The 115,343-nt window shown below is 44.9% G+C and carries 80 protein-coding genes and 1 pseudogene (2 of these 81 only partly in view); 71 read left to right on the forward strand and 10 right to left on the reverse strand.

The features are described from left to right. Window positions 1–145: the beginning of a hypothetical protein gene (locus A8709_RS34040; protein WP_141692474.1), read on the reverse strand. 809 nt of this gene lie to the left of the window's left edge; 145 of the gene's 954 nt are visible here — the first part of the coding sequence; its start codon is at window positions 143–145; its stop codon lies off the left edge, out of view. A gap of 138 nt (window positions 146–283) precedes the next feature. Here A8709_RS34040 and A8709_RS09570 point away from each other — a divergent pair, with 138 nt between their 5' ends. From A8709_RS09570 to A8709_RS09645, 16 genes are all read left to right on the forward strand, one after another. Beyond that, window positions 284–1,402: a fatty acid desaturase family protein gene (locus A8709_RS09570; RefSeq protein WP_065852132.1), complete on the forward strand. Its 1,119-nt coding sequence runs from the start codon at window positions 284–286 to the stop codon at window positions 1,400–1,402. 22 nt (window positions 1,403–1,424) lie between these two features. Continuing rightward, on the forward strand, window positions 1,425–2,639 hold the full coding sequence (fdhA, locus tag A8709_RS09575) for a formaldehyde dehydrogenase, glutathione-independent (RefSeq protein ID WP_065852133.1): 1,215 nt from the start codon (window positions 1,425–1,427) through the stop codon (window positions 2,637–2,639). A gap of 27 nt (window positions 2,640–2,666) precedes the next feature. Next, window positions 2,667–2,990, forward strand: a complete 324-nt coding sequence (locus A8709_RS09580) for a MocE family 2Fe-2S type ferredoxin (RefSeq protein ID WP_065852134.1) — start codon at window positions 2,667–2,669, stop codon at window positions 2,988–2,990. A gap of 18 nt (window positions 2,991–3,008) precedes the next feature. Further along, window positions 3,009–3,923 carry a sugar phosphate isomerase/epimerase family protein gene (locus tag A8709_RS09585; protein WP_065852135.1) on the forward strand — a complete coding sequence of 305 codons (915 nt, stop codon included), beginning with the start codon at window positions 3,009–3,011 and terminating at the stop codon, window positions 3,921–3,923. Between the two features lie 422 nt (window positions 3,924–4,345). Then, a complete protein-coding gene (locus A8709_RS09590; RefSeq protein ID WP_065852136.1) occupies window positions 4,346–6,652 on the forward strand; it encodes a helix-turn-helix domain-containing protein in 2,307 nt (768 codons plus the stop codon). Window positions 6,653–6,848: 196 nt separating this feature from the next. Next, window positions 6,849–7,763 carry an ABC transporter permease gene (locus A8709_RS09595; protein ID WP_065852137.1) on the forward strand — a complete coding sequence of 305 codons (915 nt, stop codon included), beginning with the start codon at window positions 6,849–6,851 and terminating at the stop codon, window positions 7,761–7,763. Between the two features lie 15 nt (window positions 7,764–7,778). Next, entirely contained in the window at window positions 7,779–8,669 is an 891-nt protein-coding gene (locus A8709_RS09600; RefSeq protein ID WP_065852138.1) for a carbohydrate ABC transporter permease, read from the forward strand. Between the two features lie 94 nt (window positions 8,670–8,763). Beyond that, on the forward strand, window positions 8,764–10,278 hold the full coding sequence (locus A8709_RS09605) for an ABC transporter substrate-binding protein (RefSeq protein ID WP_065852139.1): 1,515 nt from the start codon (window positions 8,764–8,766) through the stop codon (window positions 10,276–10,278). Window positions 10,279–10,383: 105 nt separating this feature from the next. Next, window positions 10,384–12,240 carry a heparinase II/III domain-containing protein gene (locus A8709_RS09610; RefSeq protein WP_065852140.1) on the forward strand — a complete coding sequence of 619 codons (1,857 nt, stop codon included), beginning with the start codon at window positions 10,384–10,386 and terminating at the stop codon, window positions 12,238–12,240. Window positions 12,241–12,594: 354 nt separating this feature from the next. After that, a complete protein-coding gene (locus A8709_RS09615) occupies window positions 12,595–13,497 on the forward strand; it encodes an aldo/keto reductase (RefSeq protein ID WP_065852141.1) in 903 nt (300 codons plus the stop codon). 24 nt (window positions 13,498–13,521) lie between these two features. After that, a complete protein-coding gene (locus A8709_RS09620; RefSeq protein ID WP_141692475.1) occupies window positions 13,522–14,643 on the forward strand; it encodes a glycoside hydrolase family 88 protein in 1,122 nt (373 codons plus the stop codon). 14 nt (window positions 14,644–14,657) lie between these two features. Beyond that, window positions 14,658–16,085 carry a hypothetical protein gene (locus A8709_RS09625; protein ID WP_084224790.1) on the forward strand — a complete coding sequence of 476 codons (1,428 nt, stop codon included), beginning with the start codon at window positions 14,658–14,660 and terminating at the stop codon, window positions 16,083–16,085. Between the two features lie 18 nt (window positions 16,086–16,103). Continuing rightward, on the forward strand, window positions 16,104–16,292 hold the full coding sequence (locus A8709_RS09630; protein ID WP_065852144.1) for a hypothetical protein: 189 nt from the start codon (window positions 16,104–16,106) through the stop codon (window positions 16,290–16,292). A 408-nt stretch (window positions 16,293–16,700) separates the two neighbouring features. Next, window positions 16,701–17,366: a GntR family transcriptional regulator gene (locus A8709_RS09635; protein ID WP_065852145.1), complete on the forward strand. Its 666-nt coding sequence runs from the start codon at window positions 16,701–16,703 to the stop codon at window positions 17,364–17,366. An 18-nt stretch (window positions 17,367–17,384) separates the two neighbouring features. Continuing rightward, window positions 17,385–18,146 carry an SDR family NAD(P)-dependent oxidoreductase gene (locus tag A8709_RS09640; protein WP_065852146.1) on the forward strand — a complete coding sequence of 254 codons (762 nt, stop codon included), beginning with the start codon at window positions 17,385–17,387 and terminating at the stop codon, window positions 18,144–18,146. 36 nt (window positions 18,147–18,182) lie between these two features. Beyond that, window positions 18,183–19,280 (forward strand): mandelate racemase/muconate lactonizing enzyme family protein, encoded by a 1,098-nt coding sequence (locus tag A8709_RS09645; protein ID WP_065852147.1) that lies wholly within the window; start codon window positions 18,183–18,185, stop codon window positions 19,278–19,280. 149 nt (window positions 19,281–19,429) lie between these two features. Here A8709_RS09645 and A8709_RS09650 read toward each other — a convergent pair whose 3' ends face one another. Together A8709_RS09650 and A8709_RS34045 are read right to left on the reverse strand one after the other, a co-directional pair. Next, window positions 19,430–19,786 (reverse strand): hypothetical protein, encoded by a 357-nt coding sequence (locus A8709_RS09650; RefSeq protein ID WP_065852148.1) that lies wholly within the window; start codon window positions 19,784–19,786, stop codon window positions 19,430–19,432. 11 nt (window positions 19,787–19,797) lie between these two features. Continuing rightward, a complete protein-coding gene (locus tag A8709_RS34045) occupies window positions 19,798–20,121 on the reverse strand; it encodes a hypothetical protein (RefSeq protein WP_141692476.1) in 324 nt (107 codons plus the stop codon). A gap of 22 nt (window positions 20,122–20,143) precedes the next feature. Between A8709_RS34045 and A8709_RS09655 the strand changes: the two genes are divergently transcribed. From A8709_RS09655 to A8709_RS09685, 7 genes are all read left to right on the forward strand, one after another. Next, window positions 20,144–22,120, forward strand: a complete 1,977-nt coding sequence (locus A8709_RS09655) for a hypothetical protein (RefSeq protein ID WP_065852149.1) — start codon at window positions 20,144–20,146, stop codon at window positions 22,118–22,120. A gap of 910 nt (window positions 22,121–23,030) precedes the next feature. Continuing rightward, window positions 23,031–23,981, forward strand: a complete 951-nt coding sequence (locus tag A8709_RS09660) for an ABC transporter permease (RefSeq protein ID WP_065852150.1) — start codon at window positions 23,031–23,033, stop codon at window positions 23,979–23,981. A gap of 12 nt (window positions 23,982–23,993) precedes the next feature. Beyond that, entirely contained in the window at window positions 23,994–24,866 is an 873-nt protein-coding gene (locus tag A8709_RS09665; RefSeq protein WP_065852151.1) for a carbohydrate ABC transporter permease, read from the forward strand. 126 nt (window positions 24,867–24,992) lie between these two features. After that, window positions 24,993–26,579 carry an extracellular solute-binding protein gene (locus tag A8709_RS09670; RefSeq protein WP_065852152.1) on the forward strand — a complete coding sequence of 529 codons (1,587 nt, stop codon included), beginning with the start codon at window positions 24,993–24,995 and terminating at the stop codon, window positions 26,577–26,579. Between the two features lie 131 nt (window positions 26,580–26,710). Continuing rightward, window positions 26,711–28,630 (forward strand): family 43 glycosylhydrolase, encoded by a 1,920-nt coding sequence (locus A8709_RS09675; RefSeq protein ID WP_065852153.1) that lies wholly within the window; start codon window positions 26,711–26,713, stop codon window positions 28,628–28,630. A 249-nt stretch (window positions 28,631–28,879) separates the two neighbouring features. Then, window positions 28,880–30,319: a response regulator transcription factor gene (locus A8709_RS09680; RefSeq protein ID WP_065852154.1), complete on the forward strand. Its 1,440-nt coding sequence runs from the start codon at window positions 28,880–28,882 to the stop codon at window positions 30,317–30,319. 5 nt (window positions 30,320–30,324) lie between these two features. Then, window positions 30,325–32,142, forward strand: a complete 1,818-nt coding sequence (locus A8709_RS09685; protein ID WP_244163142.1) for a sensor histidine kinase — start codon at window positions 30,325–30,327, stop codon at window positions 32,140–32,142. 51 nt (window positions 32,143–32,193) lie between these two features. On the opposite strand, the gene A8709_RS09690 is transcribed toward A8709_RS09685, so the two are convergent. Beyond that, window positions 32,194–34,896 (reverse strand): MGH1-like glycoside hydrolase domain-containing protein, encoded by a 2,703-nt coding sequence (locus tag A8709_RS09690; protein ID WP_065852155.1) that lies wholly within the window; start codon window positions 34,894–34,896, stop codon window positions 32,194–32,196. A gap of 145 nt (window positions 34,897–35,041) precedes the next feature. On the opposite strand from A8709_RS09690, the gene A8709_RS09695 reads away from it, so the two are divergent. The 14 genes and pseudogenes from A8709_RS09695 (at window position 35,042) to A8709_RS09755 (ending at window position 51,631) form a co-directional block, all read left to right on the forward strand. Next, window positions 35,042–35,935 (forward strand): AraC family transcriptional regulator, encoded by an 894-nt coding sequence (locus tag A8709_RS09695; RefSeq protein WP_065852156.1) that lies wholly within the window; start codon window positions 35,042–35,044, stop codon window positions 35,933–35,935. Between the two features lie 241 nt (window positions 35,936–36,176). Next, window positions 36,177–37,223 (forward strand): LacI family DNA-binding transcriptional regulator, encoded by a 1,047-nt coding sequence (locus tag A8709_RS09700; protein ID WP_167357044.1) that lies wholly within the window; start codon window positions 36,177–36,179, stop codon window positions 37,221–37,223. 174 nt (window positions 37,224–37,397) lie between these two features. Next, entirely contained in the window at window positions 37,398–38,690 is a 1,293-nt protein-coding gene (locus tag A8709_RS09705) for an ABC transporter substrate-binding protein (protein ID WP_244163143.1), read from the forward strand. A gap of 78 nt (window positions 38,691–38,768) precedes the next feature. Beyond that, window positions 38,769–39,653: a carbohydrate ABC transporter permease gene (locus tag A8709_RS09710; protein ID WP_065852157.1), complete on the forward strand. Its 885-nt coding sequence runs from the start codon at window positions 38,769–38,771 to the stop codon at window positions 39,651–39,653. 13 nt (window positions 39,654–39,666) lie between these two features. Further along, window positions 39,667–40,506: a carbohydrate ABC transporter permease gene (locus tag A8709_RS09715; protein ID WP_065852158.1), complete on the forward strand. Its 840-nt coding sequence runs from the start codon at window positions 39,667–39,669 to the stop codon at window positions 40,504–40,506. A 60-nt stretch (window positions 40,507–40,566) separates the two neighbouring features. Further along, complete coding sequence (locus A8709_RS09720) at window positions 40,567–41,850, forward strand: Gfo/Idh/MocA family protein (protein WP_065852159.1); 1,284 nt, start codon at window positions 40,567–40,569, stop codon at window positions 41,848–41,850. 584 nt (window positions 41,851–42,434) lie between these two features. Further along, a pseudogene (locus A8709_RS35640) lies at window positions 42,435–42,545 on the forward strand (NAD(P)-dependent oxidoreductase); the annotation flags it as partial. A 203-nt stretch (window positions 42,546–42,748) separates the two neighbouring features. Continuing rightward, window positions 42,749–44,119, forward strand: a complete 1,371-nt coding sequence (locus A8709_RS09725) for an ABC transporter substrate-binding protein (RefSeq protein WP_065852160.1) — start codon at window positions 42,749–42,751, stop codon at window positions 44,117–44,119. A gap of 91 nt (window positions 44,120–44,210) precedes the next feature. Continuing rightward, window positions 44,211–45,089: a carbohydrate ABC transporter permease gene (locus A8709_RS09730; protein ID WP_065852161.1), complete on the forward strand. Its 879-nt coding sequence runs from the start codon at window positions 44,211–44,213 to the stop codon at window positions 45,087–45,089. Continuing rightward, complete coding sequence (locus tag A8709_RS09735) at window positions 45,089–45,937, forward strand: carbohydrate ABC transporter permease (RefSeq protein WP_065852162.1); 849 nt, start codon at window positions 45,089–45,091, stop codon at window positions 45,935–45,937. The genes A8709_RS09730 and A8709_RS09735 overlap by 1 nt, the downstream gene beginning before the upstream one ends. Window positions 45,938–46,101: 164 nt before the next feature. After that, complete coding sequence (locus tag A8709_RS09740; RefSeq protein WP_065852163.1) at window positions 46,102–47,028, forward strand: AraC family transcriptional regulator; 927 nt, start codon at window positions 46,102–46,104, stop codon at window positions 47,026–47,028. Window positions 47,029–47,128: 100 nt separating this feature from the next. Continuing rightward, window positions 47,129–48,265: a glycosyltransferase WbsX family protein gene (locus A8709_RS09745; protein ID WP_065852164.1), complete on the forward strand. Its 1,137-nt coding sequence runs from the start codon at window positions 47,129–47,131 to the stop codon at window positions 48,263–48,265. A gap of 175 nt (window positions 48,266–48,440) precedes the next feature. Continuing rightward, the gene (locus A8709_RS09750; RefSeq protein ID WP_065852165.1) at window positions 48,441–50,420 is read left to right on the forward strand and encodes a galactose-binding domain-containing protein; all 1,980 of its coding nucleotides are present in this window, start codon (window positions 48,441–48,443) and stop codon (window positions 50,418–50,420) included. Between the two features lie 116 nt (window positions 50,421–50,536). Then, a complete protein-coding gene (locus tag A8709_RS09755) occupies window positions 50,537–51,631 on the forward strand; it encodes a DUF4185 domain-containing protein (protein ID WP_065852166.1) in 1,095 nt (364 codons plus the stop codon). A gap of 16 nt (window positions 51,632–51,647) precedes the next feature. On the opposite strand, the gene A8709_RS35430 is transcribed toward A8709_RS09755, so the two are convergent. Continuing rightward, window positions 51,648–51,773, reverse strand: coding sequence for a hypothetical protein (locus tag A8709_RS35430; RefSeq protein WP_279615853.1), 126 nt, complete (start codon window positions 51,771–51,773; stop codon window positions 51,648–51,650). 412 nt (window positions 51,774–52,185) lie between these two features. On the opposite strand from A8709_RS35430, the gene A8709_RS09760 reads away from it, so the two are divergent. The 7 genes from A8709_RS09760 (at window position 52,186) to lacZ (ending at window position 70,758) form a co-directional block, all read left to right on the forward strand. Then, complete coding sequence (locus A8709_RS09760) at window positions 52,186–60,816, forward strand: cadherin-like beta sandwich domain-containing protein (RefSeq protein ID WP_065852167.1); 8,631 nt, start codon at window positions 52,186–52,188, stop codon at window positions 60,814–60,816. A gap of 191 nt (window positions 60,817–61,007) precedes the next feature. Then, entirely contained in the window at window positions 61,008–62,555 is a 1,548-nt protein-coding gene (locus A8709_RS09765) for a response regulator transcription factor (protein ID WP_065852168.1), read from the forward strand. Between the two features lie 23 nt (window positions 62,556–62,578). After that, entirely contained in the window at window positions 62,579–64,357 is a 1,779-nt protein-coding gene (locus A8709_RS09770) for a sensor histidine kinase (protein ID WP_065852169.1), read from the forward strand. Between the two features lie 180 nt (window positions 64,358–64,537). Then, window positions 64,538–65,845: an ABC transporter substrate-binding protein gene (locus A8709_RS09775; protein WP_065852170.1), complete on the forward strand. Its 1,308-nt coding sequence runs from the start codon at window positions 64,538–64,540 to the stop codon at window positions 65,843–65,845. 123 nt (window positions 65,846–65,968) lie between these two features. After that, window positions 65,969–66,835 (forward strand): carbohydrate ABC transporter permease, encoded by an 867-nt coding sequence (locus A8709_RS09780; protein WP_425262315.1) that lies wholly within the window; start codon window positions 65,969–65,971, stop codon window positions 66,833–66,835. Next, complete coding sequence (locus tag A8709_RS09785; RefSeq protein ID WP_065852172.1) at window positions 66,832–67,656, forward strand: carbohydrate ABC transporter permease; 825 nt, start codon at window positions 66,832–66,834, stop codon at window positions 67,654–67,656. The genes A8709_RS09780 and A8709_RS09785 overlap by 4 nt, the downstream gene beginning before the upstream one ends. A 51-nt stretch (window positions 67,657–67,707) precedes the next feature. Next, complete coding sequence (lacZ, locus tag A8709_RS09790) at window positions 67,708–70,758, forward strand: beta-galactosidase, LacZ type (RefSeq protein WP_065852173.1); 3,051 nt, start codon at window positions 67,708–67,710, stop codon at window positions 70,756–70,758. A 75-nt stretch (window positions 70,759–70,833) separates the two neighbouring features. On the opposite strand, the gene A8709_RS09795 is transcribed toward lacZ, so the two are convergent. Then, entirely contained in the window at window positions 70,834–71,733 is a 900-nt protein-coding gene (locus A8709_RS09795) for an AraC family transcriptional regulator (protein ID WP_065852174.1), read from the reverse strand. A 120-nt stretch (window positions 71,734–71,853) separates the two neighbouring features. Between A8709_RS09795 and A8709_RS09800 the strand changes: the two genes are divergently transcribed. The 12 genes from A8709_RS09800 (at window position 71,854) to A8709_RS35645 (ending at window position 91,434) form a co-directional block, all read left to right on the forward strand. Beyond that, window positions 71,854–74,322 carry a beta-mannosidase gene (locus A8709_RS09800; protein WP_065852175.1) on the forward strand — a complete coding sequence of 823 codons (2,469 nt, stop codon included), beginning with the start codon at window positions 71,854–71,856 and terminating at the stop codon, window positions 74,320–74,322. A gap of 97 nt (window positions 74,323–74,419) precedes the next feature. Continuing rightward, window positions 74,420–77,197, forward strand: coding sequence for an alpha-mannosidase (locus A8709_RS09805; protein ID WP_065852176.1), 2,778 nt, complete (start codon window positions 74,420–74,422; stop codon window positions 77,195–77,197). A 171-nt stretch (window positions 77,198–77,368) separates the two neighbouring features. Next, the gene (locus tag A8709_RS09810) at window positions 77,369–79,003 is read left to right on the forward strand and encodes a response regulator (protein WP_065852177.1); all 1,635 of its coding nucleotides are present in this window, start codon (window positions 77,369–77,371) and stop codon (window positions 79,001–79,003) included. After that, on the forward strand, window positions 78,996–80,843 hold the full coding sequence (locus A8709_RS09815) for a cache domain-containing sensor histidine kinase (RefSeq protein WP_065852178.1): 1,848 nt from the start codon (window positions 78,996–78,998) through the stop codon (window positions 80,841–80,843). The genes A8709_RS09810 and A8709_RS09815 overlap by 8 nt, the downstream gene beginning before the upstream one ends. 194 nt (window positions 80,844–81,037) lie before the next feature. Further along, window positions 81,038–82,774 carry a type 2 periplasmic-binding domain-containing protein gene (locus A8709_RS09820; protein ID WP_141692480.1) on the forward strand — a complete coding sequence of 579 codons (1,737 nt, stop codon included), beginning with the start codon at window positions 81,038–81,040 and terminating at the stop codon, window positions 82,772–82,774. 110 nt (window positions 82,775–82,884) lie between these two features. Next, complete coding sequence (locus A8709_RS09825) at window positions 82,885–84,672, forward strand: sensor histidine kinase (RefSeq protein WP_065852180.1); 1,788 nt, start codon at window positions 82,885–82,887, stop codon at window positions 84,670–84,672. A gap of 4 nt (window positions 84,673–84,676) precedes the next feature. Next, window positions 84,677–85,399 (forward strand): response regulator, encoded by a 723-nt coding sequence (locus A8709_RS09830; protein ID WP_065852181.1) that lies wholly within the window; start codon window positions 84,677–84,679, stop codon window positions 85,397–85,399. Window positions 85,400–85,523: 124 nt separating this feature from the next. Continuing rightward, on the forward strand, window positions 85,524–86,846 hold the full coding sequence (locus A8709_RS09835) for an ABC transporter substrate-binding protein (protein WP_065852182.1): 1,323 nt from the start codon (window positions 85,524–85,526) through the stop codon (window positions 86,844–86,846). Window positions 86,847–86,941: 95 nt separating this feature from the next. Beyond that, complete coding sequence (locus A8709_RS09840; protein ID WP_244163144.1) at window positions 86,942–87,823, forward strand: carbohydrate ABC transporter permease; 882 nt, start codon at window positions 86,942–86,944, stop codon at window positions 87,821–87,823. Beyond that, a complete protein-coding gene (locus A8709_RS09845) occupies window positions 87,820–88,650 on the forward strand; it encodes a carbohydrate ABC transporter permease (protein ID WP_065852184.1) in 831 nt (276 codons plus the stop codon). Before A8709_RS09840 ends, A8709_RS09845 begins: the two co-directional genes overlap by 4 nt. A 131-nt stretch (window positions 88,651–88,781) precedes the next feature. Beyond that, the gene (locus A8709_RS09850; protein WP_065852185.1) at window positions 88,782–90,800 is read left to right on the forward strand and encodes a carbohydrate binding domain-containing protein; all 2,019 of its coding nucleotides are present in this window, start codon (window positions 88,782–88,784) and stop codon (window positions 90,798–90,800) included. 475 nt (window positions 90,801–91,275) lie between these two features. Continuing rightward, on the forward strand, window positions 91,276–91,434 hold the full coding sequence (locus A8709_RS35645; protein WP_084224795.1) for a helix-turn-helix domain-containing protein: 159 nt from the start codon (window positions 91,276–91,278) through the stop codon (window positions 91,432–91,434). 193 nt (window positions 91,435–91,627) lie between these two features. Here A8709_RS35645 and A8709_RS09855 read toward each other — a convergent pair whose 3' ends face one another. Beyond that, complete coding sequence (locus A8709_RS09855) at window positions 91,628–92,500, reverse strand: AraC family transcriptional regulator (protein WP_065852186.1); 873 nt, start codon at window positions 92,498–92,500, stop codon at window positions 91,628–91,630. Between the two features lie 123 nt (window positions 92,501–92,623). Between A8709_RS09855 and A8709_RS09860 the strand changes: the two genes are divergently transcribed. Both A8709_RS09860 and A8709_RS09865 read left to right on the forward strand, forming a co-directional pair. Continuing rightward, window positions 92,624–93,817, forward strand: a complete 1,194-nt coding sequence (locus A8709_RS09860; protein WP_065852187.1) for a Gfo/Idh/MocA family protein — start codon at window positions 92,624–92,626, stop codon at window positions 93,815–93,817. A gap of 14 nt (window positions 93,818–93,831) precedes the next feature. After that, window positions 93,832–94,659, forward strand: coding sequence for a sugar phosphate isomerase/epimerase family protein (locus tag A8709_RS09865; RefSeq protein WP_065852188.1), 828 nt, complete (start codon window positions 93,832–93,834; stop codon window positions 94,657–94,659). A 322-nt stretch (window positions 94,660–94,981) separates the two neighbouring features. Here the strand turns inward: A8709_RS09865 and A8709_RS09875 are convergent, their stop codons facing one another. Then, window positions 94,982–95,917 (reverse strand): helix-turn-helix transcriptional regulator, encoded by a 936-nt coding sequence (locus tag A8709_RS09875; RefSeq protein ID WP_065852190.1) that lies wholly within the window; start codon window positions 95,915–95,917, stop codon window positions 94,982–94,984. A gap of 169 nt (window positions 95,918–96,086) precedes the next feature. Between A8709_RS09875 and A8709_RS09880 the strand changes: the two genes are divergently transcribed. The 5 genes from A8709_RS09880 (at window position 96,087) to A8709_RS09900 (ending at window position 103,136) form a co-directional block, all read left to right on the forward strand. Continuing rightward, window positions 96,087–98,567: a glycoside hydrolase family 38 N-terminal domain-containing protein gene (locus A8709_RS09880; RefSeq protein WP_065852631.1), complete on the forward strand. Its 2,481-nt coding sequence runs from the start codon at window positions 96,087–96,089 to the stop codon at window positions 98,565–98,567. Window positions 98,568–98,665: 98 nt separating this feature from the next. Then, window positions 98,666–100,984 carry a xanthine dehydrogenase family protein molybdopterin-binding subunit gene (locus tag A8709_RS09885; RefSeq protein ID WP_065852191.1) on the forward strand — a complete coding sequence of 773 codons (2,319 nt, stop codon included), beginning with the start codon at window positions 98,666–98,668 and terminating at the stop codon, window positions 100,982–100,984. Next, complete coding sequence (locus tag A8709_RS09890) at window positions 100,984–101,847, forward strand: FAD binding domain-containing protein (RefSeq protein WP_065852192.1); 864 nt, start codon at window positions 100,984–100,986, stop codon at window positions 101,845–101,847. The genes A8709_RS09885 and A8709_RS09890 overlap by 1 nt, the downstream gene beginning before the upstream one ends. Continuing rightward, complete coding sequence (locus tag A8709_RS09895) at window positions 101,825–102,295, forward strand: (2Fe-2S)-binding protein (protein WP_065852193.1); 471 nt, start codon at window positions 101,825–101,827, stop codon at window positions 102,293–102,295. Before A8709_RS09890 ends, A8709_RS09895 begins: the two co-directional genes overlap by 23 nt. Before the next feature lie 115 nt (window positions 102,296–102,410). Next, on the forward strand, window positions 102,411–103,136 hold the full coding sequence (locus A8709_RS09900) for a FecCD family ABC transporter permease (RefSeq protein WP_244163145.1): 726 nt from the start codon (window positions 102,411–102,413) through the stop codon (window positions 103,134–103,136). 128 nt (window positions 103,137–103,264) lie between these two features. Here A8709_RS09900 and A8709_RS09905 read toward each other — a convergent pair whose 3' ends face one another. Further along, complete coding sequence (locus tag A8709_RS09905) at window positions 103,265–104,089, reverse strand: AraC family transcriptional regulator (RefSeq protein ID WP_065852194.1); 825 nt, start codon at window positions 104,087–104,089, stop codon at window positions 103,265–103,267. 107 nt (window positions 104,090–104,196) lie between these two features. On the opposite strand from A8709_RS09905, the gene A8709_RS09910 reads away from it, so the two are divergent. Genes A8709_RS09910 through A8709_RS09925 form a run of 4 tightly spaced genes read left to right on the forward strand, consistent with a single transcriptional unit; the run spans window position 104,197 to window position 108,528 of the window. Beyond that, window positions 104,197–105,105: an aldo/keto reductase gene (locus A8709_RS09910; protein WP_065852195.1), complete on the forward strand. Its 909-nt coding sequence runs from the start codon at window positions 104,197–104,199 to the stop codon at window positions 105,103–105,105. 11 nt (window positions 105,106–105,116) lie between these two features. Beyond that, entirely contained in the window at window positions 105,117–107,069 is a 1,953-nt protein-coding gene (locus tag A8709_RS09915; protein ID WP_065852196.1) for a DUF8034 domain-containing protein, read from the forward strand. Further along, a complete protein-coding gene (locus tag A8709_RS09920) occupies window positions 107,060–107,893 on the forward strand; it encodes an amidohydrolase family protein (RefSeq protein ID WP_065852197.1) in 834 nt (277 codons plus the stop codon). Before A8709_RS09915 ends, A8709_RS09920 begins: the two co-directional genes overlap by 10 nt. Next, window positions 107,869–108,528, forward strand: a complete 660-nt coding sequence (locus tag A8709_RS09925; protein WP_065852198.1) for a hypothetical protein — start codon at window positions 107,869–107,871, stop codon at window positions 108,526–108,528. Before A8709_RS09920 ends, A8709_RS09925 begins: the two co-directional genes overlap by 25 nt. A gap of 91 nt (window positions 108,529–108,619) precedes the next feature. Here A8709_RS09925 and A8709_RS09930 read toward each other — a convergent pair whose 3' ends face one another. After that, complete coding sequence (locus A8709_RS09930) at window positions 108,620–110,980, reverse strand: helix-turn-helix domain-containing protein (RefSeq protein ID WP_065852199.1); 2,361 nt, start codon at window positions 110,978–110,980, stop codon at window positions 108,620–108,622. Window positions 110,981–111,281: 301 nt separating this feature from the next. Here A8709_RS09930 and A8709_RS09935 point away from each other — a divergent pair, with 301 nt between their 5' ends. From A8709_RS09935 to A8709_RS09950, 4 genes are all read left to right on the forward strand, one after another. Further along, window positions 111,282–112,835: an extracellular solute-binding protein gene (locus tag A8709_RS09935; RefSeq protein WP_065852200.1), complete on the forward strand. Its 1,554-nt coding sequence runs from the start codon at window positions 111,282–111,284 to the stop codon at window positions 112,833–112,835. A 92-nt stretch (window positions 112,836–112,927) separates the two neighbouring features. Continuing rightward, entirely contained in the window at window positions 112,928–113,827 is a 900-nt protein-coding gene (locus tag A8709_RS09940; protein WP_065852201.1) for an ABC transporter permease, read from the forward strand. A 13-nt stretch (window positions 113,828–113,840) separates the two neighbouring features. After that, a complete protein-coding gene (locus A8709_RS09945; RefSeq protein ID WP_065852202.1) occupies window positions 113,841–114,707 on the forward strand; it encodes a carbohydrate ABC transporter permease in 867 nt (288 codons plus the stop codon). A gap of 63 nt (window positions 114,708–114,770) precedes the next feature. After that, window positions 114,771–115,343 carry the 5' end (the start) of an Ig-like domain-containing protein gene (locus A8709_RS09950; RefSeq protein WP_065852203.1) on the forward strand. It continues 3,546 nt past the right edge of the window, so the window shows 573 of its 4,119 coding nt (coding positions 1–573); its start codon is at window positions 114,771–114,773; its stop codon lies off the right edge, out of view.

The following is a 115,343-nucleotide window of genomic DNA, read 5'->3' on the forward strand; positions in this document are numbered from 1 at the left end:
AGTGTGGAGCAACAAACGCACCATCTAACGCTGGATATCCCAGCTTCAGTATATGTGGTGCAACAAACCCACCATCTGATGCTGGATAAACCAGCTTCTGAATGTATGGCGCAACAAACGCACCATCAGACGCTAGAAGATCCATAGTGTGTTGAATTGTTTATTTTGGATCAAAAATGTCCGAATAGTGCAAGCATGTGTCTTGTTGCTTCAAAGACAATACGTACCTCAACGATTATCATATTAGTAAGCGCTAACACATGATAAATAAGGAGGAAATACAGTGGCTAATGCCTATACAAAAAGGGATTATTCGCTTACAGGACCCGAGAATAAGCGGGCACAGGATAAAGGATTAGTTGCTGCGGAATGGTACATGAGTCCAATTCCACGGAAGCGGCTTAAGGAACTCATGAAGCGTAAAGATGGACCTGCCATTCGCGATACGATCATTATGTTTGCTTGGCTCATAGGCACGGGGATACTTGCATATTATACATGGGGAACTTGGTGGGCAGTACCGGCCTTTATCGTATATGGCGTGAGTTATGCCTCGATGGCCGATTCCAGATGGCACGAATGCGGACATGGTACAGCATTTAAAACACCTTGGATGAATGATGCGCTCTATCAAATTGCCTCATTCATGGATTTAAGGCCGCCAACGCCTTGGCGATGGAGTCATGCTCGTCACCACACGGATACGTATATCGTTGGACGCGATCCGGAGATTGCGATGACAAGACCACCGGTTTGGCGTATCATTTTTGGAGAAATCATTCATATTTATGGCGGATCTAGAGATCTCAAAAGCATCATTCTACACAGTTTCGGAAAGCTGAAACCGTCAGAGCAGGATTATGTGCCTGAGTCCGAATATAAGAAAGCGATCTGGGTTTCACGTCTCTGGGTGTTGATCTTACTCGGCTTCATTATTTGGTCGATCCAAATTGGCAGCATCTTACCGCTGATGTTCGTGGGTCTTCCAACCTTTTATGGTCCCATTCTCCTGCTACTAGTAGGATTAGCCCAGCATTTGGGACTGCGTGAAGATGTACTCGATCATCGGTTAAATACGCGGACGATTTATTTGAATCCATTAACAAGATTCCTTTACTGGAACATGAATTATCATATCGAGCATCACATGTTTCCGATGATTCCCTATCATGCTTTACCTGCCCTGCATAAAGAATTGATGTTTGATTATCCAGCACCAAGTCCGAGTCTATGGGCAGCTCTCAAAGAAGTCATTGCAGCGTTGATTAAACAGAAGAAAGATCCACAATACGTAGTTGATCGTCCTCTGCCATCTACAGCTAATCCGTATTATTATGGCGTACAAACTGAGCAATCAGTGTCTTCTAAAGTGAGTACGGTACCACAAGCAATGATCAATTAACTTTTGAGGGGAAGATGAGAACATGGGTGGAAACCGAGCAGTTGTCTACAGTAAACCAGGAATCGTTGAGGTGCGTAATACAGATTATCCAGAATTAGTGCTTAAAGATGGTCCAGGCGTTAATCCGTTAAACGTTGGCCGGAAATGCGAGCATGGTGTCATTCTAAAAGTAATCACTACAAACATCTGCGGCAGCGATCAGCACATGGTTCGTGGCCGGACAACTGCACCATCAGGTCTCATTTTAGGCCATGAAATTACAGGGGAAGTTATTGAAGTAGGACGTGATGTTGAATTTATTAAAAAAGGAGATTTGGTCTCGGTTCCTTTTAACATTGCATGCGGCCGTTGCCGCAGCTGTAAAGAACGGAATACGAATGTGTGCTTAAACGTCAATCCGGATCGCCCAGGTTCTGCTTATGGATATGTAGATATGGGAGGATGGGTAGGCGGGCAATCGGAGTATGTCATGGTGCCTTATGCCGATTTCCAATTGTTGAAGTTCCCGGATAAAGAGAAAGCGATGGAGAAAATTCTTGATCTAACGATGCTCTCGGATATTTTCCCTACGGGTTATCACGGTGCGGTAAGCGCAGGCGTTCGACCAGGTTCAACTGTTTACGTTGCGGGAGCTGGCCCTGTAGGACTTGCGGCAGCGCACTCCGCACAGTTGCTCGGTGCCGCTGTTGTCATTGTCGGCGACTTGAATGCAGAACGCTTAGCACAAGCGAGAAGCTTTGGCTGCGAAACGGTCAATTTGCGTGAGCATCCTAACTTGTCTGAACAAATCGACCAAATCCTCGGCGTACCTGAAGTGGACTGTGCAATTGACTGTGTCGGTTTTGAAGCTAGCGGACACGGGAAGGATCATGGCGAAGCACCAGCTACGGTGCTTAACTCCATCATGGAAATTACGCGAGCAGGTGGCCGTCTAGGTATTCCAGGATTGTATGTAACCGGGGATCCAGGCGCTGTGGATGAGGACTCCAAAGTAGGAACGCTGAAAATCCGCATCGGCCTCGGATGGGCCAAATCTCATACATTGGTTACAGGTCAAACGCCAGTTATGCAATACAACAGAGACTTAATGATGGCGATTCTCAGCGGCAGAGCTCAAATTGCCAAAGCGGTGAATGCTACGCTTATTTCGCTGGATGCGGCTCCACAAGCGTATCAAGATTTTGATCGCGGTGTTTCAAGAAAATTTGTGATCGATCCTCACGGTCTTGTTAAATAAACCAACATGAAATACTTGGAGGTACATATGCAGCATTTAGAAGGTTGGATAGAAGCTTGTGAAGTTGATGAGATTGATGAAGAAGATGTCATCCGATTCGATCATGGCAATCGTACGTTTGCTATATATCGCACGGCCAAAAGTGATTTCTACGCGACGGATGGTTATTGCACTCATGAGAAATTTCATTTATCCGATGGGCTCGTGATGGGTAACATGATTGAATGTCCGAAACATAATGGTCGGTTTGACTACACAACGGGGGCGGCAAAACGTAGGCCAGTATGTGTTGATCTGATGACTTATCCTGTCAAGATTGAAGATGACAAGATCTTCATCAAGATTGACTGAGGAGCAAAGGAGATAAGCATGAGTCATTGGAATCGGATTAATGATGGATCCCTCCATCCACCCAGATTGGATGTTCAACAAGCCATTTGGGCCATGATCGGATTGGGAGAGAACGGTAAGGAATGGTCATTAGAACAGAAGTTTGAGAAAATCGCAGAAGCGGGCTTCACAGGTGTAAGTTATTTATTGCCTTCCAAGGAAGAGATGGACTTGTGGCACCGTTTACTTGACCGCTATAAGCTAAGTTTTAGCGCGATTGCCTTCCCTACCAAGCCACAAGATTTAATTGATATTATGACGGCTGCTAATGATTTTGGCCGAGTGCAGTATATCAACTCGCAGGTACTCGACTCCTTCGTCATTGATAAAGAAGCTGTTCAGTTACTAGATGGCTTGTTAAAGGTTTCAGATGAATTCCAAATTCCGCATTTTATCGAGACACACCGAGGAACGGTTACACAAGATTTAATCCGTACAGCCGGATATGTAGATACGCTTCCGAATCTCAAACTGATGATCGACTTATCGCATTATGTCGTAGCGGGTGAGATCCAAGGAACAAATGAGAAGGTTGAAGCTTTTTTTGATAAAATTCTGTCGCGGTCAGCGGGTATGCATGCACGTGTCTCGAGTGGTGAACAAGTTCAGGTAGATATCGGTCTGGATGGCGATCATCCTATGCTGGAGCATTTTACACGTTGGTGGCGTAAAGGCATGGGACATTGGCTTAAACAAGCGAAGCCAGGAGATTTATTCCCATTTTGCACAGAGCTTGGACCGCCGAACTTTTATGCAATGACCTACCTAGACGAACGAGGGCAGGAACATGAAGTTTCCGACCGATGGCAGCAAGCGTTACTGTTCAAAAGAATCATTGAGGAGCAGTGGAGGCAAGCACAAGCTGGAGAAGCGGTTTGTGAGGTTTCGGGATAGCTGGTTGGCGGAGTGACTTGACATAAATAAATGAAACAAAGGAGAGAGCCTTACGAGAATTCGTAGGGCTCTTTGCTTTCTCAAAAAAATTGACAAGGCTTTGTCATGATGGAATGGACGCGTTTTAAAATCATGGGGCGAGTTTGTGGTTAATGGTGTACCTATATTATGGAAGCACACAACACAATGGTAAGTAGGCCATTTTGTAGGTACAAGTCTTAGAACTTGTATCTGTTGTGTTGTCATTTTGCACTAAATCAGAAAAAGTATAGTTTTTTTTAATAGTTACAGTAGATATTCATGCATATATGTCTTATTAATAGAATGGGAACCTATCTAAAATACTATTATTATTTCATAAGTTATTTTATAATGAATGACTCCTAGTAGAAATTGATCCTCTTAGTAAAGGGTGAACCAAGATGAATATATTTCGATTGTATAAATCAAGAAAATATCTGTTGCGAATGCTGCTTTCTATTACCGTACTTATGGTTGTTTTTTTATCAGGAAGCACGTTGCTTCTATATTACAACTCCGATAAATCCATGCTGCAAATGCAGCAGCAAGCGGACTTAAAGGTGCTATCCCAAATCAAATACAATATCGACTATATGCATGATACGGTAAAAAACATTACGGTTTCTACCTATTTTGATCCTGATGTCGTCTATCTATCCAATATCGATGTGATGGATAAAGGCGAGCTCGCCCAAAAGTTGAACAGATTGGAAAAAACGGTGTTTAACTCCTCTTTTTTGCAAAATATTACGATCTACAACGCAAAAACGGGCTGTTATTACTCCACTTTGAGTAGTCTGAATTGCCAGGATGATGGGATGAATGGTCTTATTGATCAATATATCCATTCACAGACCAATATACCCATACTCACTTTTGTTCCCCTATTTAATGAAAAAATGTCACTTCCAGCCTTATCGATGTTTATTTATGACAGTAAGTCCGGGAGTAAACTGATCGTTACGATTAAACCAACCTGGCTCTTTGATAACTTAACGAATATGAATAAGATAACAGATGAATTGCGCGGCTCTATTTTTATTACTGACAAATCCGGAATTCCTATCCAAGATCAGCACACTGCCAATGTTACGTCAATGGACAGTATCGAATCGATTATCCGTGACAAAGTGAAGTCCGGTGTAACACAGGATTATCTCGTTTATGGCTCAGGTGAAAGCAAGTCGATTCTGAGCTTTATGGCATCCAATAAAAACGACTGGGTCATTGCAAGTGTTCAGCCTTATGAGGTGGTATCGAGTAAACTAAGCAATATGCGAGTAATCTCCTTAGTCATTATCATTGGATTTTTAATTCTGTCTATCGCGGGCTCTCTGTTCATTGCCTACCGCTTGTACCGTCCAATTGAACATTTGTTAAACCAAGTGACCTCCAACCGCCGTAAAGGAGCGGATGATCATTCAGATGTGGATGAATTAAAGTTTATTTCCACAGCATTTCAAGATGCTATGCATCAATTAGTCAAGCATGAGTCCGAAGAGCATATGAACCGGGACGCATTGAAAACATTTGCTTTGCGGAGACTGATTTCCGACGCGAGCTTGCCTACGCCAGAAGAGATGGAACAAGTCAATTGGGAAATTGATTTTAATGAAGAACTCCGCGTATGTGTGCTGTTAATTGATGATTTTGTTGAATTCGAATCAAATGCGAGCGAAGGTGAGAAGAGCTTATATAAGTTTGCAATCGCCAATATTACCAAGGAACTTGTGTCTAAAAGCGTGAAGTGCGAAGTGGTTCCGATGCTCAATGATCACTTCGTCTTACTCGTTGGCGGTGCGAATGAGTCTCAAGGCGATCAACTTCATTCATTGACACACACTTTAAAAGAACTTCAGCAAACACTTCTACAATATTACCGACTCTCCATTACGATATCGATCGGTGAAAGGGTTGAAAGATATCAAGAAGTTTCCCAACAATATAGTTTTACTATAGAGAATGCGTCTTATCGGATTATCTTCGGTAAAGGAAGCATCATCACGCCAGATCTTGTGGGGCATAATAATGAAAATGTAACTTTTCAATTTCCTACTGATGCGGAAAAGAAACTTACGGAAGCCATAAAGTCCGGGCAAGAGAAAGATTTCCAGGATCATTTGTTTCAATTGTTCCAACAAATGAAAGTCATGCATTTTAACAATATCATGTATGCGATTCTGCACTTACTCGCGTTAATTGAGAATAACGTTCGTGAAATGAATAGTCGAACTGTTAGACAAGTCAGCTTAGACTTTAAGCAGCAAGTGCAGTACATCATGAAACAAGAAACATTAGAACCGATGTTTGATTTGTTTTTGGCCATTTTCCAAGACATTCAGAAGCAGCGATCACAGGACGCGAAAGAACAGTCGAATCAAATCTTAACGGATACAGTGAAAGAAATGATTGAATTACAATACAGGGACTTGAATTTGAGCCTTCAAAGCATAGCGGCTGCAATGAAATTATCTTCGGCCCATGTCAGTAATAAATTTAGATTGCATGAATCGATGTCTATTAGCGAGTATATTAATGATTTTCGCTTGCGTAAGGCTCTCGAATTGCTTGAGACCAAAGATTACAGCATTACTCGCATCATGGAAATGGTCGGATATAACAATGAGAGCTACTTTTTCAAGTTATTTAAGAAGAAATTCGGCATCACACCGAAAGAATATCGCTTTAAAACAGTCGTTCAGGAGTAGAAATAGTATGGCTTTCTAGGTACGGAAGTACTGGGAAGCTTTTTTTTTTGCCTATTTTGGTCGGAAACACAGTGTTTTCGGGATTGTACGGGACAAAAGTGGAGTGTTTTTTGATTTTTACAGTAGTTAAGTGCATGGTATTTCCCTAATAATAAGGGCATACAACGACGGTTAAACACCGCAGGGAGGAAAGCAAATGCTGAAACAGGAGTGGAAGCACTTCAAACGTAATCAGGAATTGTTCGTCATGTCATTACCAGCAATCCTGTATAAACTAATTTTCAATTATTTGCCCATGCTCGGTCTCGTAATTGCCTTTAAACAATATCGATACGATTTAGGGATTTGGGGGAGTGAATGGATCGGATTTAAAAACTTTGCCTTCTTTTTTAAATCGGATAGCGCTTTTACAGTGACACGCAACACGATTCTTTATAACATGAGTTTTATTGTACTAACCTTATTGTTTGCGCTAACATTTGCGATTTTGTTGAATGAAATCCCTCGAAAATGGATTAAGCTGCATCAAACGACCTTGTTTCTACCCTATTTCTTATCGTGGGTTGTGGTCGGGTATATCGTTTTCGGGTTTCTGGATCACAAGAACGGGTTCATGAACGTCATGCTGCAGTCACTTGGTGATCAACCAATCAAATGGTATGAACAAGCAAAGTACTGGCCATTCATAATCATTTTGACGCAAATCTGGAAAGGCGTGGGCTTCTCAACGCTGATCTACTATGCAGGTATTCTCTCCATTGACTCCAGTTATTATGAGGCAGCTAAGATTGACGGCGCTTCCAAATGGCAGATGATTCGCAAGATTACAATACCATTACTGACGCCACTTATTATTATCCTGCTCATTGTTGCGATTGGTGGTATCTTCCGTGCAGATTTCGGATTATTCTATTTTATTCCGAACGATACGAGCTTCTTGTACAACGCAACCGATGTTATCGATACGTATGTATACCGATCACTGCGTGTAGTAGGGGATATTGGGATGTCTACAGCTATCGGGCTATATCAATCTGTTGTCGGATTCATTCTAGTGCTGTTGTCCAACTGGATTATCAAAAAAATTAACTCAGACAATGCGCTTTGGTAGGGAGGTGTTACATATATGCAAACAGAAAGCAGCAAAGTGAACTGGCCAGGCAATATCATTAATGTGCTATTCTGTATATTGTCGCTGGCGCTTATTGTACCTCTTATTCTCGTCATTTCCATATCGTTTACAGAAGAAAAATCGCTATTAGCACATGGCTATCATTTATTTCCTCAGGTTTTCAGTACGAAAGCTTATGAAATTATCCTTCATGCTCCCGATGCGTTATTACGTGCCTACGGGGTCACCATCTTCGTAACACTCGTAGGGACATCCATTGGATTACTCTTTACGACTCTCACAGCGTATACGATGTCGCGACGCGATTATCGTTACAGAAGAATCATGACACTGTACGTATTCTTTACAACGTTATTCAGCGGTGGACTTGTTCCATTTTACATTATGATATCGCAGTATTTGCACTTGAAGGATACCATTTGGGCGCTAATCGTGCCGTACTTGCTGAGCCCGTTTTTTGTTCTTGTTATGAAAGGGTTCCTGGATAAGCTTCCATTAGAAATCTTCGAGTCGGCCAAAATCGACGGAGCAAATGAATGGCGTATATTCTTCACCATGGTGCTTCCATTATCTATACCTGCGCTTGTCACAATCGGCCTGTTCATTTCCTTCCAATATTGGAACGACTGGTGGCTTGGCTTATTATTTATCGATAATCAGAAGTTAATTCCGTTACAATTGTTACTTTACCGCATCATGAGCTCGATTGAATTTTTATCGAATAACATTTCATCGGTGAATGTCGATTTTAATCTTGCAGACTTCCCAGCTTTATCGTCAAGGATGGCAATGGCTGTTCTTGCAGCAGGTCCGATGATGTTTATTTTCCCAATGTTCCAGAGATTTTTCATCAGCGGTCTAACCGTTGGCTCCATCAAAGGTTAAAAAACGATTCGTTATCAAACTGCAGCTCTTAGATGCAGCTGCTGTTGATATATAAGTTTCATGAAAAATCCAAATTATCGCAGGGGGTAATTGTATGAAAAAGGAATTGTTCAAAGTATTAACTGGTGCAGTAAGTATTGCTGTCCTTCTGTCCGCATGTGGCGGTAAAGGATCCGATAGTGCTTCCACAGCAAGTCCTGCTGCTAGCGCAGCAGCTACTACTAAAGTAGAGCAACTGGCACCAGTAGAATTGATTTGGAACTACCCGCTAAGTGCGATTCCACAAGATATGGCAACTGTTCAAGAAGCGATTAATAAAATTACGAAAGCGAAAATCAATGCAACCGTTAAATTGCAACCACAAACATTTGCTGACTATGTTCAAAAGATGAACACAACTACGGCATCTGGTGAGAACTATGACATCGCATGGGTGTCTAACTGGAACTGGGACTATGTAACCAACCAATCCAAAGGTGCTTTCATTGCACTTGACGATTTGATGGCCAAATATGCGCCAACACTAGGTAAATCCATGCCGCAGTTCGTATGGGATGCTACTAAAATCGGCGGCAAAGTGTATGCTATTCCGAACTATCAAACTGTAACGAACAAACAAGGCTTCCTGATCCAAAAGAAATATTCGGATAAATACAATCTGGACGTTAACTCCATCAAAAAGATTGAAGATCTTGAGCCATTCTTGGCAAAAGTAAAAGCAGGTGAATCCAAAGACATCGTTCCTTTCTTGATGGATCGTACCGGGAGATTTGGTAACATGTTACGCGGTTACGGCTTAGAAACAATTACTAGCGTTATTGGTGTTGATCTGAAAAATCCAGACAAAATTATTAATCTGTATGATACGCCTCAATTCGCTCAATATTTAGACTTGGTGAAAAGCTGGCACGATAAAGGCTATATCAACGATGGTGCGGCTACTTTAAAAAACAAAGCGGACATTGAGAAAACAGGTAACGCCGTTGTTCAAGTCCATAACGTATTAAAGCCTGGCGTTGAAACGCAGTTTAAGACGGCAAACGGTGGAAATGATGTCATCGCGATTCCGACAACTGAAGCTTGGGCAGGGACTGCTTCTATTATTACGACTATGCAAGCAATCAGCAAAACGTCCAAAAACCCTGAGCGTGCCATGATGTTCATTAACTTGTTGAATACAGATAAAGAGCTATTTAACACAATCAGCTACGGTGTTGAAGGTAAGCATTATACGAAAAATTCAGATAACACGATCAAAATTATCAAAGAAGCTGGTTATGTTCCAAACGCTAGCTGGGTATTCGGTAACACATTCAATGGTTTGTTAGTTGAAGGTACGGATCCTAACGTTGTTGCTAATACGCAAAAAGAAAACGAAACAGCTAAAGCATCTCCGATAATGGGCTTTAAGTTTGTTAATTCAGCAGTTACAGCGGAAATTGCTAACATTACGACTGTTCTTGATCAATACAACCCAGGTCTTTCCACAGGTACTGTAGCTGCAAGTGAGAAGCTGAAAGAATTCCAAGACAAGTTGAAAGCGGCTGGTGTTGACAAAGTTATCGCTGAAGCTCAAAAACAATTGGATGAGTGGAAGAAAACGAAGTAATTTAAGGATTTATTAGAGTTAAATCATGCTTACAGCGATAAAAGTGATGAGCTTGCTGCTGTAAGCATGATTTTATATATGGGAAAAACCAAAGGGGGGAGAATTATGCTTACTACATTAACACTACGGCAATTGAAACAGGCTTTGGAACAAACGAAGCGTGAATCCACTTCGCTTTTTCCTGAGGCAGCTGTGCCTGAACGATGGTTGCAAATTGGCAAAGATGAACAATACAAAAGTTATTGGGCAAAGTTAGAGGAGCAAGCCATTAGGTTAACCGCTCAACCCCCTAGTCCACCGCCGTTTTCAGACTTTTTATTATTTGGAGATACGGGTGATCGGATTACGTATCAAACGAAACGCAACGAGCTTTTTTCTGGTCTGCATGTATTCAGTCTGTTGATGATGGCAGATGAACGTCCAGAATGGAAGAAAGGACTTGAAAATGCGATCTGGTCCATTTGCAATGAATATACGTGGGTGCTGCCGGCACATGTCGGACTGTACGTAAATGAATACCCGAACGGCATTTGGGATAGACCGCAAGCACCTCGTGAAACTGTGGATTTGGATGCTGCTGGAGTTGCGTTTGCCCTGGCCGAAATTTTACACAAAGTTGGATCGCGATTACACCCTTGGGTTGTCCAGCGCGCGAAAGCGGAAATTGAGCGTCGTATTTTCCAGGTGTACTTCAATGATCCAACTCCGCAGAATTGGGAGTTGAAGACGAATAACTGGCCTGCCGTGTGCGCATCCAGCATTGGTGCAGCAGCCATTTATCTGATTGATGATAGCGAAAAGCTCGGAGGCATGCTCTGGCGTGTTATACATGTGCTTCGCCAATATGTATCGGGCTTTGACGAGCAAGGAGCGACGCCTGAAGGGCCTCATTACTGGCAATTCGGATTCTCGCATCTGGTTTATTTTGCTGAATTGCTGAAAGAACGTACTGGAGGAAAGATCACACTGCTAAACGAGCGAAAAATTGGGAGTATTGCCCAATTTCCGCAATTCTGCTTGCTAACAAATGGGAAGGTCGTTAACTTCTCGGATGCACCGGATGAATCTCGTTTCCATACAGGATTGATGCAGCGGTTAAGTGAATACTTCCCATCCTTGCCACTTCCGCCAGAAGAATATCGGATGAACGATATTCCAGTTTCTTGGCTGGAAGCCACGCGATTGCTGTTCTGGTCATCGGATCAGCAGGCTGCTGAAACGGAACATGCCTCGGAAGGGCAAGAACACGTTCAGGAGCGGATTTTCAAAGGGAATCAGTGGGTCATTTCAAAGGTGCATCAGCCTGCTGGGCACATCGCCGTTTTTGCCGCAAAGGGAGGATTCAACGAAGAGCCGCATAACCATAATGATCTAGGTCATTTTATCCTGCATGTTGACGGAGTCAATGTGCTAGCGGATGTGGGAATCGGTGTGTATACGAAGCAGTATTTTCAGCCAGAATATCGCTACGAAACGATTCATGCAGGCTCGCATGGACATTCCGTCCCTATGATTGACGGCTATCGTCAAGGGTTCGGCAGGAAATATATGTCACAAATGCTGCAACATTCGGCGACAGAAGACGAAGTACACTTTGAATTCGAGTTGACTGAAGCCTACGAATGTCCAACCCTGCAATCGTTTACGCGTGAGTTTCTGTGGCACCGACCGAGCGATGAGGCCTCACAGCTGATCGTTACGGATAGAGTGGCGTTCGGTGAAAACCCATCGACTTTCCAAGAAGTGTTCATTTGCGGTGTTGAGCCGAAGCAGGTGGAGAATGGACGAATTGCGATCGGTACGGTGGATATGCATGTTAGCCCGAGTGACTGGATATTCGAAGTGGAAGAGGTAAATACGGTTAATCATTACGGTAAGGAAGGGAAGTTCTATCGACTGATTTTAAATCGCAGAAGCGTTAGTGCGAATATGGAGAGTCAGTTTAGGTTTGTGATCAACTAGATGAAGAAATTCAATAAAGATTAATGTAGCACATTGATGAAAGCACGATCTAGCAATGGTTCTCTCTTTGAACTTGCTTGACCGTGCTTTTGTATATGCCAAGCAATCAGGAAGCAGAGAAATCACAGTGTTTTCCGCATTGTATGTATAAAAAGTAGAGATTTATTCGTTTTTTACAGTAGTAGCTAAACTGTATAAAGCTGATAATGAAAGCATCTTATGATCTAGATCATTGAGGAGGGGAGACTGTATGGAACAAAGACCGCTTAGGGTCTTCTGTATCAGCTTGAATAATCACTGGCATTCACATGGGGTTTCTAGACCAGATGTTCAGATGAAAGGATGAAGCTCCAAATGGAATATACGATTTTAGGAAAAACAGGCTTTCGCGTTTCGAAAATAGGGTTAGGCGGTGCCCCGCTCGGCGGTGACTTTGGCGGGACAACGGATGAAGTTGTAACAAGTGTCGTTCACGGTGCTCTGGACCTAGGCATTAATTTCATAGACACAGCGCCATTATATGGCCGAGGAGAAAGCGAACGCAGAATCGGGCAGGCGTTGAAAGGGAAGCGCGATCACGTTATTTTAGCTACAAAGGCTGTGATGAGGGGTACCCCCTATTCGTACGAGAACACGATTCAATCCGTAGAAGAAAGCTTACAAAGACTGCAGACGGATTATATCGATCTCATCCAACTGCATGAATTGGAGCAAACAAGTTACGAGGAAGCGGTGAATGAAGTTTTGCCTGCTTTTCGCAAGTTAAAGGAACAAGGCAAGGTGAGAGCGATCGGCGTTAACGCCGGGAAGCTAGAACTATTGATGCCTTTCCTTGAAGAAGATTTGGTCGATACGATCCAGACCTATGCCAAGTATACGTTGGTTGATTATACAGCCAAAGATGAACTGCTTCCGCTCGCCAAGGCGAAAAACATCGGCGTCATTCACGGCAGTCCGCTTGCTATGGGCATTTTGGCGGATCAACCGGCCCCTTTTTTACAAGATAATCATGCTTTGCTTGAAGAGGCGAACAGAAGGATGGAGCAGCTACAATATCTGCGTAAAAGCGAACCGAAAGGTCTTGTAGAGCCAGCGTTGCGCTTTAGCTTAACTTGTCCGGATATTGCGATTACGTTAACAGGAACGACTTCGATCCGTTCATTGCAAGTGAATGCAAATTATTGTGACGGTATAGGTTTATCGAATCAGGAACTTAACAAGCTTTTCACGTTGTTCCCAGGTCAGCGATTGTTTTAGCAGAAGGTGCGGGAGGAAATGAATATGACAACAAGCGTCGTAAATGAAGCATGGGCTGATGAAGTGTGGGGAAAGATTGTTGCAAAAGTTGAACGAACAAGCAAACGGATCGGAGCGACTTTTCCGTATGCTTCCGCGAATGGCACCTATAACAATGAAACCAATGACTGGTGGACCAATGGATTTTGGCCGGGTCTGCTTTGGCTCATATACAAAGAAAATGAGAATGTGGATTTGCGCGATATCGCTGTATCTGTTGAGAACATGATGGACGAAACGCTGTTAGGGTATGAAAAGCTTCATCATGACGTCGGCTTTATGTGGAGCTTGACGTCTGTGGCGCAATATAAGCTGTTAGGCACGGAAGCATCCAAAATCCGCGGACTGATGGCAGCCAGCCATCTTGCGGGCCGTTTCAATCTGAAGGGCCAGTTCATTCGCGCATGGAATGGTGCAGATCAACAGGGCTGGGCCATTATCGATTGCCTTCTGAATTTGCCTTTGTTGTATTGGGCGAGTGAAACAACGAATGATCCGCGTTTCCGTCATATTGCGGTGGCGCATGCAGATACGGTGCTGCGCGAATTTATCCGTCCTGACGGCTCCTCGCATCACATCGTCGTCTTCGATCCGGAGACAGGTGAGCGCATCGAAGCAAGAGGCGGACAAGGCTACTCACCGGATTCAGCTTGGGCTCGCGGTACATCTTGGGCGTTGTACGGTATGGCGCTCAGCTTCACATATACAGGGCATCAAAGATATTTGGATGCGGCTAAACGCGTTGCGGATTTCTTCATTGCCAATATGCCTGCGGACAGTGCACCTTATTGGGATTTCCGCGCGCCCGCTGAACCAGAGACGGCATTTGATACATCTGCAGCGGCTTGTGCAGCCACGGGATTGCTGGAAATTGGCCGTGCAGTTCATGAGAAGGAGGCACACATTTACAATGATGCTGCGAAGCGGATCTTAATACTTTTGACAGAGAAATATGTCTCCTGGGGTGAAGAGGAAGAGGGCATTTTGACGATGTCGACGGCCAATTTCCCGAAAAGAACGTATGTCAATGTGCCAATTATATACGCTGACTATTATTATACCGAAGCGATTGCCAAACTGCGGGGTCGTACGGAACTGTTTTGGTAGGGAGGATGCGCAACATGAAATCGAACGTACAAGCTCTCGGCAATTGGTTGATGTCCTGGGTTCAAAAGGACGGAGCCATTCATGGCTTTCATAATCATTCCGTGTGGGGATCCAATCCGTATCGGTGGGCGGATTTTACAAGCGGGCACAGCACATGGGCAAGTCCATTGATGGCCGCTTTGAGCCGAATCGTAGCAGAACAGCGAGATGCCGCGCTCTCCGATCAGGTATTGCAAATGATACAGTTCCAAACGACATGGTTCCAAGAAGATGGCCAATACAAGCACATCGGCTTCCAAATCGGCGAGATGCTGAATCGCGGGCTCATTCATAACATGATGCCTAACGTGGCTTTGGGACTTACAGCACTGCATGGCCGCTCTTGGTTGCCTGCGGAAGCGCGGGATAGTATCCAACAGGCGATGCTGCGCAATTTGCAAGCGTGTGATGAGATCTATCCGTTTAAAAAAACGAGAAATATCAGCAATCAAGAGTATTGCCGTCTCTGGGGAAAACTGCTGTATCAGCTTCTGTTCCCTGATTCTCCATGGCAAAACCAAATTCAAGACGAGTTAAACTTCATGATTGAGAACTACCACGTGAAGGGCATTCCAGATGCAGATTGTGAAGCCAGCAATCGCTATTTGGGTGATACGTCGATGGTGGAGCCTGCTGAATATTATGGCTTAATGATTGCACCGCTGGTACTAGCTTATGAAATGTTCGGCGAGCAGCACTATTTACAGCACGCAGGCGGTTTATGTCGTCACTTAGCTCGATCCTCTTGGATCGATGCCAATGGACAGACGCGATTTAATCGTAAATGGCTGCTTCGCGGAGGCGAGTGGATACGGCTGAAGGAGCCGATGCTCATAGCAGGAATGGGGATGTCGCTACACGGGATTGCGCGCTACCTAGAGCATCAAGAGGATGAGGAGCTGGCGTTTTTCTTAGATAAATGCGATAAGACGTATGCTTACTATCAAACTCCTCGAGGTTATATGGCTTCGGCGACAGGCTGGCAGAATGAGGCTGATATTGCACCATCCTCGGCATGGCATACGCATGATTTTTATTATCTGCTTCTCCGTCATGGGCTAGGAGAGAAGCTGGCTGCGAAGCTCAAAGAGCTTTATCCGCGTATGTCTGTCCTGCTGGGCGAGCAATGTATGTGGGTTGAAGAAGGCGACAATTGGGCCATCAACGATTATTACTTTCAGGACGTGTATAAGCTGATCGGCCGCAAAGACGAAGCCGTGTTTGGTCGAGATCTGGGTTGGGTCGGCGGAGAACGTGCGCTTCCGAATCATTTCTTGTTCCCGAACCAGCCTGTATTTATAAAGACCGATGAGGGGATCTATTTGAAAGCCGATGAGCAAACAGCTCAAAACATAGATATTACCAATATTGCCGAACGGCCCTACTTAGGATTGTGGGAATAAGGAGGATCATTGCAATGAATGGTGGAATCGATCAATGAAAGTATGCTGATGACAGTCATTAACGATAAGTGGCTGCAAGTCGATCTTCTAGCAGGCACGGGTGTTTCCTTGCTTTTGACCATGAGTCGTTATGCAAATGCGCCATCCTATGATATGCCTTGGGCTGATCGTGAGAAAGATGTTTTGCTGGAAGGCAGAAAGCTATAATGCGGCGAAGACTTACATGCTCGGTGCTCATGGCACCTACGTATTCACTTATAGCGAGCATCCTGCCATAGTGAGTTATAGCGTGCTGGAAAGCTGTTCAGCCATAACATGCCTGCCAACTGGCAAAAGCACGAAGTAAAACCCGAGCAAATTTGCACGGGTTTATTTTCACTTTATATATGTATCCAATGAAAAAGTCAGGTGAAAACTCTAGTGTATCTGAACTTGATTAGACTATTGTTAACAGTGTTAGCTTTTGATAGAATATCCCGGATATTTTTCTTCGAGAAATCGACCCGCAGGACTGTTTGTTTGAACTTCTTGTCCATTAGATAATTTTTTTCTCTTTATTATTTATCATGAATCGTGTATGATTCATGATATAGCAATTAAGAAAAGGTGATCATAATGAAAAAAGGCTTAAGTCGTTACGTTTTAACTGATGAAATCTACGCGATATTAAAGGAACAAATCCTTAATCATGATATACCGTCTGGTGAGAAAATCAATATTGATCAGCTAGCCCGCGATCTGGAGGTCAGTAACATTCCGATTCGGGAAGCGCTGTCTCGCTTAAGTGCGGAAGATCTCGTATACACGATTCCTTTCAAAGGCATGTATGTCGCTCAAATTTCGCTGCAAGAATTAGATGAGATGTTTGAAATTCGGAAAGAGCTGGAATCTTTAGCGATTCGTAAAGCAGTTCCGCAAATTCCGGAAGAGCGACTGGCTATTTTAGAAGCAGAAATGCAATCGTGGTCAACAAGCCATCCTGCGGATGACGAAGAGAAAATTAAATTAATTGCAGAGATGAACCAGAGCTTGCACGGTTTGATTCTCGATTATTGTAATAACCAATCGTTAAAGAGCTTGATTCATGTGTATATAGACCGCATACAACGATACTCGTCACTTTTTCATAAAGGGATGGAGCAGCAGTTGTTACAGGAAGAATGGGATGAACACATGTTAGTTGTTCGTGGGCTAGTAGCAAGGGACTCGGTGATGGCGGAGGAAGCTTTGCTCAACCACTTGAACCATTCCCATGTTCGGACACGGGGTTTTATTCTCTAAATAATGGAGGACATGTACATGATACTAGCTGGTAAAACAGCCATCGTAACAGGCGGTGGTTCGGGGATTGGTGAGGCGATTGTGCGGCTATTTGCCGCACAGGGGGCGAACGTGATGATTGCCGATTGGGATGAGCAGGGTGCCGTCCGAATTACCAATGACTTGACGTCCTCTGGACATCGCGTTGCCGCATGGAAAACGGATGTGTCCAAAAGCAGCGATGTGCAGACATTGATCCAAGAAACAGTTGAGAGATTCGGCAGCCTGGATGTGCTCGTCAATAATGCGGCTGTCATTTTGCCGAAGTTCCTCGAGGATGTGGAAGAAGAGGAGTGGGATCGCCTCCACAATATCAACTTGAAGAGTGTGTTTCTGACCATTAAGTATGCGCTTCCACTTTTAAAAGAAAGTCGAGGTGCAGTCGTGAACATGGCTTCCCTCAACGGATTGATTGGGCAGAAGATGAATCCTGTCTATGCCGCATCCAAAGGCGGTGTCATCGCATTCACGAAAGCGCTTGCGATCGACTATGCGCCAGTAGGCGTTCGGGTCAATTGCATCTGTCCAGCAGGCGTTGCAACGCCATTGCTTCAGCAGTGGATTCAGGATCAAGCCGATCCTGTCGCGACGATACAAGCGTTGAATGACATGCATCCCATTGGCCGACCAGCAACCTCAGAAGAAATCGCACAAGCTGCGCTTTACCTGGCAAGTTCACAATCCGGTTTCGTTACAGGTGTGGCCCTTCCCGTCGATGGCGGCGCTTCACTTGGTTACTAATACATACATCATACATTTAAGGGAGATGGATCACACATGAAAATTACAAAAGTCGAGAGTTTTGTATTGCACGTTCCGATTACGCCACCGATTACAGATGCTATCAATGTCGCTACACACTGGGGATTAGCGGGCGTTCGAATTTTTACCGATGAAGGTTTTGTTGGCTATGGCTACACAGGAACTTGCGCGCATGGCGATGATATGATCGTCGATACGATTGATAAATACTATGCCCCACTGTTGGTAGGCAAAGATCCGTTTATGGTTAGAGCGTTATGGGAAGAAATGCGTTTTGGTAAAATGCACTGGATCGGCCGTTCCGGCGTCACACACATGGCGCTTGCTGCTGTGGATATTGCCCTGTGGGACATCATGGCGAAGGCATCGAATAAGCCGCTTTGGCAGTACCTAGGCGGAGCGAAAACGAAGCCAATCAAAGCGTATAACACCAATGGCGGCTGGTTGAACTGGTCACAAGACCGTTTGCTGAAGGACGTTACGGAGATTGTAGAGTCAGGCTTTACAGGTGTCAAAATCAAGGTCGGTAAGCCAGACCCACGTGAGGATTATGCGCGTTGTAAGGCTGTACGCAAGGCGATCGGTGATGATGTTATTTTCATGATCGATGTGAATCAACAATGGAACATCAGCACAGCGATGACGTGGGGCAAAAAGCTCGAAGAATTCGACCTGTTCTGGTTGGAAGAACCGTTGAATCCGGATGATATCATGGGTCACAAAAAGCTCGCTGACGAGCTAAACGTTCCTATCGCATTAGGCGAGCATGTCTATAACAAATATGCGTTCCGCGATTATATCCATCAAGGTGCGATTGAGTATTGTCAAGTTGACGTAACCCGTGTTGGCGGTATTACGGAGTGGTTGCAGGTAGCAGGTTTAGCGGCATCGTATGATGTGCCAATTTGCCCGCACGTAGGGGATATGGGTCAAATTCATCAGCATCTGGTAGCAGCAACACCAAGCGCGATTATGTTGGAGTATATCCCATGGATTCGCCACATTTTTGAAGAGCCGGCTACAGTGGTCGATGGTCACTATGTGTTGCCTCAGATGCCAGGAGCTTCGACGACGATTCTGCCAAGATATTTCCAAGAGTACCGCATTCGATAATGGTTTCAACTGGCGCACAAGCTAGGTGTGCATTTAATACGAATGAGATTATGTAACGATTAAAAGGCAAGAAACTAGGAACTCCTCAATAAATCTTGCTTGTTGAGATCTATTGAGGAGGTTTTTCATTTTTTACTCTGCTCTTCAGGCTATTTCAATATCAGTTCCACAATGTTCGTGATGACTCCGTTGCTAGATGAATTCTTTTGACGAAGTGACAAACCACCTTCGGAAGATTCCCGAAGAAATTCAACAGCTATCGTATGCTTAGCCTCAGAAACGCTCACGATTAACGTGCGAATAGCTTGCTCGGGAATGATAAGGGAGTGACTGTAAGGAACACCATCGAGTGTAGCTGGCAACGTATTGCCTGTTTCCGCGTCTTTGATATCGAGTTTGATATTGCGTGGATGATTACCCAAATTATTAATGAGGATGGATAATTCGGATTGTCCTTCTTTTTTTGAAAAGGTGAACTGAGATTTGGAAAAGTTTTCGGAACTCATTTGCTATTCTCCTATCCAATTATAGAGTTATTTTGACGTAATACATCGATTAGTTCTTTCTTTCTCGCACGTTCATCGTCAATTAAGCCTGTAATTAAACCTTCAAGATTGGAAATCGCAATATTTCCTCCACAACCTGTAGCCATAGTCGTGCCGGTTCCTGTTCCCGGACTAGGGCAGATGCATTTGGATAGAAGAAGTAATGCTGCTAAAGCAACTGCATTATCACTAAAGTTAATCAGAGTACTGTTCCCAACTGTGAAATTATTCCCATTTGAAATTGTATTTGCGGCGTTATTGGCCGCTGTCGCTAGACCATTCGAAGTACTCGTCAATGAGCTATTATAGTCAAATGTATTGTCAGCGGTGCTGGTATTAGCCGAGTTATTGGAAGCACAGCTCTCTGATTCTAAAGTACTGTCTGCTGAACTCGCATTATCATTGGTAGAGGAATTATCAGCATTACTCGTATTCGATGTAGTGTTGTCACCTGTTGTGGCAGTCGCATCTGTCGTTGTGGAATTCGTTGAATCACTGGTGCTTGAACTCGTGGAAGAATTATCACCTGTTGTTGATGAACTTGGTCCTGCACTTGATGTAGCATCCGTATCGGATGTATTGGTGGAGTCACTGGAGGTTGTAGATGTATTGTCACCAGTGGTTGACTCGCTTGGACCCGAAGTGGAGGTGCTATCCGTATCGGATGTATTGGTGGAGTCACTGGAGGTAGTAGATGTATTGTCACCAGTGGTTGACTCGCTTGGACCCGAAGTGGAGGTGCTATCCGTATCGGATGTATTGGTGGAGTCACTGGAGGTTGTAGATGTATTGTCACCAGTGGTTGACTCGCTTGGACCCGAAGTGGAGGTGCTATCCGTATCGGATGTATTGGTGGAGTCACTGGAGGTAGTAGATGTATTGTCACCAGTGGTTGACTCGCTTGGACCCGAAGTGGAGGTGCTATCCGTATCGGATGTATTGGTGGAGTCACTGGAGGTTGTAGATGTATTGTCACCAGTGGTTGACTCGCTTGGACCCGAAGTGGAGGTGCTATCCGTATCGGATGTATTGGTGGAGTCACTGGAGGTAGTAGATGTATTGTCACCAGTGGTTGACTCGCTTGGACCCGAAGTGGAGGTGCTATCCGTATCGGATGTATTGGTGGAGTCACTGGAGGTTGTAGATGTATTGTCACCAGTGGTTGACTCGCTTGGACCCGAAGTGGAGGTGCTATCCGTATCGGATGTATTGGTGGAGTCACTGGAGGTAGTAGATGTATTGTCACCAGTGGTTGACTCGCTTGGACCCGAAGTGGAGGTGCTATCCGTATCGGATGTATTGGTGGAGTCACTGGAGGTTGTAGATGTATTGTCACCAGTGGTTGACTCGCTTGGACCCGAAGTGGAGGTGCTATCCGTATCGGATGTATTGGTGGAGTCACTGGAGGTAGTAGATGTATTGTCACCAGTGGTTGACTCGCTTGGACCCGAAGTGGAGGTGCTATCCGTATCGGATGTATTGGTGGAGTCACTGGAGGTTGTAGATGTATTGTCACCAGCTGAAGAGGTACTCGGACCTGAAGTGGATGTACTATCACTTTCTGAAGTGTTGTTCGATCCACTGTTACTTGTCAACGTCTCATTAACAGTTGCAGAACTGTCCGTATCAGACGTATTCGTGCTGCCGCTTGTGCTAGTAGATGTTTCTGTTGCATTTGAATTACTATCATTATCAGAATTATTCGTGCTGCCACTCGTGCTGCTAGATGTTTCCGTAGCATTTGAGTTACTATCTGTATCGGACGTATTGTTGGAGGCGCTTGTGCTCGTTTGCGTTTCGTTTACTGTAGCGTTGCTGTCTGTATCCGAATTACTAGTAGCCCCGCTTGAGCTTGAGGATGTATCCGATGCACTGGAGTTACTGTCCGTATCCGAGTTGTTGGTCGATCCACTCGTACTTGATGATGATTCCGTAGCCGTAGAATTGCTGTCCGTATCGGAAGTATTATGCGATCCGCTATTGCTTGTCAATGTCTCGTTGACGTTTGCAGAACTGTCTGTATCCGAATTATTTGTGGCACCGCTTGTACTTGTTGATGATTCCGTTGCTGTAGAATTGCTGTCAGTATCGGAGGTATTATGCGATCCGCTATTGCTTGTCAATGTCTCGTTGACGTTCGCAGAGCTGTCTGTATCCGAATTATTTGTCGCACCACTTGTACTTGTTGATGATTCCGTTGCCGAAGAATTGCTGTCCGTATCCGATGTGTTCGTAGCACCACTGGTACTTGTTGCCGAATCACTCGCAGTGGAGATGCTGTCGGAATCCGATTGATTGTGCGCGCTGCTTACATTTTTCGTTAACTCGAGTACCTTTGATTTCGTAGATGGGTGTTTCACGATTCTGCGCTTTTTATGGTGTTTATGTGGTTTCGGTTTGCAGTGCTTGATTTCACCTTTGCACACTTTGCAAATGATTACTTTTTTCTTCCGATGTGTAGGTATTCTCTTATTTACTTTACTTTGTTTATTCGTAGATTGATCCATTTTCACACTCCCTTTGTGCTAAAAATATTTCACTTTATTTATTTAGAAGCCTAATAGCACGACTACATTATCATATCTGCATTAACTCATTCGGTAACGGCAGTTTACCCTAGTAATGTGACTATTCAGGTAGATCAAATGACTCAATTGTTATGTAAAAAGCGATAGTAAGTAATAAACATGAGATATGAATTTGATATATTTTCTTAATAGTAGATTTTTATACAAATAATGGATGAACAACAATTCACCAACAAAAATATGTTTTTGAACAATTGTTTGATAGACATTACTTCTATATTACTAGATAAAAAGGTAGTAATTGACCATGTGATAGTTAGATAAGAAAAAGAGACTGATCAATTTCAACTGATCAGTCTCTTTTTCCTATTTGACAAGCGTTAGCGTTTCTATATTGCTATGCTGGTTTCCAACTACCCTTTCACGAATGATTCATCTACCCTGATTACATATACAGGATCAGACTGGTGGCCATCTAGCGGTGAGATTACTATCTTCGTCATCCCAGGAAATTTTTTACCTATAAAATTATTACAAAAACAATTTATAAAATTACATTTTAATAAAAATGCAGGAGCGTATAATTCTTTACATGAGAACGCTTTATATAAGGTTTTTACTCAAATTATTTCGTGGGAGGTTACTTCGTAAAATTTAGTAGGAGAGGAACGATACAAATGAAAGCGGTTGTAGAAAACTATAGAGAGAATATCAAACTAAAGAAAAAGAACAGCATTTTACACTACTTAAAAAGAGATTCATTCTTATATTTACTCTTACTGTTGCCAATGGCATATATCCTCATTTTTCGATATGCACCGATCTATGGCGTGTTGATGGCTTTTCAGGATTATAACATTTTTGAGGGAATTAGCGGGAGTGAGTGGGTTGGGCTGGATGTCTTCAAATTCATTTTTGAACAAAATAGTTTTTATCGTGCGCTAACCAATACGCTTGTGTTGAATGTGCTGGATTTGGTAGCGGGATTCCCGGCACCCATTATCTTGGCCATATTGTTGAATGAAATCAGGTATGTCCCATTTAAAAAAATGACCCAAACCGTTCTATATTTACCGCATTTCTTATCCTGGGTCATTATTGGAGGTATGGTCTATCTGTTGTTTTCATCAGGTGGGATGGCGAATACGGTCTTATCTAGCATCGGAATTGGTAAAATTGAATTTCTTTCTCAAAAAACAAATTGGTTGATCATGTATGTAGTTGTTGGGATCTGGCAAAGCGTTGGATGGGGGACCATTATCTATTTGGCTTCCATTATTGGGATTAATAAAGAGCTATATGAGGCGGCAGATATCGATGGATGCAGCAGGCTTCGTAAAATATGGCACATCACTTTGCCTGGGATTAAGCCTACGATTATTATTTTGTTAATTTTACAAATCGGCAGGATGCTCTCGATCGGATTTGATCGGCCATTTGTGATGGGGAATTCACTGGTAAGTGAGTACTCCGATGTTATCAGTACCTATGTGTATCGGATTGGCATTGGATCTGGTGATTTTTCGCAGGCAACAGCCGTTGGACTGTTTCAATCGGTTGTAGGGCTAATCTTTTTAGTGGCAGCCAATTACATTGCCAAAAGAATTGGTGAGCAGGGAATTTGGTAAGGAGTGAGTTTTTTGAGTAGAAAACATAGAATCAATTTCACGGATATAAGTATTATTATTTTCATAACTGTTGTATCCATTACGTGTTTAATTCCATTTTTGTATATGATCGCGCTTTCTTTGAGTTCAAATGAGGCAATTATTTCTCAGAAGGTTGCTCTTTGGCCGGTAGACTTAACACTTGAGACCTACAAAACGATTTTAAGCGATGTTGAAATGCTCTACACACTGGGTTACACGATTGTACTAACCATTGGTTACACATTATTTTGTATGTTTTTAACGGTTTGTGCGGCCTATCCACTTACAAAGAAAAGATTGAAAGGAAGAAACTTTTTATTAACTCTTCTGGTATTCACCATGTATTTCAGTGGAGGATTAATACCTAGTTATATGCTGGTGAAAAATCTGGATCTGATGAATACGATGTGGAGCTTAATTCTGCCTGGCGCTATGAGTGTTTTCAATGTAATCATCCTAAAAACCTTTTTTGCATCGCTTCCAGAAAGCCTGGAAGAATCGGCATCGATTGACGGTTGTAATGAACTGGGGATTCTCATACGGATTGTGCTTCCGCTATCCCTGCCTTCTATTGCAACGTTAAGTCTCTTTTACGCGGTTGACAGATGGAACGGTTTTCAAGATGCCCTATTTTACATAACCGATAAGAATCTGTATCCGATGCAGTTAAAATTGTACCAAATCATCACTGCGAATCAACAATTAGATGCTCAGCAAGGTGAAGGCAGTGTTGGTGCTTATATTGTTCCGGAGTCATTGAAAGCGGCAAGTGTGATGTTTGCAACAGTTCCTATCTTGGTTGTTTACCCGAAACTACAAAAATATTTTGTGGATGGCATCATGACGGGAGCAATTAAGGGATAAGAGATTTGATTGAAGGGTGGTGGTTAGGGGATCAAACAGGTAGGATGGATACTAATGATACCAAATTTAGTGGCACAGCGAAAAACTCAAGGCTTTTGTGAAAAAAGATAAAGGAGAGGTCAAAAAATGAAAATAAAAAACATGTTAACACTACTACCGGTTTCGACACTATTACTAACCGCATTAGCAGGATGTGGCAGCGATACGAATAAAGTAAGCCAATCGGCATCACCAGCAACGTCGACTGCAGCTTCAACACCTTCAGGTCCGCCGGTGACACTAACGGTTGAAGTATTCGACAGAGGTGTGCAGGGACAGCCAGATCTGAACAATAATACGTGGACCCGATATATTAATGATAATTTTGGGAAACAGAACAATGCGATTGTGAAATTTGTTCCAGTACCCAGATCACAGGAAGTAGAAAAGCTTAATGTCTTAATGGCAGCAAGTGAGGCACCGGACGTTTCCTTTACTTATGACAGTGCTACCGTATCCAGATACGCGAAAGTGAATGGAATTATTCAATTGAATGATTTATTGGATAAGTATGGCAAGGATTTAACGAATTATTTAGGTAAAACTGTTCTTTCTTATGGACTTTTCGATGGCAAACAGATGGCGATACCTGCGAAAAGAACTTCATTAGCTTGGAATGGTATGTTTATCCGAAAGGATTGGCTGGATAAATTAGGGATGCCAGTTCCGACGACAAGGGATGAATTATATAACACGTTAGTTGCATTCCGAGATAAGAATCCGGGAGGCGTAAACGGCGTTATTCCTTGGGGATTGGCAGCAACGGGATTGAATTATAACTATGGAAATTTAGGTGAGTCTTTCTGGGGTAAACAATCGGATGAAGAATTCAACACAGCGCCAAGCTGGCTTAGACCTGGAAACAAGGATGCCCTCAAGTTCCTCAATAAGCTCTATAATGAGAAATTAATCTCCCCTGATTTTGCGTTAGACAAAACAGCAAAGCAAGCGGATGCTGATCTTACCAATGGTAAAGTAGGATTCTTCAGCGCAAACTGGGATTATCCATTAAGACAAAATATTAGTCAGCCTTTAAAAGCAAATGTACCTACTGCAAACTATGTGCCTATTGACACTTTTCAGAATTCAGAAGGTAAATACAAGAAAATCGCCTATAACGAAAATGGCGTGAATGTCTTTATCCCTAAAAGCAGTAAAAATGCGGAGTTAGCGATTAAATACTTAAACTGGATGTCCGATCCCAAAAATCTATTCTTCCTGCAATATGGTCAAGAAGGGGTCAATCACAAGATGGTGAATGGTATTCCGCAGGTGATTAATCAAACTGGAGATAACATGCAAATCAGCTATCTAAACCTTGATTACACATTGGTTGTGAATGGTGTTGAGCTTGGCGACCCTCAGAAAAATATAAAGGCTTTAGCTGCATCGGCTCCGGGGCTTGAGGAGGCTGCAGAAAAATCGTACAAAATCAATACGACTGAAACGTATACGAGCTTCTTCTTTGATACGCCAAATGAGTCCAATATTAAGTTTGGCAAAACGCTTGGAGATATGAACAAACTAATGACCGATAAATTAATCGTCTGTAAACCTGCCGAATTCGATGCGTTGTATGACAAGTTGGTTGCCGAATATATGGCAGCTGGCGGTCAAGCAGTGATGGATGAAAATGTAAAAATCTACAAGGCTATGCAAGCAAATAAGAAGTAATTGGAAGCACTTTTACATTTCACATAAGCCGGTGTCCAATCATCGGCTTATATGTGGGACTACACAGGAGGCAATAAGCTGGTAAAATTCAACAACGAAAGTAAATTGGTAGTCATAAAAGGAGGTTGCTCATGGGAAAAATCAAAAAATCTAATTTGATCTTGTTTTGCGTTTCAATTGTACTTGGCTTGTGTGTATCCATGCCAGGCCTAGCTAATGCTGCTACGATTCACGCTGGTCCACAATTTGTGGATGGCTATTATGCGGATCCCGATGTACAGAATTTTAATGGGACCTATTGGGTGTATCCGACTCGGGCGACTCAAGTGGGTGAGTCTGGCACTGGTGCAAAATCTGTGGACATCTTTTCTTCAACAGATATGGTCAATTGGACAAAATACGCAAATGTCATAAGTTCTGCCAATGTATCATGGATAGAAGATTCATTGTGGGCACCAAACGGGGCTTATCGTAATGGGAAATACTATATCTATTTTGCTGCTAACGCAATTAATGGCGATGGGCAATTAGGCGGAATAGGCGTTGCAGTGGCGGATAATCCACAAGGTCCTTATACCGATGCGATTGGCGCACCACTTATTAATGTTGTAAGAAATGGCGCAGGTCCAATGGATCAAGAAGTATTTATTGACGACGACGGTCAGGCTTATATGTATTATGGCAGTTGGGGCGAGTGTAATGTTGTAAAACTTAACGCTGACATGAAATCGCTAGGAACATGGCCAGATGGAACCGTCTATAAGAAAGTTACGCCAACTAAAAATGGCGATAATGATTATTTTGAAGGGCCTGATGTGTTCAAGAGAAACGGGATTTACTATATGACTTATTCTGCCGGTGTATGGGCAGATTCAACGTATAAGGTCATGTATGCAACTTCCAACTCTATAACAGGACCCTTTGTACCAAAAGGTATTATGCTGCATACGGATTCTACAACTGCAGATGGACCTGGTCATAATGGCATTATTAAATCACCTACGACAGATGATTGGTACATTTTTTACCATAAGCGTTATCTGACGAGTACACAACGCGTACTGTCCTATGATAAATTTGAGTTTAATGCAGATAATTCAATTATACCGGTCGAAATGGCAGTGGAAGACAACTTTGAGGACGGTAATGATACAGGGTGGACGAAATATGGTGGTACATGGACAGTATCAGGCGGTCAGTATAATGTGGCATCCAATCCGGGTGCCAAGGCTCTTCTGGACACCAAATTCTCAGATTTGATTTATGAAGCTGATGTGACACCAGGTTCAACCGGCGATGCGGGTCTGGTATTTAGGGCATCAAATCCTGGAACAGGCAGTGATGCTTACCAAGGCTACTATGCTGGGCTCGATGTTCCCAATCAGAGGGTGCTGATTGGGAAGGCAAACAACAACTGGACACAGCTTGCCACTGCTTCTATGAGCTTAGCGGCTAATACCAAGTATCATGTTAAAATTGTTGCACAGGATGAATTCATTAAAGTTTATGTTGGTGATATGACGACTCCTAAGATTAGTGTGACGGATTCAACCCATATTGGGGGGAAGGTTGGAGTCAGGACATATGATTCAACTGCAAAATTTGATAATATTTCAGTTCAAAGCAGTCAATATGAAACAGAAAATTTAAGTGTAAGCGCAACCTCGGGCGACAAACACGTCAATTTCGGAAATGGATCTAGTCCAGATACTAATCTGAGCGGTGGATATGGAACTTCGCTGGAAGCCAATGCCGTTAATGACTTTGTGACATATACGGTGAATGTGCCTGAGGCACGCAGCTATAGTGTAAGGGTTGGTGTAAAAACAGGAACTAACAGAGGGCAATTTCAGTTGTCGGTAAACGATATAGATCACGGTGCGGTTCAGGATTTATATTCAAGTACATTAAACTATGTGGAACTGAATGTGGCCAATATAACCTTCAGCTCGGCATGCAATAAATCCTTCAAGTTTAAAGTTACAGGTAAAAATGCTTCTAGTTCAGCATACAACCTGTTACTTGATTATATTAAACTAGTACCAAACTGATACAAGTATGAAAAGAGAACGGTTACTTAACCTGTCTGCATTGTGGTGGTAACGCTATCAGCAGTTAAGCTTGACACCTAGGCCCTGGCCTAGGTGCTTTTGCTTTGATGAGATTTTGCCAAATAAAAATTTAAATAATTACAAAATTAATTTATAAAAATCCATTTTATTAATTACAATTTAGAGTACTATTATTGAGATGAAGTATCTTAATAATAACTGGGATTCTCAACAATCATGGAGGTACTTATGAATCGTGTAATTATTGTAGATGATGAACCTTGGGCGATAAAGGGAATACGGAATGCTTTTAACTGGCATGAATATGGGTTTGAAATCGTAGGTCAATTTACAAGTGCCCATAAGGCCATTGCGTTTATATCCGAGGAATCTCCGGATCTCGTCTTTACAGATATTAGAATGCCTGATATTTCTGGCCTTGATCTTATGAGGATGACGAAAGACATGGGACTGGATGTTGATTTCGTTGTTGTAAGCGGTTTCGCTGAGTTCGCATATGCGCAGGAAGCGATCAGATATGGTGCGCTAGATTATTGTCTGAAGCCCTTAGATATGGAGTTGGCAGATCCCTTAATTGAAAAACTGGCTTTGCATTTCTCCAAGAAGCGAAGCGTTCGGAATAACCTTATTTTAGAGGCGCTTACGGCACCTGATAAAAGTGAATTAAAACGTTTGACGCCATTTTTTGATCGGATATCGGACGATTATTATTTACGTGTCGTTATCGTGTATACCGATAGTGAGAAAAAGGAGGGCCAAGCCATTAAGTTTGGCGAAAGGGGGCAAACCTTAGAAGTTGAATTTGGCTCAAGAAAGACATTGTACATTCTCAAAAGTGATAAGATTTCAGAGTTGGATGTTCAATTGGATGCTGCCCTATTCACAGCATCGAATATAAAATCAATAGGAATCAGCTCCATTTCTACAAATTACGATCAGATGGCCAAGCTAATTAAGGAATCCGAGCTTGCCGCTTCACACACATTTTTGAACGAAGAAAAAGGGATATTTGAATATGAGCCAAAACTTAATTTGGTTAATCCTTTTATAGATGGTATTGCTTCTAGTATGAAGGAGAATACGTTTGAAGACATGGATGACATCGCCCAGAGATTGATGTATTTCTTCTCATTTCATCATCTAGGCATGGGAGAAGTCGTTTATTTATGGAATCAAGTGGTCAGCACCTTGGTGGGCACCTATTACGAAGAGTTGAAGGACATGGAGCTTGATTTCCTCAATTACGCTGAACTGAAAGAACGATTTGAAAACTTTGAGTCCTTATGCAGTTATTTAAATGACATTTTCAACTACTTAAAACAACGAAACGGCCAGTCTATGTATGAAAGTGATAAGAATGTTTATTTTACCCAGATGGTGAAATACATCGACAATCATTATCAGGATGAGTTATATCTGAAAGATTTATCTGTCAAATTTCTGATTAACCAAGTGTACTGCTGCCAACTGTTCAAAAAAGTGTTGGGCAAAACCTTTTCGGAATATGTAACCGATCTGAGAATCAAAAAAGCTTGTGACCTATTGAAAAAAACGGAGTTATCCATTGAAGAAGTTGCAACAAAAGTAGGATATTCGGATTACTATTATTTCAATAAAGTGTTTAAGAAGCAGTGCGGGATAACACCTACGAAATTCAGGAAGAGTTGATCGGAGTGGGGACTTTGCAAATAAGTAGACTAAAACTTAAACATCAGATCTTACTCATATTTTTATTTTCGGTTTTCATATTTTCGATTATGGAATTTTATTCGTATTATAGCTTTTATAATTTAACTCAAAAGAGAGCTGTAAATTATGGAAATACGATCATAGAACAAACCCGCCAAAAGATCGATTCCGTTTTTAACGATATCAAAGTCAGTACCAATATAGCTGTTGATAATAAATGGGTACAAGAATTTACCATTGCCGATGATGATTATAAGAGGAGCTTTGATATTGGTACTTATGTCATTGACCTCATTGAAAATATGAGGTTCTTTAATTCCTATGTGAATGGCATTGTAATTACTGACAATCAAGGAAGAAAAATTTCCAGTTTAGCGACTGCTAATGGGGATATTATGTATTCAAATCCGTATATCCATTTTATTAATTCATTTATGAATGAGAATGTGACCACTGGTAAAGGGAAGTTTACAAACCTATTAAAGGATGAAAAAACAGGAAATGAATATTTCTTTTATATAGCACCCATTATTGAGGCGATTGGCGGGGTTCAATTTTCTGAAAAGACAGGCTATTGTTCCGTAAGCGTAAATATGGAAAAGATACAAGAGCTTGTTGAGAATACAGAATTGACGCCTAATTCGGCTCTGTATATCCTTAACAGCCGAAATGAGGTCATTGCGTCAAATCATACCAAATTACATAGCAATTTATTTAAAGAAATTCTTGCGATCGATAGTGAAAGTTTAACTAATGGGGTAAAAACCGAAATCAATGGGGAAGATGTCATCGTTCAGGCAAAAGGTTTGAGACAAGCGGACGAGTGGCGGATCGTAAGTATGATTCCGGTACATGAACTGACAACGGACATGAAGGCGATTAAGAATATTAGCATTATCGCAGGAATTGGAATCATTATAAGTATGATGATTTTGGGGTATTTTTTCTTAAACAATCTAACTCGACCTGTCATGGGGCTTGTCGCAGATATGAAAAAAATCGGTAATCGCGACAGGAGCTTTCGGGTGAAGGTACGTTCAACCAATGAAGTTGGCGTTCTGGCCTATGATATCAATAGGATGATTGATAATATGGAAGAGATGACGAGTCATGTTATCAGTACCCAGGCCAGATTATATGAGTCGGAATTGAGCAAAAAACAGGCGGAATTTTCTGCCTTACAAAGTCAAATCAACCCGCATTTCCTTTATAATACTTTAAATTGCATAAGCAGTATTGGACTTGAATATGGCAGCAAGGAAATTGCGCAGATTACGTCAAGTATGTCTAAGATTTTTCGCTATAGTATTGAAAAAAGCGAGCTCGTCCTCATAAGTGAAGAAATTCAATGTATTAAGGCCTATCTCAATATTATTTCCATTCGATATGAAAACAAGTTCTCTTTGGAAGTTGAGGTTGATGATAAGCTATTAGGTATGCAAACACCCAAAATGATCTTACAGCCCATTGTGGAGAATTCCGTCTATCATGGTCTTGAAAGTATGGATGTCGGAGGGAGATTGAAAGTAAGCGGCAATATGGACGAGAATGGAGATATATGTTTTCAAATCGCGGATACGGGGAAAGGGATAGGTCAAGATGAGCTGGAGCGCATGAAAACGAAACTGCATATGGCCTATTCGGAGAGAGTGAAACACAGTTTAGAAGGGAAAAACATTGGCCTTTCCAATATTAATAATCGGATAAAATTACTATTTGGTGAGGGTTACGGTGTCGAGATAGAGAGTCAACTTGGTAAAGGAACGACAGTGAGTGTTAAGATTCCAAGTATAGTGGAATAGTACAAATAGAACCCGCCAAAGATTGGTGGGTTCTGTCTGCGTAAAAATCATTTAACACGCCCAGATACGTACAGCGGCCTGCGGCATGCAATCGGTCATGCACAGTTCTACGCCACCACAATGGTTAATCGTCAAGATAACCGTACAACCTGTTCCCTCAACTTCATAGTGCACGCCCTCTGCCATGTTGACCACGATGTTAAAGGCTTGCTCGGCTTCACCGGCATAGCGGAATTCTGCCTGATACGCCGTATAGCTTTCATTAAAGGACTGCTGCAGCATCCAAACATTGAAACCAGTGGAGACTTTGCCAAGCTGGTAATAAGCAGCAAACCAATTAATGACCGGAGCCGACAACCCGCCGAAATGATGCCATCCTGCTCCTCGACCTGTTTGCACGATAAAGTGCTCATAACAGTTGTAGGTGGCCTCAGTCTCACGCTTCCATAAGTTTAAAGCGGTATCCGCGATGCGGAACGCAAGATCGGAGTAACCTAAATCGAGCATGGTTTTCCAGAAAAACCATTGATGCGGCATCCAAACCGCACCGTTCCAATAGCCATCCCCCCGATAATAAGGCGCGCTTTGGTCTACGGTGGTCAGCCCGATTGGCGTCCATAACCGTTTGTCATCAAACAGCGCGGCAACTAGGCGATCCGCACGCGATTGGGTACAGATGCCGGCTACTAGCGGGTAAAGCCCATCTATCCCCATGTTGTAATTGGCACCGGAGCTGTGCCGCAATGGACTTACAGGCTCCCCTTGCTTGTTATGCTCGACGTAGCCGTAATAACCGGCTTCTTCATCCCAGGCATGCTTTTCCAAAGCATGACGCCATCGTTCTATATCCTGTTCGTATTCCCTGATGTCTTCCTGCCAATTCTCCGACATCGCGGCAGCCATTTTCAGGATTTTGGCAATACGAATGGCTTGGCTCGTTGTTACAATTGGGGCAACGGTTGCTTCTAGCGTTTGCTCATGCACATATTTTTGCGGCGGATAGTCGTCCCAGCCCCCGGAATTATAGAAGTAATCCCATGTCTTAAGTAATCCGGAGCGCAGGATGCCAGTCGTAGAACCGTTAATTTTCCCCGCTAGGAACAAGTAATATTGACGTAATCGCGGATAAAAATGATGCAAGAAGGCGAGAGACTGCCCTTGGTTCCACAGCTCAAGAAATACATAATGCTGCACGGGCACCGGGCTGCCATGATGAATGAAGGCAGCCTGGTGGTCACCAGGTTCTGTCATATATGCGTTCAAGCAATCGATTGCGCGCCCTGCATCTAGATCAGAGAATCCGAGTGCGATAAACCCTGAATCCCATGTATAAAGGGAATCCCACCAGCGCCCTGGGGTACTATGGCGAATATACCTGCGTTTGGTGTAGACAGGGAAGACGGTATTGGTTAGCAGCGTAGCTCGGATAAGCTGCTGGCTAAACGCATAGGTACCACCGGTCGCATAGGAGGGAGGTGGAAGTAACTTCGCACGTTCAGCATGATAAATGGCTTCGCATTTGTCGTAGTCTAGCGAAGCCGCTGTTAGGGAGGCAAGCACTTCTTCGTACGTCCCCGAGATGACCATGCCATGAAGGATCTTCGATGAAGCGGGTACGACATGAATGGGACGCATGAATACGTTCGTAAAGTGACCCTTCCCATTCCCCTGCAAGACGGCATCAACATGATTATGCACCGTATGACGGGCATACCGATCGAGTTCGTCGTTTTTGTATTGTCGTATCTCTACATCAGGGTAATTCCACAAAAGACCGTAATGATACGGACTATCTTGATATCGAAGGATCAGGCTGCCGGGAACAGGTCCTTCCAGTAATTCGGGCTCGATGTGCCAGGGCCGGTCGATAAAGGCAACCTCCTCGCAAACGTCGTGCTCTAGTAGGGTAAAGCCGTCCAGCACGAAGGGGCCGGAGCCGCTAGCAGATAAGGAGAGCGAGAGATCTCCAGCTGCAAGTGTCCCGATCGGTACACGCACAACCCCCAGGGAGTTGGAAGCCTCTACATCGAATCGGTATGTCTGATGACCAATTTGAAGCAGGAGCTCACCGCTTTTATCCGTTTGGTAGCGCAGCACAAACACGCCGTTACTCAAAGACTCTGCGAGGTTAATCTCATAACGCAGCATGTCCCCTTGGTCGGCACCGAAGTTGCATCCGATTGCGGACCCTCCCGTAAAATGCTGACCTCGCATTTCACCTCGAAGAAAACCGTCATAGACCAAACCATCCGACGGCCGTGGGCGTGCGAAATTCAATTCGCTGTAATCTAACGCATCAACCCACACAGCGCCCTCGGGCAGCTGGGCAGCTGCAAATATCTGTACATCGCCGTGCCCGAGAAGGCGAGGCGGTTGAAGCGAAGCCATCCAGTGCAGGACCAAATTTTGCGGATGCTCGGATTGGTTCACCAAGGATACTCGAATCAGACGGCATTGATCGTCGATACGGCTAAAGGAAATGTCGGAATAGACGCGATCTTTCCATTCAAGCTCATGACGGTGGGAGAAGAAACTGTAATCCGCCGTTGCCTCCCAAGGATGATAGCCAGATTCCCACAGCACGCTGGGAATATCCATTTTTCTCCTGTAGAAGCCAGGCATTAAACTAAGATCAAAACGCAAGCCTCGCGCTTGATCGCTGATATGGGAGATACCCATGTATTGTTTGGTATAAGGTCCCCAAGCAGGCAGGCTAAGATCATGGTCACCCAGGCGTATATCGTTCTCAAGCATGGTTTATCGCTCCTTTGAAATGTAATCTCTTCTCTTTATTTTAAAAGAGTACATGCCAAAATGCCTCTTGATATAAGCCATAAATATCTTGAAATCGGACATTCATGATATGATAAGACTAACTATGAAGTGCAGGAGGATCCCCGTGCCAGTCAATTTGAAAGCTTACGATAAAGAACATGTGGAGTATGCCGATCCCAATTTTCGGATTAAAATATGGACCCTACATCATCCTAGTCAACCATCCGATCAATATGGGCCCTGGCACTATCATGAAGAGGTAGAGTTGATCGCGGTGCTGCAAGGTACTCTGACGATGGAAACAACACATCTCAGTTATCATCTGCGGGCTGGTCAAGTAGTGATGCTGGGCTCTAATGAACTGCACAGATCCCATAAACATGGGCATGACGACCTGCTCTATATCGTGTGTCATGTGGATATGGCAGCATTCATGGATCCATCTTTGCTTCCGTATCTCGCTGCATTTACCGGCCGCTCAGCCAATTTAACACAGCTCAATGACACGCTGCGCAAATATCCAGCAAGCATACAGGTTGTTCACCAACTGATCCATGAAATGCTGCTCGATATGACCACACAACAGCGGGGCTATGAGCTCGCCATTAATGCTAGCTTGAAAAAGCTCATGTACACCTTAATTCAAATTGATGATGCCCATATCATAAAACCAATGGATCCACAGCTAGCGGAAAAATTGCGGCCTGCCCTTGTTTATATTGAACAACAATTGGAATTTCATTTCCAAATTTCGGATATCAGCAACAAGCTGAACTATAATAGCAGCTATTTTGCCAAGCTGTTCAAGAAAGGAATGGGGATGACGTTTACGTCCTACATCCAGATGCGCCGAATGAAACGAGCAGAGCAACTCTTGCTAACAGAGGCGTGGTCTGTAACTGAAATTAGCGGCAAAGTAGGGTTTACCAGTCCGGCCCAATTTTATCAATTATTCAAAAGGCATTTCGGCTGCTCGCCGAGGCAGTTTGTTGAGAAACGGACCCTCCCATCACCATAAATTAGAGGTGTAGTAACGTATCCATTCATTCGCCTTCTCGGCTGTCAGGTCAGTAAGGGGTCTATTTCTTTTATTTCATACTTTTGAACTCTAAATTCTGTTTATAGCCAAGAAAATAGTTTGAAATCTTGATTGACATAAAGTAATGGGATGGACTAATATCTAAGTAAGCGCTTTTATAGTACTGGAAAACGTTTGGGTGTGTTTGGATACCTTGGTTGGAATGAAGGAGCTGTGTGAATTGCCTACACTTAAAGATGTTGCAGATTTGGTCGGTGTCTCTATTTCAACAGCCTCGCGTGTTGTGAGAAATGATACAAGCAGACATATTAATCCGGAGACAAAAGCTAAAGTATGGGAAGCTGTGCGTCAACTGGATTACACTCCGAATGAGTCGGCACGCCACTTAGTAAATAAACAGAAGGCTGGGAAAAAGCAGACGAAACAAATCGGCTGTATTATTCAAACGGCCCGTATTAATGACGATCATCCTTATTATTCACCTATAATTACCTCGTTTACTAAAAAAATATTGGAGTCAGGGTATTCTCTGGCATTCATCCATACTTCTGATGAACTTGCCGATGACGCGCTACTGCATAAATGCGTTCACGAGCTTCAAGTGGATGGAATTATTATTGTAGGTGAAGTAGGATCAGCCATTCTAGATTTTCTACAGAAGACTGAAGATTTGAAATTGATTGGGATCTGTACGAGCGGTACAGAAATTACAATGGTAGACTACGACCGCATTCATGCGACGAAATCGGCTGTTGACCATTTAATCGATCAAGGTCATCGATCTATTGGTTTCGTCGGCGGACCGGGACATACTGGAGAATTGAGCAGCGAAGAGAGATTTCAGGGGTATAAATTCGCTATGTATGATGCAGGAATCCCCTTAAATAAAGACTGGATCATCGACACACGGTGGGAAATTGACCGTAGTTATGAACGTGTGATGGAGCAGTTAAAGCAGACAGATGTTGAACGGCCAACCGCTATTTTCGCGGCCAGTGATCAATTGGCGATTCCGGCTATGCGCGCAATAATTGAGAGCAAGTTGCGCATACCAGAGGATATTGCTTTTATTTCAATGGATAACATTGATTTCGCCCAATATACAACGCCGCCGCTTTCCTCGGTTCATGTGCCCAAAGTAGAGATCGGCATGACAGCTGCTGCAACACTGCTGGATATGTTAAAAGGCGAACAGCCGCAACTGTCCAAAGTGCTATTGCCACATAAATTAATGGTGAGACAATCGTCTATCTACAAAATAAATTAATTTTTTTTAAAATGTTGGATAACGTTGTCCGACATTTGGTGCCAAATTTAAACTCTTTGAAGGGGGTGAGTCTTTCCTTACCGGCCGTACTAATTCGACATCGTTATATTACTTTCAAGTTCTTTCACAAATAATGAAAAGGGTGATCGGAAAATGGTGAAAATGTCTAAAAAAGTGGCTATCTTATCAATGCTTGCGTCTACAATGGTTGTAGTAAGTGCATGTGGAGGTTCTGGTTCATCCACCTCGACCTCATCGACAATGCCATCAGGTGATGCGAAAGCTGCTACTGCTTCTACAAAAGAGAAAGTAACAATCACTTATGGCGGTTGGGGACTTGATACGATGACAGATGTCATTAAAGATTTCAATGCAACCCACCCGAATATTGAAGTCAAAGCTGAGAATACACCATACAAGCAATATTTCACCAAATTAGAAACGGCTGCGCAAGGCGGGACAATGCCTGATGTGCTTTGGATGAACGGTCCAAACTTTATTAAATATGCTGACAATGGCATGCTAAAAGATTTGTCTGATAATATCAAAAAGGATCAACTAGATCTGAAAAATTATCCTTCATCGCTCGTTTCTCTGTACAGCCTAAATGGTAAATATTACGGGATTCCCAAAGATTACGACACCATTGGATTATGGTATAACAAGAAACTATTTGATGCCAAAGGTGTTCCTTACCCTGATGCTACTTGGGATTGGAACAAATTGACGGAAGCGGCTAAAAAATTAACGGATCCTGCTAAAGGGATTTATGGTTTCGCTGCGCCCTTGATGAACCAAGAGGATTTTTACAATACCATTCTTCAAGCCGGCGGCAATATTATCTCTGACGACCATAAGAAGTCAGGTTACGATCAACCTGAGGCTATCGAAGGTTTGAAATTTTTAACGGATCTGATTCAAGTCCATAAAGTATCGCCAACACTGGCTCAAATGACAGAAACGGCTCCTTCGGATATGTTTACTTCCGGTAAGCTGGCGATGTACTTCGACGGTTCATGGGCAGCTTTCACTATTAATCAGAATGCTGATATGAAAAATTATGCCGATGTAGCGCCACTTCCTAAAGGGAAGAAACAAGGTGTCGTCATTCACGGACTTGGTAATGTGATCTCTTCAAAAACGAAGCATCCCCAAGAAGCATGGGAGTTTGTGAAATTTTTAGGCTCCAAACAAGCTGCAGAAATTGCTGCCAAACAAGGGGGGGCTATTCCAGCGTTTAAAGGGAGCGAATCTGCTTGGTTAGCTGCATTCCCGCAATATCATGCTCAAGCTTTTATCGACATGGCATCATATGCAACACCATATCCGGTGTCCAAGAATACATCCGTATGGAATACGTATGAAACCGATATCTTGAAAAATGCTTGGACAGGTGATAAACCGGTAGCTGATGCTGCCAAAGAGCTCGGAGCCAAAATGAATCAAGCGTTAGCTGCAGAGAAGTAAGTCTTGGGAGTAGAGATTCGCGAAACAAAAACGAGCGAATCTCTCTCTTTTAATTCACTCATTGGAGCGTGAGTACTCATGCGAATCAGCACGAAACGTCTATCCGATTGGATGTGGGCGTACATCATGATCACACCATTAATGCTCGGTTTACTAGTTTTTTATATTTGGCCCGTGTTCCAGACGTTTTATTTTTCTTTCACCGATTGGGGCGCTTTCGGAAATTACACATGGTCTGGATTAGCGAATTATAAAAGGCTTTTCACGGATAAAGATCTTCTATACGCTTTACGCAACACAAGTATTTACATTATCACGGCTGTTCCGATTGGCATTATATTATCTATTGTATTAGCTGTACTTCTGAATCAGAAGGTAAAGGGGCTATCCCTATATCGAACCCTGTATTTTCTACCGGTTGTGACGATGCCAGCAGCAGTAGCGATGGTTTGGAAATGGCTTTATAATTCCGACTTTGGTCTTATTAACTATATGCTGGGGCGTTTATCAATCACAGGACCACACTGGTTGACCGATAATCGAACAGCGTTAATGTCTATTATTATTGTTGCCATTTGGAGTACTATCGGCAGCCATATGATTATTTTCTTGTCTGGTCTTCAAGGCATCTCTGTTTCGTATTATGAAGCCGCATCGATTGATGGTGCAGGCGCATTCACCAAATTTACAAGGATTACTTTGCCTCTTTTGACTCCAACTATATTTTTCGTCATGGTTACCTCTCTAATCGGCGCTTTCCAGGTATTCGATTATATTTATATGATGGTTGGCGATATAGTCATGGAATCGACGCAGTCCGTTGTTTTCTTATATTACAAATATGGGTTTCTTCAAAATAGCAAGGGATACGCTTCTTCTATCGCCGTGATGTTATTCGTCATCATTATGATCATTACGTACATTCAAATGAAAATTCAGAAGAAATGGGTTCATTACGAATGAAAGGGGCGAGCATATGACTACCAAATCTCTACAGCATAAATCGCTTCAGATCGGATTGGTCCATCTTATTCTTATTATGGGCGCTATTGTCATGGTTACTCCATTCATATGGATGTTTCTAACATCTGTGAAAACATTAGGAGAGTCAACGGCGATACCTCCGGTTATTTTTCCGAAAACGCTTCAATGGAGTAATTATTCGAAAGTATTTGTGAACTTGCCGTTTTTCACCTTTTACTGGAATACCTTCATTACAACAGTAGTCAAAGTTATCGGTCAGTTGATTATCTGTTCGTTGGCGGCTTATGCCTTTGCGCGCATTGCTTTTCCAGGTCGCCAATTCTTTTTCATTCTCATGCTTTCCGTTCTCATGGTTCCAGGACAAGTATTTCTCATTCCGCAATATATGATTATGAAAGATATGGGCTGGCTTAATTCGCTCACGGCATTAATCGTGCCAGGCTTGTTCAGTGCATTCGGCACTTTTTTATTGCGTCAATTTTTCATGACGCTTCCGCATGAACTAGAAGAAGCAGCGAAACTGGATGGTTGTAATCAATTCCGTATTTATTGGCAAATTATGATGCCGCTAGCTAAATCAGGGATGATTGCTCTTGCTATTTTCACCATGTTATGGTCTTGGAATGACTTGATGTGGCCGTTAATCGTTAACAGTTCACCGGACAAAATGGTTCTTTCCGCGGGGATTGCCTTCTTAGAGGGCGAACACAAAACGAATTATACGATCATTATGGCAGGCTCCATGATGGCAATTTTGCCAATGATCATCATATTCTTCGTATTTCAACGCTCTTTCATTCAAGGGATAGCCTTTACTGGAAGCAAGTCTTAATAAAAACAATTAGATACTTAGAGGCTTATAGACATACGATCGACATTCGGAGGGATTCACATGCAAAGAGTAACTGCCATTCTACTGGGTGCCGGAAATCGAGGGGCACAATCTTATGCACCCTATGCACTTAACTATCCTCATGAGCTAGATATTATAGCTGTCGCTGAGCCTGATGAAGAGCGCCGTGCGGCATTCCTATCAGCACATAAGATATCTGAAGCGAATTCATTTTCGAATTGGGAGCAGTTGCTTGAGCTTCCAAAGCTAGCAGATATTGCGATTATTTGTACCCAAGATCAAATGCATTACCACCCTACATTAAGAGCTCTAGAACTTGGTTATCACGTCCTTTTGGAGAAACCGATGTCTCCGAGTCCAGAAGAATGTGTAGAAATGGAGCTTATGGCCAAGAAGAATAACCGCCTGCTGACAATTTGTCATGTACTGCGTTATACCGCGTTCTGGACTGCGATGAAACGTGTAATAGAAGATGGGCAAATTGGACAAATCGTTAATATTCAGTTGAATGAGAATGTTGGCAATATGCATATGGCGCACAGCTTTGTACGTGGCAACTGGAATAATTCAGATAAGTCGAGTCCGATGATTCTAGCCAAATCATGTCATGATATGGACATTCTCTCCTATATCATGGGCGAGCCTTGCGAACGAATCAGCTCCTTTGGGTCGTTGATGCATTTTAAAGAAGAGAACGCACCTATAGGAGCACCGGCTCGCTGTTTGGATGGCTGTCCGGCAGAAGCCACTTGCCAATACTATGCGCCCAAATATTATTTGGGAACTGGACGAGGGTGGGCAGCTAAATTTACGACAGATACCAGCCTAGAAGGTATTATAGGAGCTCTGCGCACAACCCCTTATGGTAAGTGTGTCTATCGCAGCGATAATAATGTTGTTGATCATCAAGTGGTCAATATGGAGTTCGCAAGCGGAGCTACAGCGATGTTCAGCATGTGCGGGTTTACGAGAGATAATACGCGTATTCTGCAAATCATGGGGACGAAAGGTGATATTCGCGGGAATATGGAAGAGAACGAATTTACTGTTCATGACTTTGTGACGAACGAGAACATCACGATTCAAGTTCAGGCTTCCCAAGAAGGGCATAGTGGGGGAGATACTGGCATCATGCGCAGTTTCCTGCGCGAAGTCAGAACATACGCTGGCGGAGAAAGTGAGTCTTCTGCATCGGTTTCCGTGCGCAGCCATCTCATGGCATTTGCAGCGGAGGAATCCCGCTTGAACGGCGGTAAGCCAGTTATTATTGAAGATTTGCATAAAAGTCTAAGAACGCAAGCGGCCAATTTGAAGGCCCAGTAATTTGGACAAAAGCTCCAGATGAATCACCTTTTAGCGTTTCCATTTTTAATAAAATAAGTAAATATTGCAAATAAATTAAATGACATGTAAATATAATATTAAATGTATAGTCACGGGAGATTGGTGAGACCAGGCTGAGAGGCTAGTTATAACTATCGACTGTTTAACCTGATCTGGATAATGCCAGCGGAGGAACACAAGATCACTTTGAATACCAAGAGACCGCCTCTACAATAGATGCGGTCTTTTTTCCGCAGCATGAATCCTCCGCTGGATCAAAATCAATTTTAGGAGGCGTGGTATGTCAATGGAAACAAGTAAAGAAACATCTTACCTTCAACATCCTCATTTCCAGGGAGCCAAAAAGTGTATGTCGAGGATCACGAACGGACATCCGAGTTCCCATGCGAGAGATTAAATTGATTCCTACAACAGGAGTTTAAGGAGAACAGGAAAACGCGCCTTTTCGTGTGTAGGACACGAGTGGCGCATATACAGATGAAGAAATCTAAACCGATATTCGTGCTGGACTTCACCCTAATCGGTTGAATTGGATTGTTGCACGCGGCGATGCTAGGGCCTATTCAATTGCAGCCGCTTATGCGAAAGAAGGAGCCGACCTGGCTATTGTATATTTAAATAAAGATATAGATGCGGAAGAAACCAAAAAGTATGTTGAGCAATTTGGGATTAGATCTCGGGGAGGCCATCAGTGTCTCCCTGCTTTTGTGATTCGATTAGCCCAACTCATTATGTGTATAGTTGTCTATTTTCAAATACATTCGATGCTTATAAAGTACAACTAATTTGTTGTTTAGACCAAAGACATTAGGAATTGAAGCGTTTACAATTAATCTTGTAAGGATAGTGAATTTCATCTAGTATAGGGGGAAGAAAGATGAAGAAAACGATTAGTTTGACTGTAAGCGCATTTGCATTGGTTTCGATAGGATTATCAGCTTGCAGTTCAAATTCAACTACCAATTCCAGCTCAACGACAGCTCCTACCCCGGCTACTACTGCTGCTGCAACGACAACTTCGCCTGCTACAACTCCGGCAGCTGCTGATGCGAATAAGGATGCTTTCACCTTAAAAGTCGGCGCTTGGTTTTTAGATGATCTGCCACAAAGTAAGGATTTCGAAGTGGCCGCTGAAAAGAAATTCAAAGAGAAATATCCGAATGCCAAAGTGGTCTGGGATATTCTTGTAAGTGAGAAATATTTCGACAAAATGAAAGCGGAGCTCTCCAGTGGTGCCGGCGATGATGTCATATTCAATCAAAATATCACGGAGCTTGCAAAGGCCGGTTATTTGGCCGATCTGTCGGATCAGCCTTGGGTGAAAGATACACTCGATGCGACTAAGCCTACGATCACCTATAATGGGAAAGTATACGGTGCTGCACAAACCGTTGCGACTTTCGGCGTTTTCTATAACAAAAAAATATTCGCTGATTTAGGCATTCAACCTCCAACGAACTGGAATGAATTTCTCGCTGCCAACGAAAAAATCAAAACGAAGGGAATTACTCCTTTCGTAGGTGGATTCAAAGATCAATGGACTCTGCAATATTTAATTAGCGGGTTAGCTGAAATATCTGGCCAAAATCCGAATCTCGAAGCTGATTACTACAGCGGCAAAGCGAAGTTGAATGGCCCTGAACTGCAAGGCGCCCTAAACAAACTCGGACAGCTAGCGGATAAAGGCTACTTCAATAAGAACGCACTTACAATCGATTGGCCGCAAACACAAATTGAATTCGCTTCTGGTAAAGCAGCGATGATCTATCAAGGCAATTGGATGCCGGGTGTGGCGGCACAAACGTTCAAAGACAAAGGGTTCAACCCATTTGATGTCGGATTCTTCCCGCTCGCGGATGAGAACGGCAAAGCCCTTATGGGCGTTGGGCCAGACCATAGTGTATCGGTTAATGCGAAATCACCGCATCTGCAGGCAGCCAAAGACTTCTTGGCAATGACACTATCGCAGGACGTACTCTCCGTAAACTTGAAAGATATCGGCTTTTCTGGTGTCCGTGGCGTCACGGCTACTTACGCACAACCGGCAATGGGAGACATCAGTAGTGCGTTGCAAAAACAGCCATCTACTTTGCACGAATTTGTATACGGAACGACATTCCCAGTATCAGCGTTGACTACCGTAGTTCAGGCTGCCGAGAAGATCATCTCTGGTAAGAAAGCGGATGGCGATCTTGATGAAGCACAAAAGAATTATGACAAAGATAAAGGAACACTAATCATGCCGTAATGCGCCTAACAACCTTCAAATGCTTAAAAATTCAGGCCAATTGTGGACAATGAATACAAATGCCCGATTGGCCTGTTAGTAGGGTGGGATTATGAAAACAAGACACCGTTCTTATCTGCATGCCATCACCTTTATTATTCCCTCATTGTTGATTTTCTTGACGTTCGTTTATTATCCGTTCATAAGCAGCTTGTACTATTCCTTTACTCAGTGGGATGGCATTAACAAACCGGTTTTCATTGGTCTGGACAACTATCGTAACTTGTTTCATGACAGACTTGTCATTCATGCAGCGTTAAATACGTTGTATATCGTCCTTTTTTGCAGCCTCATCAATAATCCTCTATCTTTGTTTCTAGCACTCATGCTTCATAAGCCTTTAAAATTAAAGGGTTTTCTGAGATCTGTTTTTTATATTCCGGTCGTCATTTCGATGGTTGTCGTTTCAGTGGTCTGGGGCAACCTTCTGCAGTATGAAGGGGTTATCAACGCCTTGTTGGAAAAGATCGGGCTTGCATCCGTTGTCCACGATTGGCTTGGTGATACATCGACTTCACTGATTACCATTATCTTGATTAATGTCTGGTATGCGACAGGATATGGGGCTGTTATCTATTTAGCTGGCTTGGAATCCATTCCGACTGAGATCTTTGAGGCGGCGCGAATTGATAGAGCCGAAGGATGGTCGAAGTTTCGTTACATTACTTTACCACTCATAATGCCTTCGGTTACAATCTGTACCTTCCTTGGTATGGTGGGGAGTCTGAAATTTTTCGACTTGCCCTATGTGCTCACGAATGGTGGACCTGGCGATTCAACTTCAACGCTAGCGTTAGTTATTTATAACTTTGCGTTCAAAAACTCGACTTTCGGATATGCGACAGCTGCAGGTATTTTATTTATGATCCTTGTACTCATCATTACGACACTCCAGTTACGATTTACTAGAAAAAGGGAGGTAGAATATTAATGTCTACTCGTCCCGCAACCGTATTTAAACGGAAAAAATTAAGGTTATATTTCCTGGAAGCCATCATATTTGTAATTGCCATTATTTATTTATATCCGTTCTATTATATGCTGGAATCAAGCGTGAAGCCTGCCAAAGACTTCTACATTCCATTAAAGTTCCCAACTAAACTGATTTGGGATAATTATCAGAAAGTTTTTGACAAGACGAACTTTCTAGAAGCGTTCATGAACACAGTGCTTATCTGCTCCGGAACAATTGCTTTACTCGTTATTGTGGCATCGATGGCTGGTTACATGATATCCCGCAGGCAGGAGAAATTGTTTCAATGGGTCTTCTTCATTTTTCTTACTGGCATGATCATACCTCTTCAAACTAGCATGGTGCCCATTTACAAGTTAGCCATGGCTTTACACATAATCAACACGCGCTTTCTCCTCGTTCTGCTCTATACGGCAGGAACGATCCCGTTCGCAACGATGATGTATGCGGGCTTTACAAAGAATATTCCACGCGAACTGGAAGAATCAGCTAGCATCGACGGCTATGGGCGAACGAGGATGTTCTGGTCGATTATTTTTCCGCTACTCCTTCCTGCAACGGGAACGTTAATCGTAACGACACTATTCACTTTTTGGAATGACTTCGTCGGTCCGCTCCTTTATTTGCAGGATCCTCACAAGATGACCCTAATCACACAAATTTTTCGATTCAAAACGGAGAGAGCCAGCGACTGGGGGCCGATATTTTCTTTGTGTTTCTTATGTACCCTTCCATTAATCGTCATTTTTGTTTTTACGCAAAAATATTTATTAAAAGGCATGACGGCTGGCGCGATGAAGGGGTAGTCGTTTGCAATCTATTAATGAAGTCTAAAGTAGGGTTGAGGGAGCTATCCTCGACTCTTTTTTGGCATTTTCAAAATGATTTTAATTCGCATAAGGATAGCCTTTCAATTGTAAACTTATGGTACAATTAATCGCATAATCTTCCTTTCGATGAGGTGGCCATTATGAATAGAGCTCCAGTCCAAAAAAACGATTTTCTAAATTTGGCTCCTTATATAAGGTATATTCATGAAATAGGCTTCGACTCAGATTATAAAATTCCGCCAAGAGTAATTTATGACTATGAAGTCATTTTTTTACTGAGCGGCGAATGTGCCAATACGATTGATGGCCTCAGCTATATACAAAAACCTGGAGACATGCTTTTCGTACGTCCTCATCTACTGCATTCTGCACAAAAGATTGGCAGCGAGCATCTCAGTTATTTTGCTGTACATTTCGATTTAGAATATATGGGTCAACAATTGGATTTTTCCGCGGATGATGTTTACACCAAAGTAGATTATGAACATCTGGATTTTATTCCAGTGGAAGAGGAATTATCAGAAAGACCTGTTGTCGAGCTTAGTGATTTCTTGTTTCCTACATTAATCCATACAAGGGATCCACTGCCTTATATAAAAGCTTTCAGGGAAATGGACGCCATTTTTAAAGAAAAATCATTTGGGTATCATCTATTTTTACGTTCGCTTTTTTTGAAGATCCTTGGCTTATTGGTAAAAGATGTCGTCACTCAGGACGGTGTAAGTAAAGACTCATCCCATCGGGTTGAGATTACCAAGGTTATTCAATATATGTATGAGCACTATCATGAAGAGTTGGATTTTAATGTACTTATACAAACTGGGGAGCTGACACCTAACTATTTCCGCAAATTGTTCAAGGAAGCTACTGGAAAAACACCACTTGAGTTGCTTATTTCCATCCGTTTAGAAAAAGCCAAGATGCTCATGCAAGAGGGGAAATATAATATCAGCACGATTTCTGCTATGGTGGGTTATCCAGATATTCATTATTTCAGTAAGCTGTTTAAGAAGGTGGAAGGTATTTCACCCAAATATTATATGGATTCCATAAACAAATTAAGTTGAAAAAATGGAAATTTGTTGAATAAAACAACAAATTTGTTGGCTAGGCCAAATACGAAAATCATCTGCCCCCTTACAATAAAGATAGAAAGGAGCAGATGATATGACAGCTCAAACCCAAGTAGGTGTGTACTATTTTCCGAACTATCATGAGGATAAGGTCAACGAACAAAGACACGGTCGCGGTTGGACTGAATGGGAACTTGTGAAAGCGGCTACACCTAGATTTGAAGGACATCAGCAGCCCAAAATCCCTGCATGGGGCTATGAAGATGAAGCCGATCCGCAAGTTATGGCTAAGAAAATCGAAGCGGCGGCGGAACACGGCATTGACAGTTTTATTTTCGATTGGTATTGGTACGATAACGCTCCGTTTTTGCATGGAGCATTGGAGCGAGGCTTTCTAAAGGCCAGTAATAACGAAAAACTGAAATTTTCATTGATGTGGGCTAATCATGACTGGATTGAAATCATGCCAGCCATTCGGCATAAGCCTTATCCTATACTGGCTAAAGGCACAGTGGCGGAGCAAGTGTTTATTGATGCCACGAATTATATGATTGAGCATTATTTTGCACATCCTTCCTACTGGCGGGTGAATGGAGGTTTGTATCTCTCCTTTTATGAACTGATGAAGCTGATTGAAGGTTTTGGCGACAACTACGAAGAAACGGCTCGCATTTTGAACGACTTTCGTATCCGAGTTCGTGAAGCTGGGCTAGGGGAGCTGCATCTGAACGCAGTTGTCTGGGGACTAGAAAATTTGCCAGGCGAGAAAAAACTTGAAGATGTCAATCGGGTGTTACACCAACTAGGCTTTGATAGCATTACTTCGTACGTTTGGATTCATCATGATCCTATCCCTGATTTTCCTGCGACGGACTATGCCAATTACAGGGAGATTGCGGTTCGAAATTTCGAGAAATTCACAAGTGAATATGAATTACCTTATTTCCCGAACGTTTCGATGGGGTGGGATTCCAGCCCGCGTACGGTGCAAACCGACGTATTCGATGAACTTGGCTATCCGCACACGGCCGTCCTAACGGGGAATACGCCGGATGAATTTAAGAAAGCGCTTCTGTCGGCTAAGGATTTTTTCGCGGAGAACAAGTCTAAAATTCCAGTGCTCACCATCAACTCATGGAATGAATGGACAGAAGGCAGTTATATCGAGCCGGACACTGTTTATGGGATGGCATACTTAGAAGCCATCAAGGATGTTTTCGGGAAACGTTAGATGTCTAGCGGGGGAGTTCGCTTCTCCGCTGTGTTCTAAATAATTTGTGAACCAAGAATTATGGGAGGAGGAGGGAATTAAAAGGAAAAGTGCGACAAAGTTAATCTTTAATGTAAGCGCATACAAATTTATTTGACGATCGTAATGTCAAAATAGATTACTAAGGAGGATTACAATGATACAGGACAGCCGAACGGAAACCCTGAAATCTAAAATTCTCATTATCACCTTATTTTTAACTGCATGCATCTCGATTGTTTTATTCCATTCTACTACTGCGTATGCTACTTCTGGGGGCACGATCGTCGGTGCCATCCGATGGGACGGACAAATTGGAGACAATGCAGTCGGAACTCTTAGCGGGGTAGGACCAGAAGAAGAACGGGCCATGGCCCCTAGTCAATGGCATTTCCGTCTCCCATTTTATGCAACGGAACCTACAACAAATACAGATACGATGAGCGATACCACGCAAGCTATCATGGATCAAGAAATAGCCTATGCCAAAGACGCTGGTATTAATTATTGGGCTTTTGACTGGTATGGAAGCGAAACGGGGATGGATAAAGCTAGAAATCTTTATTTGTCCAGTACGCATAAGAATGATGTGAATTGGAGTGTTATTTTATTCACACATCCCTTGTCATCCTCAGATCTAACTTGGTTGGTAGCTCAATTTCAACAGCCCAACTTCCAGAAGGTTGCAGGCGGCAGACCTTTGGTTTATGCCTATAACTATTCATCTCTTGTGGACCCGGCACAAATCGCCTCATTAAGATCGCAAACCTTTGCCGCCATGGGGGTGCAGCCTTATATTGTTGCTTTGGACTATGGCTCATCGGCGGCATCTTCCTTTGCAGCTCAGATAGGGGCAGATGCTGTAAGCAGCTACGTAACATCCGGTAGCAATGGACAATCGTATGCCTCATTAGCGTCAAGCGAAGCAGCAAACTGGGATGTCTATAAGACTACTGGTTATAAGGTGATCCCTTGGGTTACGCAAGCATGGGACCCACGACCACGTATACAATTAACATCCCCCACGTATCAATATGCATCCTATTCATCAAACAGTTATGCAACGCCGTCTACACCAATAGAATTAGCTGGTCAGCTTCAAAGCGCCATTAATTGGAATGCTAATAACGCTTCCTCCGCGGATGCAAATACGGTTCTTATGTATGCTTGGAACGAATTCTCTGAGGGCGGTTACCTATGCCCAACGCTCATACCCGGTGGTGGAGGAATCAATCGAGATTATCTCGATGCCATTAAGAACGTGACTTCTTCTACTGTAGGGAATGGTTCAGGCGTTTCATTCATTACTAGTCAAACACTAGGATCGTTACGTAACAATTTTACGGGAAAAGTCGGGTTTCGTTTTACGACTCCTGGCAGCGGTATGACAGTAACAGCTTTAGGGCGCTATCATGTTAACGGAAATTCAGGAAATCATCTGATATCTCTGTATAAAGATAGTGATAAATCGTTGGTCGCATCTTGTAGTGTGAACGCTTCCACAGGGGCGATAGACAGTCTTGGATTTCAATATTGCGCCTTGACGGGAGCACTCGTTTTATCGCCGAGTACAGCTTACGATTTAGTCAGCAACGAGACGAGCGGCGGAGACCAATGGTATGACGACGATACCTCGATTACAATCGGCATCGGGACAGCTAATCAATCCGCCTATTTATCTGGTTCAACATGGGGAACCCATAACAGTGGTGCTAAATCTTATGGTCCAGTCAACGCGAAATACGCATCCACTAATTTGGCGTTAAGCCATACTTACAGCAGTTCCTCCAATTGGGATGGGAGTCAAACGGGTGATAAAGCATTCGATGGCAATACCTCGACGAATTGGCAAGCCGGTTCCGGCACAACCTTCAATGGACAATGGTTGCAAGTCGATTTTGGAACCAATGTAACGTTCAATCAGGCGACTATGATGGAATATGTAGATAATCGAACAACCGGGTATCGTATCGAATACTGGAACGGATCGAGTTGGCAGGTTGCTTATACAGGAACAACGATCGGTACGAATAAAACAGTTAATTTCACTGCAGTTACAGGTAGCAAAGCACGACTTTATTTTACAAGCGGCATGTATACGCCAATCATCTTTGAATTCCAGCTATTTAATCAATGAGGTTTCAGGTAACTGAAAGGAACTTTAGTATGAGTAACGAGCGGTTTCACTCCGCTCGTTCTTTTAATGTTCAGATGGGATTGCTTGGAACGAGTTTAGCATAGGAGGAGTGACATATGAGATATGAACAAGAACCGAATATTGACGCTAATTCAATTCGTATTATTGGCGCCAAATTGGGTGCTGCAACAATCATTGCCAACTCACACGGAGATACTTGGGACGCCGCATGGACGGAGGATGGAACCCTATATGTTAGTTCAGATGATACTTATGGGTTCGATAACAGTTGCAACAGTAATTTGGCTTTTCATCGGTTGGATGGCGATGATCCCTATGATCTGACAGGTGTAACTATAAATGGTATGGAGGAGTACGATCCGCTTTTTGGAATTTTGGAATCGGATGGCTGCTGCTGGAAAGCCATGGGAGTTGCCAGTATTGATGGCACGCTATATATGACAATCTCTCGACATAGATATGGCATGTCGAGAGTTGATCCTATGAAAAGACAACAAGCATTCAACGCTTCTATCATAAAATCGACTGATGGTGGCAAGACATGGACCCCTTCAGCAGCTGATAATCGAGTGAACCCGATGTTCTACGCCTATCGTTTTGGTACACCTTCCTTTGTAAAGTATGGGCGTGACGGGGAAGCTAGGGTACATAATGCAGATCATTACGTTTACGCGGTCTCGAACAACGGTTACTGGGATAATGGCGATGACGTTGTATTGGGACGTGTCCTGAGGGAGAAGATGTCCAGTCTAAATGGAAATGACTGGGAATTCTATCGTGGTGGGAACGGAATGGTAGATGCTAGCTGGTCAAAGATAATCTACGACGCAGAGCCGATACATCATAACCCGGGAAAATGCAGTATGACCAGTGTTCAGTACATAGAGCCTTTGTATCGGTATGTTATGATTGCTTGGTACTACACAGCAGGTTCAGGAGAAGTCGGTCACCGCGAAACGGTGTGGGAGTTTTACGAGTCGCCGACTCCATGGGGACCATGGACGAAATTTAGTGCTTTTCTTTTTTTCCCGCAAGGATATTATAATCCGTGCATAGTTCCCAAGTTCATCAGTACCGATGGAAAGAACCTGATTCTTTTTACGAACGGCGATTTCATTACGAATCAAAGATCGCCTGAGGAAAATATCTACAAGCTGACGATGATTCCCTGCGAGCTGGAAACGGAATAAAAGTGTAGGACACATTTTAAAGCTCAGATTGCTTCGTGTTCACAACCTCGAAAAATTTGTCAATACCGGAGAAGATTTGGAAGCTTTGATGTCCATCGGGACGACAGGCTTGATCAAAGCTATCGAATACCTTCCATGGCACAGAAGGGGCCTCAAGATGGATGGCGACCCGAGAAGCTCCCGAGATTGTTGGAAGTTCATTAATGGGAACGATTTTAAGGCAACTTGAACAGTACGCTTCTACTATGTGGTTTCGAGTTTCAAAGAATACTGTTCCAACTACCCGAAGTTGTAAACTATCAATAAGAAAGCTCAAACCCTGTAATTATGTTACATAATTGCGGGGTATTTATTATTGTTTGTAGATGATACCTTAGAATCTTGTATTCGACAAAATATTCGATTTTTCTAATACATTTTAATGAAAATATGATAAAATACCTATAAAAATATCATAATCATCGACATATACCCACAATAATAGGTAATAAGAACTGCTTTTTCTATACTTTTGGAGGGGTGTTGATAGATTACTAGGAAAAGGAGAATGAACGTTGAGAAAACGTCGAAAAACCGGAATAGCCAAGTTATTGATTGCTCTGTTGTTAGTACAGTACCTCCCTCTTTTACACACTGGATTACGTGTGGCTCAAGCAGCAGGAGAGGAGCCAATATCGGCTTACAGAAACAGCACTGTGCAGTTAAATACATATGCTCCATCTACGAAAATTACTGACTACCAATGGAATCGTGTAACGACTAATATTTCTCCAGGTGCGAGACAATCAGCTTCAATGGTCTATGACGAGAAGGCTGAGAAGGTGATCATGTTTGGAGGTCAGGGCAACAGCGGGCTTTTTAATGAGACTTGGATTTGGGATGGTACAGAACAAACCTGGCAAGAGAAATTGAATCTAACAAATGCTCCATCCAAACGTAAAGGGGCTGCCATGGCCTATGATGCAGTCAGTCAGAAAGTGCTCTTATTCGGGGGCGAGGGTCAGTCCGGTGTGCTGGGGGATACTTGGCTCTGGGATGGATTGGCAGCCAAATGGGAGCAAGTAACGGGGCTTCCAGACTCTCCTACAGCCCGAGGCGGGGCGCAGCTTGCCTTTGACGGCGAACAATTGGTTCTGTTCGGCGGCTATACGGGTACTGGAAATTCGAAGACACCGCAGGGCGATACGTGGTTGTGGAATGGAACGGCTTGGACGAAAGTCACGCCTGCTCAGTCTCCGCCAGCTGCATACAGCGGGCAGATGGCTTACGACGGCCAGACGGCTGTGCTGTACGGCGGCGACAGCGGCCCGATTACAAAAGACTATACGAGTACAAGTACGAATGAAACGAAGTCAATCACGCATGATGACAGTTCTCCGTTATTGTGGAAGTGGGATCGCGAAGCGCAGTCATGGATTTCGACCAGTGGTCCTGAGGCCTATGGTCGTTGGGGGCAGGCGATGGCATACGATGGACGCCGTGTTGTTTTTTTTGGCGGAGAGCGGGACTATGTTCATGAATATAATGCCGTACTTGTTGATAATCTAAAGCTTCCATCCAGCACATACCCTCCGACAAGAGGTAGCATGGCATATAGTTGGACAGGGAGTAAATGGGAAACCGCCCCGTTGAAATTTTCTACGGGTACGATGTATCAAAGTAATTTAGATAAGGACGGAAAGGCTTATGAGGTGCAAGGGGTTCCCAATCAGGTGCCTTTTCCTTTAAGTTATGCCAACATGGCCTTTGATGGCAAAAATTTCGTCATGTTCGGCGGAAGTCGCGATCAAATCAGTATTATGGATAAAGTTTTTGGCTCTGTTGTAGGTTCTGAGCCAGCAGGTAATAGGAATGAAACATGGGTGTATGGCTATACCCCACCGTCAGTTCCTGGTGTTAAATTTACGGTGGATCCAATCTATTACTTTGATCCAGAGTTCAAGAATGATACCGTCAGTGTTATTACAAATGTTTATAATGACGGGACAAAAGACATTACTTCACGTGGAGTAGAGTACCGTACAGTTTCAGAAGAAAATATGTATGGCGATTGGGTAGCAGTTCCGTACACCACTGCGGTTTCGGAAGGAGAAACATCCTTTACTGTTTCTTTATCAGGTCTTAAGTGGCATCAACAATATGAAGTCCGTGGTTATGCTGTCAATGCAATCGGAAAAGGTTACACTGAAATAACCGGTGTCAAACTTGATGATGATAAGAAAAACGTACACGAGCCGGATGTCGACTACGACCGTGTGGGCGCTTCAGTTCTTCATGTGAAGGACAAGAAGCGATTGGTCGCAGTCGGCACAGGCATTAGCGGCTTACTCCGCAAACCTATCAGCGGTATTCATTATTATTTACAGGGCTCTGACGGTACACAGTATCCGCTGAATTATAACATTTTAAGTGACCGCCAATTGGAATTAACATGGAAGAATGAATTACTTCCGGGTAAATATGATGTGCACTTGGAGCATGACTTCTTTAACGATTATGTCTTCACAGAAGGTCTACTAATAACTGCATTAGACTTTTACAAGCCACGAAATTTTGCCAGAGTCGATGTGCCAAGTACGTCGGCCACCAATGAAGTAAGCAGTCTTGGTTTGCAAGGGCCGTTCACAGAGGATCCGTCGGCACCTAATGTTTATACATTAAATGACACTTCCGAACCGGTGGCCATCAATGAGTCAGTAATGTTTAAGGGCACCAGTCTTATTGTGGACAAAAGTACGGCGAAAACCACGATAAGCGGTAATGGACGCCTATACGTTAATGGCGGCGGGGCGCTAGGAGCAAATGTGTCTTACACGATTCATGAGGGATCTTTTACCCTCACGTCGGACAATTTCGCAATCCCGCTGAACAACACGGAAGCAACGGATTATTTGAATATGGATATGCCTGTGAAAACCAGTTCGCTTATTTTTACAAAGGATGGTTTGCGCCTGACTGGTGATCTTGAGATTGGCATGCAGGTAGGGAATCAAAAAGTGAAGGAAACGGTATCGGTAGATGATCTGAATTATCGCAATAACCGTTTTGATTTGACAGGCACTTATCAGATGCTTCATAGCTTTAAGGTGGGACCGATCAACGCAAGTGATACCAAATTCGTTGTGGATAGCCGCATTCCTTATGTCGGTGTCAGGGGAACAGGTAGTTTGCCAAATACGAATGTCAGCTTCGATCTCAATATGAAGACCAAACAAGGACGATTGGATAGCGTAAACTTCGGTATGTATCAGAAGATGAAGCTTGCGTCGACAGGTCTGCAAGTCAACTATTTGTTCGGCAGCGTAGATAAACTTGCGGAGAAAACGCAAATTCCTCAAACCTTTAGCGTCACAGGCTCTGTCAACGATGTGATTGTCCCTGAATTAAAACACCCGCAGGTCAATTACAAATTCAATTTAATTGGAACCGATTCGATCGACGTTGACTTATCGAATTACGGTTTTAGCGCGAGTGGAATTGAATACTATTATTGGTTGCCTGTGAAGAACATGAACATGCAAACCGTTGTTAACCCAACGACTGCAGGAATTAAAGGATTTTCGTCACCAGGCTTCGCTACGAAAGGTGATATCAACCTTTTTGAAGTTGTAAAAGGAGCCATCGGCACGTACTCTTTTAATCAAAAAGGTTTCAACGGTGCGATTAAAGGAACGGTATATGTGCCTAAAGGTATTCCGCGTATCGGCGGAGCGACGGTTAACAACGTTGCACTTAGTGTGAATGAAACCGGTATTTACGGAACGTTTAAACATAACGGTGTTGGCGCGAATCTGAAGTATACGTTTAATAACAATACGATTCTGTTTGAAGTGGAAGCGGAGCCGCCTAAGAAGTCTTGGTGGGAAAAGGGTCTGGATTTCATGAACAGTGTTTCTGATTTTATGGACGCTGCAGAACCGTGGCTGGACATAGCAGAAGAATTGTTCTTAAAGAAAGATTCAGGCAATGAGGTACGGGTCGCTGCTGCAAATCCTCTGAAGAGAGTATTTGATTTAACGCCAATGAGTATTTCTTTCCAACCACAGGAGCCTGTGCATACCGATGCTAAAGCGCGCATTGTGAATGGAGAATTGACAACGCTGGATCAAACGCTGCCAGTCACCATGGAAACTAAGGCAACGAGCGGCGAAATGGAAGCTACTTTTGCGGTGGAACGTCCGTTCCGCGCACTGATCGCCTTAACTGGGGATCAACGAGCTGCCGTTCTCAAAGCAACGGCTTCTGGTCAAAATTATGAACAAACCGTGCGTCCTGAAGTGACTTATGATGATGTCAGTCAAACAACATATATGCGCGTATCGCTGTTTGCAGGGAAATGGCATCTGACGACAGCTGGCAACAGTCTCATTCAAATGAGTGAATTGTTGTTCGCCAACGAATCGTTGAAATTGAGTGAGCTCGGCCAGCTTTGGTCGAAAACACCAGATCGCTCCGTAACTTCGTTAACGGTGAAAGAGCGTGGAACTTACGTGATTAAAATTGGGCAAGTTCAAGGCGATGTTATTATATACAAGCCGGATGGACGGCCTTATAACTTGCAAACGATACAGACCGAACCAGATTGGAATGCATTCCGCGATGTGGATGGAAATCTATATGCCTTATTGGATTCGGTCGAGGCTGGAACGTGGATGATCAGCGCAGGCACGAGCCCAACAGCGGTATTAAATAGTGTGCCGTCAAAGGCGAGTATTGCGGATATCCAGCAGTGGGGACAGGATCAAGCTTATCCTACGGTATTTGATATGACCCGGACAGGAAATGGTCAAGCAATCGTTGAGATTTATGGGGCAAATGCACAGACAAAGCTGTATGCGCCGAACGGTGAGCTTTATACGCTGCAGGCTAACCCGAATTTACCGGGTATGAATGTCTTGTTTGACGAATCTCAGCAGAAGAAGACGATCCTGCTGGATGGTAGTGATCTGAATGGACAGTGGAAAGTAGTGAGCAGCAGTTATACAAGTGTGGTTGCTTACAAGTCCACTAGAAAGTTCAAATCCATTAAACCTTTGACCATGGAAGGCCGTTATGGCAAGTATTTTGATATTAAGGAGCAAGGCGATTACCTGCTGACGGTGATTGGCGGAAATGCTGACTCTCTAATTACAGCACCTGATGGATCAACCTACACACTGAACTTCGATGCTCCTGACGGCAACGCATATTTACAACCGGCTTCAGACAGAGTCGCAAGTGCTAATCCGAGCGGAGATCCACTGAAATCGACTAAAATCGATACACCATATCCAGTAGTGGATGGCAAAGATACACTTTATGTGTCACTCCTGAATGTACCAGCAGGTAAATGGAAGATTCAAAATGCGAGCAAAGTAGACCTGCAAATCCAAAAATTACTTCCTCAGACAGCGGTTAAGGCATCGGTATCGTCAGTTGTGGGCGCGGAAAATCATATCCAAGTAACATGGAGTGAAGAAAATGCGGCGCCAGATGCACAAGTTACGTTGATGCTAACAGACAGTGCCTCTCAAATGATTGGCGAAGTGATCCAAACAGGTCTGCCTGCTTCCGGTAGTCAAGTTATTGAAGTTCCTGCTTCAATATTACCTGGAACTTACTATCTTTCTGTTGGAAGCGCGAGTGCAGGCAAAGCCCCTGTTTATGCGATCGCGGAGGGTCAAGTAGAAGTAACTGCACCAGTTGCACTAAGTGCACCTAAGCAACCGGAGGTCATCTCGACGGGGAATGGAGAAATATCACTCCGATTTGCATCCATCACAGGTGATGTCACAGCTTATCGTATTTGGGTAAGTGAAAGTGCGGATGGACAAGCAGCGGTTCCATTGATGGACATTGTTCCCCAATCGGGAAATATACAAGATGCGATTATTTCCGGCTTAACTCCCGGAGTAACCTACCAGATCGCCATCTCAGCGATTGGACAAGAGCAAGGCCGTATCGTTTTGAGCCCACAATCAGAGCTTGTGTCAACAGAACTGCCAGTTCCGCAGCCAGCAACGTTGTCAATGACTCTGGATGCGGGTGGGCAACCTGTTACTGAGCAAGCGTATGTGGCCTACTATGGGAATGAAGAGAAGCTGCTGCTTACTGCAGCTGAACAGGCATCTTTGCAGGTAACTGCTAATCAAAACGCAACAGTTACGCTCTTTGTGAATGGAAAGCAGCTTGACAGCCAGCAAGTATCGGCTGGAGTAACTTCAGGCTTTGCTTTGCAGGATCTTCTTCAAGCTGCTGTATTGAAAGAGCGCGAATACAGCTTGCTGATTGAAGCTGTCAATGAGCGCGGTGACCGCAGTACTGCATACCGCAAGTTAGTCATTGACCGCACTGGACCGATGCTGATCGCTTCAGGAGGTCCGGATGCGAAAGGAAAGCCAATTTCACTGAATGGAACGGTTACAGAAGACAGCAGGGTTTACATAACCGGTCAGACCGATGCGGGAGCTAAACTAGTTGTTAACGGCATTACAGTTCCACTCGATGATAAAGGCAAATTTACGTACTATGCACCATTAGAATGGGGAGCTCAGACGGATCGATTACCAGTCGTGATGACCGCAACGGATCAGGCTGGGAACGAAACCAAATATGGTTTTGAAGTTATTCGAGGCTTACCTGGAGCAATCGCGGCAACCCCTAGCGATCTTGCGGCTCTGACGGTGGGCAACGCTACGATGGCTGTTCCTTATCAATTTGGTACATCTGCTTATCAAGCTTTAGCTCTTTCGGAAAATGTTCGTGTATATGCCGTGCCGATGGTAGCCTCCTCAGTTGTAACCATCGATAACAAGACACTTCCTGCTAGCGGATATGTTGATGTCGCAGTACCTGTAACAGGTAAAACGGTATCTATTAAAGTGCATTCCAATTCCGCAGGAGACAAAGTCTACTCACTGAGCCTCGATGGGACGGGTTCGAATGAAGCAGGATTAAGCACGTTGTTGTTGAATAATAGCACAACTTCGCAACCAGGAGATGTGCTTCCGGCTCAAGCTTTCACAGGGACAGAAGAAAAGTATACCGTCTATGTTGACAACTCAGTGGAATCCGTGACTGTTACACCAGGTGCTCGGAAACAAGGCTCCAACATCCAAGTGAAAAATCAAACTGTTCACAGTGGACAGGCTTCTGACGCAATTACGCTGCAGGTTGGCGTGAATCAAGTTCCTGTGGCTGTGACCTCTCCGGATGGCTCAGAAACTAGGAATTACCAGCTCATCGTGGTGCGGGAACAAAGCGGAGATGCGCAGCTACAAAGCTTAGGACTTATCTCAGCTGAAGCGGAGCTAGTAGGTGACTTTAGCCCAACTGTAAGGCATTATCAAGTCTTTGTGCCTTATACCGCTACTGAAATTAAGCTTCTACCAGCTTCAGAGCACACGGGCGCGACAATTCGCGTCAATGACCAGACGGTAACGAGTGGAGCGATTTCGCTGCCATTTAGCAAGGATGCACAAACAATCACAATTAAAGTTACAGCTGAAGATGGTACAGTGTTAACGTATACGCTGGATGCATTGCGTAAGCAGATATTGCCGGTGCAGCCTCCTATGCTGGCAAGCTTGCAGGCAAGTACGATTTTGGATGGTGCGTTCTCACCATATAAGCTGAAGTACAGTACAATTTCAACCACAACGAACTCGTCGATTAGCATAACGGCGTTGGCAGATGATCCGAATGCTACTGTAAGGGTACAGGGTGAAGTTAAAAAGGGTGGCGGTACGTTCAATCCATCGTTTGGGATCGGAATGAATACGATTATCTTGAATGTCGAATCTGCTGATCAAAAGACTTCTCAGACGTATTCTATTGATGTAACACGGTTACAGGAATCTCAATTAAATGTTCGACAAACTACGATTGAAGGAAGTACTGGAGGCTGGACGCTCCAAACATCCATCGAACGGACCAAATCGACAGATGGCAAATCACTCGACACGGTGAAGCTGAATGCCAAAGATGCACGTACGATTTTAGAAAAGGCTTCACAGAACAAAGATAAAGTAGCACGTATTTATGTCACAGACTTGCCTGACGATCCTGCAGATGAGCGGATTGTAAGTTTAAATGCCGAATCTGTAGGCTTACTTGCAGATGGAGGCATGTCGATGCAGATTCAGCTTCCAGATGCACAAATCGTGATATCGGCAGCGTCGCTTCAGCAAATGGGGAAAGACGGCAAGGATGCCTACTTCCGAATTGTTCCGGTTCGTGCTGATGCCGAGCGCAGTGAAGTTACATCGCGCGTACTATCTGCCGAGCTTGTGCTGCAAGCTGCTGAAGGAGATACGGTTTCGATTATCGGCCAGCCTGTCAGGATTGAAACAAACTATTCAGGCTACAAGACGGAAATCGTATTCCCGTTAAATAGCTTGAGCCTGCCTAAGAATGGAGCGGCGGCTAAACAAGTCCTGGATAGTCTCGCTGTCTACATTGAGCATAGCGACGGTGAAAAGGCACTTCAGCAAGGTGAAATCCGCTACGATGCGGATGGCAAACCTGTAGGTATTGCTATTGAAATCAGTAAGTTTAGTACGTTTACTATCATTCAAAAAAATGGCGCAGGCGCGCTCAAACCGTATATCTCCGGCTATCCTGATGGCACCTTCCGTCCAACCCTTGCGATTACGCGTGCGGAATTGGCGACGATTCTAAATCGTATTGGGGCTGTCAAGGCCATTAACGAGTCGATTTCTAGTCGATCAAGCGGATATTCGGATGTTCCTAAGGGACATTGGGCGGAAGAGGCGATTCTCAACATGCAGCGCTCAGGCCTGATGCTCGGTGATGATACCGGATTCCGCCCGGATGACGCGATTACCCGCGGGGAAATTGCCAGCATCGCGGCTAGGCTGCTTTCAGTTTCTTCAACTACTAATTCTTCCAATGTCGGATATACCGATACGCAAGAGCACTGGGCATTTGAAGCGATAAAGCAAGCTTCGCAAGCTGGCATTCTTCAAGGCTATGCTGACGGGACCTTCCTGCCGGATAATAAGTTGAATCGTGCAGAAGCCGTTAAAGTGTTGAACCGATTGTTTAATCGGTCAACAGTTGATGTAAAGTCTTCCAGTTGGCCGGATGTACCTCAGACGCATTGGGCACTACGCGATATCGAGTCAGCTTCCGGCACCGTACAAGTATTGTCGGACGGTAGTGTGTACGTGGTTCCGAATCATTAATACGTGCTAGACGTAAGAGCCCATGAGCCCCAAATGCTCATGGGCTTTTTTTTGCCGTGTAAGTTAGATTTCGGGAAGGACATTGATTTAATCTTGTTAAAGTGTACAAATATATTTACAATGTGACAGAGATTGATACATCATTCAAACTAAAAGTGGGAACCTATGTATAATCCGTAAAGGAGTAAATCATGGAGACATATTGCAAGGTATTAATTGTTGACGATGAGATGTTGGTGCGTCAAGGGATCAGACATCTTCTCGATTGGGAAAGTGAAGGCTTCCAGATTGTCGGTGAGGCTTCTAACGGTATGGATGCGCTTGAGATGGTGAAGCAACTTGAACCGAACCTGATTCTGACGGATATTGTGATGCCGGTCATGAGCGGGGAGGAATTGGTCAGAGTTGTGAAAGTGCTTTATCCGGAGATTGAAATTGTCGTGCTCAGCAGCTACGGTGAATTTGAGTATGTGCGCTCTACATTTCAGAACGGTGTAGCTGATTATTTATTAAAGCCTAAATTAGAAGCAAATACGCTGTTAGCTGTATTAAAAAAGACGGTACAGGAAATGCCAGCTTTTCGGCATATGGACTTTACGAATGAAAAAGGTCAGTCTGTCGACTATGTGTTGGACAAGCTGATTTCCGGCTATGCCATGGAGATGGATGCTGCGGAGATGAGTGCCTATTTCCCGTCTCCTGCTTTTGTTCTTTTAGTTGCAGATATGCAAGAAAGCTCACCCGCTTCGTTGAAACGAAACGAGGAATGGATCGAAGCCTTTCTGAAAGGGCTGGTTCAGGAGGTGAAGCGTCCCTTTATCATTCACCGCTTGTCACATCAAGAAAGCCATATCAGGATTTTGCTGAATACAGAGGATGAAGGCAGAATGGATGCGATCCACGTGGCTGAGCAATTGGTAGATTCAGGCGTAAGAGGAGGCATATCCTTTTATGTGGCGCTTAGCAAGAATTTCTCGAAAATCGAAGACCTTCATGACGTTTATACACATGATATTCTCAAAGTGTTGGATCACCGATTCTTTTTATCGGATCAACAATTGTTCTTTGCAGACGAACTGGTGGAAGATGAAGGGAACGGAGATCCATTTGATTCGGAGGCATTTACCGCAGAGCTGAATCATCAAGAATTTCATCTGGCTTTTCAGCGACTCAGCCATTATGTGGATACGATGCCTGACAGACTGGATACGGATATGTTCGAGTTTAAATCGTTTTTAGGTCACAGCCTATTCAATATCATTGTTTCCTTACTGCATTTTCACTATGAGGCGAAAACACTGGATGAAGCGAAGTATGAGTATTTCCGTGCCATCCATGAGGCCAGACATATCGGGGAAGTGCGTTCTCTATTAGCTAAGTTTCTGAATGAGGCAACAGATTGTATAACAGGAAACAAAACGAGTTCTCCAAGTATCCAAAAGATTTTATTGTATTTGGATGAGCATTTTACGGAACCTCTTACGTTGACAGAAGTGGCCAAACAGTTTCATTTTAACCCATCGTACCTATCCAATTATTTTACCATTCATAATAAAGAAGGCTTTAATGAGTATTTAAATCGTATTCGGATCGAACGTGCGTGTGAATTATTAAGGGATAGCGCGCATATGTCGATTTCGGAAATCAGCGCACTTGTTGGATACTCAGATCACAGTTACTTTACGAAAGTGTTTCGGAAGTTGATGGGAACTTCACCTAGCCACTATCGCAAAAAATGAAAACGAAGGGAATCATAGGGCACATGGGGGCATGGTTAAGAAAAATCGCGGATCAAAGCTTATTTAGTAAATTATTCCTAGTGATGGTGCTTAGTATGATTACGGTCACGGTGGCGACTTCTTGGGTTACCGTGCAAATGTCGGAAAAGCTTTTTGTGAAGACGTTTAGTATCACGAATTCGAAAATCATTGAACAAATTAAAAGCGGTTTGGAATCCATTCATTATTCAAATGTCAATATTGTTGTTAACGCAGCGCAAAGCGGTGCGATTAAAAGTTTTCTGACCGAAGGAGATACCGATTCAGTAACCAACTTCAAGGTGACCTACGGAATGAGCGAACAGATGAAGCGAATCCAGTCGGGTATTGGGGCCAAGAACATTGAAATGATCATTTCGGGCATAAATGGCAAAAGCTATACGAGTGACCGGACCTACTGGTCCGGTTCTTCGGCAGATTTGGGGCGAAATCCGATCACACAAGCGTCGCGGGATGAGCCCGGACGTTTGTTGTACAGCTATTTGGATGAAGGAACACCAGGTTCTGGGGATCCAGGACTGGTTGCCGCCAAAGCTCTTACTGATCCTGTCAGTAAAGAAGGTTATGGGATGCTTTATATTATCATGAAAGAAAGCGATCTAAGATCCATTTATGCAAGCTTCACAAGTGAAGGAAATGATGTGATGATCTTAGATCGTCAAGGAAGGATCGTTTCCAGCGACCGAACCGAGCTGATTGGAACCACATCGAAGGAACTCTTAGACAGTGCCCAGCGAATTCGGCAGCAGGGTCTGGCTAAGGATGAAATAAAGATGTCCGATAAGGATGTCATTGTATTGGCTGGAGATTTACCGTTGTACGATTTTTACATCGTGAATGTCATAGATAAGAATGCAGCACTTGGTCAAATGCTCAACAGGAAAGCGATTTTCTTCATTGTTGCGGGAATCGTGGCAATGGCTGTGCTCCTTGTTTATATCATCACGCGGAGGCTGACACTCTCGTTAAGAATGCTCGTTAAGAAAATGTCCACGGTGACGAAAAAGAATTTTCACAATTATATGGCGGTTACGGGCACCTATGAGACAAGGGAGCTTAGTCGCTCCTTTAATTTTATGCTCGACGAGTTGAACGACTATATCTCTCAGCTAGTTGATACGCAGAAGGAGCAGCGCAAAGCAGAATTAGCCGCGCTGCAGCAGCAGATTAACCCGCATTTTTTATATAATACGCTGGCTTCCGTTAACATCCTCGTTCAGCGTGGGAGCCAAGAGACGGCTACGCAAACCATTCATGCGCTCATTTCTCTCCTGCAAAATACCATTAGCAATGTCAAAGAAACGATTCCCGTTGTGCAAGAGTTGGTGAATTTGAAGCATTATGTGTTCATTAATCAGATTCGTTATGGCCAAGGGATTAAAGTCGATTACTTTGTTTCACCGGACTGTTTGCCTGCGCAAGTGCCTAATTTGATGCTGCAACCATTCATCGAAAATGCATTTTTTCATGCTTTTAATAAGAAAGGTACCGGATATATCTACGTCATCATCACGAAAGAGAGAGATACGCTGCTCTGTGAAGTGGTTGACAATGGGGATGGCATGGAGCTTTCCGACAAAGCGGATGAGATGCCGAATCCCACAAGTGCAAGGCAATTGTTCACAGGGATTGGTATTCGTAATGTGCATGATCGCCTGGTTCTTTTGTACGGGGAAGAATATGGGGTTTCGATAACCAGCACGTTGGGACAAGGAACGAAAATATCGATTAGCCTCCCATGGCGTGCAGAACAATACACGTAGAAGAATAAAAATCTAAAAATAATACAAAATATAAAAATAATACAAGTGGTGGGTGGAGGAAGGGATATCAGACACAATAAAAACGCTAATTTCAGTAAATTTCGTTCTAACAAGACGATTTGCTCAAATGATATGATCTATAAGTAAGCACTTACAAATTCATTTCATCAGGGGGATCACATGAAGAAGACAATTTCTACGGTTTTACTTGCAAGTTTTATGCTTTTGACGGCATGTTCAAGTAATTCGTCAGACACATCATCAACGACTACTCCTAGCGGCGGTGCTGCGAGCACGAGCAAGGAAATTACAGTTTGGGCATGGGATAAGAACTTTAATATCGCAGCAATGAACCTAGCGAAAGACGCTTATGCGAAGGATCATCCTGATGTGAAAATTAATGTTGTTGAATATGCGCAAGATGACATTATTCAAAAGATGAATACGGGCTTGAACTCCGGTTCAAAATCAGGTCTGCCGAATGTTGTATTGATTGAAGATTACCGCGCACAAAGCTTTTTGAAGACATATCCAGATGCATTTGCTGATATGTCCGGATCCATTAAGGCTTCGGATTTCGCTGAATACAAGCTGGGTCCAACAAGCTTGAACGGCAAACAATACGGTGTACCTTTTGATTCCGGCGTAGCAGGACTCTATGTGCGCAAAGATTATGTGGAACAAGCAGGCTATAAGGTCGATGATCTGAAAAACATTGACTGGCAGAAATTCATTGAAGTCGGTAAAGCGGTTAAAGCAAAAACGGGTAAAGATATGCTGACGCAGGATCCCAATGATCTTGGTCTAATCCGTATGATGATTCAATCCGCAGGCGCTTGGTATCTGAAAAGTGATGGCACTACGCCGGATCTGAAGGATAACGCAGTATTGAAAGAAGCTTTCGAGACGTACAAAGAAATCATGAACGCTAATATTGTTAAAGTTAACTCGGATTGGAATTCCTTCCTAGCTGGTTTCAATAGCGGTGCTGTTGCTTCAGTTCCGACAGGTAACTGGATTACGCCTTCGATTAAATCACAAGCTGATCAATCCGGTAAATGGGCGGTTGTTCCTTTTCCTAAGTTGAAAAACACAGCTAGCTCCGTTAACGCCTCTAACCTCGGGGGAAGCTCTTGGTATGTATTGAACAGTACAGGTAAAGATACAGCTGCTGATTTCCTTGCAAAAACACTCGGTTCTGATGTGAATTTGTATCAAAAATTAGTGACAGACGTAGGGGTTGTTGGTACTTATAAACCTGCTGCGCAAGGTGAAGCTTATACGAAAGCCGATGATTTCTTCGGAGGTCAAAAGGTGATTTCTGATTTCGCAACATGGACAGCTCAAATTCCTAAAGTCAACTATGGTCTGCATACGTATGCGATTGAAGATATTCTCAAAGTTGAGATGCAAAACTACCTGAAGGGCAAAGACATCGCGAAAGTATTCAGTGATGCACAATCCCAAGCAGAATCCCAACTTAAATAAGTATCTCTTCCCATTTACCTTATGAACGCTGACCTCTGAATTGCGAAATATGCAAAGAAGAGGACAGCGTTTCAATTTTTTACCGCTAAGAATAGGAAGGATTTGGAACTAATGAACTACTCGATGCGTAGCCGTGCAAAGCTTACGGGATGGTTGTTTATCGCCATTGCCGTATTAATGATATGTTTGTTTTACTTTTATCCAATGATTCAGGCATTGCTGCTTTCCTTTAAAACAGGCGCGGGTGCTAATCTACATTTCAACGGAATCAGCAACTATAAGCGGCTCTTTAGCGACAAGACATTCATCACTGCTGTTAAGAATACGTTTATCTATTTAATTATCCAGGTACCGGTCATGATCATTCTGTCCATGATGATTTCCGTGTTGTTGAATGACAGCAAGCTCCGTTTCAAAGGTTTTTTCCGCACCGCTATTTTCTTGCCTTGCGTGACCTCACTTGTTGCTTACTCTGTTGTTTTCAAATATTTGTTTGGCAATGATGGTTTGATCAATATGGCTTTAATGAAGATTCACTTGATTGGACAGCCTATCGCATGGATTTCTGATCCGTTCTGGGCGAAAATTACGATTGTCCTTGCCATTACATGGCGCTGGACAGGATATAATATGATTTTTTTCCTTTCCTCCTTACAAAATATTGACAGCTCTATTTATGAAGCAGCTCGTATTGACGGAGCCTCTCCGATCAAACAGTTTTTCTTCATTACATTTCCAATGCTTAAGCCAATTGTTCTCTTCACGTCCATTACCTCGACGATTGGTACACTGCAATTGTTCGATGAGATTATGAATATTACGAAGGGTGGCCCAGGTAACTCTACCCTCTCCATATCGCAGTACATTTACAATCTTTCCTTTAAATACACACCTGATTTTGGCTATGCGGCAACGGTTTCCTATTCGGTTGTAGTCATGATCATTGTGTTATCTGTCCTTCAAATCAAATTGGCAGGTGATAAAAAATGATAGCTTTACGACGTACAATCATCTATGTCTTCCTTTTAGCTGTGGCTGTCATATCCATTTTCCCATTTCTATGGATGGTCATAAGTTCCACGAATCTGTCTGTGGACGTCACGCAGGGCCGAATGTTACCTGGATCGCATTTCATGGACAACTTTCATAAATTAAAAGACTCCATTAATCTCGTTCCCGCACTTTGGAATTCATTGAAGATTTCATTAACGACAACCTTTTTGGCCTTATTGGTTGCTTCGCTGGCTGGTTATGCCTTTGAAATTTATCAGAGCAAAGCCAAAGATATCGTGTTCAATTTACTGCTTGTCTCCATGATGATTCCGTTCGCGGCGTTGATGGTTCCGCTTTACCAAATGTTTTCCAGTATAACGCGTACGGCGCCATTTATCGGGATCAACACGATGAACGCGGTCGTCCTGCCGACATTTACGACAGCGTTTCTCATTTTCTTCTTCCGTCAAAGTACGAAAATGTTTGCGAAGGAGCTCCTGGAAGCTGGGCGTATTGATGGATTGACAGAATTAGGATTGTTTTTCCGTGTCTATATGCCGACGATGAAAACAACGTATTCAGCAGCCGCTATTATTACTTTTATGTCTAGCTGGAACAATTACTTGTGGCCGCTTATTGTTTTGCAAACACCAGAGAAACGAACAATTCCCTTGTTGATTTCCAATCTAGGTTCCAGTTATTCACCGGATTTCGGGGTGATCATGACCGCAATTGTCATTTCAACACTGCCGACAGCACTCGTATTTTTCTTGATGCAAAAACAATTTGTTGCGGGTATGGTAGGTTCTGTAAAATAGTAGTTAAGTAGAGACCCTTCGTGGGTCTTATTTTTCGGGAGGCAGAGATTAATGAAACATTCGGTACCAAGCCTTGATTGGCTGCAAGATGTACGTGTATTTAAAGTGAACCGGCTGGAAGCCCACTCTGATCATCGTTATTACCATGCGATGGCGTCCGCAGAGGCAGGGGCAGCGATGGACATGCGGCATAGCTTGAACGGGCGCTGGCAGTTCAGCTATGCGGTTAACCCCGCAAGTCGTGTGCAGTCTTTTTATCAGATGGATTATAACTGCACGGCTTGGGAGCATATCCAAGTGCCTGGGCATATCCAGCTTCAAGGCTGGGGACAGCCGCAATATGTCAACACGATGTATCCGTGGGATGGTGTAGAGGCGCTTCGTCCTCCGCACATTTCGCAGGAGCATAATCCAGTTGGCAGCTATGTGAAAAATTTCGAATTGCCTGATACGATGATTGGCAAGCCTATCTATATTTCTTTTCAAGGTGTAGAGTCGGCCTTTTATGTTTGGCTTAACGGCGAATTTATCGGTTACAGCGAAGATAGCTTTACGCCTGCCGAGTTTGACTTAACACCGCATATTCGTGAAGGTGAGAATAAACTGGCGGTTGAGGTTTATCAGCGCAGCACAGGAAGCTGGTTGGAAGATCAGGATTTCTGGCGGTTATCGGGTATTTTCCGCGAAGTCTATTTGTACACGGTACCTAAGGTGCATGTGTGGGATATGCGCGTGAAGGCGGATTTGGATGATGCCTATGAGCAAGGGCTGCTGGAGATTGAGCTCAAGCTTCGCAATGAACATTCGGAATCCGTTCGCGCTAAGCTTGAATTAAAGGATGCGGAAGGGCAGATTTGCCTCACCGAAGAAGGTGAATTCCGCGGGGGCAATCTAATCTTCAACCTTGCTGCAGGCCCTGTTCAGCCTTGGAGTGCGGAAAGTCCTTATTTATATGCCGCGTGCATCTCGATTTACGATGAGAACGGTAACTTAACTGAAGCGATCGTTCAGAAGACAGGGTTCCGTCGTTTTGAAATGAAGGACAAGCTGATGTGCATCAATGGGAAACGAATTGTTTTCAAAGGTGTCAATCGACATGAGTTTAACAGCCGCAGCGGACGAGCGATTACGAAGCAGGATATGCTCTGGGATATTCAAACGCTGAAGCGCAGCAACATTAACTCGGTTCGTACGTCTCACTATCCTAATCAGACGCTTTGGTACGAGCTTTGTGATGAGTACGGTGTCTATGTCATTGATGAGATGAATTTAGAGACGCACGGGTCATGGCAAAAGATGGGCGCTGTTGAACCTTCTTGGAATATTCCAGGTAACGATCTGCAGTGGCAAGATATCGTCATGGATCGCGCGATTTCGATGGTGGAGCGGGATAAGAATCATCCTTCGATTCTCATTTGGTCTTGCGGCAATGAATCGTATGCTGGCCAAGTTATTCTCAATGTGTCCAACTATTTCCGCGAAACGGACCCTACACGACTTGTTCATTATGAAGGTGTTTTCTACGATCGCAACTATGGGGCGACCAGCGATATGGAAAGCCGCATGTATGCGAAGCCAGCGGATATTGAGACGTATCTCAACAGTCAACCGGAGAAACCGTACATTAGCTGTGAGTACATGCATGCGATGGGGAATTCCGTTGGAGGCCTTCATAAATATACCGAGCTTGAAAACAAATATCCGATGTATCAAGGCGGCTTTATTTGGGACTATATCGATCAGGCGATTGTGAAAAAGGACCGAAATGGCCGCGAGTTTTTGGCGTACGGCGGGGATTTCAAAGATCGTCCAACCGATTACAGCTTCTGCGGCAATGGTCTTGTTTTTGCAGATCGTCAAATCACGCCTAAAATGCAGGAAGTAAAATTCCTTTATCAAAATATCAAGCTGGAACCAACCCGAACTCATATTACCATCGTAAACGAGAATTTATTTGCGAATACAGATGATGTGGTGCTTGTGTACCGTTTGTTCCATGAGGGGAAAGGAATTGGCGCGGGGCAAGTGAATATCGAGGTCGAAGCTCAAAGTGAATTCAGTCTGCCAATTGAGCTGCCAGATGTAGAAGGAACGCCAGGTGAGTACTGTATTCAGGCTTCTTTAGTTCTTAGAGAAGCTACTTTATGGGCTGATGCTGGATTCGAGACGACGTTTGGTGAAACAACATTTGTGGTTGAGGCTAGTGCTGAGAAAGAGAAACCTGCTGGCGATGTCGTCGTCATTGAGGGCGATGTCAATATGAGTGTGACAGGCAAAGGCTTCTCCGCCATTTTCTCGAAACAGGTAGGATCGCTGGTTTCATTGAAATACGAGGGACGCGAAATGATCGCTACGCCGCCTGCTCCATTGTTCTGGCGGGCAACCACGGATAATGACAAAGGAACCGCTATGAGCTTTACGGCCGGAGCTTGGTATGCAGCCAGTCTGGCGCGCAAATGCGTCAAATGGGAGCTGCATCAAGAAAAGGGATCAGCAACTGTCATTTTCGATTACAACTTCAGTATCAGCGCTGAAATAAGCGTTCGCATTGCGTACACGGTGTTAGCGAACGGAACGGTTCGCGTGAACACGCATTACAAGGGTGCTGCGGGTCTGCCGAACTTGCCGATACTCGCTGTATCGTTCAAGATGTCTGCGGATTATAATCAATCCGAATGGTATGCGATGGGACCTGAAGAAAACTATATTGACCGCAATTTCGGTGCTCGTTTGGGCATATTTAGTCGTCAGGTGGACCAGTTGCCTACGCCGTATCTGGTTCCACAGGAGTCCGGTAATCGTACTGGCGTACGCCGTGTGACTGTAACGGATGTAGCTGGTATTGGTCTATCGATTCAGTCTGACCCATTAGCACCTGTTGAGTGCAACCTTTCTCCGTATACGGCATTTGAACTTGAGCATGCGGATCATGCTTTTGAGCTGCCGGAGGTTCATTATACGGTTGTGACCGTTGCAGGTAAACAAATGGGTGTTGGCGGGGATGACAGTTGGGGTGCGCCTGTCCATGAAGAATATCAGATTCCATCCCATCAAGATATGCAGTTTGAGTTCATCTTGACTAGTCATAACGTGCCTTCATAAGCAGAAGCATGGGAATGACTCGGGATTGAACTTGGTTTGTTAAGCGTGAGGGCCCTACGAGAAATCGTAGGGCTATTAACGTTGGTGCTGTCCAATCTGCTTGCGATACACGCCAGGCGACTGCCCCTTCACCTCTTTGAAAGTACGGAAAAAGGTTTGCGTTGAGCCATACCCAATTTCAACTGCGATATCCGACATATGCAGATCGGTTGATGCCAGCAGCGCACAAGCATGTCGGATTCGTATTTCATGCAGTAATTCCACGAAGTTTTTCCCCGCATAGCGCTTTATTTCCTCGCTTAGTCGGTTTTCCTTCCGATGGAAGTGCTTCGCCAGTTGATGCAGCTTCAACTCTTCTTTGTAGTTGTGATGAATATACAGCAAGATCGACCACATATCGTCATCCTTGGTGGAGCCCGTTCTTAGAATCGCAGCCGGTGCTAAACGGTGAGTAAGCGCCTGATTGCGAGTGCGGTCGAATTCGATGAGCATTTCCATTAATTTCACACGAATAAACGTATCTCGCCAAGGGGAAGTTTGTTGAAATTCGTTCAATAATTGGGCGAATAGCCCTGTAAAACGAGCCCGCTCTTGCGCATCTAATTTGATGAAAGGGCTCATTTCCTGAGGTGAATCCAGCAATAATTTGTGCAGAAGCGGCATTTGTTCCATAAAGGGCAGTAATAAATCTAAAGCAAACATGCAGTTATAGAGCTCCAAAGGTGTTCCTTTGTGAGCTATTAATTCATGCATTTGATAGGGCAGCAGGAAGGTGAAAGTCCCTTTTTCCATTGGATGGGAGACACCGTTGATGATTTCTACGCCAGAGCCCCCAAGGACGAAAGAGCATTCGAGAAAGTCATGCCGATGAGCGGGGAAATGGGAATCAACCCGATTAAGGGAAATGAAGAAGGGGAAGTGAGGTGACACTTCCTCGAAATAACGGAGATCCACAACTTGTGGGAACCAAGTCACGCGCCAACCACCTTTCTGGAAAATATGAGATGAACTAGGGAGAATATAAGATACATTCTGATCGGTCCTATTTTAACATAAAAGAGGTAGAGACAATAGGGAGCGAGAGGATTGAACGGCATGCACATCGTAAAGTTAGATGGAACTTGGTTGATGAAGGAAATAACGGATGAGGCGGCTTGGCCAGCCCAGATTCCTGGATCTGTGTATAGCACGTTGTTGGCAAACGGCAAGATGGAAGATCCTTTTTATCGAGATAACGCGGATGAGGCGCTTGAGCTTGCAAGACATGATTATGTCTTTATCCGTCAATTTGAGGTGGACGCTACCTTGCTGTCGAGCCATAAAGTAGAACTTGTATGCGAAGGGCTAGATACATTGGCCGAAATTAGTATGAACGGTGTAGCTCTTGCAGTGACAGATAATATGCATCGTACTTATGTGTTTGATGTAAAATCGGGGCTGAAGGAAGGCACGAATAAGCTGGAAATTGTGTTTCGTTCAGCATTAGAATACGCCGAGCGCCGAGCGAAAGAGAATCCTGTGTGGTATTCGCCGGTCGGCACAGCACCAGGATTTAATCAAATTCGTAAAGCACATCACATGTTTGGATGGGATTGGGGCCCGATTTTGCCTGATATGGGGATTTGGCGATCCATCTATCTCCGTGGTGTCACGGAAGGACGTATTGATGAGATTTATGTGACACAGCAGCATGAACAAGGGCAGGTACATTTGGATATTCGGACGGGAGTCGATCTCCCTATAACAGGCGAAGGTCTTGTACTTCGTTGTCAAATACTTACACCTGATGGGCGAATTCTTGCCGTTAAGCAAATGCCGGCGCAGGCTGAGCAAACATTCCGGTTCAATGTTGAGAATCCGCAGCTGTGGTGGACGAATGGCTTAGGTGAGCAGCCGCTCTACGAGGTTATCGTCACTTTGTTAGCCGGTTCTAATGTCATTCATGTTAAGGAGCAATCACTCGGTTTGCGAACGATTACTTGGCGCGTCGAACCAGATCAATGGGGAAAATCGTTCGAAGTCGTGCTCAATGGCGTTGCGATCTTCGCTATGGGGGCGAACTATATTCCTGAGGATAATTTGCTGAGCCGCTGCAGTGCTGAGCGTACTGAAGTATTGATTCGTGACAGCGTGGAAGCGAGCTTCAACATGCTGCGAGTATGGGGCGGTGCTTATTTCCAAGAGGATTACTTTTATGATCTCTGTGACCGCTATGGTTTGTTAGTCTGGCAGGACTTGATGTTTGCCTGTGCGGCTTACGAAATGACAGACGCTTTTACCGAAAATATCGTGCAAGAAACGATTGATAATGTGAAGCGAATTCGCCATCATGCGAGTTTAGCGCTGTGGTGTGGCAATAACGAAATGGAATGGGCTTGGGTGGAGTGGGATTTCCCCAAGACGGATGCACTTCGTGCGGATTATGTGAAACAGTTCGAGCAGATTCTGCCTGCTGTCGTTCGTGAAGCGGATCCCAATACGTTCTATTGGCTTGCATCACCTTCCTCCGGCGGGGGCTTCGATAAGCCGAACGATCCCACGCAGGGGGATGTGCATTACTGGGATGTGTGGCACGGAACGAAGCCATTTACAGATTACCGCAAATCGGATTTCCGATTCTGCTCGGAATTTGGTTTCCAGTCGCTTCCCGCGATGCGAACGATTGAGAGCTTTACCCTACCGGAAGATAGAAACATGCTTTCCTATGTGATGGAGAAGCATCAGAATCATCCCGATGCCAATGGTAAGATACTCAATTATTTGGCTCAAATGTATCAATACCCAGCCGAATTAGATGGGCTTGTTTATCTATCTCAGCTCGTGCAGGCAGATGCGATTCGATATGGTGTGGAATTTTGGCGGCAAAATAGGGGCGTCAGTATGGGGTCGATTTACTGGCAATTAAATGACTGTTGGCCAGTTACCTCATGGTCCAGTATTGATTATTACGGTAGATGGAAAGCTCTCCATTACTATGCCAAACGATTTCATGCTCCCGTGCTCATATCGGCCAGAGAAGAAGGGGTGCAGGCTGAGCTGTATGTGACAAATGACCGCTTAACGCCGTTTGAAGGGCAAGTAATCTGGCAGCTGCGTAACAACAAAGAGGCTGTCCTACTTCAAGGGGAGCTCCCGATTAACGTTTCTTCCATGACGGCGTTGCAGGTCGCGAAGCTTGATTTTGAAGCGCAATTGCCCACAGCCCAACAACAGCGCATGCATTATTTATCATACGAGCTGATGGATTCTGCTGGGGGAGTAGTGAGCCGAGGTACTACGTTATTTGTGCGTCCGAAGCATTTTATTTTCGAGGATCCACAGTTAAGTTGGCAGGTTAGCGAATCGGAAGACGTGTTCACTATTCATTTGACCTCAAAAGCGTATGCCAAAGCGATTGAAATCTCACTCCACGAGATGGAAGGGCAATGGGACGATAACTATTTCGATCTATCAGCAGGGATGACGCGGACAGTGACCTACAGGAAGAATCAATTGAAGGAAACGATTTCTCTGGATGCATGGTGTGCATTGCTACATGTTCGCAGCTTGAAAGATATCCTATGACGTGAAATGTACTAGATATCTAGAAATTGTGCATGTCTATCCGATTCGCCATGCCATAAGATGAGGAATAATCGGACTTAAAGGAGCGGAATGAAGTTTGAAAACGAAAGCACATATTATTTCACACACACATTGGGATCGCGAATGGTATCTACCTTATGAGAAGCATCATATGCAATTGATTCGTGTGATGGATAGCTTATTGGAGACGTTTGAGAAAGACCCCAACTTTGCTAGCTTTCATCTCGATGGACAAACCATTATTTTGGATGATTACTTGGAAGTGAGACCTCAACATCGCGAGAAAATTACCCAACTAATTAAAGAAGGGAAGCTGATCGTGGGGCCATGGTACATTTTGCAAGACGAGTTTCTGACCAGCAGCGAAGCCAACGTTCGTAACTTGCAAATTGGCATGCGGGATGCAGCCCGTTATGGGCAAATATGTAGAATCGGTTATTTCCCAGATTCGTTTGGAAACATAGGGCAAGCGCCGCAGCTGTTGCTGCAAGCTGGGATTGAATGTGCAGTTTTCGGTCGTGGCGTGAAGCCTACGGGTTTTAATAATGAAGTACAGGATGCTCAGGGCTATGAGTCGCCTTTCTCCGAGATGTGGTGGCAATCTCCGGATGGATCAGCGGTGCTGGGTGTTCTGTTTGCGAATTGGTACAACAATGGCGTTGAAATTCCAGCGAATTCGCAGGACGCAGCCATCTACTGGGAGCAAAAACTCGCGGATGCCCGCAAATATGCTGCAACGGAGCATCTGCTCTTCATGAACGGTTGTGATCATCAACCCATTCAAACCGATCTCTCCTTAGCGCTTCAGACAGCTAGAGAGCTGCACCCAGAAGTGGAATTCATCCACTCAGATTTCCCTTCCTATGTACAAAGCTTGAAGGATTCTTTGCCAGAGCACTTGGTAACGGTTAGAGGTGAACTGCGCAGCCAACAAACAAACGGGTGGGGAACCTTAGTTAACACGGCTTCTGCCAGAACATATATCAAGCAAGCGAATCAAAAGGGGCAAGTGATGCTGGAGAAAGTAGCTGAACCGTTAGCTGTGATGGCGGCTTTGGCGGGTATTGCTTATCCGCATGATGAACTGACCTACGCCTGGAAGCTCCTGATGCAGAATCATCCCCATGACAGCATTTGTGGCTGTAGTGTAGATGACGTTCACGCGGAAATGATGATTAGATTTGCGAAGAGTTTAGTTGTCGCTGAAGCTATTATTGACGAGAGCGCGAAACGAATTGGATCACGCATAGATACGAAAGCTTTTACATCTAACACGGACACTTACGTTGTCCCGTTTGTCGTATTTAATACCACGGGCTGGTCCAGATCAGGTATCATCTGTACGGAACTGGAGTTGCAGCGATTGCCATTCGATTGGTCGTCTCGCGAAACCTCCATCGCTATACTAAAGGAAATGGAAACGTCATTAGGCGAAATTGTAGATGAGAAGGGGAAATCATTGCCTTTTACCATCGAGGATCTCGGTGTGAAATTTGGCTATGAATTGCCGGATGACAAGTTCCGCCAGCCTTATTTAGCTAGAACGATTCGTGTCCATGTTCAGGTGGAACAAGTTCCACAGCTGGGTTATCAAACGCTGGCTTGGCGATCGAAGTCGGCAGATTCGGCAGTCAGTAAGAACGAGCTTACGAGGATAGAAACAGCGGTACAGGCTGAGTCCACGCTCGAAAATGAGTACTTACACGTCCTTATTCAGAAGGATGGCAGGCTGACACTGACCGATAAAAGACAAGGCAACGTATTCACAGATCTATTGATCTATGAAAATGTAGGAGATGTCGGCAATGAGTATGTTTTCCGGCAACCGATCAATGACGTTACATTAACGACGCGTGGAATTGACGCCGAAATTGTTGTAAAGGAAAATAGCGAGCTACGCCAAGTGGTTGAAGTCATTCATCGTTGGGATATTCCCGAAGAAGCGGATGAACGCTTAGCCGAAGAAGCCCGCGAGTTGGTTTACTTCTTAGATCGGAAAGCTGCTCGAAATGAGCAAACGGTTACCCTAGAGATTCACACGGAAATAACACTTGCTAAGGGCAGTGCTAGATTGGACATTGTCACTTCTTTCGATAATCAGGCCAAAGATCATCGTCTTCGGGTTCTTATACCCACAGATGTGAAGACCAGCGAGGTTTACGCAGATTCTGTGTTCGAAATAGCCCAACGTCAGATTGAACCTGATCCAGAATGGAGCAATCCGAGTCATTGCCAGCATCAGCAGGCATTCGTGAATGTATATGATGAGAAAGCGGGTATGACCGTGGCGAATTTGGGTCTGCCAGAGTATGAAATTGTGCGTGATGGGCGCAATACGATTGCCGTAACGCTCCTTCGCGCCGTTAGCGAGCTTGGGGATTGGGGTCACTTCCCAACGCCCGATGCGCAGTGTCTTGGGAAACAGAGTTTCGCCTATTCGGTGATCCCGCATGGCGCAACGGTGGAAGAGCGCAACACATCTTTGCAAGAGGCGTACCAATTCCAAATTCCTTGGACCGTGCAGCAGCTTGCATCAGGTCATGCAGCCAATCATGCTGCGCCAACAAACAGTTTCTTTACATGGAGAGGTAACAATCTGGCATTCTCCTCCATGAAACTGGAGCGAGAGTCAGAAGATGTGATGCTTCGTTGGTTTGAAATGAATGGACAAGCGAGCGAGCTCCAAGTTAATGGGTCTACGAAGGCAGGTTTCTATCGTAGCGATATCCTTGAGAGAAAAGGCGACGATCTTTCACCAATTGAAGTGGAAAATAGTACGGTTGCACTGTCCATAAAGCCTTTTGAAATTGTCACTTTAGGGTATGCGTTGAAAGCGGCCAGATCACATAACTAAATGCAAAATGGGAAGTGTGTGTATAAGAAGCGAAGGCAAGAGTGGTTGCACACTCTGCCTTCGCTTTCCTATGCAGCCACCAATGTAGCTAGTATGAAAATGGTTTGCGTTTTTATGCGAGTGCGACGACAATAAGGGGTATAGGATGCTAGAAGAAAGGCGGGAGCAAGCATGTCGGGAACATCATTATACAAAGTGATCATTGCAGAAGACGAGATGCTTGTCCGAATAGGCATTAAACATACTCTGGAGTGGAAAAAATATGGCATGCACGTGGTTGCCGATGTGGCGAATGGCCAGGAAGCGCTAGAAGCCTATCAAGAGTACAAGCCAGATATACTGATCACGGATATCAAAATGCCTCTAATGGATGGCATGGCCTTAATTTCCCATATTCGGAAGACGGATTCCGATCTGAAGATCGTCATTTTGACTAATTTAGTCGAATTTGAATTAGCTCGTGAGGCGATGAATAAGGACGTAAGCGGTTATATAATTAAGGTTTCGATGACGAATGAAGAGATTGCACAACTCCTAAGCAAGTTGAAGCGAGAATTGGATGAGCGAACAACGACACAAATGACCATACAGCACATTGATTCAGATGTCGTGAAAGAACACTTGTGCAAGGATTTTCTGTTTCGTAATCGCTATTCCGAGACTGAATTTGCGGACATCGTCACGAGGCATGGGCTGAGGCTAACACCATCGCGGCTGGTCACCGTTCAGATGGAAATTGATCAGTATGATAAGCTCCAAGAGCGATATCAAGATCATAAAGGGCAGCTGATTCGTATGTCGCTCCTAAATATACTGGAAGAGGTACTCGCTCACTACGATCGTGGAGAAATCATTTTCGATTCCGAATCGAGATTTCTTACTCTCTTCAGCTTCGAGGATATAACCAGTGAGCATGAGATCACGGCTGTTATTCAAACCATTCTGGCACATATGCGTAAGGTGCTGCTCACCTATTTTAATGTGACGGTTACCTTTGCCATTTCGGCGCCCGAAAGCGGATACGGTGTATTAAAGCGTCAATATGAGCAAGGCATTAAACTGCTGCAAGCGAAGTATTGGTTGGGGACAGACCAGAATTTATTCATAGGGAACGGTCTGCGCGCAGAAGGAATAATAGCCATAGAAGTCCAATCCCAATTGAAGGCTATCTTAAACGAATGGCCGGAGCCGTTGCAAGCCGTTTACAAGCAATATGAACGAACGCTTGGGGAATTATTACGTGATCTTGAGCCGACGAAGGAAACCGTTCAAAGCTACTTTCAGCGTTGGCTTCATATGATTGTTCTTGGCAGCCGAATGTCACCTGAATCCGCGGGGATGCTGCTTGCAGAATATACCGAGCAATTGAAAGCGTCAACGACCTTGTCAGAAAGCGTCAACCTATTTACAATGCAGCTGCAAGAAATAGGTCAACTGATTCGTAAGCGTCCCAAGCTTAGCAGAGAGGTTTCGCGAGCTGTTGATTATATTGAAGCGCACTATAACGAGGAGCTTTCCTTGCAACAAATTGCGGATACGGTTCAAATGAGCGCGAAGTACTTCAGTACCCTTTTCAAAAAAGAAATGGGTATCGGATTCGTTGAGTATTGGATGCATTATCGTGTGGAAAAAGCAAAAGAACTGCTGCTCTCTTCTTCCTTACGCTCGTATGAGATCTCGGATATGCTTGGCTTTGCGGATCACAGCTATTTCAGCCGTACGTTCAGGAAGGTTACGGGGATGAGCCCACGGGAATTTAGAAATGAACAGCACATTCAGGATGTGGATGTGGACGTCGATGAATAAACTACGAAGTTGGTTAGGGGGAAGTTTACGCAGACAGCTTACGGTTTCATTTCTTATTATTTCAGTCGCTATCCTTTCGCTGAGCACTTGGTTTACCTATCATGGGGTACTTCAGCTTCTCCAAAAAAGAACAGAGAACTCAACCGTCCAACTATTTCAACAAGCCGAATTCACGATCAATGGTTTTCGTGCGGAAGTGGACAAGATTAGTAAGACATTATTGGTGGATGAAGATGTTAACGGGTTCATGGAAGCCGTGCCAAGTAATAATTCAAATCAGGCCGATGAAATTGTGCTGAAGCGGGCGATTGCTCAGAAGTTTACTGCGCTCTTGCAAAACTATGAGTTCTTACATTCGATCTACTTGTTTACCGAAGATGGTCGAGTACTGGGAACAACGATTTCGAGAAATACGACAACCTTATCGCCGCAGGAAATTCGTGAACGCTACACGCCGGAATTTTACGAAGCGATCAAGCTGAATACCCTTGATAAGATGCCTAAACTCGTGTGGGCCGGGGGAATTAAAGCGAGTCTGTACGATCATGCCATGAATGAGCTAGACCATGAATCGGAAGACGGACGCTATCTCATTAGTGCGGCAAGAGGGATTAAAGCGCGTTTCAGTGGGAAGATGGCTGGGACTGTTGTCATGAATGTCAAAGAGGATGCCGTAACGGATCTATTCGCAAATCTTTCTTTGGAAAGGGGTGGAGACGTTTATTTGGCGGACGCCAATGGCCAAGTTATCGCCCATCCTAACCGAATGCAAATCGGTACGCAAAGCGACGTGTTCAGCCATTTTACGGGCATGTCATACGGGAGTCTGGAGGTGGGAAATAAAGAAGTTGTCTATTTCCCAATGGCTTCAAACGAATGGACACTTATGAAAAGTGTACCTGTGAGTGAGTTTCGTAAGGACATATTCACGCTGTACCGTCAACTTATTATCGTAGTGGTCATTGGTATCCTATTGGCGATGATCCTTTCTTCTATGCTCATTCGTCGCATCACGAAGCCTTTAGTCCATTTGTCCGCGGCCATGTCCGCGATGGAAAATGGCGATCTTAACCAGAAGGTTCCGGTAGATGATCGGAATGAATGGGGGGTTCTCAGTCGTGGATTCAATAGGATGTCGCAAAGCATTCAGGGCTTTCAGCGGCTCGAGCAGGAGAAGCGTTATATCGAGGTTCAGAATTTATACAATCGGATTAATCCGCACTTCTTATTCAATACACTAAGCACCATTAGGTGGATGGCAGCCGTGCTGAAAGCGAGTAATATCGAGCAGATCATTACCGCGTTGGGTAATTTACTCAAACCAGTCTATAGTGATGAGAAATCACTAAGTACGATTCGAGAAGAAATCGAATTAGTACGTAATTACATGCATATCATGAACGCCAGATACGGAGAAGGCATCCTCTGGCACGTTAATTTACCGGAAACTCTGGCAGTCGCGTTGATTCCCAAGTTTACGCTCCAGCCGATCATAGAAAACAGCATCCAACATGGACTAATGCATCATAACCATATGGGCAGCATCGAGATCGACATTTGCAAAGATGAGGCATCGGGTTCGTTGGAAATACGGATTATGGATACGGGCTGCGGTATTCCTGAGGACCGTCTTGAAGAACTTCATACATGGATTAATCAGCCTGTTGAGGAAGAATTAGTTCGAGCGTCTGGTGATCAGTTCGGAATTGGATTGCGCAATACGAATCGTCGATTGAAGCTGCTATTTGGTTCCCACTATGGCATGCGATTAGAAAGCGAAGAGAGTAAGTGGACAGTTGTGATTGTGAGAATTCCGATTCAAATCGAAGGAAACAGCTGACGAAAGTGCCAGAAATCTGACGAAATGTCCTAGATTATAGTATTAATTCGTAAGCCAGTCTCTTAAGATAGAGAGAATGTGCACCTTTTCATTCGATCCGTTATGGAGGGAATGGTTTCTATTTTTTATACTACATACAATAGGATGGTCGAGAGATCACGGAAGGAGGCACTGCCTTCATAGTCAAGCAATGGTTGAAACGAATAGGAATTGCGATCATGGTTATGTTCGTGGTCATCGTCGGTTGTACGAAGCAAGAAGACGAGCCTTCAATAGGTGATCATAGAGCCCATCAGGATGATCCTCAGAAAGCAGCAACAGTGAAAATTTTTGGCAAGCCATTTGCATTCAATTTCGAATCAGGCATCCAAAACGATGATGTTGCGAAGGAAATACGACGTCAAACGGGCATTGCGATCGATATCGAGTCCAAACCGGAAGACAGCAAGTTCGAAGTCATGTTAGCTAGCGGAGATCTCCCGGATATTATTGTGACCGAACGTAAATACATGGATCAATTAATACAAGGAAACAACGTGATCGCGTTAGATGAGTTACTTGGACAGCATGGACAAACTTTAGCGAAGGAAATGCCTGAGCGACTAGCTTTTAGTAAAAGGAACTTGAGCCGTGGCAGTAACAAGCTCTATTTCATACCGGGATCAGCGGGCAAGCCAGCCCCCGATTACAAATATGATTCACCTGGATGGAACATCCGCTGGGATTATTACAGGGAATTAGGCTACCCACCTTACACGCAACTGTTGGATTTATTGCCCATCCTGAAAGAGATGCAAGATCGACATCCGACGAATGAGAGGGGACAGAAGGTGTACGCGCTTGCGCCGCTTTTTGATTTCGGGTTGGATCCGGCGATCCGCGAGTTTGGTTCCCGGTTCTACGGCAGGAGCTCGACGGCAGGTCTCATCGATGTCGACAACAAAACTTTAGAGATTTCTTCAAGTATTTTGGATAACAGCAATTCGTTCTGGGTGTCGATGGATTTCTATTTTCAGGCGAATCAACTCGGGCTGCTTGATCCTGACTCCTTCTTGATGAAGTTCGATAATCATAGGGATAAGGTGAAAAATAACCAAGTCTTATTCGACCAATGGTCTTGGGCGGGCGTGAGAGATGCCAATAAATTGTTCGTGGATGCGGGAAAGCCGCTGCAAGGTTGGGAACCGCTTCCACCTGTGCCTGGCATAACGCCGTACGTAGGTGAATACGGTATGAATGGCAACGCAGACCTCGCATGGGCCATTACGAAAAGCAGTAAAAACCCAGAGCGGGCGATGGATGTCCTGAACTACTTGTTGTCCTACGAAGGCTCCAGATTGATGATCAATGGCATTCAAGATCGTGATTGGGAAGTCGTTGATGGTAAACCGAGGTTGAAGCAGGAAACCATCAAAGCTAGGAAAGAAGACAAAAATTACAGCGTGCGCACAGGGATTGGGAAATACAACAATTATCAATCTTACACCAATGGCGCGATGGATCCTTTGTATCAGGTGCCGATCGATTATAGCTTATCTGCGGATGCTTTTAAGGATAATTTAACGGAGTTAGATCGTGCCTATTCGTCCAAGTATGGTGCTTCCTATCCAGGTGAAGTGGTGGATCGTCTTGTGAGCAGGGGGGAAATCCAACTGAACTATTTTGATTATGACAAGTTTGGCGCACTCCCTACGACACCTCCCGATGATATTCAAAGAATCCAATCGCAGATTGATAATTATTTACAAACGATCTTTCCTAAGCTGATTCTAGCCAAAAATGAAGTGACATTCGCGAGTCTTAAAGCTGAAGTTCAGGGTGAAGTGCAGCATTTGGGGTATAACAAGGTGCTTGCTTACTATATTGACATGTATAAGAAAAATAAAAGGGCGATGGAAGCAGGGACTTCATCCGGAGAGGATATGCAATAAAAAGGATAAATATGGAAGAAAGATGCAAATTTGCATCTTTTTTTTAGATCGTGACTTTAGAGGACGGCGCACTCGTTAATAGGGGGCCATTAAGACAGGAGGATAGCCGCATGCTTACTCACCTAAAGCTCTTTTTCCTGAATATGAGCATGCAGAAAAAGCTGTCGCTCATTATCATTATTTTCGTCATCGTACCGATGTTGACGACAGGACTTGTTTCGTATCAAAATTACACCCGTAATTTAAAAGAGAAAGCCATTGAGCTCATCATGCAATCCTCCAATCAAATGACGTCTCGGTTGGACGATTATATTGGCGAAATGAAGTCCATTACGGCGATTCCGATCTACTCCAGAGAACTTCAACAATTGCTAATGAAGCCTGGCCCCTATCTAGAGCGCTCAGACAGCATCGCGTTTTATTTGCGTTTTATGAACAATATGAGAAAAGGCAATGACGCTGTCTATATCCTTGATCGGGATGGCAACATCTTTTATAACGACAAACGGTTTGCGGTTCGGGCTAATACGGAGGAACGCTTCTCACAATTTCAGAAGATCGTGGCGAGTGCGAATGGATCGGCTGTCGTTCAAGGGACCGAAACGATGCTGGATACCTTCGGGCGTCCCAAAGAGATTTTCTCTGTGATTCGGGAGATTCGTGACAGCGAGTTGGGGACTTACCAATCCTTAGGGACCGTGATTGTTGATTCGGATATTCGTGTCATTGGGGATGCCGTCGACCGATTGAATGATATTACACATGGCAGTTCGTATATCTTGGATGCGAATGGTCTTAATATCTACAGAAATCAGAATACGAGTGTGGAACTTCCTCCAGCACTGATTAACACGGTGAACAGAGAAACAGGGGGTTGGCGGGATATTCAAATCGCTAATAAATCCTATATCTTTCTATATACTCCTTTGAAAAATGCAGATTGGATGTTTTATTCGCTCATTCCTACCCAATCGCTGTTTAAAGAAGCTGCGATCATACGAAACGTGACTTTGATGGTTATCTTAATTGTTGGACTGTTATCGTTGGTGCTTGCCATCTTCACAGCGAATGCTTTAACCAAGCCGCTTCGCAAGCTCACGCGTGTGATGCGTACCGTTGAATCTGGCACGATGGAGGCCAAATTCCCAGTTAAATATAGGGATGAAATTGGCACATTGGGCACGACCTTTAACCAGATGATTACACGTATCCAAGAGCTGATCCAAGAAGTGTATATCGTCAATATGAAGAAGGTGGTTGCCCAGCTCGAAGCGCTTCAAGCGCAGATTAATCCCCATTTTATTTACAATACACTGGAAACCATTCGCATGCGCGCGATCATCAACAAGGATGTTGACGTTGCGGATATGACGTATACGCTTGGCAATTTATTGCGTTACGGCATACTACGTGAAAATGAGCAAGTGACTGTCCAACAAGAGCTAGACCATTTGGATAATTATATTCAGCTGCAAAACCATCGGTTTCGCAATAAATTTAAATTGCAGCTGGACGTTCCCGAACCGCTCTTGCAAGCGAAAGTGATCAAATTACTTTTTCAACCCATTGTCGAAAATGCGATATATCACGGTCTTGAACATAAGCTTGGCGATGGTCTGATTACGATTGTTGGCATCCAAGAGGAGGAAGGAATCCGTTTCACAATTAGCGACAATGGGATCGGGATGAGCTCTGAGCAGGAAGTGGAGTTACAACAGCATCTGGAGCACCCGAGCGAGAATGTCAGGAAATCCGATAAAGGAATCGGACTACGAAATGTTCATCAGCGCATCCAAATTCAATATGGCAAATCCTATGGGTTACAAGTGAAGAGCAGGTTAGGGGAAGGGACGACGGTTACGGTAACGATGTGCAATCAACCATCATGGGGGGAGTGAATTTATGTTGCTACATATCGTACTTGTAGATGATGAACCTACGATTCTGGAAGGACTAGAAATACTAATCACATCGGCATCGGATGATTATCGCATCATCGGGCGATATACGAATGGCCAAGAGGCTTTGGCTGGTATTGGACTGGAAGAGACAGATGTCATTGTTACGGATGTGAAAATGCCAATCATGGATGGTTTAACCTTGATTAAAGAGGTGCGTTCGCGGACATCGGCCATTTCGAGCATTGTTCTCAGCGGCTTCAATGAATTTGAATTCGTTCGAGAAGCGCTTCGCTCTGAAGCAGCGGACTTCTTATTGAAGCCGGTGAATACGAAGGAGCTATTTAGTATTTTTGAGAAGCTGTTGGATATGAAACGAAAGTCAGTCGTGCCAGAGTCAGAAGAGAAGAAAGTGATTCGCATGGTGAAGCAGATCGTAACGGAAGAATACTGTAGTGAGCTGAATTTACCCGGCTTATCGGCACGTGTCTTTTTGAGTCCTGCCCATGTGAGTCATCTGTTTAAACAAGAGACAGGCATAACGATTACTGACTATTTGATCCAAGTGAGAATGGATATGGCGAAGCTCTTTATTAAACAGAATCCGATGATGAAATTATACGAACTTGCGCAATGTGTGGGGTATCAGGACCCTGATTACTTCAATCAATTGTTTAAAAAGCGCGTGGGGAAATCCGTTAAGCAATACCGTGACACCCTGTGTTGAGACCGTTTTCATGATTCGTAATTGAGTCAGGAAAATCGAATTTCAGCCACCTACCGACAGCTTACAAAGCTTAGTATGATAAGGATGTAAGCGATAACATCATATAAATCAGGAGGGTCACACATTGAAAAAATTAGTAACTTTATCCCTAGCAGGATCGCTCGTTGCAGGTCTTGCATTAACCGGATGTGCGAAGCAAGATGACAAACCTGCAGCTTCAAGTACGGCGGCAGCGACAACTAGCCCAGCAGCAGCTTCCACGGCGAAAGCAGAATCCAAAGTAAAAGGTAAAATTACATTTACAACGAATCGTCCGGATTCACAAGCTATTTTTGATGAAGTAGCAAAAGGGTTTCACGCCAAGTATCCAGATGCGGAAGTAGAAATCAGCGGAATCAAAGAATACCAAAAAACGATGAAAGTACGACTTGCTTCGAATGATCTGCCAGATGTGATGTATTACAATGCAGAAATCGTCCCTACGACGACCCAATGGCCAGATTTCTTCTTGCCAATTGACGATATGGGCTACAAAGATACAACGTATTTCGCAGATCAAGTTACGTTAGACGGCAAAATGTACGGCGTTGTAGAAGGATCCTTTGCACACGGGATTGTCTATAACAAGAAAACGTTTGCTGATGCCGGCATTACAGCGGTTCCCAAAACATTGGATGAACTGTTTGATGCTTCCGAAAAGCTGAAAGCGAAATCCGTCACACCGATCTATTTGTCCTTCAAAGACGGCTGGCCGATGAGTTATTTGGCAACAGTTGCGATTCATGCGGCAGGCGGTAATCCAACGTATAGTGATGATTTTATGAAAACAGATACGCCTTTCACGAAAACAAGTCCTGATGGTGAGTACGTGAATTTCTTACGCTTGCTAAAAGATAAAGGCTATTTCGAGAAAGATTTCGTAAACGGGACATATGACCAATCCGTATCTGGCTTCATCTCTGGCAAAGTTGGGATGCTGCCATACGCGAACTGGGCTTTCGGTGGACTTGAGCAAGCGGGTATGAAAATGAGTGACGTCGGTTTCTTCGCACTTCCGTTAGATAACAAAGGTAAACCTGCTGCGTTCATGCAAAAGAGCTGGACGATCGGTATCACCAAAACGAGCAAAAATGTAGAGACATCCAAAGCATTTATCAAATATTTGTTGGAAGAGTCCAACTATGCGGATAAAGTTGGTTTGATTCCAGCGTTAAAATCCAAAACATCGACAATACCACAAATCAAAGAATTTATGGATGCGAAACCGGAATTGTACATGGAGCGCAACGCGAAAGATATTACGAACACAACGACTAACAAAGCGCAAATTAACATGCAAGATTTCTATCAAGGTGGACTGATCGCCAAAGATGATGCTGAAATTCAAAAGATTTATGATGACTACAATAAAAAATGGGCAGCGGCAAGAGCGGCAGCAGCGAAATAAATTATAAATAGGCTGAAAGCAGTGCGGTTATCCTCTAGTTCGTCTTGGATAGCCGCATTGACTTACAGGGAGCGGAGAGGGATCGTATGTCAAGCATGTCTTATCAATGGCAGAAAACGCTTATCTTAATTTTGTTTCTGACGGTTCCGGTGGGACTCTTACTTGTCTTTTCGATATATCCAGCATGCTATCTTTTGTATTTAAGCTTTACTTCATGGGATGGCACAAGCGTGGTGAAAGAATGGATTGGCTGGGCGAATTATCGTCAAATCTTCATGGATCCTGTGTTTTTTCGAACGTTTTCACATAACTTTTCCTATTTCATCTTCGGTTTTGTTCAAATCGCTCTAGCCCTTTATCTAGCAGTCATTTTAAATGGGAAAATACGCGCCGGCAATTTTTTCAAAAGTGTTATCTTTTTGCCGTACATTATTAATAGTACTGTGATTGGCTTTATGTTTTTATACGTGTTCAAATCGGATGGCGGGGCCGTCAATATCCTATTGAACAGCCTTGGGTTGGAATCTTGGATTCAAGATTGGCTCAGCAGTCCCAGCTTGGTGAATCATACGATGGCAGCTATCGCTGTGTGGAAATACACCGGTGTAACGCTCGTGATTTTCTATGGTGGGCTTAAATCGATACCTAATGAATTATATGAAGCAGCTAATATCGATGGGGCAACAGGATTCAAAGCCTTCCGGTACATTACACTGCCAAGCATCAAATCCTTAATTGAACTCAGCTTATTCCTAAACTTATCCGGTGCGCTTGGTGCTTTCGAGTTTCCTTTCATCATGACCAAGGGCGGCCCCTTCGGCGCAAGTGATACCTTCATTACAAAGACGGTGGACACCGCTTTTAAATTCCAGTCCTTTGGACTCGCATCTGCACTCGGTATTGTCTTCACAATTCTCGTCGTGGTAGCCGTTACGTTGCAGCAGAAATTAATCGGAAGCAAGGGGGGAGAGGAATGAAGAAGCCACTGTGGCTCCAAGCGCTGGATTACCTTATTCTAATCATCGCTGCAATTGTGATTCTGTTACCAATACTGCTCCTACTGATTGCTGCACTCAAAACACCAAGAGAGTTCTCGGTCACGAGCCCGTTTATGCTTCCTGCGGATTGGTTCAATATGGCTAATTTCGTTTCCGTCATTAAGAAAGCACATCTTGGGCTCGCTTTTATCAACATCCTATTCATCATGATTGTTACCATTCTTGGAAATGTTTTAATCGGAACGATGGCCGCTTACGCCATTGGCAGATTCCAATTTAGACTCAGAAAGTGGATTATGGCGCTATACACATTCGCTTTCATCGTCCCAGGCATCACAACACAAGTGGCAACCTTTACGATTATCAAAAATTTGGGGTTATTCAATACCCACTTTGCGATGATTCTGCTGAATCTAGGTTCCGACGTTGTGCAAATCTATATTTATCTGCAATTTATCCGTAGTATTCCTAGGGAATTGGACGAGAGTGCCTATCTCGATGGAGCTAGCTTATTTCGAATTTATCGCACGATCATATTCCCTCTGCTGCGTCCTGCCACAGCGACGGTTATTATCCTGAAAGCGATCGGCATTTATAATGATATTTTCACACCGTACCTGTATATGCCTTCTTCGAAATTGGTCGTGATTTCCACAACATTAACGAAGTATACGGATGCCTATGGTTCGCAATGGAACATGATTTCTGCGGCCTCGTTGTTAATTATTATTCCGACAGTTGTGATGTTCATTGTTCTGCAGAAGTATATCTTCGATGGCATTGTTAATGGTGCTGTGAAAAGCTGAGTAACACCGGTTCCGATCTTCCTCGATTGGACCGGTTTCTCTCTTCATTTTTTAGCTTGAAAGGGGTGATGCAACAGTTCGAGCACTACCATTGTCGGTAAGAAAAAATTCAATGTAGGAGATGACTATTTATGAAAGCGCGATCATTAATAGGGGTTATGATGTTTACTTTGCTTTTTAGCTTAGTGTTAGGATTGAACGGATGGACACCGAAGGCCTTAGCGGACGGATACGGGAAATATATGGAGAAGGACCCGAGTCATGAGTTGGTTTATCCGCGTGTTGTTCGATTGAGCAACGGAACATTGCTAGCGACGTATGCCAATAACAATCGGTATGCCACGATCAAAAAAAGTACAGATGGCGGTCTTACGTGGACCTCATTTAGTACCGTAGATCTTGGTTCTGATATTAATACAGGAGGCAGTCTGGAAAGCTGCTGCGAAACGTTATTTGCATTCCCACAACAGCTGGGCAGTTACGCTGCTGATACCCTGTTGTATGCGAACACGATCTTTAATGCCAATGATGCCTCGAAAGGTGAAACCCGTATCTATCGCAGTATCAATGGCGGGTCAACATGGGCGTATGTGACAACGGTATTTACGGGTGGAAACACCTGGGAGCCTGAATTTATCGTGGACGCAGCTGGTGAACTCGCGCTTTATGTGTCGGATGAACGAAGCCAATCACAGGGTTACAGCCAGTTTCTAGGGCATATTATATCGACGGATGGTGGGAATACGTGGGGCAGCATGCATCTAGACATCGGGATCGCGAACAATGATTATCGTCCCGGCATGATACGAATTGCGAAGCTGAATAATGGTACCTACATGGCAGCCTATGAAGTGTGCGGTACACCTGGCTGCAATATGTATACACGTATTTCATCGGATGGCGTGAACTGGGGGACGGCGACCAGCATGGGGACGAAGCCGACTGATAGCCAAGGTCGCTATTTTAACAGCACGGCTGACATCGTCAATGCGAATGGCAAAGTGTATATCTTGGCGAAAAAACTGTTCACCTCAGCAGGCGTAGAGGATAGCGATTCTGGTAAGGTGATGTTTGTGAACAGTGCCAGCGATGGCACTGGTACTTGGTCAGCTGTACCGTTGCCGTTTAGTTTTAACACGAGTTATTTCGGAGGCTACAGCCCATCCCTTTTACCCTCTGTCGACGGGCAATCCATGCTATTAGTCTCACCTTCTTATAACCCAACGCTGGGGAAAGCAGAAATGGATTATGATACGGAGTTGGCTGGAAATATGCTCGCGAACCCGAATTATGAAAGCGATACGAGCAATTGGACGACTTGGGGGACCACGATCTCATCGGTTACTTCCCCCGTTCAGAACGGCAGCAAAGCGCTTTATGCGTCTAATCGGACATTAGGAACGGATTCTTGGGCGGGCCAGAATGTCAAAGCGCTTCTGCAAAAGTATGGGCAAGGCAATTACAACATATCCGCATGGGTCCGTTCTGTATCAGGGACGAAGAATGCATCAATCGTATTGTCGGTGAATTCAGGCGGTACGTGGAAAGAGTTCAAAATACCGGGTCAAATGAACAGCTCTGGCTGGACGAAGATTTCGGGCGTTGTGAACGTGACTTGGAGCTCCTTGGATGATGCTATCTTCTTAGTTCGCAATACGTCAGATAGTGCTGACTATTATGTAGATAACACCTATATGAGCAAAACCTCCAATATTTTGCAGAATGCCAGCTTTGAAGGAGGAACATCGAATTGGATGGTTTGGAATACAACCATGACAACACAGAGCAGCCCTTCACCCATCGATGGCAGCAAAGTTCTGCTCGCTTCCAATCGTACGAGTGACGATGCCTTCATAGGCCAGAATATTAAAAACGTTCTGCAGACAACAGGCAAAGGGACTTATAATATTTCCGCGTGGGTTCGAGCAGCTTCAGGATCCAAAACGGCGAATGTGACGGTGTCCTTGCAATATGATGGCACATGGCATGAGACGGTTATGCAAGGAACAATCACGGATAGTGGTTGGACGTTGCTGACGGGAACCGTGGATGCCAATTGGAGCACTCTAACGGATGCGGTCATCTTAATTCGAAATGCAACAGATCGTTCTGACTACTATGTCGACGATTGCATCATGTCTCGCTTATAGAACGATTAAGAAGCCATTTTGGAGGTGATTTCTATCTCTGCCAAGATGGCTTTTTCCTTTAGGAGGACATTTGAGTGCGTGTAATTCTCTCTCTCAGGCTGATTTAAAAAACTGATTATCCTTCAGAATACTGTTATAGGAATGGATCGTCATATTCACGGCATTAGGAGGGGATCTGTGAAAGAGTAGGTTATTGAAGAATAACTACCGTTCATAATATTAGCCACTATAATTCGAATCCCGACTTTGACTACAATGCGAAGTCGGGATTCTTAACGTAGTGCCAGTTTCTTGTTTGCAAATATGAGAAACATAATATGTAGATATATATTGAACCTTAATAATTCCTACGTGTTTAATCGGAATAATATTATGAAATTTTTGAAATAATAATATTCCGCACTTAAGGACGGTGTAGCCTTTTTTCATACATACTTAAACCAACCTGTCACCTATTTACATCAAGTTCGCATTCATGCAGCTTGATTTGATCCTCAATACGAAGCTGACCTTAGGAGTGATTGGGGACTATCTTGGTTACAGCGACCAAGCCCATTTCCACCGGGTGTTTAAAAAAATTATGGGCTATCCACCTTCGTCTGTACAACGGGAAATTGAGCGGATTCAAGGGTAACATGGGGGATAAGTATCCGCGGTACGTTACTTGGTGCGAAAAGTTGTGTATAAAGCTATTCCCAAGGAAATGCATTTACAGGTTTTACACAGGAATCGATAGCCGATTTATTCCCTCTGCATTCCATGGGGTTAGTTGGTACAGGGGACTTTAAGGCTGTTGTTCAATTTTACTTCTAAGATGGGGAGAAGATCTATGTACTATAGGAATCAGGCTTTATTACTGGAGTATTAGCTTGCTTCGCGTAGTTCTTAGGCAGCACGCCGATCTTCTTCTTAAACATGCGAAGAAATCCTGTGTAATCGTTAAAGCCTGATCCCATACAAGCTTCTGTCACGTTCGCGCCGTCCTTGAGCAGCTGTTTAGCGAGGGAGATGCGCTTATACACAATGTACTCGTGGATCGTACTGCCGGTATGCTTTTTGAAGAGTCGACTCAAGTGATATTTACTTATAAAAAACAGTTTCTCAAGTCGTTCGAGGGATAAATCCTCCGCCAGGTGCTGATTGAGATAAGCTAGAATAGGTGTTAAGCGCGGAGGTAAATCCAAACCAGGATCCTTATCATTTCTCGTCTCATAATACCGGCCAACGAGTGAAATGATTTCTAACATGCACCCCAGCTTGATCAGAGCATCCCCATGGAAGGAATGTTTTTGAGTTTGATGATAGGTATGAAATAACGAGACCAAGGAAGAGGCCTCTTGCTCAGTCAGTCTTATTTTATTATTTTCGCCAAGGGGACGATTATAAAAGCAATGTAAGGGTTGAATATATTCGGTTTGAAAGAGTGCTATGATAGCGGGATTGAACTCAATTGTTACACGTTCATAGGTAGCGTCGCTTAATAAAGCGGGTTTGTGAATCTCATGCTCATTCGTAATGATCAGATCCCCATACTGCAGGGGGTATACCGTTTTGTCGACAAAATAGTTAACGTCACCACGGATTAAGAAGAAAATTTCGCAGCCTTGATGCAGATGGAAATGAACATTAAAGGGAGGCTTTCTTGTTGCATGCTGAAAGTTTACATGCTCATCGATATGAGCTAAGTAGTCCGATATCATTGTCGATCTCCCTTTCTAATTAAGCAAGATTATCCACTTTTGAGGCAATTTCTTCAAGGATATAGTAATTATAATAATATAAGATGATAGTGAGTTATTCAATATGAAGGGGAGGCTTTCACAGTGAGTAATCAAATCGTGAAATTTGGACTTGTTGGGATTGGCAACATCGGTCAAGTACATCTGAAGTATTTGAGCGAAATGGCGAACGTCGAGATCGTCGGTGTTTGTGATGTGGATCAAGAAAAGGCAGATCAGCATGCGAAGACTTTTGGGACAGAAGCGTACTACACCGCCAGCGATTTATTCGCACAATCGGGTCTCGATGTCGTCATCATTGCAGTGCCGCATTATGATCATCCGGTTATTGCGATTGAAGCCTTTGAGCATGGCATCCACGTGATGTGTGAAAAACCGATCGCCGTGCATGTGAACGATGCGAATCGGATGATTGCTGCGTACGAAGCTGCGAAACTGACTTACCCGAACTTACAGTTCGCTATTATGTTTCAAGAGAGAACGCTTCCATTTTATGCGAAGCTCAAAGATATGGTAGCGAGCGGAATGTTAGGCCAATTAACCCGGGCGACATGGATTCATACCAAATGGTTCCGTTCGCAAACGTATTACAACAGCGGCGGCTGGCGTGCAACATGGGCAGGTGAAGGCGGCGGTATTCTGACGAATCAGTGTCCGCATACACTCGACATGTACCAATGGGTGTTCGGAATGCCATCCCTCATTTCAGGTCATGCCCATATTGGGAAGTATCATGATATTGAGGTAGAGGATGAGGTGACGGCGTATTTTGAACATGAGAATGGAATGATTGGCCACTTAATCGTGACGACAGCTGAGCTGCCAGGTACGAACAGGTTGGAAATTGTAGGAGATAACGGGAAGTTGATTCTAGAGAACGGCAAGCTGTTGCATTACCAATACCCCGAATCAATGTTAACTTTCACGAGAGAGACTGAGCAGCAATTTGTGACTTGGGAGATTGAACCTGTAGAAATTGCAGTAGATACGACGGTTCCCAATGGACACCCAGTCGTAACCAGACGATTGATAGACCGATTAATCGGCAAGACTGTGGATTTAATTGCTGAAGGTCCAGAAGGAATTGGCGCGTTAACCTTGGCAAACGGGATTATGCTGTCTTCCTTTGAAAACCGTCCCATTGCAGTGCCGATTGATGGTGACGCCTTCCAAGCTCATCTGGATGAGAAAATTAAAACCTCGAGTTTCGTTAAAAAAGTAAATCAGTCTTCAGTATCAGCACTTGATATGTCAGCATCCTACGGGACGACGAAATAAGAGGAGGATCCGCCATGTCCAAAGTAAAGATTACTTGCTTCGCAGATGAGATCTCAGGTGATTTGGAAGAGCAGTTGGATGTGCTTGCACTAGAGGGACTTGCTCATATCGAGATCCGTAACGTCTGGGGGAAAAATGTTCTAGACTTGACCGAAGCTGAGCTTCAGTCTATTCGCGAATTGATAGATCAGCGTGATTTTGCAGTCTCATCAGTTGCGTCGCCAATTGGCAAATATCCGATTGTAGCAGAGTTTGCGCCTCAGCTAGATGCTTTGCACCTTGCCATCCGAGCAGCGAAGGTACTTGGTACGCCATTCATTCGAATTTTCTCCTACCAGCCGCCAGAAAAAGGCGATTTGGATGTTATTAGGGAAGAAGTCATGAGCAGAATGAAGCAACTAACTGTGATAGCGGAGCAAAATAAGGTGATCCTCATCTTGGAAAATGATAACCATCTGTATGGCTCGAAGGATGAACGCTTGTTGGATATTCTACAGCATTGTTCATCAGATTCAATGCGTTTAGCTTTTGATCCAGGGAATTTCGTTATGAATAATGTGAAACCGGTCGATGAGGCTTATCCGAAATTAGATCGTTATTTAGCCTATGTCCATATCAAAGATGCGAAGAGTGAGACTAGTCAATTCGTTCCTGCTGGCGTCGGTGAAGGACAACTTGATCGTTTGCTAATCAAATTACGTGAGAGCGGGTACGCGGGTTTTCTATCTGTAGAGCCACATTTGCATCACTATTTGCCGCATGCTAGTAACCCAAAACGAGTTGTTACCGCGGTTCGTGCTTTGAAAGATCTGCTCGCTCGTGCAGAAATGGCTTGGGAGTAGTAGTGAAAAAGTAGGATAATAATGCGAGCCCTAGAGATTGATCTAGAAGCTCGTTTTTTTGCGAAGGGGATGAAAAAAATTGATATATTTATTGCCGATTTCAAGTATACAGAACTTCATTCGTTGAACCATATAATAAAAGAAACAATGGAAAGAGGTGATATAACAACAGCTGCAATGTATTTTTTGAGCCTACAGAAATTATGTAATAAACGGATCCCCAGTGTCCTAGAGACTATAGCATAAATGCCTGGGTAAAAAGTCAACGAACACGGATCTAACTGGAATCTTAGAGTCGTTACTTACTAAAAAAAGGCGTAACTCAACTAGGAGCTATGCCTTTTTCTTTCCCTTTATCTCTATATTCTTTAGGGCTCATTCCATAATTCTTTTTAAATAAACGACTATAATACGATAAACTGGATAGCCCTGTCGTATAGGCAATTTCTTGTATGGGCTGGTCCGTACCTCTCAATAATTCTAACGAGCGTTCCAAGCGTATCTGACTCAAGCGGTCTATAATGGTTTGACCACTTAATTTCTTGTACTTTCGAGCTAGATGCCCATAACTCATATGGAGGGATGCGGCTAGTCGGTGTACGTCTACATGATAACTTTGGTCATCATTTAAATAGATGTCGACCTTGCGGAGCAACGAGTGATCAGAATTGGCTTCGGTTTCAATCCACCGGGTCCTTTCCGACGACAACTCTGTTAAAGCAAAGATGACTTGCACAATTTGAAGCAAAGTGGCTATGGATGAGCCGTTCTGCTTGGCATTTTCAAAGCATGACGTAAGAAGCTTGCCTAGCCCAAACTCATCAGCATAGACGCCAGGTTTCCAACGCGATAAGACGCCAAGTTGTTCGTAGGTTGAGAGCGTATTCATGGGCAACTCCACCTTGCCGCGATCCACCCGCCACCTTAAGCATGCGCCCTTATGTGGATCATTGGGTTCATAGGCATGAGCATGCTCCATCCCCGGAGGAATGAGGAAAAACTCTCCTGCGTGAATATCCATCATCGATCCCCCGAAGCTCGTTTGCATATGCCCCTCAAACACATAATTAAGCTCATACCACGTATGGAGGTGCGGTGGGCACTGTGCGAAGCCCGCAGGTACTTCTACTAAAAGATCGATGATTTCAACGGCAGCATCATTGATCGTTAGGTTTCCACTCAGCATAGTTTGATAAGGTTGGACACCTAAAAATGGTATTTCTTGTGGATGACGTGGATTCAATTGACTCTGACTCATGATGATCACCTTTACGAAAAGTTAGGATGTATGAGTTTAGTATAGCACAGCCTTCTTGGCATGTTATTTTTGTTCAAAAACTTGTGATTCCAGTGAATATACGCAAGGAGGGGATTTTGAGAAAATGGGAGCAGAAGACATCGATTCAGAATCAAGAGGAGAGATTTCAATGCGGAAAATTCATTTACTAAGCAATGCACATTTGGACCCGGTATGGCAATGGGAGTGGGAAGAAGGGGCGGCAGCTGCGGTATCCACCTTTCGGGCTGCTGCTGCATTTTGTGAAGAATATGAGGGGTACGTATTTAACCATAATGAAGCCTTGCTATACAAATGGATTGAGGAGTACGAGCCTTCTTTATTTCGTAAAATACAGGGGCTGGTACAAGCCGGTAAGTGGCACATCATGGGAGGGTGGTATTTACAACCTGATTGCAATATGCCTTCCGGCGAGTCGATGGTAAGGCAAATCTTGCTCGGGCGGACCTATTTTAAAGAGAAATTTGGCGTACGTCCAACCACGGCTATTAATTTTGATTCCTTCGGGCACTCGAGAGGTCTTGTACAACTCATGAGGAAAGCAGGATTTGATTCCTATTTATTCATGCGTCCTGAGGACCGCGTTGCAGGTCCAGCACAAGAGTTCGTCTGGGTAGGGTTCGATGGCTCTGAAGTACTAGCTCATCAAATACAAGACGGTTATAACACGCAGCTTGGTCAAGCGCATATCAAGGTGCAAGAGAGAATAAATAAACAAACCACGCAGGATTTAGAGCTTGTACTATGGGGTGTCGGCAATCACGGCGGTGGACCTTCACGGATAGATCTAAATCATATCGGTGCCTTGATTACTTCAATGTCCAATCAAGTTGAGGTCGTACATTCAACACCAGAGGCCTACTTTGCGGATCTTGCAAAGAAAGCGGATGATCTGCCGCGACATGAAAAAGACCTGAATCGACGTTTTGTTGGATGCTATACCTCGATGATCCGAATTAAGCAAAAGCATCGTCAGCTGGAGAATGAACTGTACCAAACAGAAAAAATGCTTTCCTCAGCCGCTATGCAAGGTTACCTTCGTTATCCACAGGAAGAACTTAAAGATGCGTTCCATGATCTCATGGTGGCTGAATTTCATGATATTTTACCTGGAACTTCGATTCAGCCTGCAGAAGAAGCTTCCCTTCGGTTAATAGATCATGGTTTGGAAATCGCCTCAAGGTTAAAAGCACGGGCATTCTTTGCTTTATCGAGCGGTCAACAGGAAGCAGGAGAAGGGGAGTATCCGATACTCGTCTACAACCCGCATCCTTATCCCGTACGAGGTGTGTTTGAATGTGAATTTATGCTTGCGGATCAGAACTGGCAGGATCAATTCTCGATGCCTGTCGTCTATCAGGATGGCGTGCGCATTCCATCACAAGCGGAGAAGGAGCATAGCAATCTAAGTTTGGACTGGCGTAAAAGAGTTGTGTTCGAGGCTCAATTATCGCCTTCCGCCATGAACCGATTTGATTGTCGGATCGAGTTACTGACTTCGAAGCCTATACCGCAGGTGGAACTCGAAGACGGTGATATACATTTCCGAACACCGTCGCTACACGTGGTCATTAATACCCAAACAGGGTTGATGGATCAGTATAATGTTAACGGTATATCTTATCTCAAAGTGGGAGCTTTTCAACCTTTGGTAGTTTCTGACAATGGGGATCCTTGGCGGATGGATACGGACAGGTTTAATGACGTGAAGGGGACCTTCCGTCTTATGTCACCCGAAGAGGGGACGGCATTCTCGGGGGTCTCCGAAGGAATTCTCCCTTCTGTCAGGGTAATTGAAGACGGTGATGTGCGTACCGTTATTGAATCGCTGTTGATGTATGGTCATTCCGCTGTCGTCATCACGTATAAGCTACCCAAACGTGGGACAGAGGTAGAGATCCATGTGCGTGTATTCTGGCAAGAGAAGGACACGATGTTGAAGCTTGCCATTCCAACCGTGCTGGATGAGAGCAGATATGCAGGGCAGACGATTTATGGCGTGCAGGCTCTTGAAACGGATGGAACGGAAGTTGTTGCTCAAAAATGGACAGCGCTCATGTCCGAAACTGACAACGCCGCTGTTACTCTGATCAATGATGGGATTTATGGATCGGATTGCTCGCATGGTGTAATGAGACCTTCCCTCATACGCGGGGCGGCTTACACCGCACATCCAATTCTTGATCGACCATTGATGCCAAATGATCGGTTTTCCCCACGAATCGACCAAGGTGAACGAATGTTCAGGTTCTGGTTGAATGCTGGCCCCAAATCGGATAGACTTGCTCGCATTGAGCGCGAGGCGCTTCAATGGAACGAGAAGCCGTATGCACTTTCGTTTTTCCCTCACGGTGAAGGGCAAGTACCTGCAGCAGCGGTTCAACTTGATGATGAAGTGATCCAAATGATGGCCTTCAAGCGAGCCGAACAAAGCGAAGATACCTATATTTTGCGATTATACGAGCCTACAGGGCAAGTGAGATCAACGGTGGTTAGGATTCCGAGCATGAACTTGGAAATGCGCCTTGATTTCAATGGTTTTGAAGTAAAGACATGTAAGCTAGATATAGACACGAGAAGCTTAATTGAATGTGAGCTAATGGAAGAATAGGACAAGATTTTTCGCTATATGATATAGGAAAATGCTCCGCTCTTGGGATACGTTGTGGACGTGTTTGTGTTTGTCACAACAGAGAGGGTGTGTAGAGATTGTCCATCATCGGAAAAGCGATTCCAAGGATTGAATCGAAAGATAAAGTATCAGGATTTGCTAAGTATACGAATGATTTGCAAAGTCCTAGTCTGCTGCATGGCTGGCTGGTGGTTAGTCCCTATTCGCATGCCCAAATTGTGTCTATCGATGTCTCCAAAGCTTTAGAAGTTAGTGGTGTACAAACAGTGATCACAGGTGATTATGCTCCTGTCCTAACCGGAGGAGTTCTCGCTGATCGTCCACCACTAGCCTTTAAGAAAGTACGTTACTTCGGCGAGCCAATCGCTGTCGTGGTTGCGGAAACAGAACAGATTGCGAAACGGGCGGCTGATCTAATTCGAGCGGAATTCATAGAACTTCCCGTAGTTAATTCCCCGAGGGGAGCACTACAACCGAATGCGCCTCTGGTTCATGAGAACTTGGGGAATTATCAGAAAATGGGGAGTGTGTATCCTGTTCCTCGTACCAATATTGCTAGTCAAGTGAAAATCCGAAAAGGTGACATGCATGCAGGTTGGTTGGCAAGCGAGGTGGTCGTTGAAGCCACCTTTGCCTTCAATACCTCGGATCATAGTGCCATGGAGCCACGATGCTCCATCGTTGAAGTGAATCCAAGCGGATTGATTGAGATCCAAACCTCAACCCAGGACCCCTTTATGATAAAGCGTTCATTTGAACGCTTCTTTCAAGTTGAGCAATCCAAAGTTGTTGTACACGTACCGTTTGTTGGGGGAGGGTTTGGGGGTAAGGGATCGATTCAACTTGAATACATCGCCTATTTGGCTTCGAAAGCTTGTGGAGGTCGGCCGGTTAAAATCAATAATACACGCGAGTCAGACATGGTGAGCTCACCTTGTCACATTGGGTTGGAAGCCAAAGTGAAGATCGGTGCAACAAGAGATGGGAAGTTGATGGCCACTGAAATTACCTTTTTGTTTGATACAGGCGGCTATTCAGATTCAGGACCTGCCGTAACGCAAGCGGCTGCTGTTGATTGTACAGGACCATATAAGATCGATAACGTTTGGTGCGATGCTTTATGCATCTATACGAATCATCCCTATGCGAACGCATTTCGAGGCTTCGGACATACGGAGGCAGCTTTTTGTGTGGAGCGCACAATGGATCTACTCGCGAAGAAGCTACAAATGGACCCCATAGATCTCCGCACTACTAATGTTATTCAGCCAGGGGATACAACGCCAACACAAGCACCGCTGAATCGGAGCAATATCGGAGATTTGACGCAATGTATAGTTAAATTAAAAAAGCTTATCCAGTGGGAAGAAGGGCAATGGCTTACAGTCGATCGCTTCAAGGTTAGAGCAAAAGGAATGGCTTGTGTTTGGAAAACTTCCTCATCAGGGATGGATACGGGCTCTGGTGCAACGATTACGTGCAATCAAGATGGCAGCTTGAATCTCAGTGTCGGTTCGATTGAAATAGGTCAAGGAAACCGCACCATTATGGCGCAAATCCTTGCAGAGCGGATGAAGATGCCGGTTGAACAGATCCATGTCAAAATGGATGTCGATACGCAGATTACCCCGGAGCATTGGAAAACAGTGGCAAGCACAAGCACGATGATGGTTGGCCGTGCCGTATTGAATGCGGCAGAAGATGTCATTGTTCAATTAAAGCACAACGCTTCTCTGGTGTTAAAACGGAATCCTGATCAACTTGAGGTTGGTCTAGGTAAAGTTTATGTGAGAGACAATCCGGACATGTTTTTACAAATCAAACAACTCGTAAGTGGCTACACCTATCCGGATGGTAGCGCGTCCGGGGAGCCCGTCATCGGTCGCGGACGGTATAGAATTCATCAGTTGAGTAATCTGGATCCTGAAACGGGGAAAGGCATTCCAGGTCACCAATGGACGGTTGGTGCACAAGCGGTTGAAGTTGAATTCGATACCCGTGATTGTACCTATCGTATATTGAAAGCTGCCTCCGTTTTTGACGCTGGCAAAGTCATTAACGAAGCTACATCAAGAGGTCAAGTCATGGGTGGTATGAATATGGGTCTCAGCTTTGCCAGTCGTGAGGGGTTTATATACAATGATGCGGGAATTGTACGCAATCCGCAGCTTCGTGCGTATAAATTGATGCGCTTCGGTGAAAACCCAGACTATCTCGTAGACTTTGTGGAAACGCCGTTCTTGGAGGGCCCTTACGGTGCACGTGGCGTTGGTGAGCACGGTACAATCGGGATGGCTGCTTGTTTAGCAAATGCGTTATCACTTGCTGCTGGCTGTGAGTTGAACTTGCTGCCCCTGATACCGGAGCTTATTTGGCGAACTAAGGGAGGACGCTGATGATCTCTTATGATTTCGACTACTACAAGCCAACGACCTACCAAGAGGCAGTTCATATCTATCAGCAGGCGGAGGCCAATGGCCAAGAGCCGTTATACTATGCCGGAGGTACAGAAATTATCTCCATGGCTCGTCTCATGCAACTACGCACAGGTGCCGTCATTGACATAAAAGCGGTCCCTGAGTGTAATGTATTGCACATATATGGTGAACAACTTGTCATTGGAGCGGCCATTACGTTGACAACCCTTTCGGAATCCCCCATTTTCCCACTGTTAGCCGATACGGCTCGAAGGATTGCTGATCATACCAACCGAAACAAGATAACCGTTGGCGGCAACCTTTGCGGAAAATTCATTTATCGTGAAGCCTTGCTGCCTTTTTTGCTAGCTGATAGTCAAGTTGTTCTTATGGGGCCAAATGGGATTCGTCATGTCTCCGTCCACCAGGTACTTAATGGCCAACCACAATTGGCGAAAGGGGAGCTAGTTCTACAAATTTTGACGGATAAAAGAGTGATCGATCTGCCCTATTTTACTGTGAAAAAGACGAAAATGGAAAAGATTGATTACCCGATCGTTCGTATTTCCGCATTACGCACGAAAGAAGGGATCCGAATCGCATTTAGCGGCGTAAGTGCCGTTCCTTTTCGATCGAGGATGATAGAAGATATTCTCAACGAAGTATCCCTTCCTTTGGAAGAACGAATTGAGCGTATCATTCGTATTTGGCCATTTCCCATATTGAATGACATCTTAAGCTCGGCTGCTTATCGAACATTTGTGTTGCGTAACACAATCATAGAGACAGTAGCTGCCTTAGAAGGGGGCGTGGATAACCATGGGTGGAACAGTCAAATGTGAGATCGAGCTGCATGTGAATGATAGACGTCATCATGCCACGATCCGTTCAGCTGATACGTTATTGCGCGTACTGCGGGAACAATTGGGGCTGACAGGTGCGAAAGCGGGATGTGAAAACGGTGATTGTGGCGCATGTACGGTTCTCGTAGAGGGAGTGCCGATAAAATCGTGCTTAATGCTGGCGATTGAAGCTAAAGGGTGCCGCCTTACAACGATAGAGGGTTTAGGCGGAAATGCACCGATACAAGAAGCCTTCGTCAAGAACTTCGCTTTCCAATGCGGATTCTGTACGCCAGGATTTATTATGGTTTGCCATGCTTTGGTGAATAGCCAGCCTAACGCAAGTGAGGATATCATAGAGGAGTGGTTGCAATCAAATATATGTCGATGTACTAGCTATGAGGAAATAGGGGCAGCTGTCAGATCTGTGATAGCTAGAGAGGTATAATCAAAGCATTAAGGATATAAAAATACTACTTTGTAGTCATATTTCTTCGTTAACAACGCCTTGTCACCTCATTCGGAGGATGACAAGGCGTTTGTTGTAGCAGCTCTGAATTATAGTGATTCTAGGTGTCACAGGAGGCGCATCAGCAGCGGCTGTTGCTTTCATGACACTGTTCTCCGGCTACAGCATACATTGGGTTCCTGTTGTTGCGGTGGTAGGAGCGCTGATTGCAGTCCTGATCAATTATACGTTTGCATGGAAACGAGGGGTATCGACCTACAGGCTTGTGCTCATCGGTCTTGGTCTTTCGACCGCGTTAGGAGCGCTCACCATGTTTCTACTTATTAGCGGGCCGGCTTACTTGGCGGCACAGGTGCTAAACTGGATGACGGGCAGCATCTACGGGACAAGCTGGAAGTACGTACAGGTCATCTTTCCTTGGGTTGCCATCTTTATCCCGCTCTCTTTCCTATATGCCAAGGAATTGACGATTCAGACGCTAGGTGATGCGATGGCTACGGGTCTTGGTAGTCGGCTCCAGGTTACACGAGTCATGGTGTTACTCTACAGTGTAGCACTTGCCGGTGCTGCTGTCGGGTTGGCGGGGATGATTTCATTCCTCGGGCTCATGGCTCCACATATCGCGCGCAGGCTCGTAGGCAATTCGTATTCATTCGTAATTCCTGTTGCGGCTTTAATAGGCGCGATTTTGCTGCTGTTGGCTGATTTGGCTGGACGTATGCTGTTCATGCCGCTTGATATACCGGCAGGGGTATTTACGGCAGGTATCGGAGCACCGTTCTTCATGTACTTGTTATTTAAACGGAAGCCGATTCATTGACAGGATGAAACGCATATGAAAATGTGGAAATCTATCTTTAGGCATTCACCTTCTGGGGTGAGTGCCTTTTTTGTATGCGTAATCGTCCCCATTTACAGTGATGCTACGACGGACTCTGTGATAGATCACTATTCGCTCCCGGTCTCCAGCTTTGCCTTTTCCCTGTATGCGGTAGGGGAAAGACCTATCGTACGCTTAAACATGCGAGAAAACAGAAGCGGGTCTTGATAGCCGACGGAACGGGAGATTTCGGCAATTCCAAGAAGCTGCCAGCGGAGCAGGCGGCACGCTTTTCTCATCCGTATGTCGGTTAAGTATCTATAGGGGGACATGGACAGGCGCTGTTGAAAAAGACGGCATAGGTATTTGGTGTCCAGCCCTACATGCTTGGCGATTTCATCGAGCCCGATAGATTCGGTATAGCGAGCATTCATAAATGAAACGGCATTGCGTACGTGGTGGCCGACATCGGTTCTTAATGGCGGAGCGTCGTCCGGTATGGCTAGCGTTCCGAATATCTGGTACAGCAGAGCGGTCAGAAAGAGTTCTTTAGCCGTTACCTCACGCAGGCTCATTAAATTCTGGAATAGCGGTTCCACGGTGCATGAGGGGGGCGTCATCCGGACGGGTGCAGGAGCGGTGAACCCAGCCTGCTCGGTCAGCCGGGGGGCCATCGTGCCTGCGAATCCGAACCAGGAGTAATGCCAAGGCTGGGTAGGGTCGGCCCAATAAGAGTGGACGGTGTCAGGCACAATGAGGAACATCCCGCCGGGGCCAATCAGCTCACTTTGACCTCCAGAAGCGTATGTGCCATACCCGCTGTGCACGTAATGGAGGACGTACATATCTCTTACACTGGGCCCGAAGGTCATGTCAGGCAGACAGACTTGTGTGCCGACCTCAAGCACGGCAAGATCGGTTAGCCCGATCGATTCTGTATATATAAACTCCATTGTGAGCGCCACCTTTACGGGTAGAGAAGATATGCCATAAGATGGGGAACTATGGCTATTTTATTATAGAGGATGTTCACTACAATTTATAGTAGGAGGGATGACACATGGAATATACAACATTTGGCCGAACGGGGCTCAGCGTATCGAAGTTGGGGCTTGGCGGTGCGCCTTTGGGCGGCGTCTTTGGACCAGCTGATGAACGAGGCGTCGAGAAGATGATCCATGAGGCGATCGACGGGGGCATTAATTTTATAGATACCGCGCCCAGCTATGGCAGAGGCGAGTCGGAGCGTAGAATCGGTCAGGCCTTAAGCGAAGGCAGACGAAGGCAGGTCGTATTGGCCTCGAAGGCAGTAGGTCCGGGAGAATCGTTCGACTATGCAACGACGATTCGTTCGGTGGAGGAGAGTCTGGAACGGCTTCGCACCGATTGGATCGATCTGCTGCAAATTCATGATGCAGAGCAGGTTCCGTACGAGACGATCGTGAACGAGACGCTTCCTGCGCTTGAGAAACTTCGGGCGGACGGTAAGATTCGGTTTATCGGCATCTCGACCCGAATCCTGCCGCTCCTGATGCGGTATGTGCGACTGGATCGGTTTGACAGTATCCAGTTCTACACGCGGTATATGCTGATCGATCACACCGCGAAAGACGAGCTGCTCCCACTTGCAGCGGAGAAGGGGATAGGGGTCATTAACGGCAGCGTACTCGGACTCGGGCTTCTTGCCGATACGCCGGCGTCATTTTTGAGGCCGAACATTGTAGAGGAAGCTGCCCAGCGGATGGAACAACTGCAGTTTTTACGCAAAACAGCGCCGTACGGGCTTGTCGAGCCAGCCATGCGTTTCAGCTTGTCGCAGCAAGCGATTCACGTCACGCTGACTGGGGCTGCAACTTCAGAGGTACTGCGTGCCAATATGGCGATTTGCGATGGGCGGGGATTGGCTCCGGAGGAACTGAGCCGAGTATATGCGCTATTTCAGGGTAAAAGTTTGTTTCCAGCAGAATAGGAGGAACCGATATGGATGGACAAGAAAGCAAGCTACCGAGCATCGAAGCGGTGGATCGTATGGTGCCGCCAGCGTGGGCGCTGCAGGAGCAGTGGCTGTTTACCACACTGAATCAAGCGGCGAAGGCATTTGTCGAGCGTTATACAGAGCCGGATGGCACCCTTATTTGGCAGAAAGAATGGCCGGGGATGGACGGCTCGGATGACCCGTATGAAGGATTCATGAATCTGGCGCTGCTTTATGTGCTTGGCGGCAGCCGGGAGCTGCACGAGGTTTCTCGCAAAATATGGGAAGGGATTACCTGGCAATGGACGGAGTATGGACAGATCGATCGTGAATTTGATCGTTACTATGATTGGATGCATCATGGAGAAGGATATTTATTTCTATACTTCCTTGGACTAGCTGGTCCTACGACGCTCAAGGACCGACAGAGAGCGGTTCGTTTCGCAAGCATGTATACGGGTGATGATCCTAAAGCTCCTAATTACGATAAAGAGAAGCGGCTGATTCGGTCGCCGCTGACCGGAAGTAATGGACCCCGCTTTATCGTGTCCGAGGAGGATTGGAGCACGCATCGCAGCATTTTGGATCACTATCCTGCTCCTTATGAGGACATTCCAGGCGTCGATTATGCAAGCCGCAAATGCCCTTGGTCCAACGACGAGGTTTATCAGCAGATCATTGCGATGATGAACGAACGAATGAATCGTGGGGATGTCCCGCTCAATCTGAATGCAAGTGGATTAATTGCACACGCTTACATGCATACGGGCGATGAAGCGCTTCGCCAATGGGTGGTTGATTATCTCGCGGTTTGGGAGGAGAGAACCCAAAGTAACGGAGGAATTATGCCGGACAATGTCGGACTGTCCGGGAAGATTGGCGAATACAACGACGGCAAATGGTGGGGGGGCTACTATGGCTGGAGATGGCCGCACGGCTTCATGACGATCATCGAGCCGTTGACCAATGCCTGCATGAACGCTGTGCTGCTGACGGGCGATATGAGTCGGCTTTCGCTTGCCCGTTCCCAGCTCGATGCGAATTGGGCGCTGCGCCGTGAGGAAGATGATCTGTTTCTGGTGCCGTACAAGCACGGAGATAAGGGGTGGAGCGATTGGCGGAAGCCGCTGCCCAAATATCCCGTCTATTTATGGACGATGTCCATGGCTGATGAAGATATGGAGAGAATTGAACGTATTCCAAAGGATCACGATTGGAATGAAATTACGGTGCCGGCCGTATCCGGAAGGGACAGTCGGACGGGACGGGAGACGAAGCATTATATTGGTAATACGGAGCCGTGGTTCCAATACATTCGCGGTCTAAATTCGGATTATCCAAGTCGGATCTTACAGGCAAATATGGAGTTGATCGGTCGGCAATTGGAGAAGATGCGCTCGGAGAAAGGCGATCCGAACAAATGGAAGAGCGGCTTTGCCGATGGAGACTTCTCCAACATTCATATTTGGCAGGAGATGTGCCCGGTCTATTTCGAGTCGCTTGTGCAGTTGACGCTGGGAGGCCCCATGCACATCTCGCACGGAGGCCTGCAGCATGCCCGAGTACGTTATTTCGACGCGCAGGAGCGTCGACCGGGCCTGCCTTCGGGCATATCCGCGCTGGTTGAGGCACTTGCGTCGGATAGCGTGACGCTCCAGCTATGTAACACCAGCTTGTTTGACGAACGCGAGGTCGTTATTCAGGCAGGGACGTTTGGTGAACATCTGTTCACCGATGTGCAGCGTCTTGATACCGACGGACAGCCGCAAGGATCAGCCGTAACGGTTGATGGCAAGTGGCTGGCGGTCGCGATGAAGCAGGGGGCGGGAATCAGGCTGAAGCTCGGCATGAAGCGGTACGTGAATTCACCGAGCTATGACATGCCGTGGCCGAACCCGTACGGCTCTGGCCTGCTGACAGGCCGGAGGAACCAGGAAGGCGGAGCGTCATGTACATAGACTGCCATGTACATTTCTGGAAGCTGTCGCGTGGTGATTACGGATGGCTGAAGCCGGCCAACACGGTACTTTACCAGGATTACCTGCCAGATCAGCTGCTTCCGGAGCTTCAAGCGTTTGGCGTCGAGGGGCTTGTCGCAGTGCAGGCAGCCCCTACAGCAGAGGAAGCCGCATTTATGTTGGAGCTGTCGCAGGATTGGCGCGTCATCTCTGCGGTAAGCGGGGGCCTCGATCCGTTCGCTGAGCGCTTCCACGAGGAGCTGACGTCGCTGCGTTCGAATCCTCGCTTTACCGGCATTCGAATGAATGGCAGTGCGTTTCGCGAGGAACGATCCGAAACGGATCTATACAAGCTGCGGGCAGCACTCGCTGATATGGCGCAGGCTGGGCTGACGCTGGACCTGCTTGTACAACCTGACGACCTTTGTACGGTTGCATCATATTTGGAGGAACTGCCAATGCTCAAGGCGGTCGTCAACCATTTGGGCTGCCCGAACGTTATAGCGCAGCGCAACGAGCCATGGCACACCGGGATGGAGCGATTGTGCCAGCTTCCCGGCACGGCGGTCAAGCTGTCCGGTATGATCACAATGGCAGGCGGGCTGCGTCCAGAACGACTTAGGCCTTTTGTCCATCGGCTCATCCAACTGTTCGGCTGCGATCGGCTGCTGTTCGGTAGCGACTGGCCAGTTGCTTTACAGGCAGGCAATTACCGGGATGTCATTTACTTATTCGAAGCAGTGCTTCCCAAAGAACTCACAGAGGAGGAGAAGGGAAAGATTCGAGCGGGTAACGCCCGTTGTTTCTACCCGATGGCGCGATGAAGAGATGGATGTATCGGTCACAATTGAAGGAAGGCTTCGAGACTAGCTTCCTATTGGAGTTATCGAAAGCAGGCAAGGTCTGGCAAAGTGAACTTCGCCAGCGGGGTGTCATGAGTGGCTCGGTCTTCGAGAGAATGGGGGACCTATTCCTCTATTTCGAAACAGAGGGCGAGCACTGCGAATGGGAATGGCCGGATGGGTGCAGAGCGATGATGGAGACTTGGCCCGGTAGTGGGGGCAAGCGGCGCTATGCGGTGCCGATGCTTGATATTTTCCATGACGGGGAACCGAGTGAAGTTCGGGACGGACAGATTGATCGTGAGCGGATCGGCATGCTCGCGCGTTTGAAGCCTGAACTTTACGGCAGCTACATTTTCTATCATTATGCCTTGCAAGAGGAGAAGCCGAATAGCTTCAATCCTACCTACACGATCGGAACGCACGAGGATCTGATTTTCTCCTATCATGAGCGACCGACTCCGGCGTTTGAGCACGGGGCCACACGAAGAACATGGCCTGCCCCCATTGCCCCGGAGAACTGGCATGACATGATGAAGCCGCATTTTATCCCTTGGTCAGAGGGGGAACAAGGACCAGAGCTGTGGACACGAATGACCACGCTCCTAACCTTCTAAACCAAAAGAGCCAGTCTACCGCCTTAGGATGACATATCCTTAGCGTCCAGGCTGGCTTTTTTTAGTGGTAATTTCTCCTGTTCAATTTGCTTCAAGTCAACTCACTTTTTCCACGCTCACCCGCCGAAAGCTGATCTGCCGCCTGCAGCAAACGGTATTGGCCTGGTGTATGTCCCATGCGCGATTTGAAAAGCTTGCTAAAATAGCTAACGTTGGAATAGCCGATTTCCCGGCAAATATCCTCCAGCGTATATTTCGGTTGGAGCAGCATCTCACACGCTCGTTTGATTCGAAGATGAATTAGATGGTCATTGATCGTTGTACCTGTCGCTTCCTTGAAAATACGGCTCAAGAAGGAGGTACTTCGCTGTACGTGACTGGCAACCGTCTCGATCGTGATGTAATTGTAATTCTGTTCCATAAAATCGGTAGCAAGCTGCAGTGTCATATCATTCAGTTTGAGCCGCTTCTCCCGATTGTGCGCAATGATTTGGGCGCACATTTCCTTCAAACGTGCCTCTATATCACGAAGCGTATGGATGTCGGAAAGCACAAACGGCCGATCGCCAAGAACGACTGTCATATCCCCGCCGGTTTGCACCAGTGTTTTTACAATTTCCCCGCTTAATTGAAAAAAGAGTTGTTGCACATTGGCCTTCCCCAACCTGCGTGAAGTCATTTCCTGGGTAATGCGAACAATTATCTCTTCGCATTCCTCCTCATTCAGTTGCAGCAAGGCCTGAAGAAGCTTCGTCTCAAGCTCGTAAGGGTAATAATAGGTTTCTTCATCTTGTTTCCAAGAGCTAACAATCGTATAGGGCACGATTTCGCCCTTGCCGACATACATTTTGAGGCTGAGCGCTTCAACCGATTCCTCATAAGCAGATTGAGCCGACTGTAAGCCCGAATGGGTGCGGCTGATGCCGATCGTCGTGGAGATCTGGTAACGGCTCTCTATATGTTGCTGCAGCTTTCTCGCAAGTCCAACTGGAAACTCTTCTTGACCGGCGGGTAGGGCATGTATGACGAAGATACGTTCATCATCTCTGGCGAAGATTTCGCCATTGATTTCAGCCCCCAGATCTTCAATCAAGCCGTATTGAAACAAATGGAAATGGAGATTGTCAGTAGCCTCGTTCAGCAGCGACGGCTTCTCCAACTCAATCGTAAGGATGATAAACCGTTCAAAATCCAACTTTAATCCTAACAGCTCCGCCACATCTTTTTCTAGCCCGCTGCTGTGGGGAGATCCTACCCGTCCTTTGATCAGGTCACTCAAATACTTCTCCTTGATCGCCGAACGGTTGTCGCCAAGCAGCGTTTCCACCCGTTCTTTCTCGCTAAGTAGTGTTTCCCTACTGAATCGCAGCCGCTCAAATGACTGCCGGATAAAGCTTGCCTCGTCTTCGGCTGGCTGGGGGGCTTCGGGATTTGCGCTGTCGCCGGTGGAGGTCACGGAAGCGGCATTGGTGCCGCTGATATAGGCCATGACACTTTTGAGCGGGCGGTATAGTCGCTTCGTAATGTAGAACAACAACAGTATAGCAACCAAAACGTAGAGGCCAGCCACGACAGCCACGATCATTTTAATGCGGTTAAGCCCCTCAAGCAGGACGGATTTCTCAGTCACATTGACGAACTTCCAACCTGTCAAATTGGAGGTGGTGTAAGTGACGATCCAACGGTCATCATCGACGTAAGATCCGCTTGCGGGAGTCGCTAACACGCGTTTATCCAGATTCCCGATCAGGGCTGTGGCTCCTTCTGTTTCACTATAGAGCAGTTCACCTTGCGACCCAAGGACAAGCATCTGTCCCTTTTTATTATGATAGTGGCTCAGATACTCATTAAAGAGCAGGTCAAGCTTCAAATTGATGACAATGGCGCCATCGACCGGGCCGATGAGCGGCATTTTTTGCATTAAGGAGATGGCATTCGTCCCTTTCACAGTAACACCGGGACGATTTGTCAGCCACGTTGTTCGTTTGCCAGATTCTTCATTCATCACCGGCAGCCAGGAACGATCGGCGAAGGAAGATAACGAAGACATTTTCATATCTGAACGAGAGGTCAGTACGAGATCGAGCTTACTATAGACTAGATAGATGGAATCAATATAAGGACTCAGCTTCTGCTGTTCATCCAGAAACCGTGTCAAGTCAATGAGTGAGGATACGCTCAGCTTTGCATTTATTTGGTGATACAAGTAAGACTGGGTCATGACCATGCTCGAGGCGATATTCTGTATCGCATAAAGTTCTTTATGAATCAGTTCTCGCTGCTGCTCCATGATGGATTGATTATACTCAATTGAATTCTGAATGCTGGTATCGGCGGAAATCGAATAGGTAATCGAAGAAATGAGGATGACGGTGACGATGACGATTGCCGTCATAGACAGCAGCAGCTTCACGAAGAGAGAGCGGTTTCGAATTACTTGACGACTGGACATCCTGACCCTCCTTTCTTAATGTGAGCGTTTTCAAAGTCAGTTGGAAACTAGACACAGCACCAAGCAAATTATAGCACAGACTTCGAGGAGGGGAAGCCGATAGGCGAAAAACATACGAAAAATCGAATAACATAATCGTGCAAAGAGGGGCATGTAAAGGAAAAACATAACGAAAATCGAATAAGATGATTGTGAAATCGCTTGCAGACGGATAACGTAGAAAGTGTAACCGTCCCTAACTCCCGGCCGGGGAAGCAAGCAAGGAACGGAATTAACGAATGTGAAGCAGGGGGAGATTGTGTTGCCTATTAAAAAATTAAAGCCTGTCGCTATGGCTGTCCTAGCAGCCAGTATGGCAGCTGGAGTACTCAGCGGGTGCTCTTCCAATAAAACAACTACTTCGGAAACGACTCAACCGAGTGGTTCTCCGAAACCGATTGAAATTACATGGGGGATTCAGTTCCAAGCGTCGGCGGTCGTTGCCGATTCCCCGGTACAGAAATGGCTAGAACAGAAATTTAATATCAAAATTAAGCCGGTTAAAGTGACCGACGCCAGCATCGCTTCCGGCGAAGTACCGGACTTGTTCATGCTCGGCGATCCAGCGAATGTATCCGCTTATCAGGCGCAGGGAGTCCTTATGAGCCTTGACCCTAACATGGTGAAAGAGAAAATGCCGGAATACTATAAAGATATCGAGCAATCCAAGGCGCTGTTCCAAACAGTAACGTTCAGTGACAAGCTGTGGGCGATCCCCATGTTTATTGATTTAAAACCATACGATCTTACGATGCTGTGGCGCAAAGATTGGCTCGATAAGGTGGGCATCACCAAGCTTCCAGAGACGCTGGATGAATTCGAGCAAGCGGCTTATGCGTTTGCCAAAAAGGATCCGGACGGTAACGGTAAAAACGACACATACGGATTGACGGGTACGGCGACGTCGACTTGGTCGACGGGATTCTATTCAATTTTCGGCGCTTATGGCGTTGAGCCGACCATGTGGCATGAGAAGAACGGACAGATTATGAACGGTTCCATTATGCCGGAGGCGAAGGCTGCTCTTACAAAGCTGCGTCAGTGGTATGCAGATGGGGTTATTGATCCGGAATACATTACTGACACGCAGGATTCGTACCGTAAGAAGCTGTACAATAATCGGATCGGTGTAATCGAAGAGCAAATTGGTAAGGCAGCGCTGGCAGATGGGGCGACCAATGTAGCCATGAAAGATGTGAACCCGAATGCGAAGCTCCAACTTGGTAAAAATCCAAAGGGTCCAGGCGGAAGCGGCAGCTGGGATTGGGGAGTCAAAAGTAATTTCGTAGTTCTGGGTAACAAGGTAAAGGATGACCCAGCGAAGCTGAACAAAATTTTTGAGATCTTACGAGCAGAGAGCAACGACGAAGAGACCATTAATATGACGAGCTTAGGCGTCAAAGGAACGCAATGGGACTTTGTAGAAGCGGGAGCCACTTCAGGCGCGACGAAAGCGTTAACGGGCTTCGAAAAACAAGAACAACGTGATGCCGTTGGAGTCCGTTTATTCTCAATGGGCAATATTACGACGCGTACGTATCGAGATAAATATTCGAATGCGAAGCTGAACGAAGCTGTTCGCACTTATTCTTCGGCTCCGAGCCAAACCGATGCGCTGTTGTTCGCTGCGCTTCCATCGGACGGTAAGTATAAGAAGGATTTGACGGCGCTGACGCAAAAATATTTTGCTCAAATGATCAGTGGTGAGGTTCCGCTTAGCGATTTCGATAAATATGTGGCGGAGTGGAAGTCTAAGGGCGGAGACGAGCTGACCAAGGAAGCCAACGAAATGTATCAGAAGCAGTTTAAAAAATAATCAGCTTGAGAAGCGAATCCACATCCCCGGCGATAAGCAGATTGCCGCTGCTGGGGAGGACTCGCAACTGGCCCTGAGGAAGTGCACATGACATGAAAACGATTTTGAAGAATAGAGAGCTGTTTGCGCTCTATCTGTTTGCTTTTGCCTTTTTTCTCGTATTCAAATATGGTCCGATCTATGGGGTCCTGATTGCTTTCAAGGATTTTCGCGTTATCGATGGGATATGGGGCAGTCCTTGGGTGGGCTTAAAGCATTTTGAGGCACTCTTTCATTCGGCTGATTTTTACAGATTGCTGAGTAATACGCTGCTGTTGAACCTGTATTTGCTGCTGTTCGCCTTTCCCGCACCCATCGTGCTAGCGCTGCTGCTGAATGAAGTCAGGTCCCGTTTTTTTCAGCGCTTTGTACAGATGACCATGTATTTACCGCATTTTGTCTCGTGGGTCATCATGTCCGGCCTCGTTATTTATTTCCTTTCGCCGACTTCCGGCATCGTGGCAGAGATTGTCGGCTGGTTCGGAGGAAAGCCGGTATTTTATATGGGGCATAAGGAATATTTTCGCTCAATTGTGGTCGGTTCGGCTATTCTAAAGGATATTGGCTGGGGCTCGATTATCTATTTCGCAGCGCTGTCGGGTATCAATCCGGAGCTGCACGAATCGGCAACGATCGATGGAGCGAACCGTTGGCAGCGTATGTTTCATATTAATATCCCTTCTATTATGCCAACCATTGCAATTATGTTTATTCTTAGTCTCGGCGGTTTCTTGAGTGCGAACTTTGAACAAATTATCAACTTAATTAATCCCGTCACCTTTGATACCGGAGATGTCATTGACACGTATGTCTATCGCGTAGGTCTGCAACAATTTCAATATAGCTATACTGCTGCAATTGGCTTGTTCAAATCGCTGGTGGGACTGCTGCTGATTCTAGGAGCTAATTTTACTGTGCGCAGGTTGAGCCGAGGAGAGAGCGGTTTATGGTAGGAGGATCCTCAACATGAGAAGAAACTGGCAGGATCGATTAGCCGTCTGCTTCATTTATATCGTACTTAGCGTACTCGCCATTATTGTCGTGTACCCGTTTATCCACGTACTGTCAGTATCGTTAAGTGGAAGAGGGGAGGCGCTCCGAAGCGGCTTTCACTGGTTCCCGAAGGATCCAACCCTGACGCCATATAAGGAACTGCTGACGTATCCGTACATCTGGAAGGGGTACAGCAATACCTTGTTTCGTATGGTCATTGGCACAGCCCTTACCCTAATTGTCACTGTATGCGCAGCCTATCCACTATCCCGTAAAGAAATGCCATGGATGCGGGTATTGGTACTTCTGCTGCTCTTTACCATGATCTTCGATGGCGGGATCGTACCGCACTATCTTCTCATGAAGGAGCTGCATCTGCTTAATACACGGTGGGTCTATGTGCTGCCGCAGGCGGCGAACGCGTTTCAAGTGCTCGTGATGATTTCGTTCTTCCGCTCGATTCCAGATGCGCTGATTGAGGCGGCACGGATTGACGGAGCACGCGATCTACGCATTCTGACCCGCATCATTTTGCCACTGTCTGTGCCGGTTTTGGTCACGATCGGGCTTTGGTCGCTGGTGTACCACATTAACGCCTTTATGGATAATTTGCTGTTTGTGACAGATCAAACCAAATTTGTGCTTCAGCAGATTGTACGTCAAATTCTCATTGAGAACAGGCTCGATCCGTTCACGACTGCTGTGAATGAGATTCCGCCTGCGCCTGAAAGCTTAAAGATGGCAGCAGTGATTATTTCCGCGCTTCCGGTGCTGGTGATGTATCCCTTCCTGCTTCGTTATTTTGAAAAAGGCACGATGATCGGCTCGGTGAAGGGGTAGAGGAGGGCTGGTTCCTCCTCATATTTGGCGAGTAAAATTTTCCATACGAAGGGATGTAGGTGCATGTTTAGAAACAAAGCAATCCTTCTCATGATCACGGTACTTTTGTTGCATGTATTTGTTTTACCTGCCGTTCAGGCCGAATCCGGATTACCGGAAACGGCTTTCTATGTGGCTATGGATGGAAGCGATTCCAATTCAGGGGCGATCGATGCGCCTTTCCAGACGCTGGAGAAAGCGCGCGATGCGGTTCGTCTGCTCAAGAGCGCCTCTGGCTTGCCGGCCGGCGGTGTTAAGGTTTATTTACGCGGCGGTACGTACAATAGAACCTCGAGCTTCCAGTTGGAGCAGCAGGATTCTGGTACAGCCGACAGCCCAATCACGTACAAAGCCTATTCAGGCGAGAGTGTCCACTTGTCCGGCGGCCAGTCGCTCGAGAAGAGCTGGTTTACCCAGGTTACGGACCCGGCGATCTTGCAGCGGATCATCAGCACCGATGCCCGTACCAAGGTGCTTCAGGTCGATCTTAGCAGCCATGGCATTTCCGATTACGGCGTAATGAGCCGTCACGGCTATTATAAAGCAAATGATGTCAGTCAAGTTCCACCGATGGAGCTGTACGTGGCAGGAGAAGGC

Origin of the sequence: Paenibacillus pectinilyticus (assembly GCF_001700435.1) — a bacterium.
GTDB lineage: Bacteria > Bacillota > Bacilli > Paenibacillales > NBRC-103111 > Paenibacillus_E > Paenibacillus_E pectinilyticus.

Bases quoted from the DNA above. Each gene is read 5' to 3' on its own strand.
- A8709_RS09915 (WP_065852196.1), top strand. From the start codon at position 105,117: ATGGATGGACAAGAAAGCAAGCTACCGAGCATCGAAGCGGTGGATCGT.
- A8709_RS09605 (WP_065852139.1), top strand. From the start codon at position 8,764: ATGAAAAAGGAATTGTTCAAAGTATTAACTGGTGCAGTAAGTATTGCT.
- A8709_RS09630 (WP_065852144.1), top strand. From the start codon at position 16,104: ATGGTGGAATCGATCAATGAAAGTATGCTGATGACAGTCATTAACGAT.
- A8709_RS09780 (WP_425262315.1), top strand. From the start codon at position 65,969: ATGCGTAGCCGTGCAAAGCTTACGGGATGGTTGTTTATCGCCATTGCC.
- A8709_RS09840 (WP_244163144.1), top strand. From the start codon at position 86,942: ATGTCTTATCAATGGCAGAAAACGCTTATCTTAATTTTGTTTCTGACG.
- A8709_RS09590 (WP_065852136.1), top strand. From the start codon at position 4,346: ATGAATATATTTCGATTGTATAAATCAAGAAAATATCTGTTGCGAATG.
- A8709_RS09595 (WP_065852137.1), top strand. From the start codon at position 6,849: ATGCTGAAACAGGAGTGGAAGCACTTCAAACGTAATCAGGAATTGTTC.
- A8709_RS09675 (WP_065852153.1), top strand. From the start codon at position 26,711: ATGGGAAAAATCAAAAAATCTAATTTGATCTTGTTTTGCGTTTCAATT.
- A8709_RS09800 (WP_065852175.1), top strand. From the start codon at position 71,854: ATGCACATCGTAAAGTTAGATGGAACTTGGTTGATGAAGGAAATAACG.
- A8709_RS09755 (WP_065852166.1), top strand. From the start codon at position 50,537: ATGAGATATGAACAAGAACCGAATATTGACGCTAATTCAATTCGTATT.
- A8709_RS09770 (WP_065852169.1), top strand. From the start codon at position 62,579: ATGGGGGCATGGTTAAGAAAAATCGCGGATCAAAGCTTATTTAGTAAA.
- A8709_RS09735 (WP_065852162.1), top strand. From the start codon at position 45,089: ATGTCTACTCGTCCCGCAACCGTATTTAAACGGAAAAAATTAAGGTTA.
- A8709_RS09645 (WP_065852147.1), top strand. From the start codon at position 18,183: ATGAAAATTACAAAAGTCGAGAGTTTTGTATTGCACGTTCCGATTACG.
- A8709_RS09580 (WP_065852134.1), top strand. From the start codon at position 2,667: ATGCAGCATTTAGAAGGTTGGATAGAAGCTTGTGAAGTTGATGAGATT.
- A8709_RS09880 (WP_065852631.1), top strand. From the start codon at position 96,087: ATGCGGAAAATTCATTTACTAAGCAATGCACATTTGGACCCGGTATGG.
- A8709_RS09670 (WP_065852152.1), top strand. From the start codon at position 24,993: ATGAAAATAAAAAACATGTTAACACTACTACCGGTTTCGACACTATTA.
- A8709_RS09810 (WP_065852177.1), top strand. From the start codon at position 77,369: ATGTCGGGAACATCATTATACAAAGTGATCATTGCAGAAGACGAGATG.
- A8709_RS09945 (WP_065852202.1), top strand. From the start codon at position 113,841: ATGAGAAGAAACTGGCAGGATCGATTAGCCGTCTGCTTCATTTATATC.
- A8709_RS09720 (WP_065852159.1), top strand. From the start codon at position 40,567: ATGCAAAGAGTAACTGCCATTCTACTGGGTGCCGGAAATCGAGGGGCA.
- A8709_RS09875 (WP_065852190.1), bottom strand. From the start codon at position 95,917: ATGAGTCAGAGTCAATTGAATCCACGTCATCCACAAGAAATACCATTT.
- A8709_RS09845 (WP_065852184.1), top strand. From the start codon at position 87,820: ATGAAGAAGCCACTGTGGCTCCAAGCGCTGGATTACCTTATTCTAATC.
- A8709_RS09745 (WP_065852164.1), top strand. From the start codon at position 47,129: ATGACAGCTCAAACCCAAGTAGGTGTGTACTATTTTCCGAACTATCAT.
- A8709_RS09690 (WP_065852155.1), bottom strand. From the start codon at position 34,896: ATGCTTGAGAACGATATACGCCTGGGTGACCATGATCTTAGCCTGCCT.
- A8709_RS09615 (WP_065852141.1), top strand. From the start codon at position 12,595: ATGGAATATACGATTTTAGGAAAAACAGGCTTTCGCGTTTCGAAAATA.
- A8709_RS35645 (WP_084224795.1), top strand. From the start codon at position 91,276: ATGCAGCTTGATTTGATCCTCAATACGAAGCTGACCTTAGGAGTGATT.
- A8709_RS09625 (WP_084224790.1), top strand. From the start codon at position 14,658: ATGAAATCGAACGTACAAGCTCTCGGCAATTGGTTGATGTCCTGGGTT.
- fdhA (WP_065852133.1), top strand. From the start codon at position 1,425: ATGGGTGGAAACCGAGCAGTTGTCTACAGTAAACCAGGAATCGTTGAG.
- A8709_RS09905 (WP_065852194.1), bottom strand. From the start codon at position 104,089: ATGGAGTTTATATATACAGAATCGATCGGGCTAACCGATCTTGCCGTG.
- A8709_RS09610 (WP_065852140.1), top strand. From the start codon at position 10,384: ATGCTTACTACATTAACACTACGGCAATTGAAACAGGCTTTGGAACAA.
- A8709_RS09650 (WP_065852148.1), bottom strand. From the start codon at position 19,786: ATGAGTTCCGAAAACTTTTCCAAATCTCAGTTCACCTTTTCAAAAAAA.
- A8709_RS09815 (WP_065852178.1), top strand. From the start codon at position 78,996: ATGAATAAACTACGAAGTTGGTTAGGGGGAAGTTTACGCAGACAGCTT.
- A8709_RS09775 (WP_065852170.1), top strand. From the start codon at position 64,538: ATGAAGAAGACAATTTCTACGGTTTTACTTGCAAGTTTTATGCTTTTG.
- A8709_RS09715 (WP_065852158.1), top strand. From the start codon at position 39,667: ATGACTACCAAATCTCTACAGCATAAATCGCTTCAGATCGGATTGGTC.
- A8709_RS09640 (WP_065852146.1), top strand. From the start codon at position 17,385: ATGATACTAGCTGGTAAAACAGCCATCGTAACAGGCGGTGGTTCGGGG.
- A8709_RS09730 (WP_065852161.1), top strand. From the start codon at position 44,211: ATGAAAACAAGACACCGTTCTTATCTGCATGCCATCACCTTTATTATT.
- A8709_RS09910 (WP_065852195.1), top strand. From the start codon at position 104,197: ATGGAATATACAACATTTGGCCGAACGGGGCTCAGCGTATCGAAGTTG.
- A8709_RS09680 (WP_065852154.1), top strand. From the start codon at position 28,880: ATGAATCGTGTAATTATTGTAGATGATGAACCTTGGGCGATAAAGGGA.
- A8709_RS09865 (WP_065852188.1), top strand. From the start codon at position 93,832: ATGTCCAAAGTAAAGATTACTTGCTTCGCAGATGAGATCTCAGGTGAT.
- A8709_RS09635 (WP_065852145.1), top strand. From the start codon at position 16,701: ATGAAAAAAGGCTTAAGTCGTTACGTTTTAACTGATGAAATCTACGCG.
- A8709_RS09785 (WP_065852172.1), top strand. From the start codon at position 66,832: ATGATAGCTTTACGACGTACAATCATCTATGTCTTCCTTTTAGCTGTG.
- A8709_RS09725 (WP_065852160.1), top strand. From the start codon at position 42,749: ATGAAGAAAACGATTAGTTTGACTGTAAGCGCATTTGCATTGGTTTCG.
- A8709_RS09930 (WP_065852199.1), bottom strand. From the start codon at position 110,980: ATGTCCAGTCGTCAAGTAATTCGAAACCGCTCTCTCTTCGTGAAGCTG.
- A8709_RS09660 (WP_065852150.1), top strand. From the start codon at position 23,031: ATGAAAGCGGTTGTAGAAAACTATAGAGAGAATATCAAACTAAAGAAA.
- A8709_RS09765 (WP_065852168.1), top strand. From the start codon at position 61,008: ATGGAGACATATTGCAAGGTATTAATTGTTGACGATGAGATGTTGGTG.
- A8709_RS09620 (WP_141692475.1), top strand. From the start codon at position 13,522: ATGACAACAAGCGTCGTAAATGAAGCATGGGCTGATGAAGTGTGGGGA.
- A8709_RS09585 (WP_065852135.1), top strand. From the start codon at position 3,009: ATGAGTCATTGGAATCGGATTAATGATGGATCCCTCCATCCACCCAGA.
- lacZ (WP_065852173.1), top strand. From the start codon at position 67,708: ATGAAACATTCGGTACCAAGCCTTGATTGGCTGCAAGATGTACGTGTA.
- A8709_RS09600 (WP_065852138.1), top strand. From the start codon at position 7,779: ATGCAAACAGAAAGCAGCAAAGTGAACTGGCCAGGCAATATCATTAAT.
- A8709_RS09830 (WP_065852181.1), top strand. From the start codon at position 84,677: ATGTTGCTACATATCGTACTTGTAGATGATGAACCTACGATTCTGGAA.
- A8709_RS09920 (WP_065852197.1), top strand. From the start codon at position 107,060: ATGTACATAGACTGCCATGTACATTTCTGGAAGCTGTCGCGTGGTGAT.
- A8709_RS09890 (WP_065852192.1), top strand. From the start codon at position 100,984: ATGATCTCTTATGATTTCGACTACTACAAGCCAACGACCTACCAAGAG.
- A8709_RS09855 (WP_065852186.1), bottom strand. From the start codon at position 92,500: ATGATATCGGACTACTTAGCTCATATCGATGAGCATGTAAACTTTCAG.
- A8709_RS09825 (WP_065852180.1), top strand. From the start codon at position 82,885: ATGCTTACTCACCTAAAGCTCTTTTTCCTGAATATGAGCATGCAGAAA.
- A8709_RS09740 (WP_065852163.1), top strand. From the start codon at position 46,102: ATGAATAGAGCTCCAGTCCAAAAAAACGATTTTCTAAATTTGGCTCCT.
- A8709_RS09895 (WP_065852193.1), top strand. From the start codon at position 101,825: ATGGGTGGAACAGTCAAATGTGAGATCGAGCTGCATGTGAATGATAGA.
- A8709_RS09940 (WP_065852201.1), top strand. From the start codon at position 112,928: ATGAAAACGATTTTGAAGAATAGAGAGCTGTTTGCGCTCTATCTGTTT.
- A8709_RS09710 (WP_065852157.1), top strand. From the start codon at position 38,769: ATGCGAATCAGCACGAAACGTCTATCCGATTGGATGTGGGCGTACATC.
- A8709_RS09750 (WP_065852165.1), top strand. From the start codon at position 48,441: ATGATACAGGACAGCCGAACGGAAACCCTGAAATCTAAAATTCTCATT.
- A8709_RS09850 (WP_065852185.1), top strand. From the start codon at position 88,782: ATGAAAGCGCGATCATTAATAGGGGTTATGATGTTTACTTTGCTTTTT.